A 112521-nucleotide genomic window follows, 5' to 3' on the forward strand; every position below is an offset into this window, starting at 1 on the left:
GAGGTCGCTGGCGAGGGCGAACTCGTTCTTAAACTGACGGTTGAGAGCAAGGCTCTCCTCGTAGTAGCGCTCCGCCTTCTCTAGCTGTCCCGCCTTGAGCGCCACGGAGCCTAGATGCCCCAGCGAGCGCGCGATCCGCCCCAGATCGCCCAGCTCGCGCCGGAGGGTGAGCTGCTCCTCGTAGAACTGCACAGCCTCGTCGAGCTGGCCCGTGCCGGCGGCGATCCAGCCCAAGTTCCCCAGGAGCGATGCGATGCGGTTGCGATCCCCCGCGCGCCGCATCAGCGCGAGGCCCTCCTCAAAGAGCCGCTGTGCCTCGGTGGGGTTGCCCTCCTCATTGGTAAGGATACCAAGGTGCTGGAGGGCATCGCCTTGGGCTGTCAGGTTCCCGGTGGCCCGGAAGTAGGTGAGGGCTTGCTCCGTGTAGCGACGGCTAGGAGTGAGCTCATTGAAGCGCCAGCAGTGGACTCCCATGCGGAGCAAGGCGCGGGCGCTCAGCTCCGTGTGGGGGCGGGAGCCATGGAGGGCCAGTCCCTGCTGGCAGCGCTGGTAGGCCTCGCGGAAGTAGCTACGTCGCTCCCAGAAGCGAGAGAGCGAGGCACTGAGCTGGAGGAAGCGCTCGGTGTTGGGCTCGGTGGGCGTGGCGGCGAGGTTATCGAGGGCGGCGCGGATGTTCTCGTCGTCGCTGTCCATCACGGCGTGCCAGTGGGCCTGCTCGGGGGTGAGCAGGCCGCGGGATGCCTCCTCCGCCAGCTGGGAAAAGTGCGCGGCGTGGCGGGACTGGGCCTCCTCAAGCCACCCCTGCTCTGTCAGGCGCTCCGTGGCAAACTCCCGAACCACCTCCAGCAAGACATACCGGCCTTCGTCGCTGGCCTCGAACTGGATCAGGGAGTGCTCCTCCAGGGTCGAGAGTGCCTCAAGCGCGTCGGTGATATCCGGTATCTCACAGACCACACTCGCCGCAACGAGGGAGCAACCTCCCCGAAAGACCGCGAGCCGGATGAAGAACCGCTGGAGCTCGGGGGAGAGCAGGCGGTAGCTCCAGTCGAGGACCGCGCGTAGGCTCCGGTGGCGCTCGGGGATATCGTGGCGGCGGTCGGCGAGAAGCTCCAGGCGGTTCTCTAGGCGCTGGAGGATCTGGGGGAGGGGGAGGACGCGCAGGGCGCCAGCGGCCAGCTCGATCGCCAGGGGGCTCCCCTCCAGCCGCTGACAGAGAGTGGTTACCTGGTCGGCGTTCTCGGGGGTGAGCTCCCACTCGGGGCGGAGGCTCTGGGCGCGGTCGCGGAAGAGCGCGATACTGGCGTAGCCAGAGAGCCGCTCTAGGGGGGTGTTGGGCGCTGGGAGGCTGAGCGGCGGGACCGGAAACTCACGCTCACCCGAGAGCCGCAGCGCAATCCGTGACGTGGTCAGGCAGGTCAGCTGCTCACAGCCACGCAGGAGCTGACCGACAAGCTGACGAAGCTGGGGAGCCGCGGGATGGGCTAGGAGCTGCTCCAGGTTATCGAGTACCAGAAGGGTGCGCTGCCCGCTCCGGCTCAGCGCGGTGCGCACACGCTCCAGCGCACCTGACTCAGGGCCTTGGACAACTCCGAGGAGCTGGGTGAGGCTGGGCAGGACTTGCTCGGGCTCGGTCAGCTCCGCGAGGGCGAGAAAGAGGACACCGCCAGGGAAGAGCGCAGTGACCGCGTGGCCGAGCTCGGTCGCCAGGCGTGTCTTGCCCGCCCCGCCGGGACCGGTGAGGGTGATGAGCCGGTGCTGAGGCTGCTCCAGGAGGCTGCGGAGGCGACCCGCTTCGCCCTCACGCCCAAAGAACAGGGTGAGGGGCTGAGGCAGTGAGTTGGGGCGAGCGGGGGTAGTACTCGGGACATGCTGGGCGCTGGCGCGGAGCAAGCGGCGGTAGAGCCGTGTCGTGGTGTCGTCGGGCTCGCTGTCGAGGGCGCGGCGCAGGTTCTTGCGGAACTGGCGAAAGGCGGCGGTGAGCCCGGCAGTATCGCCCTGCGCGGCCAGCGCCTCCAGGAGTGCCCGCAGGCTGGGCTCGCGCAGAGGGTCGAGGAGGAGGACTCGGCGCAGGAGGGGGGCGGCTTCGGCGGGGGCTGCCTGAGCGGCCCACCGCTCCAGAGCCTCCAGAAAGAGAAGCTGGAGGTGCTCACGCTCGCCAAGAATCCAGTCGTCGTGAAAGCCCTCCAGGAGCGGTCCTCGGTAGAGAGCAAGAGCTTCGGGGGCACCGTCGGGCTGCTTTAGGCTCGCCGCCAAGGCCTGCGTGTCGAGCCAGCCACCCTGGTCTAGGACAAGCTGGAGGGTGTGCCGCGACGGGGAGCACAGCCGCTCGGCCTCGGTGCCAAGGGCACGTCGCAGGTCCGTGAGAGCCCGCCGCAGGAGCGCAAGTCCATTCTCTTCCGTGGTCTCCGGCCAGAGCATCCCGGCGATAAAGCGGCGCTCCAGCTCGCGGGGGGAACGGAGCGCAAGAAGCGCCAGCAAGCGGAGCCCCTGGCGGCTTCGCAGACGTGGCAGAGGGGTGCCCTGAACCCGTATCTCTGCGGCACCGAGGAGCCGTATCGCGAGGGCGGGTGAGGTCTCTTGCATGGCAGTGGTGTGTTCGTGAAGGCAAAACAAGAATCCTTCTCTTGTCTTGCTCGCCCCCATGAACGGGGGCGTCTTGCTGTCCTCGTGCCTCGGACGGAAAGGACGCTTCGCGCCCATCCCGAGTTCACTCGGTTATGGCCGGAGGCCTTCGTGTCGGAGCCTGCGACGATAGTAAGACGCCCCCGTTTATGGGGGTGATCTTAAAAAGTGACATTTTCCGCGTTTTCGACCACGTTACCGCCACGCAAGAGGCGCACAATAAACAGCATGCAGAGAGTTGTCCGACAAAAAACACAGGCCCTTCGTTTCGAGACGGTTCTGCTCCCACGGGGGGCGAGTGTCCGGTCTCTGGCACGCGGTATCCATGCCAACCAAGTGGTCGGGCTGGGGCACGAGCCGGTGGGGGGAGAGTGGGGCTACCACTGGTGGAGCCGCTCTGCTGTCCGTGGCCTCGCCCCCGGTCAGGCCTGTGGCGTTGCCGAGCACGGCGTCGTGGGCTACCAAGTCCCCCGGCAGCGTCCCTGTGCGACCGAGGCACGCTTCTGGCCCACCCAGGGCGATGGTGCCGCTTGGGACATCCATCCCACGACCCTGCTCGGGAGCAATAGCCAGTCGTCGGCGCTGGCGATCCACGGGCAGCGGATTGCCGGTGCTGGCCAGGGGGAGCACACGGGCCAGCGCCGGCAGGCACTCTTGTGGATGGAGCCTCACGCGGAGCGCGCCTACTCCCTCCACCCCGCGGTACTGCTGGGCGACGAGAGCTACTCCCATGCCCAGAGCCTAGAGGACTCCTGGGTGGTGGGACATGGGCGCGGAGCCGCGACCCAGGGCAGTGACCGGGCGCTCCTCTGGCAGGACGCGGGCCCGGCGGATGTCTTGTCGCTCCACCCCGACGAGCTTCTCGGCCCCGATGCGATCTCCTATGCTACGGGGATCTCCCACCAGCAGATTGTCGGCTATGGGCGCGGCACCAAGACCCAGCGGCGGGTCGAGGCGCTCTTCTGGCCCCACCCCGAGCCCGAGGCGGCCTGCTCGCTCCACCCCACCGAGCTCTTGGGCGCGCAGGGGAGCTCTTGGGCCGTGGGAGTCTGTGAGTCGTGGATCGTGGGCTATGGCCGCAGTCCCTACAGTGGGCATGAGTACCATGCGCTTCTCTGGCTCGCGGCCCGCCCGGACTGCGCGCTCAACCTCCACGCCGCCGCACCCCCGGGCTCGCGGAGCTCCCGCGCCTACGCGGTCAGCCCTGAAGGGATTGTAGTGGGCTGCATCGACGACCGTGCGGCGCTCTGGATTCCGCAGTTTTCCTAATTTTCCGCTTCAAACCTCGCTCATGACTAGTGACCCATGAGCCTGCCCTGCCCGCCCCGCGGGCAGGGCGTTTTTTTTAGCTCTCCAGCAAGCCGGTCAGGAAGGCCTGTATATCGGCGATACTCTGGGGGGAGACCTCGTGGCCCATGGGATACTCTTTGTAGGTCATGAGCACGGGGTAGCGCTTGAGCTCGGCCTCGATCGCTCGGCCTTGGTCGATTGGAAGGACGCTATCGTAGAGGCCATGCGCCACAAAGACCGGCTTGCCCACCAGCTCCATGTAGTGCGCCGCCCGCTCCGCCGCCTCCGGGATCAGGCGGCCGCTCATCAGCACCGCGGCGCGCAGGCACTCGGGGCGGGTGAGGAGCAGCAGAAGCGACATCGCCGCGCCCTGGGAGAACCCCATCAAGACCGTGCGTGCGGGGTCGGTGCCGTAGGCGGCGTGGCACTCCTGGATAAACTGCTCCAGGGTCTCCGCGCTCTCAAAGGCAACCTCTTCGTCGAACTCCAGCCCGGTCTCCAGAAAGGCAATCGGGTACCAGCCCCAGCCCCCGCCGTGCTTGAGCGGGGCGCGGGGAGAGACCACGGTGTAGCGGCTATCGAGCCAGGGACCCAGCCCGAAGAGGTCGTCCTCGTGCGAGCCCACCCCGTGCAGGAGAACCAACAAGGGAGGACGAGGCCCGGTGGCTTGCCGAACGCGGTGTGTCAGCGAAAACGACATGGCAGTATGGTATCGTAAAATCATGCAAGAGGGGAAGGGAAACGCGGACGAAAAACGCGTGTCGGCGGAGCAAGTGCTCACGACACTGGCACAGCGCTGGCGGGGAGCCGCCACCCTGGAGTACCACTCGCGGCTGGTCCTGAGCCACCAAGGCGAGCCGGGACTGCGCGGCGAGCTCCGTGTTCGGCTCCGTCGCCCCAACCTGGCACGCGTGGAAGTGACGGTCGATAAGCCGGAGTTTTGCTGCCTGCGGGTCTGCGATGGCCGGGTGATCTGGCACCGGGGGCAGGGCACCCCGCTCCGCCCCGCTGTCACGCGCCAGCAGAGCTTTCGAGGGGAGCTCATGGCGAGCATACCGCACCCTCTGGACGAGGCCTCCTACTCCGTGGACCAGTTTCTGGCGCGCTGGCCATTTCTGCTGACCGGGGCCGACGTGGAGCGCACCGCACGACGCCATAGAGAGAAGGGGCGCGAGATCTTTACCGTGACCCAGACCCAAGGAACCAGCCGAGATACCCTGACAGTTGATGCCAAGACCTACGCACCGCTACTTTTGGTGCGCGTGGGGGACCACGGCGGGACGATCCAGGAGCTGCTGCGCGAGGAGTTTCTGAGTGTCGGCATGGCCGGTGCGCTCTCCCCGAGCCTCTTTCGCTGGAACCCAGAAGACGAGGCACGACAATGAACCTAAAACACCCCGCCTTTGAGGCCGCCGAGCGCCTGCTCAAGCCGCAGGGCCGCCGTGAGACGGGCAGCTACCTGGTAGAAGACCGCCATCTGGTACGCCAGGCGCTGGAGGCACCGCAGGCGACGGTCGAGGCGGCGTACTGTGTTGCGAGCGAGGTACCCGCACTGGAGCCGCTGTGTGTTGCGCGGGGGATTCCGCTCTATGTCCTGACCGGCGGGCTCCTGCAAAAGCTCACGGGCACGGGCTACGAGACCAGTGTCACCGCCGTGGCGATTGTCAAGCAACACATCGTCAAGCCTGCGGAGCTTCTCTCGGAAGGCGCGCTGGTTCTCTGTGGCGAGCGCATCCAGGACCCGCGCAATGTCGGGGTGCTGATCCGAACGGCGGAGGCGATTGGCTGCACGGGCCTGCTGCTCTCCGCCGGGAGCGCCGAGCCCTTCTCCCGCCAGGCCGTGCGCTCGACCACGGGGAGCATCCTGCGCCTGCCGCTCGCGCTTGCGGGCGACCTGCCCAAGACCCTAGCTCTCCTGCGCGAGCAAGGCGCGACCGTCGTGGCCTCGTCGGGGGCCGCCACCCAGACAGCCGCGCAGGCGACACTCTCCGTGCGCCCGCTGGTGCTGGTGATGGGCAACGAGCAGGAGGGCATCTCCGACGAGGTCGCGGCCGCCAGCGATAGAGTCGTGCGGCTTCCCATGGCCCCGAGCACCGGCGCTGACTCTTACAATGTCACGGTCGCCGCCGGGATGCTCCTCTACGAAGCCATCCGCCGGGACCATATGGTATAATTTTTCCGCGCGGAGAGGTGAGCGGAATGGTATCGCAACCGCCTTGAAAGCGGTCTCACCGGTGAAACGGTGTGCGGGTTCGAATCCTGTCCTCTCCGCCTACTCTTCTCTCTGCCTCATGGACGAGGCGGGCACGCTTCGCTCCTGACCTTCGGCCACAAAGTCGCTCCGCGACAGTGGGTGTGTGGGTTACTAGGAGGAAAAGTCTCCTGGTAGGCCGAATGATTTTCCAGGACGTTTTTCACATTTTTTGAGGACATAAACACATGGCAAAACAGGTTCGTATCGGTCTGGTTGGGTATCAGTTCATGGGCAAAGCGCACAGCAATGCCTACCGTCAGCTGCATCGCTTCTTCCCGGAGCTGGGGGTGGAGCCGGTCTTGAAGGCGCTCTGTGGGCGCAGCGAGGAGAAGGTCAAGGCCGCGGCGGAGAAGTTTGGCTTCGAGAGCTACGAGACCGACTACCGCAAGCTGGTGGAGCGCGACGATATCGACATTATCGACATCGTGACGCCGGGCGATACGCATGTCGAGATCGCGATCGCCGCCGCCAAGGCGGGAAAGATGGTCTTCTGTGAGAAGCCGCTGGCGAGCTCGGTGGACAAGGTACAGGTGATGTGCGATGCGGTCAATGCCGCGGGCGTGCGCAACGCAACTTGTTTCAACTACCGGGGTGTCCCCGCGGTCAAGCTGGCCAAGCAGATGATCCAAGACGGTGTCCTAGGGAAGATCTACCACTGGCGCAGTGTCTACCTCCAGGACTGGATCGTCGATCCGAACTTCCCGATTGTCTGGCGCTTGCAGGGCGATATCGCGGGCTCGGGCTCCCACGGCGACCTCGTGGCCCACTCGATCGACCTGGCGCACTACCTGGTCGGGGACATCACCGAGGTCTGTGGGATGATGGACACGTTCATCAAGCAGCGCCCGATCCTGGCCGAGAGCGACGACCGCCTTGGCGGGAAGGCCTCCGATGAGATGGGCGATGTGACGGTCGATGATAGCTCGATCTTCCTGGCGCGCTTTGCCAATGGCGCGGTGGGGACCTTTGAGGCGACTCGCATGGCCGCCGGGCGCAAGAACCACAATAAGTTCGAGATCAACGGTAGCAAGGGCTCGATTGTCTTCAACATGGAGCGCATGAACGAGCTGGAGTACTACAACCACGACGATCCCGCGGAGCTGAAGGGCTTCCGGACGATCCAGACCACCGACGGCTGCCACCCCTACACGGGCAACTACTGGCCGATCGGGCACATCATCGGCTACGAGCACACGTTTATCAACCTGATCCACGACATGCTCCAGGCCTGGGAGAGTGGCGCCGAGTTCCACCCGGACTTCAACGATGGCCTCAAGTGTCAGAAGGTCCTGGATGCGGTGAAGAGCTCGTCGGATACCCGCACCTGGAAGGGCGTCTAGATCGCCCCCGTTGGAGGGGGGCGTCTTGCTGTCCTCGTGCCTCGGACACAAAGGGCGCTTCGCGCCCATGGCCGGAACGGCCTTCGTAGCCGCAGGCTCTCTAGTCCCGCCCCTCCAACGGGCGGGACAAAAAAATCGAGGGAGCCGAAACCTTAGAGGGCGTTTGTTCGTCAGTGTAAGCAGGGGCATTTTCTCTCTGGAGTGTACAAGCAATGGCTCGGTGTAAAGCGTGCGGGACGGAAGCGCCCGCGATGGCACGATTCTGTAGTATCTGTGGTGCAGCAGTCACGGCCGCGACCCCACCTCCGGTAAGCGCCGCGACCTCCGCGGCGCGACCGCAGCCTGCCGCGCGGCCTCAGCAGCCACAGCCCACGGTCTACGGGCAGCCTCAGGGAGCAAGCTACGGACAACCCATGGCTACGGCGCAGCCTGCCAATGCCAATGGGCTCAACAAGGCCGGGCTTGCCGCACTGATCGCCGGGATTGTCTTGGTGGGGGCGGCGGGCTTTCTCTTTGCCAAGAGCTCCGGGGTTCTCAATGCGCAGAAGCCCGTTGCTCCCCAAGGGGCGGTGATCAACGCGCCCAACACCCAGCCCGCGCAGGCTCCCGTGCTCAGTGCGCCCCAGCCGACCTTGCCCAATGCGCCCATCCTAAAGCCTCCGGCCATGGTCGGAAACCCCATGCCCGCCGATGTGATCGCCTGGCTCCGCTGGCTCAAGTGGTTTGAGGGCGAGCGCAAGCGCCTGGAGGCCAAGAGCGCGGGCGAGCTGATTGTCCAGCTCCAGAACGCCATCAAAGAGTACATGACCGGCGAGTCGCTCGGCTTGCTGGACGGGAGCTTTGAGAGCGGGGAGAAGCCCAAGAAGCCCGCGCCTAACTACGGCGAGCAGATCGCCAAGGTGATTGGGGAGTGGAACCAGGCCGCCAATGTCTACAAGACACCCGGTGCGGCCAACAAGCCGCCCCTGCCCGATACCTGCGCCCCGCTAGCATCGGGGTACGGTGAGGCGCTCGATGCTGGGATCGCGGAGATGAGCAAGCTCATGAACACCCTCAATGCGACCCTGGGCTCGATGGGCGGCCAGAACGGCGATACCAGTGGTGCCCAGAACGCCGTGCGGGACCTGATGGCGCAGAAGAGCAGCAAGAGCGCCTCCAAGAGTGTCGATGCACTCTTCAGCGATGCCAATGCCGCCCTGGATGCGGTCCGCAACCGCTACACCGAGATTCCCTCGGATATCGACTCCAGCCACTTCCGCATTGTCTCGGAGGGCGCGAGCCTGAGCCTGCCGATCATGGGAATGTAGAAAGAAACCCCACAAAAAAACACCCCTTCCTTCGTAGGCGGAACGCCGGAAAAGCGAAGGAAGGGGGACGGGGGGATGGATGTTAGAAGCGGTAGCCTAGACGGATATTGGTGCCGCCCGCATCGACCCCGCCGATCTTCTGGACCGTGGTGTAGTCGATCTCACCCAGCCAGCCGTTGTTGAGCTCGTAGCCGATCCCGAGCTTACCACCCAGCTTGCTCTGGCTTGCGCCGGACTTGAGGGTGTAGCTTCCCAGCCCAACGAGGGCGTAGGGCTTGCCTGCCGCGTTGGCGGACTCCAGGTAGAAGCGCCCGCTCACACCGACACCGGTCAGGCTCGTGGTGACACCAGCGGTCTTCTTGCTGTTGTAGTCCACATAGACACCATAGACTGTCGGGTTGGTCGCGGCGGACTTGCTGAAGTCGTAGCCGATCCCAAGCGCGGTGCGGCTCTTGTTCGCGCCGTTGCTTGCGTTGAAGATCCCGGCCAGCACACGGATGGGCTTCTCCACCTTCAGCGTGTCGTCAGCCGCGAAAGCGGAGCCTAGGGGGGCGAGCACGGCCACACCCAGGGCGAGCATAGTTGCTAATTTCATGTTTTGTTTTAGCCTCCAGAGGTTTGTGTGGCACATCGTTGGGGGGCCACACGCTTAAAAAGACAACAAATCAAAAAGAAAGTTTCCGCTAATACGGCCCGCGAATATGCTCTCTTACGCCGGCTTCATAGAACGCAGCCAGCTGCTCATGGAGCGTGTCGGGCAGGGGGGGCAGGGCACTTACCGAGACATTGCTCTCGACCTGCGCGAGGCTGGTCGCCCCGGGAATGACTGTCGTGACCGCGTCGAAGTCCAGGATCCAGCGCTGGGCGAGCTGTGCCAGGGTCCAGCCCTCAGGGACCAGCGGCTTGAGCTGCTCGGCGAGAGCGACTCCACGCTCGAAGGGAAGCCCCGCGAAGGTCTCCCCGACATTGAAGGCAGCGCCATCGCGGTTGTAGGTGCGGTGGTCGCTGGGGGCGAACTGGGTCTGTGCGGTGAACTTGCCCGAAAGTAGCCCCGATGCCAGGGGAAGCCGGACGATCAGTGCGACATTCTTGGCCTTGGCCTCCTCAAAGAGCGCGGTGATCGGCTTCTGGCGGAAGAGATTGAAGATAATCTGGAGCGACACCAGCCCCTCTTGCTCCAGGCAGACCAGGGCCTCTTCCATGCTCTCGACACTGGCCCCGAAGCGGGCGATCAACCCCTCGCTCTGGAGCTGGCGGAGCGAGTCAAAGACCTCTCCCTTGCGAAGTTCATCAGTGGGGATGCAGTGGAGCTGGGTCAGGTCGAGCTGCTCCACGCCCAGGCGACTCAGAGAGTCCAGTGTGTGCTGGCGCATCGCGGCGTAGGAAAAGTTCTCCGGCCAGCCGGGATCGCCACGCCGCCCGAGCTTGGTGGCCACAAAGACCCCCGCTGGCTTGGTCTCCGCGAGCCACGCCCCGACCCGCTGCTCGCTGACCCCGCCGCCGTAGACATCGGCGGTATCGAAGAAGGTGACACCGCGCTCGTAGGCGGCGTGGAGGATCGCGCGTGCGGCGCTGTCGTCGAGGGCGCCCCAGTCGCCGCCCCCGAGCTGCCAGCAGCCGAGGCCCACCTCGGAGACGGGAGTGCCTTGAAAAAGTCGTGTTTGCATGGTGTCTATTCTACCGGACGGCGCTGCCCGGTAGAGACAAGCTAGCCACGGACGCGGCGGATGGGGATATTGGCGACTAGGGCGACTGTCGTATCGGCGCGCTCTAGGTCCACTTTCAGGTCCGCCTCATTGATCTCGACATACTTGGCGATAACCGCGATGATCTCCTGGCGCATCTGCTCCATCATGGGAGCGGGGATGTCCGCCCGGTCGTGCATCAGAACCAGCTTGAGCCGGTCCTTGGCTACCGATTTTGACTTGTCTTCTGACTTGCCGAAGATGCGCTCTAGGAGTGTCACTCGGGGCCTCTTTCTACTTCCCGCCAAAGAGCTTGCGGATACGATCAAAGAAGCTATTGCTAGCTTCCTTCTCTTCCATCAGATTGAGAAACGGGACTTCTTCCCCACGGAGCCGCCGGGCGATATTGCGGTACGCCTGGCCCGCCAGCGACTCGGTGTTCATCGATGCCGGCTCGCCGCGGTTGGTGGAGGTGATAATGCTCTCGTCGTCGGGGACCACCCCGATGAGCTTCACCGACGTCCCCAGGACATCCTGGACATCGGCGACATCGAGCATCTCCTGGTCCTTGACCATCTTGGGGCGGATGCGGTTGACGATCAGCATGGGGTTGTTGAGGCCCTGTGCCTCTAGCAGCCCGACAATCCGGTCGGCATCGCGCAGGCTCGACATCTCCGGGTTGGTGACCACGATCGACTCGGTGGCACCGGCGGTGGCGTTCTTGAAGCCCTGCTCGATACCCGCCGGGCAGTCGATGAGGATCATCGTGTAGCCCAGCTCCTTGATATCGGCGATCACCTTCCGCATCTGGTCTTCGCTCACGGCGGACTTGTCACGGGTCTGAGCAGCGGGTAGGAACGCCAGGTTGGACTTTCGCTTGTCCTTCACCAGCGCCTTGCGCGCATCCGCACGTCCCTCAACCACATCGACAATATCGTAGACGATTCTATTTTCCAGCCCAAGGGCCAGGTCGAGGTTGCGTAGGCCGATATCGGCATCGACCAGCGCCACGGTCTCTCCCAGCTCTGCCAGGGCCATTCCCAGGTTTGCCGTCGTGGTTGTCTTGCCCACGCCGCCTTTCCCGGAAGTAATCACGATCACTCGCGCATCTGCCATCCTGATAACACTCTCTTTACTTAAACCAGCGATTCCTGCGCATTATAGCGGGAAAACTTGAATCTCGCCGTTCTCGATCCGCGCGACCTCTGCCGAGCGCTTCTCCGCGCGGAGCCCTTCATCGGGGGGGGCGGCGGCGATCTTGCCGGCAATTCGGATCTGCGGTGCCCGAAGCTCACTGGCGATAATCTTGGCGCTCTCATCGCCCTGGCAACCCGCGTGGGGTCGTCCCCGCAGCCTGCCCACGACAATAATGTCTCCGGTGGCGATCACCTCGGCGTCCTGGCTAACATCGCCACAGATCACCAGGTTGCCGCTGTGTTCGACACGCTGACCGGAGCGGACACTGCGGTAGAGGTAGAGCGCATTGTTGAGCTCACTGCTGGGCGCTGCCGGAGCGCTTGCAGGAGCCGATGTCGCCGTACTTGTCGCCGCCGTGGTGTGTGTCTCCCAGTCCGCAGTTGCCTTCTGGATGGTCGGGAGGACATCGTAGGTCTTGAGCACCAGCTTCTCGCACGCGGCGCGGGTCTGCGGATCGGCGGCGACCGCGGCCAGGGGAATCAGCCCCCAGAAGCTCCGCAGCCACTCGCAGAGCGAGCCCACGCCCTCACCGTCGAGCGTACGCCCCCCAAAATCCAGGGTGACCTGTGCCCCCCGCCAGAATGTCCGCCCGTCTTTTGCCTCGCTCAGCCGCGCCTCCAGCGCCTCGCGGACAGTGTCCCACTCGCCCGAGTCCGGGAGCACCACCAGCAAGCCATTGCGCCAGCCTTTAATTTCCAGTTCCTGCATCGTGCTCTATCTTACCCCAGCGGTGTGCTATTTCTTAGGAGCAGGCTGCTCGGCGGGCTTGCGGGTGCTACTTGTAAGTGGCTCTTTCTTGCCGGAGTAGCGGTTCCAGAGCGCCTGGATCGCTTCGGGTGAGGGGAGCTCGCCTCGGTAGACCACGAACCGCGCCTGGATCTTCAGGGTCTCGTCCTTCTTGATCGCGGTTTTATAGAACGCCCCAAAGCGCCCGTAGTTGCGGTACGCCGACCACGCCGTGCCGCTCGGGTTGCTGGGGTGGGAGAGCATCACCACGCTATACTTCTGGCCGTCGGCGGTGTAGGTCATCCCTACCCAGGGATAGTCGCGGTCTTTGTGCGCGTTGGCGTCGGCCTTCGGGTAGAGATAGACCGTGTTGGCGCGCTCGGTCGCATCGGTGGGCCGAAAGTGCAGCCCCGCGTGCTCCGGGTCGCCGTCAAAGACCGTGTCCCCCGCAACTGCTTTTAGCTCCGACGAAAAATCCACCTGCACAAATGCTCCGGTTGGGGGTGGGCCGAAGATCATATCGCGCCGCTCCTCAATGAGCGTCTCATCGCGTGTGGCTCCGGTCCAGACAATCTTGGGCGCACTGATGGCGCTCTCGCCCCAGGCCGAGTTGGCCACCCCTACCTTCTTGACAACTTGTTCGCCGCCCACCATGTGCCATCGGTCGTAGGTCTTGCCGGCAACCGTGAGCTTGTTCCAGCCGATAAAGATTCCCCGATGGTGCGTGAACTCCCCACCCATGCCCTTGGTGATCGACTTGCCCGTCTCCGGGTCGATAATGTGCAGGTACGGCTTGTAGGTCTCCTCGCGCTTCTTGGGATCGGAGATATCGTAGGCGGTCATGAACCGCCCGATTGGCTTGGCTTGTGCCCGGATCTCGACATACTGATCCGCCACGAAAGAAGCCTGGAGCGGTGTCTGGCCTGCCAGCGCCAGCAAGAGGAAAGGTAGGAAATTCATGCGATAAGGTCCTTGATGACATTGCCAAAGACACCCGTCAGGCGGACATCTTGGCCGCCGAAGCGCACCGTGAGCTTTTTATGATCGAAGCCCAGCAGGTGGAGCATGGTGGCGTGGAGGTCGTACATCTCCATTTTATTCTCGACCGCGAAGTAGCCAAACTCATCGGTCGCGCCGTAGATCGTCCCGGGCTTGAAGCCGCCGCCCGCCGCCCAGACCGTGAAGCCAAAGGGGTTGTGGTCGCGGCCATCGCCGCCCTGCACCATCGGGGTGCGGCCAAACTCGCTGGCCCAGAGGACGATCGTGGAGTCCAGCATCCCGCGCGACTTGAGGTCCTTGAGGAGCCCCGCGATCGCGGTGTCCACCATGCGGGAGTTGTCCTCGTGGCCTTTCTTGAGGTTGCCGTGCTGGTCCCAGCGGTCGTGGCCGCAGCTCGGGTGCGTCAGCTCGACAAACCGAACCCCGCGCTCGATCATGCGCCGCGCCATCAGGCACTGGAAGCCGAAGGTGCGCGCGGGCGCAAAGGGATGGTCGAGGCCGTAGAGCTTCTTGGTCGCCTCGCTCTCGCCCGCCATGCTGGTGAGCTCGGGGACCGCGCTCTGCATCGCAAAAGCCAGCTCGTAGTTCTGGATCGCCGCATCGACCGCGGCGCTGTTGCCCATGTTGCCCAGCACGCTCTTATCCAGGCGCTTTAATAAATTCAGCTTGCGCTTCTGCTCCGCCTCGGTCTTCTCCAGCGGATTGAGATCGGCGACCGCGCTGGGACGTGGCAGGAAGATCGAGCCCTGGTAGGTCGGCGGCAGGAAGCCCGAGCCAAAGCAGTCGAGGCCACCGTTGGGGATGAGCCCGCCGTTGATGACCACATAGCCCGGAAGATTTTTGGCGGCACTACCCAGCCCATAGGTCACCCACGCGCCCATGCTCGGGCGGCCCTGGGAGCCATTGCCCGTGTGCAGGAAGTAGTTCGCGTTGGTGTGCTCCGAGAAGTTGGAGGTCATCGAGCGCATCACGCACAGATCGTCGGCGCACTTTGCCACCTCGGGGAAGAGCTCACTGATATCGATCCCGGCTTGGCCGTACTTCTTAAAGCTCCAGGGAGATTTTAAGATATTGCCGTTGTTGTTAAACTGGGTCGCCGGAACCTCGAGCGGTAGTGGCTTGCCGTGGTCTTTTTCGAGGCGCGGCTTCGGGTCGAACGTGTCCATCTGGCTCGGGCCGCCGTCCATGTACAGAAAGATCACCGCCTTGGCCTTCGCCGGGTGATCCAGGGGGCGTCCGCCTGTCTGCCCCCCCTGCCCCCGCCCTGCGGGGGAGCTAGCGGCGGCCTCCTCCGCAAAGAGCGCGGAGGCTGCCATGCCCCCAAAGCCCGTCGCCGCCGTCGCAAGCATCTCTCGTCGTGTCATGTTCATAGTTGTCTTTGTCATCTCCCCGCGTTGCGGCCATCTCCCCGGCTCGTGCCTTGCCTCCCGTTCGTTCCTCACTGTGAAGAGAGGTGCCTGAGCCGTGCGAAGGCGGAGAGATGGCCTTCCCTTTACTTGATAAAAATAAACTCCTTGACATTGAGCAGGACATGGCAGAGATCGGCCCAGACCTGCTTTTCTCCCCCGCTTGCGGGGGCTGGGGGGGCCACGAACTCTAGGGCGTCTTTCATCTCTGCGGCGGTGGCGGGGCGGCTGAAGGCGCGCTCATAGAGCCAGGCGATTCGCTGCTCGGGAGTGGCGGTGGGCTGCTCTTTCAGGAGGCGTGTGGCCCAGACCTCGGCCTGCTGGCGGACGAACGGGCCGTTCATCAGCGCGAGCGCCTGCGCGGGGACATTGCTGATACTGCGCCGCCCGATACAGGTGAACGGGGTTGGGAAGTCGAAGGACTGGAGCCAGGGCGAGAGGAAGTTGCGCCGCACCGAGAGGTAGATACTGCGCCGTCCGTTGCCATCCAGTGGACCTTGGCCGGGGCGTCCACGACCCTCGGAGAACTCGGTGAGGTAGGTATTGACCGGCGGGCCGTAGAGGGTTGGGTCGAGGCGACCGGAGAGCGCCAGCAGGCTATCGCGGATGCTCTCGCCCTCCAGCCGCAGGACATTCATGCGCCAGAGGAGCTTGTTGGTCGGGTCGAGCTTGGTGGCGGTGGCGGTGGGCCGGACATCACTGCGCTGTTTGTAGGTCGCGCTGGTGAGGATCAGCTTGTGCATCGTCTTGAGCGACCAGTTCTTCGCCACCAGCTCGCTCGCCAGATAGTCGAGGAGCTCGGGGTGGGTGGGGGCCTCGCCCATGTGCCCAAAGTCGTCCACCGTCGGGACAATCCCCCGCCCAAAGTGGTGGTGCCAGAGGCGGTTGACAATCACGCGGGCTGTGAGCGGGTGCTGTGGGCTGGCGATGCGCTTGGCAAGCTCCAGGCGTCCGCTCCCCGTGACTCCCGAGATCGGGGTGTTCTCTGTCCCGCAGAGCGCCAGCTGGAGGCGGGGTGCCACCGGCCCAGCTGCCTTGTGGTTGCCCCGCAGGAAGACATTCTCGTCCTCACCGTCGCCGTCGGCCATGGCTAAGATGCGGGTCGGGGCGGGGAGAGCGTTGTCGATCGCCGCGAGCTGCGTGCTGACATCGCCGAGGGGCTTGGTATCCAGCAGCCCCTTGCGCAGCAGCAGATCGAGCACCTCTAACACCTGGTCATCGGCGGGAAGGAGGCGATCTTCTACCCAGCGGTCCAGTGTCCCACTGCGAAGTGTCCCACTTAGAAGCGCACGGACTTGCTCCGGGTCCAGAATCGTGAGGAGGTTGTTTGATCCCGGCGGGACATTGCTATTGCTGAGCACCGCGCCCTCGCAACGAATCCAGCCCTCGTGGCCCTTGTTCAGATCGCTCAGGTTGCCCAGCGAGAAGTTATCGCGGGCGCTGTCGGTGAGCTCCACGTAGGCGCGGCGGCCCTTGACCATCCGCAGGTCGATCGTCCGCCAGCCCGGCTCGGGGTTATCAATGGTGTGGGTCAGGAAGCCGTAGAGCGGGTCCCGGATGACCTGGAAGCTCTCGACAATGATGCGCAGCTTCCCGCGCTGCCCGGCGACATTGACATGGATAAAGTCCTTGTCGATCGTAAACGTGGGGGAGCGCAGGGCGCCCTCTTGGTGGCGGCCATTGAGCGCCGAGTGCACCATTGTCCGGGGGGCAAGCGCCAGCACGGGCTTCTGCGGATCGCCGGAGAGCACCAGCTCACCAGGCTTGACCAGGGTCTGCATCGCCGCGCCGCTGGGTGTCCACTGGGCCAGCGGAAAGTCGCTTATACCGCCGCTCTTGCGGTTGAGGCTAAGCAGCTCCGCCTTGAGCCTCTCGGCAGGGAGCGCGGCGAGGCTCGCCTTCCAGCGCTCGCTCAGGGCACGCTTGTCGATCCCCGCGCGGATTTTAGCGATCTCTGCGGCGGGCTTGCCGAAGGTCGCGGGGCCGTCCGACGATGTCAGCTGGAAGCGTGAGCTCCTGAGGACGCCGTAGAGGCCGTAGTAGTCTTTGGTCGGGATAGGGTCGAACTTGTGGTCGTGGCAGCGCGCACAGGCCAGGGTCTGCCCCAGCATCGCCTTGCCGATCACATCGATCTGGTTGTCGATCCGGTCCGCCTGCTCCTGCTTGATATCGACCGGGGAGTGCTTTCCCTCGCCCAGCCAGACAAACCCCGTGGCGGTGAGGGACTCATTGCGCCCCGTGACTCTATCGTAGCGCGGGGTCGGCAACAAATCCCCTGCAAGGTGCTCGGTAATAAACTGGTTGTAGGGGACATCGGCGTTGAGCGCACGGATGACATAGTCCCGGTACTGAAACGCCTCGGGGATATCGAAGTCCAGCTCGTGGCCCATCGACTCGCCGTAGCGCACCAGGTCCAGCCAGTGCCGCGCCCAGCGCTCGCCGTAGGCCGGGGATGCCAGCAGCCGATCAACCACTTTCTCATAGGCATTGGGTGAGCTGTCAGCCAGAAACGCCGCAATCTCGCTTGGCGTGGGCGGCAGGCCCGTCAGATCAAACGTGACGCGGCGGATCAGCGTGCGCTTATCGGCCTCGGGGGCCATGGTCAGCCCCGACTTCTTCAGCTTGGCCAGGACAAACGCATCAATGCCGCTCTTCTCCATCGGGGGCTCCAGTGGGCGCTGGACTTGCTTGTAGGCCCAGTGCTGGCGTCGCTGCGTCAGATCAAAGCCGGGTTTTTTAGCTCCCCCACTTGTGGGGGCGGGGGGGGCCTGGGTGGTGGTGGCGGGCACGGGGGCACCGCCCTTGACCCACTGCTCGATCAGCGCGAGCTCGGCGGTGGGGAGCTTGCCGGTCGGCGGCATCAGGAGCGATGAGCTGGTGTAGCTGACGGCCTTGAGAAGTGTCCCATTGGTCGCAAGCGCCGCGCCGCGCGCGCCGCCTTTTTTCAGCCCCGCGGCACTATCGAGGCGCAGGTTGCCCTCTTGCACGTCCTGACCGTGGCAGGAGACACACCGCGCTGTTAGGATCGGGCGGATGCGTTTCTCAAAGAACTCCGCATCCACAGGCTCCTGCGCCTTGCCGGGCATCAGACTCACTCCGAGTAAAAGTCCTCCGAAAAGAACCCCCATTGTCCGCTTCATAGCCTCTATTGTAGCCTACGATGGGGCATAATAAACACCATGCATAAACCGTGGGGAGTTCTTTGTGGAGTAATTTTGCTGGCGACTGCCGCCCTCGGGCAGAAGAGCGCTCCCAGCACCACACAGTTCGAGGCTAAGGTCCGCCCCTTGCTCCTCGCCAAGTGTGTCACCTGCCACGGCGAACACGGCCCGCAGGGCGGCGTCCGGCTCGATAAGCCGCTCGATGCCCCCACAGCGCAGAAGGTGCTGGCGGCGGTCCGCTACGACGGCAAGGTGAAGATGCCCCCGAGCGGCAAGCTCGCCCTCCCCGAGCAAGAGGCGCTCGCGCTGTGGATCAAAGACGGTGCCAAGTGGCCAGTGGCCCCCCCCGCCCCCAAGAATGGGGGAGCCGGGGGGGCTTCTACGCACTGGTCGTTCCAGCCGGTCAAGCGCGCCGCCGTGCCCAAGGTGCAGAACCCGGTCTTGCGCGATGAGTGGGTCAAGAATCCTATCGATGCCTTCGTGCTGGCGCGGCTGGAGAAGAAGAAGCTCCTGCCCAACCCGCCTGCGACGCGCCGGGAGCTGATTCGCCGGGTCACCTACGATCTGATCGGCCTGCCGCCGACCCCCGAGGAAGTGGCGGCGTTTGAGCGCGATCCCGACCCGAAGGCCTATGAGAAGCTGGTCGAGCGGCTCCTGGCCTCGCCGCACTATGGCGAGAAGTGGGGGCGGCAGTGGCTCGATGTGGTGCGCTTTGCCGAGACCAACTCCTACGAGCGCGACAACCCCAAGCCCAACCCCTGGCGCTACCGGGACTATGTCATCAAGAGCTACAACGCCGACAAGCCCTACAACCGTTTTCTCACCGAGCAGCTCGCCGGCGATGAGCTCCCCGATGCCACCAACGAGACCCAGATCGCCACGGGCTTCTACCGCCTCGGGGTCTGGGACGATGAGCCCGTCGATGCGGAGCAGTCCCGCTACGACGGTATCGACGATATTGTCACGACAGTCGGGCAGGCGTTTCTGGGACTCACTCTGGACTGCGCGCGCTGCCACGACCACAAGATCGACCCTATCCCGACCAAAGACTACTACCAGTTTGTCGCGATCTTCCAGAACATCAACTACTTTAGGAACGGTGGCGCAACCGACGAGAAGCTGCTCTTTGAGAGCGCGGCCGAGAAAGCGGACTACGAGAAGCGCGTCCAAGAGAAAGCGGAGCAAGTCACGGCCAAGAAGGCGCGGATCGCGGCGCTCCAGCAGGAGTTTCTCCAGAAGCGCGATGCCCTGCTCAAGCCCGGTGATCTCTCCGACCTCGCCTGGAAGTACTACGAAGGCAACTTTGCCGCGCTCCCCGATTTTGACAAGCTCACGCCCGCAGCCTCCGGGACCGCCGCCACGGTCGATCTCTCGGTGAAGCAGCGCGATGCCAGCTTCGCCCAGCTCTGGACGGGGAGCCTGAGCGCGCCCGCCGCCGGGGAGTACACGCTCTGGCTGGACTCCGACGATGGCTCGCGGGTCTTTGTCAATGGCCAGAAGCTGATCGACTACGACGGCTCCCACGGCGAGGGGAAGGAGAAGCGTGCGAAGCTCACGCTCCCCGCGGGGAGAGTGGCGCTCCGGGTGGAGTACTTCCAGAGCGGTCCCTCGCCGCTGGGGCTGAACCTCGCCTGGGCTGGGCCGGGGTTTGCTCGCCGCCCGCTCTCGCCCGCCAAGAACACAGGCGCTCTGGGAGTCCCCGTCCAGCTTGCCGCCTACAAAGGCCAGCTCGACCAGAACCTCGCGGCGGAGCAGACCAAGCTCGCCAAGGAAGTGGAGGAGCTGGAGAAGGCGGAGGTCGCGGCCAACAAGATGCTCGTGGTCACCGAGACCGGCCCCAAGTCCGCCGAGACCTTTATCCTCAAGCGCGGCAACCGCGAGACCCCCGGCGATAAAGTGGAGCCCGGTTTCCCGAGCTGTGTCGGCGGGGGAATCATCAATCCCACGCCGCTGGCGAGCTCATCGGGGCGGCGCACGGCGCTGGCCCGCTGGATCACCGACCCGGCCAACCCGCTCCCCGCACGCGTCATGGTGAACCGCCTCTGGCAGGGGCACTTTGGACGCGGGATTGTCCGCACCCCCAACGACTACGGCTTCCAAGGCGCCGCCCCGACCCACCCCGAGCTGCTGGACTGGCTGGCATCGGAGTTTGTGGCAAAGGGCTGGAGCATGAAGGCGATTCACCGCCTGATCCTGCTCTCCAGTACCTACCAGATGTCCTCCAAAGCTCGCCCCGATGCCCTCAAAGCCGACCCCGAGAACGAGCTCTTCTGGCGCTTCGACATGCGCCGCCTGACCGCCGAAGAGGTCCGCGACTCGGTGCTGGCGGTCTGTGGCAACCTTAATCTGGCGCAGTTTGGGCCGTCGGTCTACCCCGATATCCAGAAAGAGGTGCTGGCAGGCCAGTCGATCCCCGGCAAGGACTGGTACCCGGATCGCATGAAGCCTGAGGATAAGAACCGCCGCAGCATCTATATCTTTGTCAAGCGCTCCCTCCTCTATCCCATGCTGGAGAGCTTCGATGTCGCCGAGACCGACCGCACCAACCCGATCCGCTACGCGTCGGTGCAGCCCACCCAGGCGCTGGCGATGCTCAACTCGACCCTCATGAACCAGCAGGCAAAGACCCTCGCCGAGCGTGTCAAGAAAGACGCCACCGACCGCCCGGTGCCGTTCATCAAGCGCGCCTTCTCCCTCATCACCCAGCGCGACCCCACGCCCGCCGAGCTCACCCGCTGCACGCGCCTCCTCGACAACCTGCGCTTCAAAGGTGCCACCGACCAGCAGGCCCAGACCTATCTCTGCCTGTCTCTGCTAAATCTAAGCGAGTTTATGTACTTGGACTAAGCCATGCCCAGATCCACACACATTTTGCCTCTCCCCGGCGGCACCACCGCCTACCCTCTCCGGCTTCGTGAAGAGGGTGATAACGAAGCCATTCTGCTTGCAATGGTCGCGAAGGCTCGTGCCGCTCTGGCGCAAGTTGCGGCAGAACAGACTCTCTCACTGGACGAAGCGTGGGAGTCGTCGCGCGTGCTCTTTGAAGCCCGGCTGAGAGCGGCGACGGCGGCTTCCTAAATTCCATTTCCTCGCTAGCCAAAATGCCCGAGCCTAAGACGATTCTGGTCGTAGAGGAAGAACGGAATGCGGGGCTTCTCCTCAAGCGTTCTCTGGAGGAGGCAGGCTATCAGGTTTTGCTGTCAGAAGCAGTGGAAGCGGCCAAACAGACTCTCCAAGAGACGCGTGTCGATGCCGTTATCGTTTCCTGGGAACTTCCCGAGCTACGCGGACAGGAGCTCGTGCTGTGGATTCGCCAGCAACCGCCGCGCATTGGGCGGCAGCTCGTAATCATCGCGGTCGGAAATGTCGCTCCCGTCATCACCTCCGCCTCTCCCGTGGATATTTTTGTGCCTCGCCCTTGCAACCCCGATGAGCTTCTGGCCTTTCTGAAGCGACTGATCATCGCGCAAAAGGCTCTGCTACTGGTCCAGGAGAGTGAGCATGTTCGCGAGCGCATGACCCAGTGGCTTGCACCGCTTGATTTTGTCATGACGGTCTGTGCGGATCAAGACGAGGCTCTGGCGCTGCTCTCCGAGCGGTCTTTTGACTGCCTCGTCCTGGGGATTTTTGGGGAGAACGGGGCCGACCGACGCCTGAGTGAGACGGCGAGGAAGCAACAAGAACTCCACGGGAGCTGGGTGGTGCTGATTGTCCCTTTGTCGAATGAGGTGCCCACAAGCTGGGCACAGGATAGCTCGTGGCCGAATGCGATCCTGCCCATTCCCTTTGGCGAGGCGATCCTACAGGACATGGCTTTGGGGAGAACAGCAGGAACGATCCCACCCTTGTGCTACGATTACCAACGCCTGCGAGCGCAGTTCCATAGGACGGTATGAGATGCCCGAGCCAAAAACAATTCTTGTTGTCGATGACGAAGCCCAGATACGGCGACTGCTTCGGGTGAATCTGGAGCGTGAAGGCTACCAGGTGATCGAGGCAGAAAATGGGTTGGTGGCCCAAGCGCGCCTCCGGGACTCGGAGATTGATCTGGTAATCACGGATGCCATGATGCCTAAAATGGACGGCCTCGAGCTCTACCAGTGGGCGCGGGAGCAACCGGAGCTTGTGGCTCTGCCTTTTGCTCTTATGGGGCCAACTCCTTGCCTGGCGGACGAGAACCGTGCGTATCGGGAGGAGCTCCGTCAGGCGGGCTGGAGCGGCTTGATGGGCAAGCCCTTTCACCCTCACGAGGTAATACGCTGGCTCAAAGCGATGCTCTCCTAACCCTCCATGGGACAGGGAGGGTGCCGAAGCGAGGGACGAGCGAAGGCGGGCGGGTTCGGGCGGGTTTTGGCGTTCGGGTACAATCCCCTCATGTCCTATCTAATTCGTGGCGGCCTGGTCGCCGATGGCACAGGCGGCAAGCTGCGCCGCGCTGATGTGCTGGTGGAGGGGGACTCCATCAAGGCGGTCGGGGAGGGGCTGCGGGCCGACTCCGTGGTCGAGGCGAGTGGCAAGGTGGTCTCGCCGGGCTTTATCGACACCCACAGCCACGCCGATGGGGGGCTGTTGACCAATCTCGACGCCGAGACACAGCTGCGCCAGGGGATCACGACCGCGATTGTCGGGCAGGACGGCGGCCACAACTTCCCGCTCGGGGAGTGGTTTGAGAGGCTACGCCAGACCCCACCCGCGCTCAATATCGCCAGCTTTATCGGGCATGGGACGGTGCGCGGGAAAGTGATGGGCGATGACTACAAGCGCGCCGCGACAGCAAGCGAGATTCGCAAGATGCGGGCGCTGGTGGCGCAAGAGGTACGCGCGGGCGGGCTGGGCCTGAGCTCTGGGCTGGAGTACGACCCGGGAATCTACGCCAAGACCGACGAAGTGACCGCGCTGGCGGAGCTGGCGGGCTTCTACATCAGCCATGTCCGCGACGAAGAAGAGGGGGCGCTTGAGAGCTTCGATGAGCTGATCCAGATCGCCACCGATGCCCATGTCCCGGCGCAGATCAGCCACATCAAGCTGGGGTCGTCGCCGGTGTGGGGCAAGACACACGAGGTGTTTGCGCGCATGGACATGGCCAAGCGGCGCGGGGTCTCGATCACAGCGGATGTCTACCCCTACACCTACTGGCAGAGCAGCATTATCGTCTTGCTGACCACCCGCGAGTGGGACAAGCGCGAGCTCTGGGAGAAGGCCCTCGCCGAGGTGGGGGGGGCGAAGAATATCCTGATCACCGGTTACGCCCCCCAGCCCGCGTTTATCGGCAAGACCCTGGCGCAGGTGGCGGCGGAGCAGAAGAAAGACCCGGTCACCCTGACAATGGAGCTGGTAAAAGCGGCCAATGGCGCGGTGGGCGTCGTGGTGACAGCGATGCAGGAGCGCGACCTGCATGCGTTTCTGCGCCACCCGGAGATCATGTTCTGCACCGACGGTGGCCTGCGCGGCTCGCACCCCCGTGGCGCGGGCAGCTACCCACGCATCCTGGGCAAGTACGTCCGCGAGGAGCGTGTTCTCTCGCTCGAAGAAGCCATTCGCAAGGCTAGTGCGCTCCCTGCCAGCCGCTTTGGCTTCACGGATCGCGGCGTCATCGCGCCGGGCAAGAAGGCCGATCTCGTGCTTTTTGATCCCAAGACCATCCACGACACCGCGACCACCAAAGACCCGCAGGCCAAGCCCGTGGGCCTCACTGATGTCTTGGTCAACGGGGTTCCCGTCCTGCGAAACAGCCAGCTCACCGGCTCGCATCCCGGCCGCGTCCTCAAGCCAATCTCGGATAGAATAGGCTATGCAAAATAAACCACGTGTGATCACTGAGGCGGATCAGGGCAAGGAGATTAAGCTCAGGCTTGGGGAGACCTTCACGATCCAGCTCGCCGCCAACCCGACCACGGGCTACAGCTGGTACCTGCTCACCGGACCCGCGCCCTGGACCCCCGTCTCCCGAAAGTACGTCACCGATCCGCACAAGCCCAACCTAACCGGAGTCGGGGGCAAAGAGACCTTCACCTTCAAGGCCGAGAGTGTCGGAGGCGGTTTCCTGCGGCTACTTTACCTGCGCGGCTTCGAGGAGAAAATCAATACGGACAAAGCCTTCCAAGTGCGCATCGTTGTGCAAAAGTAGCGGCAGGGTTTTTCCGGTTCAGCGGTGAACCCTAAAATCATGAAAGCAAACACACTCAATATCGGGGTGGCGACCTACACGCTCCGGAACCTACCCACCGATGCGGCGATCTCGGTGCTCCAGCGCCTCGCGATCAAGACCTGCTCGCTCAAGGACTCGCACCTGCCGATGAAGGCGACCCCCGACGAGCTCAAGGCGATTGTTGCCAAGTTCACGGCGGCGGGGATCATGCCGCTCTCCGTGGGCAATGTCGGCATGAAGGACGAGGCGAGCATGCGGGCGGCGTTTGAGTATGCCAAGGCATCCGGGGTGGGGATCATGGTCTGCGCTCCGCCCCTCAACTCGATCCCGATCCTGGACAAGCTGGTCAAGGAGTTCGATATCAAGCTCGCGCTCCACAACCACGGGCCGGAGGACAAGAACTTCCCGACCCCCTACGAGGCCTACAACGCCGCCAAGGGCTTCGACCCGCGCATCGGGCTATGTGTCGATGTGGGCCACTGCGCCCGCGCCGGCAAGGACCCCGCCAAGGCGATCCTCGACTGCCGTGACCGGGTCTACGATATCCACCTGAAGGATGTCAGCGTGGTCGCGCCCAATGGCAAGCCGATCGAGGTCGGGCGGGGCGGGCTGGACATTCCCTCGATCCTCAAGGCGCTGATCGCCATCAAGTTCACCGGCAATGTCGGCTTTGAGTACGAAAAAGACGCCAAAGACCCCGTGCTAGGCCTCGCCGAGTCTGTGGGCTATGTCCGCGGCGTCCTCAAGACCCTCTAGCCGTGTTCGGGATCTCGTCGGACAACCCCGATGTTCCCTGCCCGGACTGTCGCCGCATCCTGGTCGAGGTGCGTGGTTTTAGCCGCGCCCTCGGCCTCGATGCCGGCGTGGATACCAGTGTCGGCTACGAGAACCCTGTCCTGATGTACGGCTACGCCAGCCGGGGGGAGGAAGTCTTCATTCTCTTTGAGGTCTTCAATGCCCTGCTCGATGGAGTCCTGGGGTTCTTCCACAAGCTCAAGGCCCGGCGTCTCTGCCGCAAGCTCCTCCAAGAGGCACCCAATAGCCTCATCTGCGCCAGCTGTCTGTATGTCTACCGGCGCAAGTAGCTGGCGCGGGCTCGTTAGTCGTGATAGAGTGCTGTGTCTTATTGACAATTGTGCTTCGTTGGTGGATTTCGCACTCCGGTTTGCTTCTCCTTCTGAGTCCTCGTTGCACCACCAAAACCACGTTTAACCCACGTTTGAATCAGCCTGAACCGGCGCTATTTCTCTAAATTTTCGAGAGCTAGTCGTAGGCCGATTTTCAGGAGATTTTCTATGACTTTCGAATCCCTCGGCCTGCGTGCCGAGCTTTTGCGCGCCCTCACTGACTCCGGCTACACCGAGCCCACCCCGATCCAGGCACAGGCCATCCCCATGATTCTGGAGGGCCGTGATGTCCTCGCCGCTGCCCAGACCGGCACCGGCAAGACCGCAGGCTTTACCCTGCCGATGCTCCAGAAGCTCAGCAGTGGCAAGACCGCCGCACACCCGCGCCGCATGCCGATCCGCGCCCTCATCCTCACCCCCACCCGCGAGCTCGCCGCCCAGATCGAGGAGAGTGTGCGCACCTACGGTGCCCATCTGCCCCAGCTCCGCGCCGCCGTGGTCTTTGGCGGTGTCAAGATCGGGCCGCAGATCACCACCCTCAACAAGGGGGTCGATATCCTGGTCGCCACCCCCGGCCGCCTTTTAGACCATATTAGCCAGCGCACGGTCAATATCAGCCAGGTCGAGATCCTTGTCCTGGACGAGGCCGACCGGATGCTGGACATGGGCTTTATCCGCGACATCAAGAAGATTCTCTCCCTGATGCCCCACAAGCGCCAGAACCTGCTCTTCTCTGCCACTTTTTCCAATGAGATCAAGGATCTCGCCGATGGCCTGCTCGATAGCCCCGTTCGGGTCGAGGTGCCGCGGGAGAACCTGGAGAGCGAGCTGGTGACCCAGTGCGCCTACCTGGTCTCCAAGGAGAGCAAGCGTGAGCTCCTGGAGCACCTGCTCGCCACCGAGCTCAAGGGCCAGGCGCTGGTCTTTACCCGCACCAAGCACGGGGCCGACCGCCTCTGCAAGCAGCTGGTTCGGGGCGGGACACAGGCCGCTGCGATCCACGGCGACCGGAGCCAGCCGCAGCGCACCCGCGCCCTCGCAGACTTCAAGGCGGGGACCATCCGCGTCCTGGTTGCCACCGATATCGCGGCCCGTGGCCTGGATATCGACCAGCTTCCCTTCGTGGTCAACTACGAGCTGCCCAATGTCCCGGAGGACTATGTCCACCGCATCGGGCGCACGGGCCGCGCGGGTGCCCTAGGTCAGGCAGTCTCTCTGGTGAGCGCCGACGAGCGTGCCTACGTGACGGCCATTGAGAAGCTGATCTCCAAGAAGATCGAGCGCAAGGTGCCCGTAGACTTCACGCCCTCCGTCGTGGAGACCGAGGAGACCCCGACCGCACCGCCGCACCGGAGCCAAGGCCAGCGTAGCCAGAACCAGCAGCCCCGCCAGTTCCCACGCCCGAAGTCACTGGGCGGCAGCTCTAGCGCGGGCGGGAGCAGCGAAGGCCGACGCTCCGCCGGGAGCCGCAACTTCGGTAGCGGCCGGCGCAGCTACTAGTTCGCTCGCCCCTGTTTTGGATCGCTCCCATGAACGGGAGCGTCTCGCTGTCGTCGCAAGCTCCGACACGAAGGGCTCCGCCCATAACCGCGTTTACGCGGGGTCGGCATGGGCGAAGCCCTTTGTGTCCGAGGCACGAGGACAGTAAGACGCCCCCGTTCATGGGAGCGATCTAAAACAGGGCCCATTTTTTTATAGGTCCTGGTACTCGGGAGGAAGCGTGATCTTATGGCGCGTGATGAGCTGCGTTGCTTGCTCGTGGTAGGAAAACGCCTCCCGCGGCTCACGGAGCTGATGGAGCGCATGCCCAATGAGTAAAAGGGTCAAGGCCGACTCGTGCTCCAGAAACCCTGCCTCTCGGTGGAGGTTCTCAAGAATAGGGAGCGCTTTCTGCGGCTGACCCGCAAGAAGCAGGTGCCGTGCGTAGTCACGCTCGCGGTACTTCGCCTCACCATAGCTATAAGCGTCCTCCGATGCTAGCTTAACGGCGTGGCGGGAGCGTGTTAGAGCGAGATCGGACTGCCCCTCTTGTGCTAAGTAGTTTGCCTGGATACTAGAAAGCCAGGCGTGGATACTAGGCAGAGCCGAGTAGTCTTGCCATTGGTCTAGGAAAGCGACGGCGGCACGAGGACCTTTTCGGGCTGCTTCGATGGCGGCGAATGCCACAATGCCTCTTGTCTGGCAGGCTTCAATCCTGGTACCTGCTGCTTTAACAAGCTCAATCGAGGCACGTGCTTGGACTTCGGCCATACGTACCTGTTGCTGCAGAAACAGTGTGTCATAGCCCTGAGCCCCCCAGATTCCTGCTTGGGCGGCGAGGCTTCCTGTTAGATCCCTCTGTCCCAGCTCGGCATGGCGTGCCGCGATATACCAGGAGATCAGGGTGTTGTTGGGAGCCAAGCTAAGGAATGTCATCTCCGTGTGGAGAGCGATCAAGGAAGAGTAGTCCAGCGGAAGTGGCTCTTGCTCGATAAAGCCGCGTGTGGTGAGGTGAAGTGTCTCATCGAGCGAGGCACCTAGTGCGTAGCAGAGGGCGTGGAGCTTCTGACCATCGGGCCAGCGCTCGCCCCGCTCCCAGCGGGAGAGCATCTCCCGAGTGACACCGGCGGCCCGTGCGGCGTCTTCCTGGGTGACTCCCGAGCGAAGCCGTAGCGCTCGCAGGAGCTCGCCGCCACTGAGCTTTCGTAGGCCTGGGGGTTCCTCGTGCTGGTAGAGAGCGGCGCGTGGTGTGTCTAGCTGGCGCCGGAGTACTGCCGCTTCGTGTGCGGTGACCTCAAGGACATTGAGCGTGGTGCTGAGCTCCTGCATGGAGGGGCTCTGGATACCGCGCTCCCAGCGCGAGAGGGTGGACTTGTGAATCCCACAGCGGAGGGAGAGCGCTCCGAGGGAGAGACCGCGCCGGAGACGCCACTGCTGGAGCTGTTGCCCAATGGTTAGTGTGTCTGAAGACAATACCACGGTCTCACATTATAGCGAAAATCATGCCTACTGGCAAAAAAGTGTTGCGACTTTGGTTCCCCCCCTTGAATGCTCGGCAGAGTTTCTTTAGGATGCGGGGAATAGGATCCTATACCCCATGAAATATCAATCCCTCTTCCTCACGGCACTTGCGCTTGTCGCATTGCCTATCTCGTCTTTTGGACGCTCCGTCTCCGCTCGGCAGGCCACGGCGCAAGATGCCAGTGACACGGTCGATGTGATCTACCGCTGTCGCTACATCCGCTCGGCGAGTGCGCTGACCATGCTCACCGCACTCTTCCCCGCCGACCAGCTCAAGGCCGTTGTGGGACCGGAGCCCTACTCTCCCCGCATTGAACAGGCAGCGACCTCCAATGGCTCCCAGGTGACCGCGGTCAAGACCTTGGCGGAGACCGAGGCGGGGCTGGTCTCTCACGACATCATCCTCTCGGGCAAGCGCGCCACTGTCGACCGGGCTATGGCGCTCTTGGAGAAGGCGGATCACCACCGCAAGCAGGTGAAGCTCAATGTCAAGATCGCGGACATGGACCTGGAGAAGCTACTGGACCTGGGGATCAAGTGGAACTGGGCGCCCAACTTTACCGTCTCCGAGAAGGGTGAGTCGGCGACCAGCGCCACGGGGATCGCGCCCCACAAGTTCAGTGTCGGCAACTGGGTGCACACCCCCGAGTTCATCAACGCTGCGCTCTCGTCCAATACCCAGAACAACACCGTACGCCTGCTGGCCCAGCCCAATATCTCCCTCCTCGACGGCGAGCGTGGCTTCATTCTGATCGGTGAGCGCATTCTCTTCCCTAAGATCGTCTCCTACTCGTCGGTGGGCCTGCCGATCTACGACAAAGAGGAGGTACGCACCGGTATCTACATCCAGGTCGCAGTACAGATGTCCGACCACGGGGACATGACCCTCTCGGTCTATCCGCAAGTCTCGGTGATCTCTGGATTTTTGGACATCAACGGCACCAAGTACCCGGAGATCAACACCCGTGAGGAGCAGACCACGGTGCGCATCAAGGACAAAGAGACCCTCGTGATCGGTGGCCTCCTGCGTGAGGACGAGATCACCAAGATGACAGCCGTGCCCGGCCTCTCAAAGATCCCGGTCTTTGGCGAGCTCTTCAAGAACCGCTCGACCTCGCATGTCAAGAGCGACCTGGTCATCACCATCACTCCGGAGACGATCGACGACGACGAGACGGGGACGATCGTTAAGAAGTAGCGCTGCTAGAGGCTCTGGTACTCAGGAGGGAGAGAAAGGCGGTGCCGGGCGAGGGACTCCATCGCCTGCTCTCGGTAGGTGAGTGCCTCACCGACCTCTCCTACTGCGTAGAGGGCCTTGGCAAAGAGGAAGCAGGTCGGGCCACTCTCCTGCTTGGGGAGGGCACTGGAATCCTGAAGGCTCTGAAGAACCTCCAGCGCCCGCCTTGGCTCTTTGGCGAGAAGCAGGTGCCGTGCGTAGTCGCGGTGGCGGTAGGCTCCCTCTTTGGGATCGTTGCTCTCGTTGCTGATGAGCTTCCGGGCGGCATCAGAGCGCTGGAGCGCACTCGTAATTTCCCCCGCTCGAAGCAAATAGTCCGCCTGAATACTGTAGACCCAGGCACGCAGGTGGATGATGGTAACAAGACCCAGCCAACTCTCCAGGAACCGGACTGCGGCTAGGGGGCCACTCTGGCGCGATTCGACCTCGGCCTGAACGAGGATTCCTCGGAGCTGGGATGCGCCTAGAAAGCCACGACAATCTTGCATCAGGCGCATCGTTTGCTGCCCGAGGCGGGAGGCAGATCCCAAGTTTCCCTGGTGCCAGAGATTGTAGCCCAATGTTCCCCAGATCGCTGCCTGGATGAGCTGTAGACGAAATGGGTCTCCTCGATCAAGCTCTGCAAACCGGGCGGCGATGTGCCAGTTGGCAAGCTCCAGCTTCGGCGAGGTGGTGTCGTAGGCGAGCGCAAGATGGATTTGTAGGAGCGCGGGCCTCTCTAGTGGGAGTGGCTCTTGCTCGATAAAGCCGCGTGTGGTGAGGTGAAGTGTCTCATCGAGCGAGGCGCCTAGTGCGTAGCAGAGGGCATGGAGCTTCTGACCATCGGGCCAGCGCTCGCCCCGCTCCCAGCGGGAGAGCATCTCCCGAGTGACACCGGCGGCCCGTGCGGCGTCTTGCTGCGTGACTCCCGAGCGTAGGCGTAGCGCGCGCAAGAGCTCGCCGCCACTGATCTGTCGCATCCCGGCGGGTTCCTGATGTCGGTAGAGCACCGCCCGTGGGGCATCGAGCTGTTGCCAGCAAGCCGCCCGCTCTTGGGCAGAGACCTCCAGTGCCTTAAGGGTATCGTCGAGCTCCCGTGTGGAGGGGAGCTGGATACCGCGTTCCCAGCGGGAGAGGGTGGACTTATGAATCCCACAGCGGAGGGAGAGCGCTCCGAGGGAGAGACCGCGCCGGAGACGCCACTGCTGGAGCTGCTGCCCAACGGTCGGCGCATCTGAGGCCAGTATCACGATCTCGCATTATAGCGAAAAGTATGCCTTTCTACAAAAGCGTTGCGATTTTGGTTCCATCTCTGGCTGTGCGGACACAGGGACGGTACCTTGCAAGCGAGAGTTCAAGAAGGCTCTAAGAGGTTTGAGGAATAGAATCATGAAGACTACGAATCTTGTTTTGCCCGTATTGCTGGTCAGTGTTGCTTTGCCGGTCGGTATTTCCGCAAGGAATACTCCACAACAAGAGGTAATCGCTAAGATAAATGCTTACAGAGCAACTAAAAAAGCTCAAGCACTTGTATCTGATGATGTGCTAAATAAGTCAGCGCAGTTATATGCTGATGTGCTTTCTAAAACAGATAAGACAGGCCACACTGTAGAGATGACGACGCCTAACGGTAAGACATGTAAGACTTTTGAAGAAAGAACAGGTATCGCAGCAATCGAGCTTGCAGGAGGGGATCTTAAAAAGAACTATCAGTTCTCCTATGTGAATACTGCTGCGATTAAGGCTAAGGCTCCAGAACGGTTCTGGGTGAATCTAAAGCTTGGAGAGATCTTGGCTTATGGTCAAGCGACACCCGATGCTGCTGTGGAGGGCTGGAAAAAATCGGTCCAAGGGCACAATGAAAATATGTTAGATCCAAGCTGGACGCACATAGGAGTCGGCATCTCGAAGCGACCGTCAGGGGGCTTTAACTGGGTGGTGGTCTTTGGGACGCCCAACCCTGATGCAAAGGCGATGATAGCGCTCGATGGGACTTTTGAGGGGAAGCCCATGCCCGAAAAATTTCAGTACTACACCAAGTACGTGAAGAAGCCCTAGGAAGGGATGGGCATGGGAAAAGATACACACCTACATGTCTATCCCTACCTATGCTCCTAAGCCACCGCATAGCTCTGGAGCACTCGGGGAACGACAAGACGAGCACCGCCAGTTCTCACGGACTTCCGCTGTGCCACTAGCGAGCGGCTCAAAAAGCATGCTAGGGTTTTGAGCTCGCCCAGGCAGGGAAGGGCGAGCTCTCCTAAAGCTTCAGGTGCTATGCCAAGCAGTTGGTTCGAAAGGAACTATTGGGCGAATGAAACATATCGGCTCTATTTTGGGGGTAGCTGGTCTGCTTGTCGTAATGAGTGCCTCACGGCCTGCCAAGGCGCAAGGCAATAACGAACTGATTGACGCGATTGCAGGCGAGATCAATCGTGTGCGAGCCCGGCCTGACAAGGTCGCTAGCGAGTTGAAGGGACAGAAGGAGGCTCTCATTGCCGCTCGGGTTAAGGTCGGAGATTCAAAGGAAGATGCAACAAAGGCAATCGAAAGCTGCATTTTAGACTTAGAAAACATCCCCACCAAATACGATAGGCTAGAAAAAATTTACCTGGATGGGACGTTGACGAGTACTGCACAATTCTTTGCAGACTCACGAGAGCCCAGTAAACCTGCCTCCTCCCGACAAATCTATGCCAAGATGCTAAAGGGCGGCTACAGGCCTCCTCTGCCTCTGCCTATCTCTAAGGACTCTTTTGAGGAGATCTTATTGACTCTCCCGAGTAAGGGAACCAACAGCGAGAAAGCCAAAGAGATTATACAGGACCTCCTCATCGACGGGGGAGCCTCAAACATTAGCTCCGGCTATCTGCGCCGTTGCTTTATTCTGGACTATAGGCTGGTAAGTATTCCTCCGAAACAAGCCGCTTATCGCGTGGTTTTCGCGGGTATCGGCGTAAAGGGAGAGTCCCTTCGCATTCAGTATCTAGTTAGACCACGATGAAAAAAGCAATAATACAATGAAAAAAGACGTAAATCTAGGAATGTTATGTGGGGCAGGTCTGCTCTTTGCAGCAGCGGCTCATGCCCAGCAAATCGACGACAACAACTCACCACCGCCGCCGCGCCCGCTGGACCGGGATCGCTTGGCTAAGGCGATCATCGAAGAGATCAATATCGCTCGCGTACACTCCAAATCGGTCTCCGACTCGATTGAGCAGCAGCGCAGCGCCTATATCACCCAGCGCACCAAGCAGATCGCTAAGCCGGACTCGGAGAAGGTGGCTGCTGAGTCTATCGATACCTGCCTCACCGATATGCGGATCCATGTGGGAAGCGCCGGTCTACCGGAGCTGAAGACCGCTCCCAAGGGGATGCTCTTTGCCCAGAAGTGTATCGATACAATGCCCGACGATAAAAAAATCGTCTGGTTTGATATGGTAAAGGGCTGGGAGGCGGAGGGTAACCGCCGCCGCTCCATTGAGGACATTAAAGCCAACGGGACTCCCTGGCGCGAGCTGATCGTCCCGATCCCCACCTATGTCCCCAAGCCGCCGCGTGGCTGGGCTGACGAGGTGGATATCGCTCGACGGCTCGTCCTTGACAACCTCATTGACTGGGATCACTACACGGCGATGGTTCAGGAGATGCGCTTCTTCCATCGGCAAGTCCTTCTGGACTTCCGTTGCAAGCTCAACATAAGCGCGAGGTTTAAGGACATGAAGCGTGAGTGGAAGTACATCGGAGTGGGGGTCGGCAAGACCGTTGTCCGTATCCAGCTGGGAACCTAGGGCAGTAGAAACAGCCGCCCCTCGGAGTCCCCGAGGGAGAGCTGGAGGCCGGGCATATTGGGGCTCTCGTCGCGGACGGGGGCCTCTTTTCCTGTCTCTTTGCTGACCTCGCGCACACTCTCCAGTGGGGCATCGAAGACCACGGTGGGCCAGGCGGAGTAGGCGAAGCGGTAGTTCTGCAAGAGCACCGCGCGGCGGCCGTCTCTGTGGCGAAACGCCCCGACCAGATAGTCCCCGGGGGGATCGACACGGTCTCGCTTGAGGTCCAGAATCCCCGAGCCCTTGAGCGCTTCAGCGGGCGTGTCCGTGGGGGTGACTCGGTAGACCCCGGTGCTGGTGAGCTGCATCAGAGTGGGAGCGAGGGCGCGTAGCTCGGCGTTGAGGCGCTGGGCGTGCGCGTAGTGGCGGGTCTTGGTGCCATCGGCGGCGATAATCGCGCCGCCCTTGGGAAACTCATCGCCCTGGGGAGTGAAGTAGCAGAAGTACAAGACGCCCTTGGCACCGTAGGCCAGCGATGCATAGACCTGCCAGCGGAGCTGCGACTCGGTGGGGTCGGTGTGGGGGCCGTAGGGCATGGTGTTGAAGAAGTTCCAGAAGGGAATCCCCGCCGCCAGCGACTGCTCCCGCATCACCGCCAGGTTCTCACAGTACTTATCGCGGCCATCGCGCTCCGGCCGGAAGATCGGGTAGTGGTCCATGGAGAGGACGGCGGGCCGGACGGTCTCGATAAACTGCTTCACGTGGGTGGCGTAGTCCGGCGCCCCCAGCTGCGCGGGCGAGGCGTAGTTGGGGAAAAGATTGACGTAGGCCAGCTTACCCGGGTGCGCCTTGGCAATCGCCTCCGCGCGCGCCTTGAGCTTGGGAAACTCCGTCGCACTGGGCTCGTCTTGGAGCGCGTAGCCCCAGAGGTTCGGGTCGGTAGGGAACTTTGTGGGATCGTCGCCTTGGGGCCAGAGAATCCCCTTGAGCTTGTACTTTTTCAGCAGGGCAAAGAGCTGCGCGACGGGCTCTTTCTGGAACCCCGCCAGCACGAGATTAAAGCCCGCGTCGGCGAGCCACTTATAGTGCGTGTCGGTGCGCGGCGGGTCTACCCAGAGCCCAATGGCAAATCGATCTTGAACAAACGGCATTGTTTTTCTCCACCCGCACGGTGAGCGTGGGGCTATGGGGCGCTTCGCGCCGCCTCCCTCGTGCCTCGGTCGGGTTTTTATTTGAGGACGCGGGCGAGGAACTCTCTTGTGCGGGGCTCTTTGGGGGTCTCGAAGAGCTGCTCGGGGGGGCCTTCTTCGAGGATCTTTCCGGCATCCAAAAAACACACCCGGTGCGCGACTTCTTTGCAGAAGCCCATCTCGTGGGTGGCGACCAGCATCGTGCGGCCTGTCTTGGCGAGGTCGCGGAGCACCTCGAGCACCTCGCCGACTAATTCGGGGTCCAGCGCTGAGGTGGGCTCGTCAAAGAGCAGGACGGCGGGCTGCATGGCGAGCGCACGGGCGATTGCGACCCGTTGCTGCTGGCCGCCGGAGAGCTGTGCGGGGAGCTTGTCAGCGTGCTCGCTGAGGTGCACCTGCGCCAAGAGCTCCCGGGCTTTTTTCTCCGCCGTGGCCTTGTCGAGCTTGCGGACTTTCTGGGGCGCGAGGGCGACATTTTGCAGCGCGGTGAGGTGCGGAAAGAGATTGAAGCGCTGAAAGACCATCCCAATCTGCTGGCGCAGCGTGTTTTCGTCGTGGTCGGTCTTCCCCTGAAACGTCACTGTCCCACCGCTGGGAGTCTCCAGGCGATTGAGGCAGCGCAGGAGTGTCGACTTGCCCGAGCCGCTCGCCCCGATCAGCCCGATCACCTCGCCCTCCTTCACCGCGAGCGAGATGCCTCGCAAGACCGGGGTCTGCCCAAAGGATTTCTCCAAGTTCTGAATGTCCAGCAGTGTCGCGCTCATGCCGGAATTATAGCAGAGCGGAACTCAGAAGGGGGAAATGGGGTTTAAGACCCGGTATAACACAACTATGGCTGGAACGAATCCCTACGCGGCACCGGTTTCTTACGAGAAGCCCAAGCAACCCTACAAGCTGACGATCCTCATGGACGGCGAGAAGCACGAGTTTACGATCAATCCGTCGTCATTGCCTATGGGCGACAATGGCCTCCCCGGCTCGATCCTCGATATCTGCGATGGCCAGGGGCTCCCGCTGGAGCACACCTGCGGCGGGGTCTGCGCCTGCTCGACCTGTCATATTGTTGTGAAAGAGGGCTGGAGCTCGCTCAACGAGGCCACCGAGGACGAAGAAGATCAGCTCGAAGAGGCACCCGGCCTGACCCTGCGCTCACGCCTGGGCTGCCAGTGCGTCCCCAACGGCACCCAAGACGTGGTTGTCGAGGTGCCCGGCTGGAACCGAAACGCCGTCAAAGAGACGCCGCACTAGCACCTGGATGGGGCATCCCCCCGTTGGGGCATCCCCCCGGCGGCACCACCGCCGACCCCCTTCGCCTGAAACCCAACTTCGTTGGGGCGAAGGGGGTTGGGGGCTTCCTTAATCCCCTTCGCAGCGACGAAGGAGTGAAAAGGCGAAGGAGCGAAAAGGCGAAGGGGGTCGCGAGCGGTGCGAGCGGGGGGATGTAAGTAGGGCGGTGCCGCCGGGGGGATGCGCGATAAAATACCCCATGCAAAGTGGGCAAGAGCGTTGGGCGTTGGCGGATTCCGGGATTGCGTGGACGATTGAGGGCACGAAGGGGCTGCCTCACCACGACCATGTGGAGCTGAGTGGGCGACGGCTGAGCGCGATCCTGCGCTACGGAGTGGACGAAAAGCGCCGCTTGGTCCTGAGCCGCGAGGTGATCTGGCCGACCCTGCGGCTCAAGCGCGACGATGTCCGGGGCTATCTCAAGCGCGAGTGGGGCAATGAGATCATCCCGCCCATTCGGATCGAGGGAATTCCTCTGATCCCCGGCCCAGTCCGCGAGATTCGCCACTGGGAAGGACGGCTGACTGTCACCCACATGCCGCTGGATGGGATCGCGGTCCAGCGCCATCTCTTCCCCTGCGAGGACAAGCCCGCGCTGCTGGAGCGCTGGAGTATCATCAACTTTAGCGAGGCCCCCATCAGCCTGGAGTGCCACCTCGAAGAGAACGGGGAGACCGTGGCCTGCTACGACGGCGAGGCGGTGGTGAGCCTGAAGGTGGTCGAGGGCAACACGCTCCTGGTGCGTCCCGGCGAGTTTGGCAACATCACGCTTGCGTTTCTCGCCCATAAGAAAAATACAGCCCTGCCCGCCATCAATGTCCACGACGAGGCCGTGGCACGGGGGCGGCGCTGGAAGGCGCTGGACGAGAGCATGCGTCTCACGACCCCCGATCCGGTGATCAACCAGGCCTTTACCTTTGCCAAGTGGCGCGCCGCCGAGAGCCTGTTTGAGACCAAGATGGGGCTGGTGCACTCCCCCGGCGGGGGGCGCTACTACGGCGGGGTCTGGGCCAACGACCAGGCTGAGTACGCCAATCCGTTCTTTGGCTATCTGGGCGACTCGCTCTGCCATGAGGCGTCGATGAACGCCTACCAGGAGTTCGCCGCCGAGCTGACCTCCAGCTACCGGCCCCTGCCATCGTCGTTTGAGGTCGAGGGCGATGTGGTCTGGCGGCAGTGTGGCGACCGGGGCGATGCGGCCATGATCGCCTCGGGGGCGAGCCGCTACGCGCTGGCGAGCGGGGACCATGAGGCGGCGCAGAAGCTCTGGCCACTGATTGTCTGGTGCCTGGAGTACTGCCGCCGCAAGACCGACACGCGCGGCATCGTGGTCTCCGACACCGATGAGCTGGAGGGGCGCTTCCCGACCGGCGATGCCAATCTCTCGACATCGTGCCTGGCCTACGATGGCTACCGCCGCGCTGCCGACCTCGCCCGAGAGCTGGAGCATGAGGCGCTCACCACGCAGTACGACGAGGCCGCCGATGCGCTGGCGCTCGCGATTGAGCGGCACTTTGGCGCGGAGGTGGAGGGCTTTACAACCTACCGCTACTACGAGGGCAACACGACCCTGCGCGCCTGGCTCTGCCTGCCGCTCGTGATGGGGCTCGCCCCCCCCGCCCCCGCAAGCGGGGGAGCTAGCCGGCGCGACGGCACGATCGCTGCCCTGCTCTCTCCACGGCTCTGGACCGACGATGGCCTGGCGACCGAGTCCGGGGACACGGTGTTCTGGGACCGGGCGACCCTCTACGGCCTGCGCGGGCTCTTCGCCACGGGCGCGACCGAGCAGGCGCTGGAGAAGCTCACCGCGTTCTCCAAGCGCCGCCTGCTGGGCGAGCATGTCCCCTACGCGGTCGAGGCCCACCCCGAGGGAAGCCAGGCCCACCTCTCCGCCGAGAGCGCCCTCTACTGTCGCGTCATTACGGAGGGGCTCTTTGGGATTGTCCCGCGTGGGCTGGACCGCTTTGATGTCAACCCGCGCCTCCCGGAGGGCTGGGACGCCATGTCGCTGACTCTGGCGGGCTTTGGGGGGCGCTGGGAGATTCAGGTCACGCGTACCGCCGAAGGGATTTCAACAAATCTCTCTAAAATTGGCCTATAATGAGGGCATGCGATACTTTACAAACTACGTTTTGGCTGTGGGAGCACTGGCCCTGCTCACAGGCTGTGGAGGCGTCTCGCCTCTGGAGGCAGCTCCGGTGACAACGGAGCGTGGTCAGGACACGACGGTGGAGGGGACGGGGACGGTTCGCTCTATCACGCAGTATGTTGGTGGGAAGCCCTCCCCGATCAAGAAGTGGGTGATCCAGGGACCGACCGGTACGCGCTACATGCTCACCACGGCCCCAGACTCCAGCTTCTACACGGATGGGCTCGTGGTGAAGTTCAAGGTTGAGGTCCTCAGCTCCACAATGGCACCCGATGGCTACGGCCTGCCGGTTACCTTGGTGGAACTAACCAAGCTCTAAACCAAAAGCGGGGTAGGCGGTTTCCCGGGCAGCCCACCGGTGGGTTTGAGAGAGGTGCTCTATGCGTTTCTGGCCCATTCTTGTCGGGGTGCTCCTGCTCTTTGGCACGCGTCCCGCAGGCGCACAGTCCCTCGCGGCCCCGCCGTATGTACGGCAGTGGAGCTGGTTTAGTCGGGGAGGAGCCGAGGTCTTTGCGGTGGAGAAAAGCCGTGTCTACTACACCTCTCGCTCTGGTGTGGGGGCACTGGAGCTGGCCACGGGGAAGCTACTCTGGGGGAGCCTACTGGGGAAGTGGGTCCAGGCCGCTCTCCTCCACCAGGAGACTCTCTTTGCGCTGGCTCCCAATGAGAACCCCTGTGCTCTCTATGCCGTCCACGCGAGCACGGGGAAGTCACGCCTGCTGGTTTCCTTTCCACACCGGGCCACCACACTGGCGCACGATGCCAACTCTCTCTATGTACTAGACGAGCACGGAAAGCTCTGGGCAGTCTCCCCCTTGACCGGGAAAGTTCTCTGGAGCACGGCATTGGTAGCCAAGAGTGGACGCCGCTCGTTCTCTGCCAATCTCCTCTGCACAAAAGATAGCCTCTACGTGGGGCTGAGCGATGTGGGGGAGATCGGGCTGGACTCAAAGACAGGAAAGGTTCGCTGGAGCCGCAAGGCCGAATATGCCCACCTCTACCCTGCACTTCCGTATGGCGATACGGTTATCACACGCTTCGCGGGCCTTCAGCGGACCGATATTCGGACCGGGAAGATTGTCTGGAAGAAGACACTGGAAGCGTGGAATTTTGCTCTGATCGACGATGTTCTAATTCTGCAAACACTAAGCGCATTTCAAGGATACCAAGCAAGCACTTGCGTACCCCTCTGGCACTACCCGACCACTCCGCGCGAGTTCTCATTAGAACAAGGTCTCTCGCTTGGGAAGAGTGTTCTTCTCCACGAGCGCACGGAGGAGAATCCAGTGGCGGCCTTACTCACCAGCACGGGCAAGGAGCTTTGGAAAGAGCCGACTCCCTTCACGGGAACCCCCGTCTACGCCGAGTCGGGCCGCGTGATCACAGATGATGGCTTCTGTATCCGGGGTTACACTCGGGGGACGCCTCCCTCTCTCCCTGCCACAGAGCCGGAGAAGAAGGCACTCGCCGAGCGTCTGGCCTCACACTTTGAGCAGATTGACAACCGGGAACGCAAGCTTTTGGAGCGGCTCAAGCCCTACACCTTCCCCCCCTTTCTGGCGCACTATCTGGATTGGGCAAGACGCTACGATGCCAAACGCGATAGCGCGGAGAGCCAAGCCTACTACAGCCTCATCATGGATGCGCGTCCTTACTTGCTCTCCCTCTGCGAGAAAGAAAACACCGAGGCAATGGTGGCGGGCTGGAAGAGCCTCGGCGCGAAGAGTAGCTGGCGCAGGGAGCTGGAGAGTGTGCTTCAGGAGAAAGGCGACCCGGCAGGCTATGTCCCGATTCTCGTTGCCAGCCTGAAGACGCAGCCACAGACGCGGCACGATGACAGTGCGGCCCTCTCCGCTGTCGCGCACTCATCGCATTCTGAGGCAGTGGCGTTTCTGATCGAAGCACTGCGTGATCCCAAAGCTCCCCCCGACTGGCGCCGGGAGGCATTTCGCCACCTTGCGGGAACGGGCGGTGTCGCCGGGGCAGCCGCCGTACGGGAGGCTCGGGCAAAGCGCGTCCCACGTAAGCCCTGGTACGAGCGCCTGGAGCTAAGCAAGTTAGAGCCAGAGGAGCTTGTCGCCACCAAGAAAGATACCAAAGGTCGCACGTGGCTCCTCTTTCACAGCGCGATCCTGGGAAACCGGAACGATCTGTTTCTCGTGGAGAAGCGAAAGGCGGGCACTTGGGGGACGCCGCTCTTTACGGGGATCGCAACAGAGGACCGAGACAGACCAAGTGCCTCCCGGCGATTCTCTGGCATCCCTACCCGCAGCAAGTTTGTCAAAACGGAGTGGATCAAGCGCCTCCCCGACGACCCGACCCTTCGCAGAGATAGCGATGGCGATGGCCTGACTGATCTTGTCGAGCAACGCTTGGGGCTGAGTCCCAAGAACGCCGACACGGATGGCGATGGCCTGCGCGACGGAGTCGATCCTTGTCCCAATGTGGCACCGCGTCCCCTCGACGATACGGAGAAAATCCTGGCTGCCTGCGTGGAAGCCTACTTCTTTGCCTTCCACTGGGACACCCCGAGTCTTTTTTCCCTGTACGGGGTGACTCCCTTTGAGCTCTATGGCTCTTCTGGGGTCGCCCTCTGGCACGCTTCTGGTGAGATGAATCCTCTCTTCTCCGTCTATGAAGGAGGTGTCAATCTGATCAATTTCTATGCCCCTGGAGAAGAGAGCAAACAAAAGAGAGAGCGGGTTGCCTATAGCGCCGATCGTCAGAGCGCACGCGTGATGATCTCTCGCTACGCGGGTGGCCTGGATGGGGATACGAGTGAGGTGTTCCTGAAAAAAATCGAGGGCGAGTGGTTTGTCGTGGACTTCCAGTTGCGCTTGGTCTCGTGAGGTATTGCATGCGTTTTGGATCCATCATCGTCGCTCTTCTTCTGCTCTTGGGCGCTCGCTCCGCAGGCGCACAGTCCCTTACCGCCCCGCCGTTTGTGCGCCAGTGGACCCAGTTTCTGGGGGATGGTGTCTCTGTTATTGCGGGTGAGAAAGGGACGCTCTACTACAAATCTTGGCAAGAGGTTGCTGCCCTCGACCTCGCGACCGGGGGGAAGAAGTGGAGCTGCCTCGCGGGGCAACGGGTTGGCTCTACCTGCCTGCGCACGGGTACGCTCTACGCGCTGGTGGCGGGAAAGGACCTCTACGCCATCGACGCAGGTACGGGAAGCTCCCGGCTCCTCCAGCACTTTCCGCTGGAAATCCAGCAGCTAACCCAAGACCCAGAGCAGCTCTATGCACTCGATGCGCGTGGGGCACTCCATGCGCTCTCGCCGCGCACCGGCCAGGTTCTCTGGAGCACAGTGCTCGTGTCGCCGCTAAAGCCGGATACCGTCAGTGTCGTGCTGGCGGCCACGCGCGATGGGGTCTATGTGGGAATTGATGTGAAGGGGAAACGGGGAGAGGAGCTCGGGATTGCCCCCGAGAGTGGCAGGGTTCTCTGGCGACGCGGGGTATCTTTTCCAGAGCTCTATAGCCACGCCGTTATTGAGGGGGGTGTGGTGTTCTTTGGGGAAAGGCCGCGTCGCCTCCAGGCACGCACCGGCAACGTGGTCTGGACCGCCCGAGGCTACTTGGCTGCGGGGCCGGTGCTTGGCAATGTCTGGCTGACGAGCAGGTGGGACGCCACACAGGGCCACGATCTTGCGACCGGCAAGCGGCTCTGGAAGAGCCCGGTTGCCTACGGCGATATCCTCAGTAGCTGTAGCGATGGGCAGAACCTACTCATCGAGGCCATGAACTACTCTCCGACAGTACAGGGCACCTACTGCCTCTCGCGGGAAGGCAAGCTACGCTGGCAAGCCGACAAGCCCTTCACCGGAGCCCCGATCTACGCCGACCAGAACTCTATCGTCACCTACGACCAGAGTGAGAACCGCCTCATGGGCTACGTCCCCGGTGCGCTCCCCCGGCTTCCGGCAGCTGCAGCAGGGAAAAAAGCAATGGCGGAGCGGCAGGTTGCCCAGTTTGAGACCCTGGATGCAGCCGAGCGCCAGCAGCTAGAGAAGCTCAAACCCTACAGTGCTCGGGCGTTTCTGCCCCGGTACTTGGAGCTGGCAAAGCATCGCATCCAAAACCTAGATACCTACCTGCTCGCGTTCTGCGAAAAAGAGAATACCGCGGCACTCTTAGGGTTGTGGAAACAGGGCGGTGGGGAGGCCGCCGAGCGTGCCTTGCAAGCCAAGGGGAACCCGGATCTCTACATCCCCGTCTTCCTCCAGAAGCTCCTCACGTACCCTCGGAAGCCCCGGTCGGAGGGGATGCAAAGCGAGTATCTGCTCTCTGTTATTGCGCACTCATCGCACCCAGAAGCAGTGGCCTTTCTGCTCAGCGCCCTGCGCGATCCCAAAGCCCCGCGAGAGTGGCGTACCGAGGCATTTCAGCATCTGGCAGGTACGGGTGGAGCCGAGGGGGTCGCTGCCGTACGAGCCGCACGGGCCAAGTCCGGCCCTTGCAAGCCCTGGTACGAGCGCATCAACTTCGATAAGCAGAACATCGTCAGCACTCAGCAAGACACCAAGGGGCGCACCTGGATGCTGTTCTACAGCAGTATCCTGGGCTACGGCACGGCCTTGTTTATGGTCGAAAGGCGCGGCACCGAGTGGGGCACTCCGCTTTTTACCGGAATCGGGACGACGGGGCGCGACGAGTTTCCTAAGACCTTCCGTGGGATTCCCCTCGACAAACTCCTGGCGTCCGAGTGGATCAAGCTCTTCCCAGACGATCCTACGATTCGCAAGGACACGGATGGCGATGGGCTCACGGACTTAGCCGAAGCGCGTCTGGGGACCGATCCTAAGAAAGCCGATACCGATGGCGATGACCTCCGTGATGCGGTCGATCCCTGCCCGCTCGTCGCGCGGCGTCCGCAGGGCGACACCGAGCAGATCCTCGCTGCCTGCATCGAGGCGTGGCTTTTCGCCCAGGAGAACCAGGCAGACCCCGTGATTGTCTCCACGACGGACACGATCCCCTTCGAGGTCTACAGCAACGAGGGGCAAGTGCTGTGGGAAAAACGGGGGAACTCTCTCTGGCGCTCGCGCGTGGGGATCTACCGGATAGGCAACGTCTTCCTCGACTTTAAATCCCCGGATGGCCCCACGGGGCAACGCATCGTTTATGGGCCCGACCGCCAAACTGCACAGGTTGTCCTCTTGCCCGACGATGGCAGCTGCATCATGGGCCATGGTACGTTCACCCTCAAGAAAATCGACGGCGAGTGGTTCGTCGTGGACTGGCAAAAGCTCTCTGCGACGTGGTGGTTACGCTAAGGGACTGGGTTGGGTGAGGTATCATGGAAGGCGCTATGCTTACCCTTGACGCCGCCTACCTGGCTCCCAATGTCACCCCTGAGCTGGTCGCGCAACAGACCGACCGGCTCGCGCTTGCCCACGCTACCCTGACCAACGGCTCTGGGGCCGGCTCGGACTTTCTGGGCTGGCTCGATCCCGCCGCCATGGCCGATGATGCCCTGCTGGAGGAGATCGAGTCCATCGCCGACGACCTACGGGCGCGGACCGATGTCCTGGTCTCGGTGGGGATCGGGGGGTCGTATCTCGGGGCCCGCGCGGTGATCGAGGCACTGGGGGGAGACCGGACCGTGGAGTTTGCGGGGCAGAACCTCTCCGCCCACTACCACAGTGCGCTGCTTGGGCGACTCAAGGGCAAGAAGCTCGCGGTCAATGCCATCAGCAAGTCCGGCACCACCACCGAGCCCGCGGTCGCGTTTCGGATCTTCCGTGAGCTCGCCGAGCCGGGCTGCATTGTCGCCACCACGGACAAGCACAAGGGCGCTCTGCGGAAAGTGGCCAGCGGGGCGGGCTGGCGCACCCTTCCTATCGAGGACAGTATCGGGGGGCGCTACTCCGTGCTCTCGCCGGTGGGGCTCCTGCCAATCGCCTACGCCGGGATCGATATTCGCGAACTGCAGCGGGGAGCGATCGCCTGTGCCCGTGCCGCCGCGGAGCCCGACCCCAAGAAAAACCCGGTGCTCTTCTACGCCGCCGCCCGTAACCTGCTCTACCAGCAGGGCTTTTTGATCGAGGCCCTCGCCAGCTTCGAGCCGCGCCTGCACTATGTCCTGGAGTGGTGGAAGCAGCTCTACGGCGAGAGCGAGGGTAAGAACCACATGGCCCTGTATCCGTCGTCGGTGGAGTTCACCACGGACCTGCACTCGATGGGGCAGTACTTCCAGGAAGGTCGTCGTGCGCTGATCGAGACCTTCGTGATTGTCGATGGCGGCGAGCCCAGCCTGACCCTCCCCAGCGGCGACAACGCCGATGAGCTGGGGTACTTGGTGGGCGAGGAGCTGACCGCGATCAACCAGGCAGCCTACCAGGCCACCGCGCTCGCACACCGGGAGGGGGGTGTTCCCAGCCTGACGATCCACCTGCCCAAGCTGGATGCCTACCACCTGGGCTTCCTACTCTACTTCTTCGAGCGCGCCTGCGGTATCAGCGGGTACCTGATGGGAGTCAACCCCTTTGACCAGCCAGGAGTCGAGGCCTACAAGAAGAACATGTTCGGCCTGCTGGCAAAACCCGGCTACGAAGCGCTCTCGGGTGAGCTCAAGGCCAAGGTCGGGGCCGCAGGCGATGCGGCCCTCGTTCGGTTCTAAGGATCGCTCCCGTGTGGATCGCCCCCGTGGGAGGGGGGCGTCTTGCTGTCGTCGCAGGCTCCGACACAAAGGCCTTCGGCCATAACCGCGTTTACGCGGGTTCGGTATGGCCGAAGGCCTTTGCAGCGCGTAGCGCTCGTTGACGCCCCGCTCTAACCGGGGCGATCCACACGGGGCGAGCCCTAGCCGCTCCACTTCTTCCAGACCGTCACCGGGCCAAAGGCCTTCTCCAGCGCGGGGCGGAACTGCTTGGCATCCCCGACAATCACGATCCGTGCCTTCTCTGCCGCCAGAGTCTGGGCCGCAAAGGCCTGGACCTGCGCCTCGGTGATGCTGGGAATGGTGGCGAGGAGCTGCGCGAGCTCGTCGAGGGGCAGGCCATCGCCCACCCGCTCGGAGAGCGCACCGGCCAGGCCCGTGCCGGTCTCCAGCTCACGGGTGAGGGGCCCCAGCAGGGCGGACTTGCGTGCCGCGAGCTCTGTCTCGGGGATGGGGGCGGTGGCGAGGTTCTTGAGGGCATCGACAAAGAGAGTTGCCACCTCGGCGGCGGACTCGTTCTTGGTCTGGCAGGAGAGCTGGAACAGGCCAGCGTAGCGCCGCGTACCCAGCCCGCTTCCCGCCCCGTAGGAGAGGCCACGCTCGATCCGCACCATGCGGTTCACCCGCGACGAGTACCCGCCCCCCAGGAGAGAGTTCGCCACCTCGCCAATCGCGTAGCTCGGGTCGGCGCGGCGCAGACTGGGGAGAGCCAGGAGCACCGCAGCCTGGCCGGCATCGGGCTTGTCTAGGACCACCACAGGGGGCACTTTCTGGAAGGCGACGCCCGGTGTGGGGAGAGGGAGGGGCTTCGTCCTCCAGCTTCCGAGGTGCCGCTGGGCAAGCGCCAGCGCGGCTGCGGCGGTCAGGTCCCCGGTGACGATCAGAGTGGCACGGTGGGGGGTGAAGACCTGCTGCCAGTAGCCCCGAACCTCCCCCGCGCCGAGCTTGGCGAGCGTGCTGGGGAGTCCGCCCAGGCGGTTGCCGTAGCTGCTCGTCCCGAAGAAGAGGCGCTGGGCAATGCCCCGTGCCAGGGTCGAGGGCTCCTCCAGTGCCTGGGTCACCTCGTCGATTGCCTCGCTCTTTGCCCGCGCGACCTCGTCTTGGGAGAACGCGGGCTTCTGCACGACCTCGGCCAAGAGCGCCAGAGCGGCGGCGGCATTGCCTTGAGGAACCGTGATCCCCACCGAGAGGCTGTCGGAGTCCGCCCCTGCGCCGAGGGAGCCACCCAGAGCCTCCGCCTCCGCCGCGAGCTGGGGTGCGGTCTTGCCGGTGGTGGTTCCTCGGGTAAGAAGGGTCGCGGTGAGCGACGCCAGCCCCGCCTTGGCTGCCGGGACAATCCCAGAGCCCCCCGGAACCACCAGCTCCAGGGTCACGAGCCCCGAGCCAGGGCGTGCGGCATGGACCACGCGCAGGCCGTTTGCCAGGCTCCGGTCGGTAAGCACAGGAAGCCGTGCGGGGCGGGGGGCACTCGGTGTGGGTGCGGGCTCCTCCGGCGGGGGGGGAGTTGCCTTGGGGGCGGTCTTCTTCGGGGAGAGGGGGGGCTCGGAGGCCTTTCCGGTGGTGTAGCGGATCAGGAGTGAGTTTTTCTCGGTCAGGTAGCGCTGGGCGACCCGCTGGATATCCGCCGCTGTCACCGCCAGGAGCTCGGGGAGCTCGGTGTTGACCCGCTCGGCCCTCCCGAAGAGGACCTCAGCAGTCCCCAGTGCGCCCGCAACCCCTTCGGCGGTCTCCCGCTCATGGAGGGTTCCGGCGAGCAGGCGGGTGCGGGCGCGGGCAAGCTCTTTGGGGCTCACGGGCTGGCGCTTGACCTTCTCCAGCTCGGCCAGGGTGGCTCTGAGGAGCACATCGAGGCTCTTGCCTCCCGCGGTGGTGCAGTGGACAGTGAACATGCCCGCATCGGTGCGCAGGTCCGCGCCCGTGCTTGCCTCCGAGGCGAGCTGCTGCTTGTAGACCAGGCTCTGGTGCAGGCGCGCCGACTCGCCGCTGGAGAGGAGGGAGTCCAGGAGCTGGAGCGCGGGGGCATCGGGGTGGCGCTGGTTCGGGACCAGAAAGCTTAGGGCGAGGGCGGGGAGGGGGACACTGGGGCCATGGACCTCGCGCCGCTGCGCTGCCCGGCGCGCCGGCTCCTTCACCGTCACACGCGGGATCGTGCTCTCCGGGCGAGTGATACGGCCAAAGTACTGGTCGATCCAGCGGTCGCACTGAGCGGGATCAAGGTCGCCCGTGACAATCAAAACGGCGTTGTCGGGGCGGTAGAAGGTCGCGTGGAACGCCCGGACATCGTCGAGCGTGGCGGCGTCCAGCTCCGCGATATTGCCGATCACCGGGCGCTTGTAGGGGTGGATACTCCAGGAGCCGCTCTCCAGGGCATCGTCGAGCCGGCCGTACGGGTTGGCGAGGACCCCCTGGCGGTACTCCTCCTTGACCACATCGCGCTCGGAGAAGAAGTTGCTCTCGTCGACCTGCAGGCTCGCCATGCGGTCCGCCTCGGCCCAGAGCAGGCGCTCCAGGTGGTTGGAGGGCACGACCTCGTGGTAGACCGTCACATCGGGGGTGGTGTAGGCATTGTTCTCCCCCCCGACATCCTCCGTGAAGCGGTCGAGCTGCTCATCGGGCATGTTCTTGGAGCGCTTGAACATCAGGTGCTCAAAGAGATGGGCAAACCCAGACTTTCCCGCGGGGTCGTCCTTGGCCCCCACCTTGTACCAGACCTGCAGGGCGACTGTCGGGCTCTTGTGGTCTTCGTGGGTCAGGACTACCAGGCCATTGGGCAGCACGCGGCGACGAAAAACAAGGGGGGGAGGCAACATGGGCAGACTATACCCAAGTTATCCACAGGTTATCCACAGCCTGTGGATAACTCCCACGTGGGGGAAGTAAAAAAGCCCCGCTCGGTTGGGAGCGGGGCTTGTTGCTAGAGATGCCCAAGGGGGGACTCGAACCCCCACACCTTGCGGCACCAGTACCTGAAACTGGCGTGTCTACCATTTCACCACCTGGGCATGAAACTAGCGAGATCAATTGTAGGGCATGAAGTGGTATTTGTCAAGCTAAATTCCGCAGACAAAGCGGCCAGGGTTGAGGACATTGTAGGGGTCGAGTGCCTCTTTGATCCGCTCGTGGAGAACACGGGCCGAGGGAGCGGGAAACCAGAGGGTCTCGAGGTTGTTCTGGCGTAGCGCGAGTGGGCCGTGTAGCAGAGCGAAGCGCACCCCGCGGGTCTTGGCGAGGAGGAGCGCTTTCTGTGCTCCTTGTAAGGCGCGCTCATCGGCGGTCTCCCAAGTGAGGGTGAGGGTGCCCACCCCGAGCCAGCTATCGAGGATCACCCCGGTCCCCGCGAGGGCATCGACTGCGGCATCGTGGAGGGGGATCGCCTCCGAGGCGCTGGTGCTCAGGCGCACCTGCACGGGCGCGACCGGCGACTCCGGGACCAGCTCACCGTCGTAGGACTGCGCCGCGCTCAGCCGACACTCCTGCGCGATGGTGGCACCACGCTCGGCTGCCTGCCCCGTGACCGCAGCACTGCCGTGGTAGAGTGCGACCAGAAAACGGCCTTGGTGGTCCTCGTGGAGCAGCAGGCTCACGGGCTGGGTCTCGCGCCAGAGCCGTGTGGCGGCGGGGGTAAGCTCACTGGCGGGACTGGCCTGCGCCACCAGCGTGCGCGCCGTCTCCGGGCGTGGGCTCACCTTGAAGGTTGCCTCCACAATGACTCCCAGCGTACCGAGCGCCCCGATATGGAGCTTGGGCAGGTCGTAGCCGGTGACATTCTTGACCACCTTGCCGCCGCCCTTGACCAAGCGGCCCTGGGCATCGACCACGCTCAGCCCGATCAGCCAGTCGCGCGGGGTGCCGTAGCCGAGTCGGAGCGGTCCCGACGCGTTGGTCGCCAGGATCCCGCCGATCGTGGCCTTCTCGGGCTGGGGGGGGTCGAGGGGGAGGAACTGCCCGTGCCGCGCGAGCTGCTCCTGGAGCTGGGCGAGGGGCATTCCTGCCTCGACGGTGACCGTCATGTCGGCGTACTCGTGGGCGATCAGGCGATTGAGGCCACTGAGATCGAGGATCGTGTCGGCCTTGCGGGGGGGGAGCCCATAGTCCTGCCCGGTTCCGCCGCCCCAGGGAAGCACCGCGCGCCCCGCACTCTGCGCCGCGCGGAGAATCTCCTGCACCTCGGCGGTTGTCTGTGGGCGGACGCGGTGGTCCGCTTCCTTGCCCAGCACATCTGCATCATTCACAGAGTGGATTATACCTGCCAAACAAAAAAGCCCCCCGCCGAACCAACGGCGAGGGGCTTTTTAGAGAGAAGCTACCGGCGTCCGGCGGCCTTGCGGGCGCTCTTGTAGCGGCTCTCACGGTCGTTGCGTGCGCCGAGCCCAACCCCGGGACCATCTCCGGCCATCGCACGAAGGAGCTGCTTGAGGTCGAGCTGCTTGCCGCAACCCGAGCAGAAAAACTGGTTCCGCATGATCGCGGAAGGGGGCAACATACAGGTGTAGCTACAGCCAGGGCAGGTTACGGTCAGCTCGCGGCGTCCGCCGCCCATCACAGGGGATTTCATCTCTCAACTCCTTACTGGCACACGGGACGTGCCTTTGCGAAACTTTTCACAAATCGTCGCTCTCGCACAAAAAAACGGCCAGGGTTCTGCCTGCCGTCCACGGTTTTGTGAATAAGAAACTTTTTGCACCAACTAGTGCACAACGCAAGCAGTATACCACAGTGTGCAGGAACGCGATAGAATCGAGTTCGCCATGGCGTGGCCTACCCAGCTCGACTATCAGGAAGCGCTCACCTTCCCTCAACACTGCTTCCGTGATCCAGAGCTCGCTGGAGCGCAGCTGGCTGCCCCCGGCCTCTTTGGGCTCCCTCAGCCGATCACAGGAAACTTTACCAATGTCTACCACCTGAAAAGTGACCCTGAAGCGACACAGCAGTGGGCGGTGCGGCTATTTCTGCGCGATGATCTGTCGCGGACGGAGCGCTACGGGCTCCTGGCCGCCCATCCCGACAAGCCCGCTTGCTTTCTCCCCTTTGACTTCCAGCCCGAGGGCATTGTCTTGGCACGGGGAGCATTTCCCCTGCTGAAGATGCCTTGGATCGTCGGGGAGCCGCTCAATACCTGGGTCGAGCGCAACCTCAATACCGCGGGAGCGCTGGCAGGGCTCGCGGAGCGCTGGGCCGCGCTTGTCCAGTCCCTGGTCGTGGCACAGCTCGCGCACGGCGACCTCCAGCATGGCAATATCTTTGTCACCCCCGGCGGCGAGCTGCGGCTCTTGGACTACGATGGGATGTGGGCTCCCACGCTCGCGGCGCTCACCCCTGGCGAGGTAGGTCACCCCTCCTACCAGCACCCCCGGCGGCTCTACACCGGGTTCATGGACCGCTTCCCCGCTCTCGTGATCTATGTCGCACTGCGTGTCCTGGCGCTGGCCCCGGAGCTCTGGTACCGGCTCGACAACGGCGACAACCTGCTCTTTCGGCGGGAGGACTTCCTTGCCCCGCAGATATCGCGTACCTTCAGCCTGTTGCGTGACGTTCGGGGCCTAGGGCCTCTGGTTACCGCGCTCCAGGACGCCTGCTCCCTCCCCCCCGAGCGCACCCCGCCCCTGACCCGCTACACAACCTAGCGCAGAAAAAAAATCAGGCAGGGGGTTTCCGGGTAGCAAACAAGTATTTGAGTCTGCGGACTAGAAGGAACTCTAACATGCCTGAAACCCAAGAAGCACCGCTCCCCACGGGGACCGTTCACCTCCACCGCATCCTGCGCGCCGCGCCCGAGCGGGTCTACCGTGCCTTTCTCGATCCCGATGCCATGGTCAAGTGGGTCCCCCCGCATGGATACACGGGCAAGATGCTGCACATGGATGCGCGTGTGGGGGGCGGCTACCGAATGTCGTTTACGAACTTTGGTACGGGGAAGAGCCACTCCTTTGGGGGGACCTATCTCGAGCTCACACCCCACGAGCGCATTCGCTACACCGACCGCTTCGACGATGCCAGCCTGCCGGGGGAGATGCAGGTGACCATCTCGCTGCGGAGTGTCGCCTGTGGCACCGAGCTGATAATTGTCCAGGAGGGGATTCCCACCATGATTCCCGTGGAGTTCTGCTACCTGGGCTGGCAAGAGTCGCTCACGCTACTGGCACACCTGGTCGAGCACGACAACCCCGATAGCGAGTAGGCTACTGCTCCGGTGCGGGGCGGATCACCCCCACGTGCCCTTCGAGCTCAAGCTGGGTGACCGCATCCACGGGGAGTCCCATGCGCTGGCAGAAGTCGTAGATGGCCTCTTTATGGGGGGCCTCTAGAATCCAGACAATCTGTCCTTCTGCCAGGCTATGGAAGCTCCGGTAGCCCCGCACAACTGCATCGTTCTGGCCCATGGTGGCGATCTCCTCGATCCTGGCAGGAGTGAACTCGCCGGGGGGGAAGGTGTGGACAGAGAGAAAACGAGGCATGGGAAATTGTACCCCTTCCTGAGGAAGTTCTGTTACAATAGAACCTATGGCAATTCAGGGGAAGATTCAGCCGGGACTATTAGGACGTATCAACGAGTGGCGGGTGCTACGGACAATCCAGCGGCATGGGGCGCTCTCGCGGGCAGAGCTGGCACGCGCCACCGCGATCACCGCACCCACTGCGTCAAAAGCGGTGGAGGCACTGATACGCGATGGCTGGCTGGTCGAGGTCGATGACCCCGATGTGCGCCGGGGCCGGCCCGCCAAGAAGCTACGCCTCCCCGCCGAGGAAGCCCAGGTCTTGGGGGTGGTCGTGGACTGGCCGGAGTGCCGGCTGGTCGTGGGGGGGCTGGATGGCAATCTGCGGAGCGAGGTGCGCTTTGAGACTCCCAAGACCTACCCGGAGCTCCTCGCCACCGCCCGGCACTGGGCACAGACCCAGCTCGCACGCCCTGGAGTTCGCACACACGGTCTCTGTGTCGCCCTGCCTGGCCTGATCGACTACACCGAGCAGCGCTGCCTGCTCTCGCCCAATGTGCACATCACCGATGGACAGACCCCCTCCAAAGACCTGCACGCCGCACTGGGGATCGAGTGTGTCATTATCCACGAGGGGCATGCTCTCTGCCTCGCCGAGCGCCACGCGAGGAGCGCCCAGGGCCTCGATGACTTTGCAGTGCTAGACCTCTCGACGGGGGTTGGGCTGCCGGTCGTGGTGCGCGGGCAACACTTCACCGGGCACCGTGGGCTCGCGGGGGAGCTGGGGCACATCACGGTCAATCCCACGGGGCGGCGCTGTGGCTGTGGGAACCTGGGCTGTCTGGAGACCGAGATCAGCGACCCCGCGCTCCTGCAAGCCCTGGGCGCAAGCACACTGGAGGAGGCCGTGGCCCGCTACAACGCGGGAGAGACCGACGCCATCGATGCGCGCCTCGACTACCTGGCAATCGGGATCGCCGCGGCCATCCACCTCTTCAACCCGCCAACGCTCTTTCTCAATAGCCGCCTGCTGAGTGGCTGCCCCACACTGCTCGCCAAGCTCCAAAAACAGCTCAAGGTGCGCACCCTGCGGCCCGCCCTCGACGACTGCGAGATTCTCCTGGCACAGGGCGATAAGTCTCAGGGCGTGATCGCGGGGATCATCGAGCACCTCACCAGCGCCCGCCTGCCCACATCGCTCCAGGAGCTCCACCGCCTCGACCCCGAGCTGGCGAGCTAGCGCTACTTCAAGCCCGTGAGCGCGATCCCCTTCACAAAGTAGCGCTGGGCGACAAAGAAGAGCACGATAGTCGGTAGGATATGGATCAGCGAGGCGGCCATGAGCAGCTCCAGCTGGGTACCGTAGCTGTCCTGGAAGAGGCGCAGGCCAATCGAGACGGTGTACTTCTCCATCGAGTTCAGGTAGATCAGCGGCCCCATGAAGTCGTCCCAGTGGCTCACGAACGAGAAGAGCGTGGTCGTGATCAGCGCCGGGCGGGCCAGCGGAAGGAGCACCTTCCACCAGATCGTCAGCGGGTTGGCCCCGTCGATCATCGCGGCTTCGTCGAGCTCACGCGGGATGGTCAAGAAAAACTGCCGCAGGAGAAAGATCGTGAACGCGCCGCCGCCAAAGAAGGCCGGGGCGATCAGGGGCACAAACGTGTCGATCAGCCCGAGCTGCCGCCAGAGCAGAAAGACCGGGATCATGGTCACCTGCGACGGGAGCATCATGGTCGAGAGCATCAGGTAAAAGAGCGCGTTCTTGCCCTTGAACTTAAAGCGCGCAAACCCATAGGCCACCAGCGATGCGGAGACGATCTGCCCGAAGGTGGCGACAATCGTGATCGTGATGGTGTTCAGGACAAAGGTCGGGAAGGGCAGCTCGGTCCAGGCACGCTTGAAGTTCTCCCACTGAATCGGGTTGGGAACCCACTGCGGCGGGACGGCAAAGACCTGCTCGTTGGTCTTGAGCGCGGTGGAGACGGTCCACAAAAACGGGATGGAGAAGAGGATGCCGCCAAAGACCAGCATCGCAAAGACCCCGATACGCTGGATCATTCTTTCTCGCCTCCTTCGTAGTACACCCACTTGGAGGCGTTCTTGAACTGAATCCCCGTGAAGCCTAGGAGCATAATAAACAAAATCCACGCCATCGCGCTGGCCTTGCCGAGCTTGAAGAAGCGAAACGCGTTGTTGTAGAGATAGAGGACGTACATCAGGGTGGCGTTGTCCGGGCCGCCGCCGGTCATGATATACGCCGAGGTGAACACTTGGAACGAGCCGATAATCCCCAGGATCAGGTTGAAGAAGATGGTCGGGGAGAGCATGGGGAGCGTGATGTGCCGGAAGCAGGTCAGGCCATCGGCGCCATCGAGCTGCGCGGCCTCGTAGAGCTCATCGGAGACTCCTTGGAGGCCGGCCAGGAAGATCAGCATACGGCTACCGCCGATTCCCCAGAGGCTCATGATAATCAGTGACATCAGCGCGGTCTTGGGGTCCTGGAGCCACTTGGGGCCGTGCACCCCGACCTTGGAGAGCGCGAAGTTCAGGATTCCCGCATCGGGGTGGAAGACCCACTGCCAGACCAGGGCGCTCGCCACAGCAGGCACCAGCGACGGCAGATAAAACAGCGTGCGAAAGACCGGGATTCCCTTGACCTTCTGGTTGAGCAAGACCGCGATCAGGAGCGAGCCAGTCAGGCCCAGCGGGACGGAGAAGAGCACGTAGAGCGCCGTGTTGCCCAGAGACTTCCAGAAGAGCGGGTCGCGGGTGAGCAGGACCTCGTAGTTCTTCGTGCCCACAAACTGGAGCGAGTGCAGGTCGTACTTGCAGAACGAGAGATAGAGCGAGGCCAGCATCGGGCCGGCGGTGAAGATCAGAAAACCCAGGAGCCACGGCGAGATCAGCGCCAGCCCCCAGCGACTACTGGTTCGTTCAGACATGGGCTAAAACCCCTCCTCGCCCGCAAGGAGCTTGTTGATACGCTGGGTCGCGGTCTGGCTGGCCTGCGCGACTGTCGTGCTACCCACATTGAAGAGGGCATCGGTGGCGGTGTTGAACTCCTGGGACCACTCCTGGTAGCGCGCATCGATCGGCAGGGTGCGGCCCCGGCGGACAGTCTCCAGAAAGACATCGGTGTGAAACGGGGGCTTGTCGCTCTTGAGGTACTGCGGGTGCTGCTGAACCGAGAGTCGGGTGGGGACGCAGCGCCGGAACTTGGCCCCGAGAAGCAGCTCCGCCTCCGGGCCGGTCATGTACTTGACAAACTCCCAGGCCAGCTCCGGGTGCGCCGAGTGCTGGTTGACCACAAGCTGGTTGCCCTTGAGGACGGTCGCATCGCCGGCAGGCCCCGTGGGGACGGGCGTGATGTCCCAGTCGAACTTCTTGATGTTCTTGCGGAAGCGTGGCGTCTCCCCCGCCCAGCCCCAGTGCATCGCGATCTTACCGGACTCAAACGTGAAGGCGGAGAGCGCGGCATCGGCGGGGGTGGGGGCGCAGTGGTGCTTCCAGCGCAGGTCTGCCATGTCCTGCAAGCCCTCAATCGCGTGGGGATCGTCGGCGAGGGTGAACTTTGTCAGCTCCTTGTTCATCACGTCCCCGCCCCGGTTCCAGTACACCGACGCCCACTGCGGGAAGCTGGGAAAGGTCGAGCCAAACTGGACCGTCCGGTCCCCCTCGCGCTTGGTGAGCGCATTGGCCGCCGTGAGAAACGCGTCCCAGTCCCACTTCTTCGCCTGCGAGAGCTCGTACGGATCGGGCAGACCGGCATCTTGGAAGAGTTTCTTGTTGTAGTAGAGCTGGACCCCGCCAAAGAGGACATTCATCGCGTGGAGCTTGCCCTTGTAGCGGCACTCCTCCAGCGCGGTGGGGACAAAGTCCTCGACAAAGCCCTTGGGCTCGGCGGCGATCAGGGGCTCTAGGTCCAGGAAGTAGTCCTTGCGCACCAGCGCGGGGAAGAGGTAGTGATCGACGCGCATCACATCGGGAGCCGTGCGCGATGCCAGCATCAGCTGGAGCTTGTCGGGGTACGACGAGCCCGGGACCATGAACAGGTGGATACGGAGCTTGGGGTGGGTCTTCTCGAACTCATCGGCGATCTGGCGCTCCACCTGGAGCTGCTCCGGGTTGCCCCAGGCCATGTAGCGGATGGTCGTGCGCCCCTTCGCATCCTGTGAGGAGGGAAGGCAGCCGGCCAGGAGGCCACCCAGGGAAAGCCAGATTAGGCGTCGTCGCGTTATCATACAAAAACCGGTTGATTATACCATTCTCTAGGACATTATAAGGGAGCTACCCGCAGAAAGCAAAACGCCCCGACGGCTTCCTGGAGAGATCTCCAAGGAGCCGCCAGGGCGAACTTGGTGCTCAGGGCACCTACGCGTTTTCGTAGGCGAACTTGGGGATCTGGGTGGCGAGCTTGCCGCCGCTGACATCGACCATCGTGCCGGTGATGTAGCGGGCCAGGTCCGACGCTAAGAAGCAGATCAGGTTCGCGACATCCTTGGGATCGCCCCAGCGCCGCAGGGTGAGCGTATCGAGGAGATCGGACTGGACATCCTCCGGGCGCTCGGTGAAGTGGTTGATCTCGGTGGGGATCATGCCCGGCGAGTAGCAGTTGACCGTCACGTCCCACGGCCCCAGCTCGCCGGCTAGGACACGGGTGAAGTAGTGGACACCGGCCTTGGACGCGGCGTACGGGGCGCTGCCAATCGAGGGAATGATCGCGGCAAACGACGCGGCATTGAGGATGCTCCCGCTCTTTTGCGCCTTCATCACCGGGATCACGGCCTGGCACATGAGAAACGTCCCCTTGAGGTTGATATCCAGGTTGGCGTCCCAGGCGCTCTCGCTCATGGTCTCCACGGGGCCGCTGATCGAGACTCCCGCGTTGTTGACCAGCGTGTCCACGCGGCCAAACTCGGCGACAATCTTGGCGATCAGCTCCTTGCATTGCTCGGGGCTGCGCACATCGGCGATGTGCTGGGCACCGCGCCAGCCATTGGCCTCCCAGTCCGCCTTGACGGCATCGAGGAGATCGGTGCGGATATCGGTAACGACGACGATTGCGCCCTCGGCGGCTAGGGTTCGGGCGATGGTATTGCCGATGCCCCGGCCCGCGCCGGTGACAATGGCAACTTTATCTTTGAGGTTGATTTCCATAGTGGTGTGTCTCTTAGCGCACCGGCTTGCGGTGCGAGAAGATATTGAGCCCCAGCCAGCCCCAGAAGAGCAGGTGCAGGCCAAAGCTGAAGATGGGCATGGCAAAGGGCTGGCAGAGAGCGATCACACCTAGCAAGAGTAGTGCAATACTAAGAAACTCTGCCATCTGGGCAAATCTACCGCTCAGCATTGATATTAAGCTCCGTTTGCTTATTAAAGAGATGCGAGCGGCTCTGGTTGATCCGCGCGTGCAAGGTCTGCCCTAAAGTGGGGCGGAAGGTCGGGGTGGTACGCACCTTGACAATATGCCCGGCCAGCCCGACATTGATGATGTTCTCCGAGCCAAGCAGCTCGACCACCTCGACCCTTACGGGCAAGCTTCCCGGAGTCCCGGCCTCGACAAAGGCGACATCCTCCGGGCGAACCCCCAGCACGAGGCTGGTGTCGCCGGTGGGGGTAGTGGCAAAGCGCCCCTTGCCGTCGCTGTCGAGCCCGAGGCTGGCCGCCGCCGCGCCCTCGGCGGGGCTGAGGCTGAGGCTATCGCCGCTACGGGTACAGGGGACAAAGTTCATTGCGGGGGAGCCGATAAAGCCTGCCACGAAGAGGTTGCGCGGGTTGTCGTAGACCTCCATCGGGGTGCCGGCTTGCTGGAGGAGGCCGCCGTACATGATCGCGATCCGGTCGCCCATGCTCATGGCTTCGAGCTGGTCGTGGGTGACATAGATCGTGGTCGCGCCCAGGTCGGTCTGGAGCTTCTTGATCTCGGCGCGCATCTCGGTGCGGAGCTTGGCGTCCAGCGCGGAGAGGGGCTCGTCCATCAGAAAGACCTGGGGACGGCGCACGATCGCGCGGCCAATGGTGACGCGCTGCTGCTCGCCGCCCGAGAGCTGGGTGGGCTTGCGGTCTAATTTATCAGTGATATGCAGCATCCGCGCCGCCATCATCACGCGCTCGTCGATCACGGACTGCGCGGTCTTCACGGCACGCAGCGGGAAGGAGAGGTTCTCTCGCACGGTCATGTGGGGGTAGAGCGAGAAGGACTGGAAGACAAAGGCGATATCGCGCTCGGCGGGCTGCTTGTGGGTCACTTCCTCCTCGCCGATCTTGATCGTCCCACCGTCGGGCAACTCTAGCCCGGCGATACACCGAAGGGTCGTGGTCTTGCCACAGCCCGACGGCCCCAAAAAGACCATAAACTCGCCGTCTTCGACAGAAAGGTCCATCCCCTTCACGGCGACCACTTGGTCGTACTTCTTAATCAGTTGCTGAACGCGAACGCTTGCCATCAATGCTCCCGAGGAAAATTCGTCCCCCTAGTGTACCAGACCTTTCCCCCAGGAAACGATACAATCTTCTATGCGCACCAAGACAAAGCTGACCCTCGCCGCCTTGGGCTTCGTCGCCGCCACTACAGCCGTCGTGATCGGGCAGTCCACGCCCCCGCACCTAGCCACCGTTGGTCGTCGTGTGCCATTTACTCTACATAGCTCCCAGATTGAGCAGTTTCTCTGGCCCTCCCCACAAGAGCTCCTGGTGGTTCAGAGAGATACGCTTCGCCTCCTCCAGTTGGAGCGCGGCACCGAGCAGCAAGTCGCCTGGAAAAAATACGAGAGCTCTGGCAACTACAGGCGCTACACCGGCTCTTTTGCGACATCGCCGGATGGCAAGTGGCTGACGTTTGTGGAGCAGATTGAGCAAAAGCCGAAAAAATCCGTCCAGCGCCACTTGGTTTTGATGCACCCTGATGGCTCGGGACGACGCCAGGTGGCTTCGCTCGACGATAAAAGTGATCTTCGTATGCTCTGGCAACCGGATAGCCAGGGCTTTCTCTTTTACTGGGAGTCGGAGAAGCGCCCCGAGTACGGACGAACGTTTTACGCACTGGACGAAAGCATTCCCCCACGGGTGGAGCGGACGCGGGATCACAATGCCTTCGTAGCCTCGCTCCCCATTACCTTTCAGGTCGATGGTCGGCTACTCGTCGATAGGCAGCGACGCTTGACGGTCGCCCTCTGTGATCCGCAACAGACTGACTCCTGTGAGGAGCTTTCGTTTGCACTACCCGCAGATCGGGAGAAAGCGGAGGTCGAGACATTTCTGGTCAGCCATGATAACCGAGCCGTGGTGAGCCTGCGGGTCGCGGCGGCCAATATACCGGAGCGTGGGACCTGGGAGGAGCTCCTGCATCGCAAGCTGCCCGTTGCCTACCAGGAGCTCTGGGTGCTCTCGGCGAAAGGGGAGAGGCCGCGCTGTGTGGTACGTGAGGCAATTACCGAGGAGCAAGAGATTGCTTTTGGAATCTACTCCCTCTCGCCGGATGGAAAAAACGTACTGGTTCATGTCCCACAAGGCGATTATTATCTGATCCCTCTCCACTGAGGTTAGCGTAGCAAGATCACGCTGCGGGCGTTGAGAGGGCGGTCTAGAGGGCCGTTGGGGACGATGACGGCGAGAGGGAGGCCGGGGGTGAGGGTGACCGTGCCGCTGCGGTTGCTCTCGGAGACGAAGCGGGTGCTGGGGGTGAGGCGCAGGGTGACCGTCAGAGGCTTGGTGAGCTCTTTCTCCGGGGCGGCGTAGCCCTGCGCGCGGGTGACTCGTAGCTGGAGGACACCCTTGCCGCGCTCTGCTGTGACGACCGTCCCGAGGAGCTTGAGATCGTCGGGGTGCAGGTCCAGCGGGCCAAAGTCGGCGTCGTTGGGGCTGCCCGTGGTCGTGAAGCGCCAGCGGCGGGTGACCTCGCGGGCGACCACCTCCACCAGATAGGTCGTGTTGGGCTTGAGCGGCGCTTGCGGGATCAGGAGGCAGGCGTAGTGGAGCTCGGTGTCGCGGGCGGGGGTGTTGAGCAGGCAGGGCACCTCGGCGCCGGCGCTGGTCTTGAGGCTGGCGCGCTCGACATTCAGGACGGTGTTGGGGCCGGCGTAGTGCGCCAGGACAATCGGGTAGCCCACCACCCGCGGCGCTTGCGGCCAGAACCGGGTCGGGTTGGGCGACTCATCGTTGCGCCAGGTGGTCGGGACACCCGTCTCGCCGTCGTAGGGGCTGACCGTGGTTCCCCCCACGCCATCGCCGCCAAAGAGCAACCCCGACGAGCGCCCGGTATTGCCCGCTCCAAAGACCAAGCTGCCGGGGCGCAGGAAGGGCAGGCGGTGGTAGGGCGCGGCAAAGAGCCCACGCACAATCTTCTCCGGGGAGCCATCGGCGAAGCTCACGTCCTCCGCGAGGCTGGCCAGGTAGCCAAAGACCTGGGCGCGTGCCAGAGGGTTATCACCGGTAAAGCCGGGCTTGCCGGGGACCTCGCCGTGCCCGATGACATTGTTTTTATGGAGGTAGCTAGCGTGTGCCTGTGCCGCGCCACAGAGCCGCGAGTCGAGCTGGAGGGGCGCAAGCCCGAGGCCCGCACGGAGCTGGTTGGCGGCCTGGAGCGCCTCGCGTGCCCAGGCGGTGGGCGGCGGCGGGCTGGGAGTGGCATCGGGGGCGACCGTAAACCGCCACGAGACCCTGGCATCGTCTTGGGTGGGCGCAAAGCGCACGCGGCACTCCGCGGTGTAGCTCCCAGGAGCCAAGGGAGTGGCCGGCGTGGCCCGGACCGCCCCGTTTTCGTAGCGTGCGGCGAGCGGCTCCCCATTGAGACGGAGCTCGATCTTCACGATCTTAGCATCGTCCTGGGGGCGAATCGGCCAGGTGAGCTCAGGGCGTGAGAGGAGCAGTGTCCCCTGAGGGCCGGGTGTCTGGTAGGCGTACTGCATGGCCGAAGAGTTGGCGGGAGCGTGTGGGAATCGAACCCACCCAAGACGACATCATCGCCTCGCGCACAGTTTTGAAGACTGGGAAGGCCACCAGACCCCCTTCGCCCCCGTAGTTCGTAGAATTGTATCGTACAATAACGGCTATGGAACTGACGATCTTCGGGACCGCCGCCGCTGAGGGCTGGCCCGCTCCGTTTTGTCGCTGCCCCGCCTGCCAAGAGGCCCGTCGCCGTGGGGGACCCAATCTCCGCGCGCGCTCGGGGGCGCTGCTCGATAGCGACCTCAAGATTGACTTCTCCGCCGACACCGTGATGCAGATGCTGCGCACGGGCCGGGACCTGGCCGATGTCCGGGCGATTGTCTTTACCCACCAGCACTCCGACCATATCGTCCCCACGGAGCTGGAGTGGGCATCGGGGCCCTTTACCAATACGCCTCCCGCGCAGCCCATCGCGGTCTTTGGCAATGCCCAGGTGATGCAGATGCTCGCGCAGGTCTTCCCCGAGCCCGCCAAGGCCAATCTGGACTTTCGGCCCCCGCTGGAGGCGCTGGTGCCCGTGACCACCCCGATGGGAGACCTGATCCTGCCCCTTCCCGCCGATCATGCGCCGGGGGCGTTTGTGCTGCGCATCACCCGCAACGACGGCAAGTCGCTCTTCTACGGCCACGACTCCGGCCTCTACCCCGAGGCGACTCTCGTGGCGCTGGCCGGGGGCTCGCCGCTGGATATCGCGGTTTTTGACTGCACCTACGGCGGGGCCAAGAGCAGCAACCGAGGCCACATGGGAGTCGATGGCGTGATCCAGATGGCGCAGACACTCCGTGAGTGCGGCGCGGCCACGGCGGCGACAAAGCTGATCGCCACGCACTTCTCCCACAACGGCGGCCTGATGCACGAGGAGCTGGTCGAGGCCTTCCTCCCGCATGGGATCGCAGTCGCCTACGATGGCATTGTCGTACGAGCCTGAGAGTCAAGGTGAGTAAGACCATATAAACCGGTTGACGAGACGGTGAATTCGTTATACAATGCCTCATCTTTTTTTGGAGGCTGCTCTCTGATGAATAATCGACGTGGTTTTACTCTCATCGAACTCTTGGTGGTGATCGCCATTATCGCGATTCTTGCCGCCATTCTCTTCCCGGTTTTTGCCCAAGCGCGCGCCAAGGCCCGCCAGACAAGCTGTCTGTCGAACATGAAGCAGATTGGGATTGGGCTGATGATGTACGCCCAGGACTACGATGAGACCCTGGCGGGCAACCATGATGGGCGCAATGTCGCGGGGGGAACTCCGCACAACACAGCTGGCGATGCAGGCACGACCGATGGAAACATTCCGCCGGTGCGAAACCCGCTGGGCTTCATGACCCCAGAGACAGGCCCCACCTCAACCGGACTGGTGCTACGCAACTGGAACCGAGATATCCAGCCCTACGTCAAGAACCTCCAGATCTACATCTGCCCAGACTCCCAACCACGCTCTAGCGGACCGGCAGGTGCCAATAATGGCTTCCGTGAGACCACCAATCCCAACGGGGGCAACGGCTCCTACAAGCTCAATGGCATCGTCTCGTCGAAAGCGCTTGCCGCGATCGATGCCCCCGCGGACATCATCTTCGCCGATGAGTACCGCTTCAAGAGCCGCGGCTCCCAGGTACGCCCCTGCTACAGCACGGTGACCAGTGGACGTGAGATGTTTGTGCAGTTCAACCACCCTTACTACATGGAGATGCACAGCGAGGGCGGCAACCAGCTCTTCTGCGATGGCCATGCCAAGTTCCGCAAGAAGACTGCGGTCAAGTTCAAAGACTACGGTGCCGATGTGGTCTGGGGGGTCGCCAATGGGCGCCTGACCAGCACGGAGCAGACCTTCAAGGACAGCAAGAACGGCTGTAGTGTCAATGCCGCCGGTGCTGTGACCTGCCCGGACAATGCAGTAGTGCTACCTGGCGCGTTCTAGCGTCAGTAGTATAGTCTCTAAAATACTCTGCGGTCAGCCCATGACCGCAGAGTATTTTTTTGTAAAATTGATAAGATTTTTGTAAACTATTTTGTAAGATACCTGTAATTGGTCTGTCCTATCCTGCACTATAGACAGGAGGGATGAACTATACGGACGCTCTGGAGATCTTCAAGAAACTACTGACAGAGCCTACGCCAGGGATTAATTCGCTACGTCAACAATCTCTCCCATGGATGGAATTTGCTCTGGTAAACTCTGAGATGGGCAATAATGACGAAGCCCTTAAAGCCTACAAACGAGGCTATACTCTGATGAAAGAAGAGATGAAAGGAAATATCGGGAAGAAATTTATTCTCACAGAAGAGTTTGCAAGTCCTAAGGTTCCTCCGATACAAGATTTGCTTGCTAATATCCATATCGCGATTGGATTGAACAACTATATGGATGCCGATCTTCGGGAGGCTATGAAAGACGTAGAGGAGTTCGAAAAAGCAAGCCGTTTTAATTCTAAGTCCCTAGTACCTCAGTTCTATCAAGGCTATGCTCTAGAACGTAGGGGTAAGGGGAAAGAAGCCAAAATCATCTTTGACTCTCTCGTTAAACGAGGGACGGGGCTGGTACGAAATCTATCTCAGCAAGCTCTGTCGCGTTTGTAAGCGAGTGTAGAGATAGATCGAGATCTAATCTAAAGAGGCGCATTGTTGCCTTTCTTAGGTACACTAGGGACGTTATGGCTGACATGACGTCCCTTTTCTATTGGAAACCCCCGACCGGCACGCAAAAGCCCCACACGCGCCACGCCGATCTGTGTGTCTACGGTGGCACGGCTAGTGGTGTGATCGCAGCCGTGCAGGCAGCACGCCTCGGCCTACACGTTCTTCTCATCGCACCGGAGCGGCATGTCGGGGGGCTCACCACGGGCGGCCTCTCCTTCACTGATACCGGGCGCAAGGAGGCAATCGGCGGCCTTGCCCGCGAGGTCTACTCCCGGATCGGGGCCAAGTACGGCAAGGCTGAGGAGTGGAACTTCGAGCCACATGTCGCTGAGGAGGTGCTCACCGAGCTCCTCGCCGAGGTGCGTGTAGTGCCCTACACGGGGCAGTTTCTGGCCGCCGTCAAGAAGAGCCGCGGACGGCTTGTCTCTCTGACTACCGAAGAAGGGCTAACCGTCGAGGCGGCGGTCTTTATCGACGCGACCTACGAGGGCGATCTCATGGCCAAAGCGGGGGTGAGCTACACGGTTGGGCGCGAGAGCAACAAGACCTACAGCGAGACCCTCAATGGCTACCAGATCCGCGACAAGCACCAGTTCCTCAAGCCCGTCTCTCCCTATGTCGTGGAGGACGACCCCAAGAGCGGCCTGCTCCCCGGAATCCAGCCCCGGCCGCTTGCGCCCGGCAGCGGCGACAAGAGTGTCCAGGCCTATTGTTTCCGTCTCTGCCTGACCAAGACCCCCGCCAACAAGCTCGCCTACCCCAAGCCCGAGGGCTACGACCCCCGCGACTACGAGCTGCTGGCGCGCTACATCAAGGCGGGAGCCAATGAGTTCTTCAATAAGTTCGACCCCCTACAAAAGGGCAAGTTCGACAAAAACAACCACGGCGGCTTCTCGACTGACTTTATCGGGGCCAACCACAAGTACCCCGAGGCGCACTACGCCGAGCGCGAGGCGATCTTCCAGGCGCATGTTCGCTACCAGCAGGGCCTGATGTGGTACATGGGCAACGAGCCCACGGTCCCTGCGGAGCTGCGCGAGCGCTGGAGTGAGTGGGGGCTCTGCCGCGATGAGTTTGTCGAGGCGGGCGGCTGGTCGCGCCAGCTCTACATCCGCGAGGCCCGCCGCATGGTCACCGACACGGTCATGACCGAGCACCACTGTAAGGGCAAGCTCAAGGTTGAGGACTCGGTGGGGCTGGGGAGCTACAACATGGACTCCCACAACTGTAACCGCGTGGTGGTCGATGGCTTTGTGAAGAACGAGGGCGATGTCCAGGTCAGCACGCCGCCCTACGCCATCTCCTACCGTGCCATCGTCCCCCGCGAGCACGAGTGCAAGAACCTCTTTGTTCCCGTCTGCCTCGCGTCGAGCCACATCGCCTACGGCTCGATCCGCATGGAGCCGGTCTTCATGATCCTAGGCCAGTCTGCCGCCCTCGCCGCCTGGCTCACCATCGAGAACGGCTACCCCAGTGTCCAGCAGCTTCCCTACGGCCTGCTGGAGCAAGCGCTGAAGCAGGCAAAGCAAGTGCTGGCTTGGAAGAAATAGACTTTAGATCGCCCCCGTTGGAGGCACCCGGAGGGTACCCGGTCTTACAGTCCTCGTGCCTCGGACACAAAGGGCTTCGCCCATAATCCCCGAGTAAACTCGGTTATGGCCGGAGGCCTTCGTGTCGGAGCCTGCGACGACAGCAAGACGCCCCCCTACAACGGGGGCGATCCCACGGAGCGGTCTCACGGCAGGAAATCCAGCGCCCTTCGTGGAACCTGCTCCCATGACAAGAATTCCAATTGCAGTGCAGCTCTACTCGGTGCGCCACGAGTGCGAGAAAGACCTGGCGGGGACGCTGGCGAAGATCAAGGCGATGGGCTACGAAGGGGTCGAGTTTGCCGGCTGGTACGGCAACGATGCGGCGACACTCAAGGCGCTCCTCGATGAGAACGGCCTGAAGTGCGCCGGGGCGCATGTCGGGATCGACACGCTCCTGGGAGAGAACTTCGAGGCATCCGTGGCCTTTCACCAGACCCTCGGCAATAAGTTTCTGATCGTCCCCGGCCTGGCATCGAAGTGGACCAGCTCCACCGAGGCGTGGCTCGAGACCGCGAAGGTCTTCAATGAGATCAGCGCGAAGCTGGCCCCGCACGGCATGGTGACGGGCTACCACAACCACCACACCGAGTTCAAGCCCTTTGGGGAGGGCGGCGAGCTTCCCTGGGACACCTTCTTTGGCAACACCAACAAAGAGATCGTCATGCAGTTCGACACCGGCAACGCTCTCCACGGGGGCTCGTCGGCCAATGCCCTGGACTTTCTCACCCGCTACCCCGGCCGCGCCTTGACCATCCACCTCAAGGACTACGATATCGCCAACGACTCCTACGCCCCGCCGGTGGGCGACGGCGATGTGCCCTTTGCCGCGATCTTCACCGAGTGCGAGACCAACGGCAACACCGAGTGGTACATCGTCGAGTACGAAGACAGCGCCCTGCCCGCGCTCGAAGGGATCGAGCGGTGCCTCGTCAACGTCAAAGCGATGGGCAAGTAAGTAGGCCCCCTTCCCCCCCACCCAGAGGGTACCCGGCGGGGGCTAGGGGGGAGCTCGATGCCGGGCTCGATGCCTACGAGAAGCGCCCCCTCACCGACAACCGAGGGGGCAATCTTGCCTGGGGCGAGAGCTACTTTCTGAGTGCCCTCGCCGAGACATATCTCGCGACGGGAGACCAGCGCTACAAAGACCGGCTGAGCGCACGCTTCGAGCGGGTGCTGGCCCTTCGCGACGACCGGGTGGGGAAGGTCGATGCCTTTGCAAAGAGGCCGCTGGCGGGTTGGGGGGCAGAGAAGTACTCCAAGGGCCAGTGGCATGTCTGGATCGCCCACACCGGGATGCTCCTGCAAGGCCCCGCGCGGCTCGGGCTGCACACCAAGGCGATCTGCGAATCCCTCGCCGACACGGAGAGCTACTGGCACGACGGTCCCGGCAAGGACGAGGGCTACTTCTACGATCCCTACCTCGAGAAGCTCCTGCCGCTCAACCAGCAGAACGCTCTGGGCAGTGTCCTGGTCACGCTCCAGCCCGAGCGCGCCGCCAAGCTCGCCCGTTTTTTTAAGAACCGCCTCCGCCGTCCCGAGCCGGACCGCTACGACTGGGGCTACTGGCCCAAAGAGACCGACGACGAGCCCAAGCGGAGCGAGGATATCTCCCATGCGGGGCTGAATGTGGCGTTTGCTGCGCTCTGTTGCGAGAAAAAACTAGTCTTTGATAAGCGAGACATGCTGGCCTTTGCCCACACCTGGCTACGGGCGGTGCGCCGCGATGAGAGCACCTGGGCCGATCTAGTCTCGGGCGCGCCGGGCAAGAGCAACACCCACCGCCCCGCCGCAGTCGCCGAGTGGCTGCCCCTGCTGTCACATCTGCCCCCGCCCGAGCGTAAAGCTCTCTACGACGATGCCAGGACAGCACTCTCTGGCCCGGCGGCTGTGGGCTCCCCCCGTGGCTTGCTGGGGCTGGCGCGGCTCCTGCGCGGGGAGAGTCTATGATCTTTGTGACGGCGTTTGATCCCTTTGGTAAGGCGAGTGTGAATGGCTCGCGGGAGGCGGCTCTCTGCTGGGCGGCCCTCGATCCCGAGATTACAGTGGCGGTCTTGCCCGTGGTGCGCGGGCTCGCGTGGCGCGTGGCCCAGACCACGCTAGCAGCCCTCCCCGAGCCCCCGAGGCTCTGGCTGATGCTGGGCGAGGCGGGCCGCGAGCCACAGACCGTGCGCCTGGAGAAAGTGGCGATCAACTGGGACGACTACCGCCTCCCCGACAACCTCGGGGCGCGCCCCCGTGACGAGGCCATTGTCCCCGGTGGCCCCGATGCCTACTTTGCCAGCCTCAATGTCGCCAAGGTCGCCGAGGCGCTGGAGAAAAAGACACCTCTGCCGGTTCAGGTCAGCCTCTCGGCGGGGGCGTTTTTGTGCAACCACCTCTCGTACCGTGCGCTCCATGCCCAGCTTCCCTTCCCCGTGGCCTTTGTCCATGTCCCGGCGTGGCGGCCCGAAGACGGCGGCGAGGCACTGGGAAAGCTGGTCGCGACCCTGCGCGCCGTGAAAGAGACCGCGACCACCTTGCTCTAACCACTTTGGGGTAGCAGGTGTATAATGGTCACGATGTTTGGCTTTTGGGATCCGAAACGCGGGAAGCTGCAGCGGCTAGGGGCACAGTTTGTCGGGGAAAAAGAGGGTAAGGTGGCCCGGCGGCAGCTGGAGCAGCTCTCCCGCACCTTTCTGCACCCACAGCTTCAGGGCACTCTCCAGCGCCAGAGCTGTGACAATCCCCAAACCAACGATGCCGCGCAAGCTCTGCTCTACCAGCAGCTCAGCGCCCTCCGCGAGAAAAGCCTCCCCCTGCCCGACCTCACGACCCTGACCGAGTGGGTGGCTCTGGAGGCGGTGGTGCAGCAGCGCACGGAGCAACAGGCGGGGTTTAGGCGGCTCCTCCACCAGGTTCTCTACCTGCTCCGTAACCGCGCGGACTGCTTCTTGCTGGAGAAATCCACCACGGGAACCCTACTCACCGGGGGACAAGGGGCACGTCGCGCAACCACGAGCACCCGCTGGCAGCGCTGGCTTGCCGCTCCCGCCTCTATGGGGGCATCGCTACTCCAAGGCTTGGACCTGACCGAGTCCGAGTCGCTGGTGGTCTTGCTGGAGCGCCTCCTGCGCGAGATAGGCCACCTGGTTCCGGTGCAGGCACTGGTCTTGGTGGTCGCGGCCCTGTACCCGGAGCCTGTCGTGCCCGCTGTGGAGGCCGAGCGGGAGCCCACCGGAGCCGCCCTCTCGGAAAAACTGGAGACACTCTATCTGCTTCGGCAGGCCTGGGAAGCGCTCCTGCTCCTGCCGGTGCGCCAGCGGGTGGTGCTCTTGTTGGGAGCCGAGAGCCAGACCGGAGAGAGCCTGGTGCCATTTCTCCTGGAGCAGGGGATCGCGACCGAGGCGGAGCTGGCACAGGCGATGGAGATCGGGGCGCGGTCGTTTCCCGTGCTCCTGCGTGAGCTCCCTTGCGACGATACCCGGCTGGCGGAGCTGCTCAAGCTCACTCCCGAGGCGGTGCGCCCGCTCCGTCAGGCTGCGCGGCTCAAGCTGGCTGGGCACCTGAGCCTCTGGGGAGGGGAGGGGCTATGACACCGTTTCAGGCGACCGAGGACCTCTACCAGAGCCTTTTCGGGGGCTCGGTTCATCTTCCTGCGGAGCTGCTGATCGCGGCCGTGGAGGAGAGGGTGACCCTGCGGGAGCGGAGCCGTGTGGAGGCACACCTGGCGGCCTGTACGCGGTGTCGGGACGATCTCCAAGCGCTACGTCACTTCGCGGAGCGCCAGCCCAGTGCCCCGACACCCGAGCTGGTGATCACCGCCCTCCCCGACCCTGCAACGCCCCCTGAGCTGACCCTGACCGAGGAGCCGGAGCGCACTACCCCTGTCCTCCGCCTCGCTGAGACTGCGGAGCTAGGGACCTCCCCCGCCCCTGCCTCGTCGCTCCGCCACCAGGCCAAGGCTGCGCCAAGGCGGCTGGCTTGGGTGCCCCTTGCCTTTCTTGCGCTCAATGCACTAGGGCTGGGAGCGGTCTACCGGCTGACCTCTTCCCGCTCTACCCCTGCGCCAACCCCACCAAGAGCCGCGACACCAGCCCCGCGCACCGATGCCGCGCCCGCGCCCGAGCTGGCGCGGTTCCAGGCGGCCTACGAGCTCCAGCTCGCCCAGGAGCGAGGGAAGGTCGCGCAGCTGGAGAAGCAAGTGCAGGCGCTCCGCCTCGCTCCCAAGCCCACGCTTCCTCCCAAGCCCGTGCCTCCGATCCGAATCACGGCCACTCCCTTGCCCTTGCCCGTGCTCCTCCCTCCGCGCCCAAGCCGAAAGAGCACCACGGGGCTTGGGGTCGTGGCGGAGCCCGTGCTCGCTCCAAAGAGCCTTACGCTTGCCTCCCTGAGCGTCCACCCGCAGCTCCACTGGGCCCCCGTGCCCCGAGCGAGTTCCTACAGCGCAGTGCTGACCGACTCGGTGGGAAAGCCCATCACCACGACCGAGCTACGCAAGCCCGAGTGGCGAGTGGCAGCGGCCCTGAAGCGGGGCGAGACCTACCGCTGGAGCGTGGTGCCACGGGATCGCGCGAAAAAGCCCCTTGGGGAGCCGCAGCTGGGGGAGCTGACGATCACTCCCGAGGAGACGGTAGGGCGCATCAGCGAGCAGCTCAAGGCTCTCGCCACCGCACTAGATAGTGTTGGCCTCACCAGCGAGGCGGCGCAGCTCCGTGAGCAAGAGGAGCTCCTGCAAAAAAAATAAAGCTGGGTATAATCCTCGCCATGAACACGCTCTCTCTCCACCCCGACGAAGCCAAAACGACGATCTCGCGCCATATCTACGGCCACTTCTCTGAGCACCTGGGCCGCTGTATCTACGGCGGCTTCTGGAGTGCCGACGATACCCTCCGTGAGGATGTGATCGAGGCGCTTAAAGAGATTCAGATTCCCAACCTGCGCTGGCCCGGTGGCTGCTTCGCCGATGAGTACCACTGGCGCGATGGGATTGGTCCCCGTGAGAGCCGCCCGACCATGATCAACACCCACTGGGGCGGGGTTACCGAGAACAACCACTTTGGCACCCACGAGTTTCTAGAGCTCTGTGAGCGCCTCGGTACCGAGCCCTACATCTGCGGCAATGTGGGCAGTGGCACGGTGCAGGAGCTGGCCGAGTGGGTGGAGTATGTCAACTTCGACGGTATCTCGCCCCGCGCCGACGAGCGCCGCGCCAATGGCCGTGAGACGCCGTGGGGGGTCAAGTACTGGGGAGTCGGCAACGAGAGCTGGGGCTGTGGTGGCAACATGCGCCCCGAGTACTACGCCGACCAGTACCGTCGCTACGCCACCTACTGCCGCAACTACGGGAGCAACCGGCTCTATAAAATCGCCTGTGGTGCCAATGTGGACGACTACCGCTGGACCGAGACCTTGCTCAAGAATGTGCCGCACCACATGATGCAAGGGCTCTCGCTCCACTACTACACCACCAACTGGAACGAGAAAGGCCCGGCCACGGGCTTTGGCGAGGCCGCTTGGTTCGACACGCTCCAGCGCACGTTCAAGATGGGCGAGCTTTTAGAGCGCCATGGTGCCCTGATGGACCACTACGACCCCCAGCGCAAGATCGGGCTGATTGTCGATGAGTGGGGGACCTGGTTTGATGTCGAGCCGGGCACCAACCCGGGCTTCCTCTACCAGCAGAACACGCTCCGCGATGCGCTGGTGGCGGGGATTCACCTGCACCTGTTCCATAGCCACGCCGAGCGCGTGCACATGGCCAACCTGGCGCAGACTGTCAATGTCCTGCAGGCCGTGCTCCTCACCGACGGTGCTACGCTCATCAAGACCCCGACCTGGCATGTCTTTGAGATGTACAAAAGCCACCAGGACGCCAAAAACATCCCGCTGCACCTGGCCTGTGGGGAGTACACGCTCGACGGTAAGACCCTCCCGGCGCTCCATGCCTCCGCCTCCAAGGCCGCCGATGGCAGTGTCTTGGTGACGATCTGTAACCTCCATGCCTCGGAGGCGCAGCCACTCACGGTGACACTTGGTGGGACGTTTGCCTCGGTCACGGGCCGCACGCTCACGGCCGATGCGTTCGACACGCACAACACGGCAGAGAACCCCGACGCCGTCGCGCCCCAGCCCTTCGAGGGCGCAGTGCTCTCCGGAGAGGCCCTCACCCTGACAGTGCCCGCTCGCTCGGTCACGGCGCTGACTCTGAGATAAAAGACGGAATTTTTTCTGCCCCTATTTGTGTCTACGTTTTGTCTACGCTTGCCTCCTAGACTCCTCACAACCGCTGCACGAGACTGATCTGATGCAGCGAGGTTAGCTGAGGAGTTTAGAATAGATGTCAACACAACCGAACCGAATCACAACAAGCTGCCCACTCACGCCCGCCCTGAAAAATCTCCTGGAGACCGCGGTGCTGCTACGGACCACCAACAACAAGATCCTGGCAGACTACCTCTGTGTCTCGGAGGAGACCGTCAAGAGCGGCTTCCGGCGCATTGGGCAGCAGATCCAGACACACAGCCGCTCCGAGACACTCCTGCACGCTCTGCTCCAGGGCTGGGTCGTGCCCCCGTTTGAGTTTCGGAGCTAGACAGAGGAAGCTTTCCCTGGCTTGCCGAACCTTAAGGCAGTGGAAAGTGTAGCGACAACATGGTTCATTGAGCTCTTCGGGGAGCTACGCGCGGTCTGTGCGGAAAAAAGCGTTGAAAAATTCCGCACAGACCGCTGTCGCCTCCTTTTGGCGATCCTGGCCGCACGCCCGGAGCGTATGCATCCCCGTGAGGAGCTAGGCGATCTGCTCTGGCCCGACGAAGACGACCGACCACTACAGCTGCAACGGCTCCGCGGCGAGCTCTCCGAGCTAGGCACCAGTCTGGGCAAGGATATCTTCGAGAAGAGCGGCAATCGCGGGGTCAAAGTGCGCTCTGGGATTGCCAGCGATGTGTCGCGCTTCGACCAGCTCTTTCTTACCGCCGCCCGTGCCACCCCTGAGCAGCGCCTCCCCGCTCTTGAGGCAGCCGCCGCCCTCTACAAAGATGACCTCCTCCCCAGCCGCTACGACGACTGGACCATTCGGGAGCGCGAGCGGCTTAAGGTGGTCTATTGCGATGTGCTGACGCGCCTGGTGCTGGACCTGGAGGCGGTGGGGCGCGCCGACGAAGCCCGCGCCTTGCGCCATGAGCTGGTCAGTCGCTTCCCCGATCTAGCCGCTCCGCCCGCCCCCACGACTGCGGGCGCACCCGCCCTCGGCGGCGATGGCTACTACGGCCGTGAGGAGAAGATCCTAGAGGTGCGTGAGTGGCGCGGCAGACTCCTCACCATCACCGGCCCCGGCGGGATGGGCAAGACGCGCCTCTCGAAACAAGCACTGTCTCCCCCCGCCCCCACAGGTGAGGGAGCTATTTTTGTGCCTCTCGCCGAGGTGAGTGATGCCAAGAGCGGCTTCTTCGAGGCGATCCATGCTGCTCTCGCCCTCCCCAAGGGCGATGCCCCTCCCCGCGATCAAGTGGTCTACGCTCTCCGTCAAAAAACAGCCCCCCTGCTGATCCTAGACAACTTCGAGCAGATCGTCACCCATGGCGCCCCGCTGGTCGCCCGGCTCCTCAAGGATGTCCCCGCCCTGCGCTGCCTGGTGACCAGCCGCCGCCGCCTGGGGATCGCCGGAGAGCAAGAGCTACCGCTGGAGCCGCTGCCCCACGCTCCGAGTGTGGCGCTCTTTCTCGACCGTGCCCGTCGCGCCCGCCCCGACTTTGCCCAGAATCCCTCTGCCCTCCCCCTTGTTGAGGAGATTGTCGCCTTGCTACAAGGTCTGCCGCTTGCCATCGAGCTCGCCGCGGCGCGCAGCGTGGTTCTTGGCCCCATGCAGATGCGCGACCAGCTCGCCAGCCACCTGCGCTTTCTGGTCAACCGCCGCCACGCCAGCAACGAGCGCCACCGTAGCCTCCGCGCCGCGCTGGACTGGTCGATCCATCTCCTCTCGCCCGAGCTCAAGCGTATCTTCGCCCGCCTCTCGGTCTTTCGCGGTGGCTGGAGCCTAGAGGCCGCCGAGACCGTCTGCCAAGGCTGCGACATGGAAGTCCTAAACGCCCTCGACGAGCTCCACAGCCACTCCCTCATCACCGTCGCCTTCGACGAAACCGAAACCCCTCGCTACGACATGCTGGTCGTCATCCGCGAGTACGCCGAAGAGCTACTGGCAAAGAGTGGAGAGCTAGAGGAGACAAAAGCCCAGCACGCCCAGTCGGTGGAAGAGATGGCCCAGCGGGTTCAGGTCTGCTTCAAAGAGCAAGGTGTTGGCCCAATGCAGAGGCTCTTGAGCAAAGACCTAGACAACCTGCGTCGTGGCATGGACTGGGCCGAAAAAGCAAAGCGCTATGACCTACTCTACTCCTGGCTTCATATGTTGGGGGGAAAGCTCTTTGAAGGCGAACACTGGCGAGACTTTGAGCGCTTGATGGATTCTGTAGATGGCCATATAGAAGACGAGCGAGCATTAATGCGATTTTGTAGCTTGCGTGGTGCCTTGCTTCGTCGTCAGGGCAAAGAAGATGCAGCTGCCCTCTACTGGGATCGCTGGCTTGAACTCGCAGAGAGGCTTCAGGATACTGAGGCCCAAAAATGGGCGCTGGTGCAACTAATTGACCAATATATATTCTTAGGAAGAACTGAAGGGGCTTGTATATATCTTGAAAAATATAAAATAGTCGATAATGATTTTGTTAATATAGGTTACTTTGAGATGATGATAGATTATAAAAATGGTAAAAAGGATGAGTTGATTAAATTTGCAAAAAAAGAAATGCAGGAAAAATTAGGTGATATGAAAGATCTTACAATGATGATTGAGTACGCTAGTATTTTGATAGAGAACGGTCATTTTAGAGTGGTTGGTAGTTATATTAATAGTGTTATAGATAGTATTTTAAGTTCGGGTAATAAATTCATATCTGCAAAGATCGCTAATTTAATGGGTGAGTGTTTTGAGCATGATAAAGATATAAAGAGATCATATCTTTGTTATGAATATGCTGCCCGTAGTCACGCTGAGCTCGGGTCGAGGAATGCAGATTCAAGCAAGAAAAAATTACATGAATTTTTAACACGTCATAAAAATGTACCCGAATGGGGGTTGCTCCAGGGACAAAAAACGTGTTATAGTCTTGCAGAGCTCTAGTAAAGTTCAAAAGACAAGTTTTAATGCAAGGTCATAAGGTTTATGCTATGTTTATGGATACTTTAATTGATATTTCCGATGACGATTTGGTCTGGGTTCATTCTATACGTATTGATAAAGACATTGTTTCGACTATATCGAGTATACTGCAAAGACCAGAAGATAAATTAAAGCCATATATTGATATGAATGATCTTTGTGAGTCGGTTTTGTTGAAATGGGCAGTGCAAAGGAGAAATCAAGAAATAAATCATGATGATGCACATCCATGTATTGATGTAAATGACTTGTTTAAGTCTGATTTATTACGTGCATCAGCAACAGAAATAACTGAGGCTGTGTATCTATTGGTTTTAGATTTTATACAGGGAAAAGGAGAAGGTAATAATGCGGTAAGAATTTCAGACGATGATAAAGAATATCTACGCACACTTGTTCGGAAAAAAATCAAGGAAATAATCGAAAATAAAAAAGACAAGGAAAGAACCGATGGTGAGACATCATCACGACTAATTGATGTGGATGATGTGTATTTGTTTAACATTAAAAATCCTGTAGATATTATTTTTATGTACGGTGATATTTCTTCCTTCTATCCTTATCTATATGGAAAAGATAGTCATTTGCATAGAAATCGGGTTACTGGTCAAGGAGTATTTGATCATACTTTTCCTGTGTTTAAATCACAATCAGATATGTTACATATTCAAGGTGAATATGGGACTAATACGATACGGATACTTTGCCCCACTGTTATAGATGTTATAAATAAGGATTCAGTAACAACAGAAGAAATTTTAACTACGATAACAAGTACTAATCTAGCTTATGTCCATTTTGAGATTTCACACGAAAATAAATCACTTAAATTATTCGATGAGGCTGCTCGTCTTGCGCTGAGTCCAAAAGTCCTTTTGAAAACTCTGAATGGAGATGTTAATAATGCTGAAGATAAACCTCGAAAAAAGTTTAAGTTGGCTGAATACCTGAAACATACTCTTGTTTTGAAAGGTAACAGAGGTGTTATACCCGTTGAGGACTTTGAAGAGTTTATGGAAAGGTTAGAGTTTAAACTTAAAAACAAAGTCCGTTTTGATATTCCTCTGACGGAAATAGGGGGTTGTAAGATGCTAAATTACCAATTCTTATTTCAGTCTCAAAATAAATTGCCAGAAATTGAAAGAGCACTATATGAGAACGTTTCAGATGGGAAAAAGGGGACTGGAGATTTGAAATCAACAGCGACAGTTTCTGTTTTAGAATTAATACCCTGTAGTAAGAATACTGCCATGTTGCAATCTAATGAAATATATGACCTAATTATAAGGGAACTTGACTCCATGAATTTTAACACGCCTGGTTGGCAAGTGATTAGCGACAACGATGGTGAAATTGTAATATCGCTCATTGGTGGACAAATGATTAAATGGGTTGGGAATACAGTAATTCACGTCTCTCAACAACAGTCATAAAATAACTACTTCGAGTTTTTGGGATTATCCAAGGGCATCGGTGCTTCCTTCCTATCGGCACCGGAGCCCCTGTGCTTGGTGGCAGTGTGGACACTCTCGTGGACGTGACAGCACGCCTCCTTGAGAACATGAGGGTGTTTTCGGTGCATGTCATCTGTGGGAGCTGCATGAGCTTCGTGTAGGCGGCTTTGCGACACAAATTCCTCCAACAGAAATTCTTTTCTGGTGCTGTATTCTTTTTGTAGGCCCGTCTACTCTATGATAACAGGAGAATCCCATGGTCATGGCAGAGACGCGGCAAGTGGCCGCCCCACCCAACCCCTCGCTTCTTGCATTGGCACGAGCGGGAGATACCCACGCGATTGAGCAGCTTCTACTGCCGCATGAGCCAACCCTACGCGCGGTCTGTCGGGGTATGCTGGGGCGGCGGGAAGACGCGGAAGACGCGGTCCAGGAGACGTTCTTGCGTGCCTTGCGTGGCTTGGAGAGCTTTCGGGGCGAGGCGAGTCTCAAGACCTGGCTGGTGAAGATCGCGGTCCATGTGTGCAGTGCACGCCAGAGGACCTCTCCCCATGAGCTCCCCTTAGACGACAGCAACCCACCCACTGCTCCCTCCCCCGAGCGCACCGTTGTCCGCCAAGCGCTTCTCTCCGAGGCACTGGCAACCCTCTCCGCCCCCCGTCGTGTCGCACTTCTGTTGAAGGCGGAGGGCTGGACACTTGAGGAGATTGGGCAGGCGCAGGGCTGGAGCGTGGCGCGGGTGAAGGTCGAGCTCTTCCGGGCACGTACCGCGCTGGAAAAATGGGCACAGAAAAAAGCAGACGAAGAGGCAAAGATATGAGCCGTAAAGACGAGATTCTCGGCGAGCTAGAGGCCGCCCTCCGCGAGCGCGAGCCCGCCGACACCACGACCCTGCGCGCCGCGCTGACACAGTTCAAGCAAGAGCAGCAGCAGACCCCGCGCCGGATCGTCCCTGCGCGTCGCTGGCTTGTCCTCGCGGGCGGCACGGTGCTCGCAGGAGCCGCTCTTTGGAGTGTCGTTCCCCAAAAACAGCCTAATGACATCAAAAAATCAGACGTCGCTCTTGTAAAATCAGGCATCGACACTAAGAAAACAGATGTTGGAACAAAAAAAACGGATGTCGCCCAGGGAAAATCAGACGATGCTCCTGAAAAATCAGACATCGGAACAAAAAAATCACTCGTCGCCTTCAAAAAAATAGAGGTCGCATCTAAAAAATCACCTGTGGTGACGGAAAAATCTGAGGCTGTGAGTTTGGGGGATGACCTCACCTACCTCAATGCCGAGGGCTTTGATGTCTACACCCATAAGGTCGCGGCGTTTGTGCGTAGCGATGCCGAGGCGCTCCGCCTCCAGCTCCCCGAGGTCAAGGGCGCGGATAGCTTTGTCGAGGTGCCGCTGCCGCAGCTTGCCGCAGGCGACAGCACCGCCAATAGCGCCGCGCTCCGGGCCTACCAGGACGAGAAAGCCATCTCCGATGCACGGCTCCAGAAGCGCGTGACACTGGCGAAGAAGGCGGTCTCGTTTGGCGAACTGCTCGATGCTATCGCCAAGGAGACCGGCATCAGTATCTCCGCCACCCGCTCGGTCGCCGATGACAAGCTGACCGTGTTTTGCAAAGACAAGCCCCTGCGGGAGCTCATGCGGCAGGTCACCCAGCACTTTGGCTTTGTCTGGGAGCGCACGGGAGCGGAGCCGGAGTTTGTCTACCGCCTCAAGCAGCCGCTTCGCAACCAGTTCCTCGAAGAAGAGCTTCGCAATAAAGATAAAAATGAGGCACTCCTGGCCCTCGACCGTGAGCTGGAGTCTCTCAAGAAGTACTTCGCGCTCTCCCCCGAGCAGGCACGTGTCGCAGCAGAGAGTGCACAAGGAAAAGAAAAGGATCGTCTGGAGCTCATGGGGGGGATCGGCTGGGGACCGGCGCGGCTCTACGCGGGGCTGGAGGCCGATGACCAAGCGGCACTGCAGGCGGGAAAGAACCTCTTCTATGGCCCCCAGGGCCGCGAGATCCCCAAGGGGCTTGCGGAGAACACGATCAACTCGCTCACCGGGCATGCCTATATCTTTTCTGATGGGGCGCTGACCATCAACTCCCAGCGCACTAAGAATAAGAGCGATGAGCCCAAGGGAGGCAAGTCGCCCGCTGAGATGGGGGCTAAGCCGGTCATGATGCTCTCTCTACAGCACGATGAGCTGGGGCAGGTCTCACTCCTTGCCCACACCGGTTTTGTCGATGGAGGAGGCTCTGCGATGAGCGGCGTGCCGCTGGCCACGGGCGTGAGCCCCAGTGCGAGCTCGCCCAAGAACGCGGAGGCCAATGCCGCCAAGAAAAACAAGCCCGCCTTCCAGAAACCCACCACGCTCGAGGGCCAGCACCAGCCCCGGCAGATACAGAAAGACGGCCATGTTGAGCCGCAGGAGTCTTGGACCTCTGCCGATGTGCTGGAGGCGATCCACAAGGCCACGGGCAAGGACGTGATCGGGGACTACTTCACCCGGCTGGTGCCCTACCGTACGGAGAAGGCATCGCTCTTTGACGTTTTAGCCCACGCCTGCGACCCACTCCACCTGCGCTGGGACGAGCAAGACGGCTGGCTGACCTTCCGCTCGACCGACTTCTTCAACATGCGCCTCAAGGAGGTGCCGGGGCACTTGCTGGAAAAGTGGGCCGCGCTACGCAAGAAAAACGGACGGCTCTCTCCCGATGAGCTCCGTGAGATCGCGCGCCTCACCGATAACCAGCTGGATGCACGCACGATGGGGGAGGGAGCGAAGGCTCTCTATGGCCTGGAAGAGTGGGACTGGGTCAGCAGCAGCAATCTTCGTCCCACGTGGCGCTTCTACGATAGCCTGACCACTTCCATGCGGACGAGCGTCCAGAGTGAGAAGGGGCTCTCGTTTGGCGCACTGGGCCTCGATGCACGGCAGAAGTTCCTCACGGCTGCCTACCAGCACAACACCGAGCTGCTCGAAGGCATCCAAAAGGGGACGGTGCCGGATACCTTTCTCAAGAACCTGGAGCGTGTGGGGACCATGCGCCTCTCGATCCCCGCGGTCGATGCCCCCAAGAAACCAGGGGAGGCACCCTTTCTCTTCCTCTTTGACATGCTCGATAAGTCGGGGGAGAAGAAGGTCATGAAGCAACTGGGGCCGTGGGGAACGTCGCTGAGCTTCGAGAACTAGGGGCACCTCAGGCGGGAGGCGCGTCCTGCGCCTCGCCGCCCTCGGGGCCGTAGAAGAAGACCCAGGTCGCAAAGTCGTCGGTGAAGTCCTCGAAGCGGTGCACAACACCGGCGGGGACAAAGAGGAACGTGCCGGGGCCAAAGGGCTCGCGGGTCTCGCCGTTCACAAAAAAGCCCGTGCCCGCGATCACCACATAGACCTCGTCGCGCGTGTGCGGGGTCTGCAAGTCCACGCCAGTGGGCTTGTAGACCTCAACCGAGAGCGAGCCGTGGGAGAAGACCTCCAAGAAGCGCTGGCCAGAGTGGGCGAGCTGGGAGAGAGTGTCTGAGGGGTGCATGCGTAGCCTTTAGAAGAGCAGTATACCGATTAACGGGGCTTTAATGGTAGCTCAATATGCTGAAAGGCTATGAACGAAAATAGGCCCAAAACCACGGTGGTTCTCCGCTGCAAGAACAACGCGTGGGTGATCGATCGTATGCTGGCGGCACTCTTTTCGCAGACCTACCAGGACTTCGAGCTCCTTGTGGTGGACTCGGGCTCGACGGACTCGACGCTGCAGACCGTGGAGCAGTACCCCCACCGCCTGATCGAGGTCGCGCCTGAGGACTATATCCCCGGAACCGTCCTGAATCAGGCAATCTCCCAGACCGATACCCCGGTGGTCCTCTTTGTCAATGCCGACTGCGTCCTTGCCACCCCGGAGTCGCTGGGGAACTTGGTGGCGGCCTTCGATGATCCCGCGGTGATGGCGGCCTTTGGGCGTCAGGTCGTCCGCCCCGAGGCCGATACCTGGGTGCGCCGGGACTACGAGCAGAGCTTTCCCGAGAAAGGGGAGGCACCCCCTTGGATCACGCTCTCGCTGCCCGTGGCCGGGATGCGCCGGAGCGCCTGGGAGCAGCAGGCCTTCTACACCGATGCCTGGGGCTCCGAGGACTCGCACTGGGGTGTCCGGGCACGCGAGCGCGGCTGGAAGATCGCCTATGTCCCCGATGCCGTCGCCATGCACTCCCACAACTACACGCTCAAGCAGCTCTACGGGCGGCGCTTTATCGAGGGGGAGGCGGACTCCTTTATCTACGGCGGCGGCGACACCATCCCCAAGCTCGTGGGACGTGCGGTGATGGATATCGTGCGGGATATTCCTGTGATGCTCCGTGCCCATGATGCCAGTGGGCTGGCCTGGGTGCTCCCACGCCGCGCGGTCTGCCAGTGGGCCTACTATGTCGGGCGACAGCACGGGGCACGCCGGCAGGCGGAGGGAAGCCGCGATGTCAAGCACGGTCAGCAGGTTGTTCTTGCACGCCACGAGTCCATCCGGGGGAAAGGCTAGCCTCGAAGAATGCACGTGATTCAGGTTCCTCGTCGTTTTGTCCGCCATGAGTGGGGCGGCACCGAGACCGTGGTCTTGGAGACGGCACGCCGCCTCCCTGCCCACGGCTGCACCACCGCGATCTTCTGCCCCAATGCGCTCGCCAGCAGCAACCACGAGGTCCTAGAGGGCGTCGAGATCGAGCGCTTCCCCTACTTCTATCCCTACATTGGGCTCAAGCCCGGCGCGCGCGAGGCGATGGACAAGAAGGGAGGCAATCTCTTCTCGTTTCCGCTGCGACAGGCGCTCCTGCGGCTCCCCGAACTGGACCTGATCCATCTCCACACCATGAAGCGCCTCGGGGGGATCGCGCGGCAGGTGGCACAGGCGCGGGGGATTCCCTACGTGGTCTCGCTCCATGGCGGTGCCTTCGATGTCCCACAAGACGAGGCCGCGACCTGGACCGAGCCGACCAAGGGAGCGCTGGAGTGGGGAAAGGCACTGGGCTGGTGGGTGGGCTCCAACCGGGTGCTCGATGAAGCCGCGGCGATTCTTTGCGTGGGGGAGAACGAGCGCAAGGCAACCCAGCAGCGCTACCCCAACCAGCGGGTCGAGTGGCTCCCCAACGGAGTCGATACGCAGCGCTTCTCCCAGGGCGATGGCCCCGCGTTCCGTGCCCAGCAGGGGATCCCCTCCGATGCGTTTCTCTTGCTCAGTGTCGCGCGGATCGATGCCCAGAAAAACCAGCTTTTAGCGGTTCGTGCCCTGCCCGAGCTGCTCACCCTCAACCCCAAGACCCACTTGCTCCTGATCGGGGCGGTGACCACGCCAGCCTACCGCGAGGAGCTCCTGAGCGAGGCAAGGCGGCTGGGTGTGGAGGGGCGTCTCACCCTCATCCCTGGCCTGCCGCCCGCGGAGCTTCCCGATGCCTACCACGCCGCGGACCTCTTTTTGCTGACATCGCGCCACGAGCCCTTTGGCATTGTGCTGATCGAGGCCTGGGCGGCGGGGCTGCCCGTGGTCGCCAGCGCGGTGGGGGGCGTGCCGTATCTGATCGAGGAGGGCAAGACCGGATTTCTGTTCCCCAGCGACGAGCAAGCGGGGCTGGTGCAGGCAATCGGGCGCTACACAAGCCTCTGCCCCGAGCCACGCCAGGCGCTGATCGAGCACACGCGCACCCTCGCCTTTGAGCTCTACGACTGGGAAAAAATTACCGCAAGACTGGTAAAAATCTACAGCGAGTGCACCTCAAAACCCCGGAAAAGTGTGGAACGTTAGTAGGGTATAAGCAGGAATTTATCTCATGAAGAAGCTTAAAATTGGAATCACAACCCTGGGCGCAGACGGCGGAAAATCCGGGATCAGCCGCTACGTCATGGCGATGGTTGCGGAGTACTCCCGGATGCAGCGGGAGGGGCTGGATGTGGAGTTCCAGGTGGTCTGCCACGCGGATGAAGCCGAGATCTTTGTTCCCGCGGGGCTACACCTGGAGACCATTCTTGTCTCCAACGACCTGAAGGCGGCCAGTCGAAATCTCCTCTGGCACCAGAGCACGCTCCCGCTCTTGGCCGCGAAGAACCGCTGGGATGCGCTCTTTCTTCCCGCAGGAAACCGGCGCTTGCCCTGGAGCTCTCCCTGCCCGACTGTCGGGACGGTCTTTGACTTCTCGATCAAGCATGTCCCCGGCAAGTACGATCGTGCGCACCACACCTACATCACCAAGGTCCTACCCGCCCTCGCACGGCGCCTGACCCGTGTGGTGACCCTGAGCGAGTGTAGCAAGAGCGATATTGTCCGCTACGCCCAGGTGCCTGCGGAGCGCATCCATGTCATCCCCGCGGGCGCCGACTCTCGCTTCCGGCCCCTCTCGCGAAGTGTGTGTATGCCGGTGATCCAGCGCTATGTGGCGGGGAAGCCCTACCTGCTCTATGTCTCGCGGATCGAGCACCCGGGCAAGAACCACGTACGGCTGATCGAGGCCTTCACCCGCTTCAAGGCCGAGACCCAGCTCCCGCACCAGCTCCTCCTGGCGGGCAGCGACTGGAACGGCGCCGAGGTGGTACACCAAGCGGCGGAGGCGTCCCCCTTCGCAAAAGAGATCCACTTCACTGGCTTCCTGCCCGATGTGGACCTGCCCCCGCTCTACGCCGGTGCCGATGCGGTAATCTTTCCGTCGCTGTGGGAGGGCTTTGGGCTCCCGGTCCTGGAGGCGATGCAGGCGGGGATTCCCGTGGCCTGCTCCAATGTCGCCTCTCTCCCGGAGGTGGCGGGCGATACGGCGCTGCTCTTTGATCCCCTCGATAGCAACGCGATCGCCTGTAGCATGATCCAGCTGATGGAAGACCCTGCACGGCGCGAGGCGCTGGCACAGGCAGGGCGAGAGCGCTCCCTGGGATTCTCCTGGCGGCGCTCTGCCGAGGAGACACTTGCCGTGCTGCGCACGGTGGCGGAGAGACGAAAATGAGCATGGTTTTACAGGCACGTAGCACCCCCATTCGGTCGGTAGAGCATCGGCTCAAGCGGCTGGTGGATGTCGTTGTCTCAGGGCTGGTGATCTTCTTACTGATGCCTTTCTTCCTGGTGCTGGCGGCGCTGATCCACTTCTACGACCGCGGCCCGGTCTTTTTCTGGCAGGACCGGGTGGGGCTGGAGGGGGCGGTCTTTCGCTTCCCGAAGTTCCGTAGCATGGTGGTCAATGCCGAGGCGATCCGCGCCCAGATCGAGGCACAGAACCAGCACGGCGCCGAGGGGGTGACCTTCAAGATGAAGAACGACCCGCGCATCACGCCCGTGGGCCGCTTCATGCGCCGGTTCTCCATCGACGAGCTCCCGCAGTTTCTCTGTGTCTTTAAGGGCGAGATGAGCCTGGTGGGGCCGCGCCCTGCCCTGCCCAAGGAGGTCGCCCGCTACACCGAAGAGGACCGCCGTCGCCTGGCATCGGTTCCGGGCCTGACCTGCCTCTGGCAGATCGAGGGCCGCGGCGATGTCCCCTTTCCCAAGCAGGTCGAGCTGGATGCCTGGTACATCGAGAACTGGACCTTCTGGCTCGATGTGAAGATCCTCCTCAAGACGATCCCAGCGGTGCTGGCAGGCCGCGGTGCGTATTAAGCGTTTTCGATTTAACGGGGCTTTAACGCCAACCGTAAAAAATAGAGATTATGCTGGAAACGAAAGATGAGATCTCACTAGAGCAGCTGTGCGGAAAGTTCTCCCCCCAGGGAATCCTACAGCAGCGCTTCCAGCACCGCCGTCGCGTCATGGCCCGGGTGCTGGCACCATCGCAGTGGCTGGAGGCAAAACGCGCAACCGACCTGGCGCTCGCCGCAGCGCTTCTGGTGCCCTCCCTCCCGCTCTTTGCTCTGCTTCGTCTGTTCTGTGGCCCCGTTCAGCGCACCACGCGGGTGGGGCGCTGGGCGGAGACCTTCTCGGAGTACTCGTTTGATCCCAAGCGTGCCCGAGTCTTCTCCCGCCTGCCCTGCCTGCTGAATATCCTGGCCGGCCAGATGTCGTTTGTGGGGCCACGCGCCACGATACCGGGGGAGCTGACCCCTAACCAGCGCACGGTACGCCGCCGCTACGATGTCCGCCCCGGCCTGCTCTGCACGTGGTGGATTCGCCAGCGTGCCAATATCGGCTACGACGGCGAGTCGCTGGCGGATGCGGAGTACGCGGAGAACCCCACCCTGGCGGGAGACGTGGCGATTGCGCTGCGGGCGATCCCTGCGGCGTTCTACGGCGAGGCGGTCGAGGAGGTGCCGGAGAAGGTCAGCCTGCTCGATATCCCTGTCGATAACCTGGCCATGACCGAGGCCGTGGAGGTGCTGGTAGACCTGACCGACTCGTACCGGACCCAGCAAGTGGCCTTTGTGAACGCGGACTGCGCCAATATCTCCTTTAAGAACGACGACTACCGCAAGACGCTACAAGAGGACGCGGACATGGTGCTAGCCGATGGGATTGGGATGAAGCTGGCGGGCAATGTCCTCAAGCGGCCCATCAAGCAAAATGTCAATGGCACCGACCTGTTCCCCCGGCTCTGCGCCGAGCTGGAGAACACGGGCAAGGGGCTCTTTCTCTTGGGAGCCAAGCCGGGAGTGGCCGAGGCCGTGGCAAACTGGGTGCGAGAGAACCACCCTGGGATGCTGATCTCAGGAGTCCAGCACGGCTACTTCTCCGCCGACGAAGAGCCTGCGGTGCTGGAGAAGATCGCAAGCTCGGGCGCGAGCCTCTTGCTTGTCGCATTTGGTGCCCCGCGCCAAGACCAATGGATCGCGGCCCACAAGCACGAGCTGGGGAGCGTGAAGGTCGCCATTGGGGTGGGGGGGCTCTTTGACTTCTTCTCAGGGGAGAAGCAGCGCGCCCCGCTCTGGCTCCGGGAGATGGGGATGGAGTGGGCCTTCCGGCTCTATCTGGAGCCCGCCCGGCTCTGGAAGCGCTATGTCGTGGGCAATGGGCTGTTCTTGATGCGTGTTCTTTGGTGGCGCATCACCCACCGCGGGGGAGAGAGTGTGGCAATGGGCCAAGGTTGGACGGAGGAGAGACGGGTATGAAAGCGGTAGTTTTTGTGACGGAGGTGGTGCCAGAGAGCCTGATGCCGGGGAAGCTGCCCTTGGTGCTCCTGCCCATGATCGACCGACCCCTGATCGAGCTTCAGGTGGAGGCGCTGGTGGAGCAGGGGGTGACCGAGATCCAGCTCTATGCGGTGGCGGGGCTGGAGCGGCTGCGCTCGTTGCTGGGAAATGGCGCTCGCTGGGGCTGTACCCTGACCATTCACCCGCTCCGCTCCGACCGCCCGCTCACGGCTTTCCACACCCTCCCCGAGACCCAGGAGCCCGTCTTGGTAGCCCTCGCCGAGGTCGTGCCCTTCCCCGAGATCTGCTGGCCGACCGCGACGATCTGGACCACGCCTTGGGACGAGTGGGCGGGGGTCTGTGTGGCATCGGCGGAGCTCTTGCGTCGCATCCCGGAGGAGGTCACGCTGGCCCAGCTCCCGGAGGTACTGCGCCCTCAGCTCACGCTGGATTTTATGGACCGCCATCCCATGCGCTCGCTGGGGGAGTTTATCGTGACCCAGCAGGCCGAGCTCGCCCGCCGTATCCAGAACGAGGTGCATGTGGCGCGCAGTGCCCGTGTCCACCCCCGAGCGCGGCTTGTAGGGCCGGCTTGGATTGGGCCGCAGTGCCGGGTGGGAGCGGGGGTGCAGCTTGGCCCCAATGTCTGTCTGGGAGCGGGGTGCATCGTGGAGCGGGGGACACGCCTACAAGATGCCCTGATCGCGCCGGGGAGCTACATCGGGGCGGACCTGGAGCTCGACCAAGTCTATGTGGACCGGAGCCGGCTGATCAACCTGCGCCAGGAGATCGGCCTGACCATCGACGATGCCTTTCTCCTCGGCTCGGCGGCGAAGCTCTAAAAAACTAAAGCCCCCGGGAGGCCTGCGCCTCCCGGGGGCTTTTGCTTACTTGCGCCGTCGCAGCCGCTGTGCGAGTGCGCCGCCTCCTAGGATCAGGAGCGCGATCGTGCCCGGCTCGGGGACCGAGCTGGGCGAGACCGTCCCCGGGTCCGGAGTCGGGTTCGGGTTAGGCACCGGGTTGGGAAGGGGCTCCGGGGTGGGCTCGGGAGTGGGTACCGGGTTGGGCACGGGCTCGGGAGTCGGTTCCGGGGTTGGTGCTGGTGTCGGAACGGGCTCCGGAGTCGGTTCCGGCGTCGGAGCGGGCGTTGGGATCGGCTCCGGCGTCGGCTCGGGTGTCGGGGCCGGGGTGGGAATCGGCTCCGGCGTGGGGGCCGGGGTCGGAAGGGGCGTGGGCTCCGGTGTCGGGATCGGTGTGGGGATGGGCGTGGGCACCGGTGTTGGAGCAGGAGTGGGGGCTGGGGGAGCCGGGGTAGGCGGCGTGGACGTGCCCGTCTCGAACTTGACCCGGAAGCCCTTCTTGACCCCATTGACGATATAGTTGCCCGAGATGTAGCCCTGGCTATCGACCGCGGTCGCCTCCGAGCTGACATCCGCCCCGAAGCCGAGCTGGGTGTGCAGGTCGTAGAACTGGCCGTCTTTCCAGACCAGCGCGCGCTTCAGGCCATTGGTGCCGTCGCCGGCACCATCCCCGACAATCAAGTTCCCCGCGATGGCGCGTGCCTCCGACGTGCTATTGCTGCCCAGGTAGCTGCCGGGGTGTAGGTTGACGCTCCCGGTAACGCCGGTCCAGAGGGTCGCCTGGCCGTCGGAGTATCCCACGGTGCGGGCGGCCGTCAGCCCTAGGTCGCCGTCGATCACCGCCAGCGCCTTGGACTCGCTGTTGCTGAGCCGGTAGCTGGTGATGCCATCCCAGAGGATCGCGCTGGTCTGGCTGGTGGTGTCGAAGAAGCCATTGCCCACGGCGATATTGCCACTGATCCCAAAGGCCGCGGCGGAGCTAATCACGCTGCCCGCATCGCTGAGGGTGCGCACGGGGAGCACGAACTGGAAGCCATTGTCCCAGCGCATCGCCACGGAGGCGAATCGGCCCCCGCTGTAGCCATTGCCGATCAGGTCCAGGGCAACCCCCGCGCCATAGCCGACAATCTTATCGCCGGTGGTATTGATCGCGGTCGCGGCGGAGTAGCCGGTGCCAAAGATCGTGTTGGAGTGAATGTCGGTGACCGCGCCATTGTCCCAGACCAGCGCGTGGGGATCGCCGCCCAGGTTGTCGCCGTAGCCCCAGCCCACAATACGATTTCCGGCGACTCCCAGAGCATACGAGGCCGAGTTGTCTCCCAGAAGCGCGGCGGGGTGGAGGTTGGTCGCGGTGCCACTGGCGTCCCAGTAGGTCGCCTGTGTCTGTGGACCATTCTCCCCGAACCCGACCGTCACGCCTCCATCGGCGGCCCAGGCGTTGCTATCGGGCAGGCCACTGGTCAGGTCGGTAAAAAAGCTCGTCGCATGTGCTGCGGGCGCGAGGACGACCGGGGCGACTCCTAAGGATGCCAGCAGGGCGACTCGCCCCCAGAGGGGTGATACTCGGATAGACATTCGTTATTCCTTATTTCTCTCAAGAAAACGCACAATGGACACACTTGGGATGCATAAATCGCTAAATTTACACGCCCTTTTTGTTTTTAATGTTCTGTTTTTACTATACGGCATGAAAATAGCCACGATGAACGAGTCGGGTAAAAACCAGTATAAAGACGGGTGAGGTTATAAAGTGGCCGGCGAATAGTCCCGGACAGATTTGCCTGGACAACGAGAATCCCGGACAACGAGTCCTCGGGTCAACTCGTTCCTCGGGCTCTGGTGATTCCGGTATGGTTCTTCTGGGAAAACGCTATAATGAGGACATGATTCAAACACCCCTTCGCGTCTCGGTTTCTACCTGGGCGCTTCATGAGCTCCTTGGCACGGTCGCCCCCGGCCGGCCCGGCGACCCTGAGGGCCGCCTGATGACCCCGCGTGAGAGCGGCTCGCTGGACCTGCTGCATGTCCCGCGGGAGCTGGCACGGCGTGGGATCACGACCATGGAGCTCTGCCACTTCCATATCCCGGATGCCAGCGACTGCTACTTGGAGGAGTGGGCCGCGGCGCGGGAAGACGCGGGCGTGCAGCTCTGGAGCCTGCTGATCGACGATGGCGACCTCAACCACCCGGAGTTTGGGGACCGCGACCGGGACTGGATTATCGGCTGGATCGAGCGGGCATCGCGGCTGGGCGCACAGTGCGTCCGCGTGATCGGGGGAAAGCAGCCCCTCACCGATGAGTCGCTGGCGCGCTCGATCGCGCAGTTTCGGATTCTGACGATGGAGGCCTATGTCCGTGGGCTCCATGTCCTCACCGAGAACTGGTTCCCAACCCTCTCCACCCCTGCGGCGGTCCAGGCTCTGCTGGAAGAGACGGGCGGCGCGGTGGGGCTGAACTTCGACTTTGGCAACTGGAGCGGCCCCGAGAAGTACACCAACCTAGCCCAGATCGCGGAGTACGCCGAGGGCTGCCACGCCAAGTGGGACAACGACGACGACTTCTTGCGCTGTTTAGAGATCACGCGCTCGGCGGAGTTCTCTGGCCCCTACACGCTGGTGCACGGTGAGCCCGGCAAGACCTGGGAGAGCCTGGAGCAGCAGAGAGCACTGGTGGCCCCCTATGTTGCCTAAGGTCCTACCGAAAGACCGGCTCCTGGTAGTGGCAGGGGCGCTCAATGGAGAGAAGATCGCTCAGCTCTGGCGGATGAACCCCGATGGCTCCGGGCGCGTGCGCCTCACCCGCGAGCGCCAGCCCTGCGCCCAGCCGCGCTGGAGCAGCGATGGGAGCAGCATTGTCTACGGGGTCGAGACGGGAAAGACCAGCGAGACCACGGGCGAGACCGTCCTTGCCTGGCGACGCTGCGCCCCCGATGGCTCCAAGCGCACCGCCATTCCCGCCCCGGAGCTGGGGAGCCCTCTGCCCAAGCTGGAGGTTGTCCTGAGCGGCGACTATGTCACGGGCTTTCGCACCCCCGGTGGCCCGCTTCAGAAGATCCAGCTCAGCCCCGCTGCCGAGAAGTTCTGGGACGAGACGGGGATAAGCGGCGGCGCTCTGCGCCTGGTCAGCCTACCCGGCACCGACGCATTTGTGCTGGCGGTGCAGCTGGCGGGCGGCAACCGTGAGGGCAAGTGGCACACCGCGGTAAAAGTCGAGGTCGCCACCGGAAAGGCCGAGCCCTGGGGCGAGTACGGCTACAGCGGCTTTTGTACCTCGCCAGACAACCGGCAGTTTGTGACCTGCTTCAACCGCATGGTCAAGGGCAAGGAAGAGCACGTGGTCTGTATTGGAAATATGGACAATTCCCAGAAGCTCCGGCGCCTCCTGACCAGCCCTGAGCTGATCTTTGCGGACTGGTGCGGCGGCAAGCGGGTCGTCTAAAAAGTACCCTGCGAAAAAAGTAGCACCCAAGCCTTGACAGCGTCGCTTTTGTATGCGAAAATTTCCGCATGCAGTCTACCGAGAAGCTCAGTCGCCGCGAGCGGCAGTTCATGGACATTATCTGGGAGCGTGGGCAGGCCAGTGTCGCGGAGGTGCTGGAGGCGCTCCCCGATCCCCCCGGCTACAACACGGTCCGCGCCCTGCTCGGGGTTTTAGAGAGAAAAGGACACCTCACGCACACCGAGGAAGACGGTCGCTATGTCTACCTGCCGGTCGCGCCGGCCCATGCGGTCGCCAAGACCGCGCTCGAGCGGGTGGTCACCACGTTCTTTGGCGGCTCGATCGAGCGCACGGTGATGACCCTGCTCCAGTCCCGCGAGCGCCACCTCAGCGACGACGAGCTCACGCGGCTCTCCGCCCTGATTGCTGAGGCGAAAGAGAGCGAGAAAGCGCCATGAGCCCCGCGCTGGAGCTGGTTCTCAAGGCCACGGTCTTGCTGGCACTAGCGCTCTTGTTGGAGGCCGTTGCCCTGCGCCGCGCCTCAGGCAAGCTCCGCCACGGGGTCTGGTGCGCCGCGCTCGCCGCCCTAGCGCTCATGCCCCTCACGCTCTTTCTACCCCCACTCCTCGCCGTGCCTGTGAGTACCCCAAGTCCCGCGTTGCCCACTTCCCCCCTAACCCCCGCAGAGCGGGGGGACAAATCGGAAGGATCTGCTTGGATTCCCCCGCTTGCGGGGGCTAGGGGGCGGGCGGGGGTTAGGGGGGAAGGAATTGACTGGCAACGTACCCTCCTCCTCTGCTACGCCCTCGGTGTGGGTGGCCTCTTGCTACGCTTGCTGCTCGACCGTGCGGCTCTCTTCTCCCTGGCCCGCCGCGCCACTCGTGCTAGCACCACGCTCTTTCCCTGCGCCTTTCCGGTTCACCTGAGCCCCGCCGTCCCGACGCCGCTAGCGGCTGGCGGCCGCACCGGGGTGCTCCTCCCCGAGAGCGCCACGCAGTGGGACGACGAGCGCCGCCACGTGATCCTGCTCCACGAAGCCGCCCACCTGCGCCGCCGGGACCACATCACGCTCCCCCTCGCGCTGGGCCTGCAAGCCGCCTGGTGGTTCCACCCGCTGGCCTGGCTCGCCCTCACCCGCTTCCGCGCCGCCGCTGAAGCCGCCTGCGACGAAGCCGTGGTCGCCGCGGGAGTCAGCCCCGCCACCTACGCCGAGCATCTCTTAGAAGCCGCAAAAACTCTCAAGCTGGAGGTCGCCAAGTGAAAACTCTTTACAGTGTCCCTGGAGCCGTCCGCGAAAACGGTCTGGAAGTTCGTCTGCGCACTATCTTATTGGTGCCTCAGAACAACCAGCAGTATCGAACAATCCTTTCCCTTACCTTGGGAGCCACCACATTAGCGTTGTTGCTTTCCCTACGTCCCTACACTGAACCTGTGATTGCTGCACCTTCACCGGCAAAGCATCACGACAAAAAGAAATTCCCCACCAAGTCAGGAGAAAAAATGATTCCTTCCACTGCAATTATCATGAGTCAGGAAAAAGCAAACCTGGTTACCTTTGAGTTACGCTATCTCTCCGGTACTGAGCTCATCAAAAAGCTTGAAAGACAGATTCCAAAAGGGATCACGAAGTTGGAACCTGATGACTCCAAGAATATGCTTCAAGCCCAAGGAACCCCCGAGGCATTGAATGCACTTAAAATACTTATTAAACGCCTTGATGTCGAATATATAAATGTAGAATTAAAAATACGACGGGTTCAACAAGGAAAGACTGTCTCTGATGTACGAATACCAACTGCTGAGGGAACTAAAGGGACGATTACTATATCTCCTGATAGCCTTAGTGTTACTGTTAGCAAAGTCTCTCATGATAAGAAAAACATATCTCTTATTGTAGAATATAACCAGCTAAAAGCAGTCTCAAAGATAATTCCTTTGGGTAAAGAGACACAGATCGTTCTGCCGGATAATAGTGAGCTGTTTGTCACTGCCACAATTGCGAAAAATGGCTCTGTCGAAATCCGATGAAATCACTCTACCAACCTTGCAGTCCCTCTAAGGTGTAACCCTATGAAAAATCTCTACCAACCCTACAGTGTCCCCGCCATGGCCGATCCCGCGCCGCTGGAGAAGCGCCTGCGCCATATTCTCTTTGGCCGCGGTGGCTACACGATGCGCCACGCGGTGATCCCGCTGGTTCTGGGAGTGATCGCCCTCGGAGCCCTCCTGCCCCTGCGCTTTCACACCCGCTCACAAACCACTCTAGTCGAGGCGGTTGTAGCCCGTGATGTTGCGGTTGCCCAAGCGCCTACTGCCCCTATGGCCGCGACGGAGGCCGTGAAGGCAGAGTCCGCAGAGCCCGCCGTCCCTGCGGAGCCACTGCCCACTCAGGCCGAACTAGAGAGTGTGGAGGCGCTAAAACAACGCGAGATGCAGCTTGAGGCCGAGCTTGCTCAAACGCGCCTGGAGCGACAAAGTAAAGAAGTGCTCATCCAAAAGCTACGGCAAACGCATAAGGAGCTATTCCTGCAGCAAGTGAAGGTATACAACAAATTCCCTATGCCTCTCCCCGCCCAGCAGGTACGAATATCCAGATAAAGTGAAGGCCCCGCACCCGTCCGTGAGGACGGGTGCGGGGCCCACTTGGGGGACTGCTACTACGCGGCGAGCGGGTTCCAGTCGCGGCCGTAGAGCGGGAGGAGGCGGAAGTTGGCGTCTCCTGCACCGTCGCCGTAGAACTGGCAGGCGTCGGCGTTGAAGCTCAGCACTTTTTTCGGCTGCCACGACGCGATATTGCCCATCAGGACGATCTCGGTGAGGGGGCCAGAGTAGCCAAAGTGGGTGCTACACTTGCCCGGTGTCGGGCCGTGGCCGGGGATGCGGCCTAGCGCGACATCGACCCACTCGTGGTAGTGGCTCACGGACTCCACCTTGGGCGGGAGCTTCTCAACCCGCTTGCCGCTATTGTCCCAGACCGAGGGTGTCGCCCAGTGCGGGACCACCATCTTGCCGTACTCCCCGATCACCACCGAGCCCGTGTTGAGCTCCTCAAACAGCTCGGGGAGGAGGTTCTTGGCGGGGCGCGTGTCGCCGTGGTACCAGTGCAGCGCGACTGTCTTGGCCGTGTTGCGTGTCCCGGCAAGTTGCCAGGTGATGTGGGCGTTGTAGGGGAAGTTGAGCACGTTGGGCGGCGCATCGAGGTGGCTCACCACCGAGAGCGGCGTGCTCAGGCGCGTCCCCGAGAGCACCGGGTCGAGGATATGGCAGGCCATGTCCCCCAGGGTTCCCGTTCCAAAGTTCTGCCAGCGCCGCCAGTTGCCCGGATGGAACTCATCGGGGAGGTAGGGCACCTTGCGGCTGACCCCACAGTAGAGGCTCCAGTCAAGATTCGCCGGAGGAAACTCCGCCATGCGCGGCGGGCGTGCCCCGCCCCAGCCCTTGCCACAGAACGAGTGGATCTCCTGGATCTTGCCCAGGACCCCCGCATTGAGCCAGGAGATCGCGGTGCGGTAGCTGCCCTCGCCGTGGATCTGGATACCCATCTGCGTGGCGGATTTCGGGTGCTTCTCGGCGGCCAGGCGCATCGCGCGCGCCTCACCCACTCCCCGGGTGAGGGGTTTCTGGACATAGGCATGGCGGCCCAGCGAGAGTGCCTTCAGGCCCACGGGGGCGTGCATGTGGTCCGGGGTAGCGCAGAAGACCGCATCGCAGTCCACCGTGTCGAGGAGCTTGGTATAATCCGCAAACCGCGCCGACTCGGGGACACTGTAGCGGTCCCCAAAACGCGCCTGGGCCCCCTTATCCGGGTCGCACACCGCGACAATCTTCACATCCTTGTGTGAGGCGATATTGGGGACATCGCCCCCGGCTTGCCCGCCACACCCCACCAGTGCCAGACGAAATGGCATAAAAAAATCCTCCTGACGCACCATTCGGTACGCACCGGAGGATTTCCTTTGTGGGAGTGCTGGCTACGGCGGCCCGGCGGCTAGGAAGCTCTGCCAGCTGCCCGCATCCTGGGCGAGCTTGAGCAGGCTGTAGCGCTGCCCAAAGCCATTGGCCTGCTCGATATCGATGATCCGGTAGCGGTTGGGCGTGGGGATAAACGCCGCAATTCCCTGCGAGCTGGGGGTGAACTGCTTGGTCGTGACATTGTGAACAATCGCGGCCTTGGCAGCAGCGCGGACAGCAGCCGTTTTCTGTTTCAGCTCCGCATCGTTGACCCGGACCTCAAGGCGGTCGAGGAAGTGCAGGAGGTCCTTGTTCTCGGGGTACTCGTAGGACTGTGCCTCATCGCGCGCTAGGCCAATCTCGGTCGCAAAGCTTGTCTTGAGCGACATCAGGGTGGCTCCGAGGCTATTGAGCGCGGAGACAATCGGGGCTACCTTGGTGGTGTCGATAACGGACTGCGTGATACCGTATTGATTGGCAAAGCGCGTCCCGGCATCGTCGGCGTAGGCAATGCCAAGCGCCTTGCCGTCCATAGAGGGATTGGTCGCCAGCTTTCCGAGCGTGACATCGTAGATATAGCCCTCACCGGGCGGGGACTCCTCGGAGCCGACAATGTAGTCCGCGGTATTGCGCCACTCGTAGAGCACCTCGATCATCTGCATCAGGGAGCAGTCGACCGTCAGCAGGTCCCATTTCTTGCCCTCGGGGTGGGCGATCGCGCTGGGTAGCGCGATCGTGTCGATATGGTTGCTCGTGGTATCGTCGTAGGAGACCCCACGGGTAGTCTTGGAGACCTTGACCGAGCGCCAGCCCGCGCCGTGGTTCCAGATCACGAGGTTGTAGTGCTCGGCGGGGAAGGTCTCGACTCCCCAGCTGATAAACTCCTGCAGGGTGGTCGGGTTGCCCATATCGACCCCTGTTCTCTGGGAGAGGAGGTAGGAGTTGATGGTTGCATCGTCGCCATCGCGCCGGACATAGAAGCGGCGTGTGTCGCTCCAGTCGCCGTTGGTGCTATCGTAGCGCCCCCCGATCCGCTTGAACTGGGTGATAATGTTGATATCCGCCGTGGAGCCGACTTTCTCCATCTGGTTCATGTTCAGGACCCCGTAGGTCTCCAGATCGTTGGCTCCATTGATGTAGACCAGCACTGTCCACTTCTTGCGTGGCTGCACCCCGACACTTTTCTGGACAGTCCAGCCGGGCTGGGCAACCACGCGCCCTCCGTCGATAGGCTCGACCGTTGGGGGAATGATCGTGCCCCCGCCACCACAGCCTGCCAGGGCCAGTGTCATCGTGCCAACTCCCAGCAGGGAGAGCAGCTCTCTTCGTGTCATGCTCAAAACCCGTCTCCTCATGATTGCCTCTTGCATCGTAAAAGAATGCAGTCTCTGCCCTCTCTGATACAGCCTATGCAAGAATCCTTCAAATCGTCTTCTCTCGGGATTATCGGCAGAGTCCGCTTCACAGGCTATAATGCAGCAGGCAATTTCCATTCTACCGAAATAAAACCCGTAAAAATACTTTTTCCGGGTTGAGAAAGTGCCCGACAGTATGCTCCATGATTGATGTACAAAAAGCAGATCGCTGGGTCTACCGCGCTCTTACTCGGACGCGGAAAGACGATGGTAGCCTCTACCAGAGAGAGCGGCGTGCCGAGGAGGAGATTCACCGGCTCTGTGGGCTAGGCCAGCGGGCGCGGCGTGACGTGCTCTTGGCAAGGCACCCGGCAGGAGACCCTGCCCGGCTTCGGGAAGAGACCCTGGTCTATGCGCTCCGTGAGTGCGCGGCCCGGGGCGACGACGAGACGGCGTGGGGGATTGCGGAGCTCCTCACGGAGCGGGTGAGTGGGCATATCGCCCGGCAGCTAGCCAAGTGGCGGCTCCCAGAGGAAGATGCCGACGACGTAACGCGGGACTTGTTTGCGCTTCTCTTTGATGCGCTCTTCTCCCGTGAGGCGAGTGCGGAGTTCTGGGAGGTGCGCTTCTGGGTCTGTCTGGACCGACGGCTCTGGAACCTGGTGGAGAAGCGGCAGGCGAGCCTAGACGCACAGCTCAGTGAGGGAAGCGAGCCCACGGAGAACGAGGGAGGGGAGTCCACCCTCCTGCGCCTCCCCGAGGGCGGCCCAGGGCCGGAAGCGCTCGCGGAGTACGGTGAGGCGCTGACCGTTCTCGCAGAGCACGAGCGCTTGGCAGTCTACTTAAAGTACATCGAGGGGCTACCGGAGGAGAGCGACGATCCGAATCGCCAGAGCGTGGCCAAGATCTTGGGCGTGACGGGGCGGACGGTACGAAACTACCTGCGTCGGGCGGAGCAAAAACTGCGGGAGTGGAATGAAAAATGAACGAAGAGCTTAGCGATACAATTCTAGTCGAGTTTGCCGGCGACCCCGATGCGCGGGTGGCAGACTGGGCAGCGCGCTACCCGGCACAGGCTCGGGAGTTCGCCTATCTTGCCACGGACCGCGCCTTCCCCGCTCCGATGGCCGACTCCACCCGTGTGCAGTCCCTCGCGCTCTCGGTGCTCCGTGAGAAGCGCCAGGCCTACAGCACGACCTTTGCGAGCCTGAAGTCGGTCGCGGAGGCCAAGGGCCACACCGCGGAGAGCCTAGCTACCGCGCTCAAGCTCCCGGTCGGGCTGTTCTGGAAGCTCCACCGACGCTTGGTGTCGTTTGAGACCATTCCGCAAACCCTGCTCACCCAGCTCGCCGCGACACTGGATCGTACGGTAGACGAGCTCGCTCGCTACCTGCGCCAGCCCCCGCAGCTCGCCGCCGGAGCTAGCTACCGCAGCGACACCGCGCCCGAGGCGCTACAAGAGTCGTTCGCCAGCGCCCTCCACAACGACCCCGACACCACCGACGAGATGCGCCAGAGCTGGGGGTAGTTGTTTGGGGCGCCCCCGTTGGAGGGGGGCGTCAGGGAACCGGCTTCTTGCCCTCAGTCGCAAGCGCGATTAGTTCGGTGAGGCGTTTCTGCCGCGTCTCGGGGCGCTTGGCGGCGGCGAGCTTGGTGAGGGCCAGCTTGAGCGTTGAAGGGCTGTAGGTTGCGAAAGTAGCCTGTGCGGCAGGACTTGCGGCGAGTGTGGCGGCTAAATCCTCGGGGATCACGAGGGCTTCGACTTCGTCCAGCGCCGTCCACGAGCCGTCGGCCTTAGCGGCGTCGATCTTGGCGATGCCTGCGGGCATGAGGAGCCCTTCGCGCTCCAGCTCTTCGATATAGCCTTTGTTGATTTTTGACCAGACACTCTTAGGCTTGCGCGGTGTGATCAGCTGCAGGTAGCGGGCTTCGTCGAGCTTGCTCACCCGGCTGTCGATCCAGCCAAAACACAGACACTCCTTGACCATGTCCGGGTAGGCGATGGTGGGCATGCCGCTGCCCTTCTTGTAGTAGATCAGCCACACCCCCTTGGCGGTCGCATGGTGCGCCTCCAGCCACGCCCGCCATGCCGCACGGTCGGGGGGATAGACAGCACCATGGGGACCGGGACCAAGGTCGGGAACGGCTGTCCAGGTGCTCATTATTTTCCCAGAACGGGCTTGAGTGCTGTCGCGAGGGCATGGCTGTAGATGGCCGCCCCTTCTGGTGTAAGGTGGATTTCATCTGCATAGTGCTTTAGTTCCAGTCCGGCAACATGACGCAGATCAATAAACCCCATCCCTGCTTCCCGAATAAGCCTCTCCGCTTCAGGATCGAGAGAGTACGGCAGTGGGTCTGTCGTGGGTTGAGTAGGAAAAGCAATGAAACAGAAGTGGGATCCTTCTTGTTTTGCTTTATGAAGAAGCCTCTGGAGAGCTTCATAGCGCACAGGGGGGTGTTTTTGTGCTTGATTTTTTTTGCCCATTCGGAAATTAACTCCGTTTGTCTCAGAGGTAAAGTCCTTATAGTGTGGGACGGCAATCCCTAAAATTCGCTCACGAAGACGTTCACGGGCTGCAAATGTTGCCCAAAACGATGAGATTCCAAACTCAACTTGCTCCCCCGGATTCGTGATATCCAGCCGGAATAAATCAGGCCAGTCAGAAGGGGTTGTAAAGAACTGCGCTAGTCGTCCGGTTTCTATAGCATTGCCATCTTGTAAGTTTTTCTCATAGAAATGAACAAGAAAGTAATCAGGTTTTCTCTTTGGCTTCCAAAAGTAGTGATTGATCATGAAGTGCCAAGTATTAATTTTTGAAGCATCCGCAGTAAACATTTTTGCTGTGAAATTTTTCCCCTCTGATTGCTTGAGATCCTGGCTGAGAATATCAAGATTGATACCGCGTTGGGTGAGAGAATTGCCTACTAGGGCTATCTTTATACCTTCGGAATTAGTGAGGTCTCTAGATAGAGCTGGGTAGTTGTCAAATCGTGCAAAATCTTTTGATGCATGGAAAATAATTGTGCGGGTAAAGACCTCGATTGTTGAGAAGATTAAAAGTACTGCAAGTAGTAGCTTGATCTTGTTTTTTTTAGAATTGGAAGTAGATAAACTCACTCGACTGTCCTCCGTTTAAGATGATTGTAGTAATGATCAATGCGGAATAGATCACTGATTTTTTAAGCCAGGTCTTTTCATAGAATCGGACATATTGTGATTCGTCTTTGGTGAGCGCCTCAAAAATAAGAATGGGGATGCAGTGGACGAGGATCATCATTAAGCTGGAGAGTGCAAACGGGGGTATCTTTCCAGGCGTTACAATCCGCTTGAGCATTTGGAACGCAGCAGAGAGGGTATCTGCACGAAAAAAGAGCCAGCCGAGACAGACAAGATGAAACATCAGCACTCGTCGGAGCTGTATCGAAAACCAGCTTTTAGGGTCTGGCACCTTGAAGAAGCGAAAGAGACACAGGATCATGCCATGGTAGAAGCCCCATGCGATAAAGGTTCCACTGGCACCGTGCCAGAGCCCACCTAAGACCATCGTCCATAACAGGTTTCCATAGGTTCTGGCAGTACCTTGGCGATTGCCGCCTAGGGGAATATAAAGGTAGTCACGGAGCCACGAGGAGAGGCTAATATGCCAGCGTTGCCAGAAATCGCTAGGGCTAACGGCAAGGTAGGGATTGCGGAAGTTAATGGCGAGCTCGAAACCTAACCAGCGGGAGATGCCACGAGCAATGCTAGAGTAGCCTGAAAAATCGCCGTAGATCTGGAAGGCAAAGGCATAGACCCCGAGCAGGACCTCGCTACCGGAGAGCCCCGCGGCGGTTCCTTCCGTAAAACGATAGAAGACTGCATTTGCGATAGGGGCCATATTATCAGCGATAACTAGTTTTTTAAACATGCCTAATAAAACTAAGATTAGGCCTTCTTCCGTGTCGCCTTGACGTCTTGTACGCTCTTGGATGACTTGAGGGAGAAGCGTATGGCCACGCATAATTGGACCCGCTACAAGGTGAGGAAAAAAGCAAACAAAGAGAGCGAAATCTTGAAAATTAGAAGTAGGCTCTATCTCTTTTCTCCATATGTCAATCGTATAGCTCATCGCTTGGAATGTGTAAAAACTAATTCCTGCAGGTAGTATGATGTTAAGTAGGGGTAAAGGGATATCTGTTATTCCAAAAAGATGCAGTGCGGTCTGTAAGCTCGAAAGGAAAAAGTTGAAATACTTAAAAAATGCAAGAATTGCCAGGTTTGCAACCATACTGATGATCAAAAACGCACGGCGTCTCTTTGCCTCTGGAAGAGCGTAAAGGTAGGGTAGTAGCCCGCCATAGGCAAGCACTGCCACGAGAGTTCCAAGGGGGATGGCAATATCGGAGAGCTGATGGGGGAGCCTCCCTCTAGAAAGGGGGGTGCACAGAACAAGAGCAGTGCCCACCAATAAGCCCCCCAAGCGATAGCGTTGGCGCGAGGGGATCTCCCTACCAGCCACGCCAAGCCCACCGATGAAATCAATAATGGTGGAGAGAAGGACGAGAAACAAGAAGCGATAGTCCCAGAAACCATAAAAGATATAGCTGGCAACGAGCAGGAGCAGGTTTTGTTTTCTGTGATTTACTTTCCAATAAATCAGGTAGATAACCCCGAACATCACCCAGAAAATAAGGGAGTTGTAGTTCATACTCTGATAGATGCCAGGGTTTAGAATGGCGGTGCAGGTCTACGATAAAATGCCCTCATGAAAGTCAACGCTGTGGTTGCGACAAAGCCTTGGACCGTGGAGCTGCAAGAGCTCCGTGTCGCCGATCCGGGGCCGAGTGAGGTGGTGGTGAAGGTGACCCACTCCTGGATCAGCCCGGGGACCGAGGGCTCGTTTATTCGCGGAGAGCGCCTTGCGGGGGATACGCCCCTCGCCCCGACCGATCCCACGCCGTTTCCGCTGGTGACGGGCTATCAGAAAGTGGGCGTGGTGACGTGGGTCGGGGAGAGTGTCGAGAACTTCTCGGTCGGGGAGCGGGTCTTTGCTACCGTCTCGCGCACCGATGGGCTGTTTTTTCCCATGGGAGGCCATGTCTCGCCCGCGATCACACCCGCGCACCAGCTCTGGAAGCTTCCGGAGAGCACATTGCCGATTGAGGCGTTTTCGGGACTGGTGCTGACCCAAGTCGGCTACAACTGTGGCACTCGACCCCCCCTCCGCCCCGGTGAGGGCGCGATTGTGGTGGGCGATGGCCTCGTGGGGCAGTGGGCGGCGCAGACCCTCGCCGAGCGCGGCGCGACCGTCACCTTGTTGGGTCGGCACGCGGAGCGCCTCGCCAAGTTCACACGTGGCACAGCGACGACTGACCAGGAGAGTATTGCCAGTGGGCAGAGCGTTCTGGTCGATACGGTGGGGGACCTGGAGACGGTCTACGCACTCCTGCCCAAGCTGGGCCGCGACTCGCACTTTGTCTCCGCGGGCTTCTACGGCCATGCGGGAAAGATTGATCTCCAGCGCCTGCGGAACTACGAAATGACCGTCCATACGCCGTCGGGGTGGACCACACCGCGCATGGATGCAACCCGAGACTGGGTGGCGCAAGGAAAGCTCACGACGCTCCCTCTGGTCACGCACCGCTTCCCGGTCACCGACGCTACGGCGGCTTTTGACCTCTTCCTCCACCGCCGCGCACCATCGCTGGGGATTCTCCTGGAGTGGCCCTCATGAAAATTCTACAAGTCACCGCCCCCGGCTCCGAGAGCGTGCTTCTCGAGGTGCCAACCCCCGAGCCCGGCCCCGGCGAGGCCCGTGTTCGGATCCTGGGAGTCGCGACCTGCCCGCAGTGGGACCTGCACCTGCGCCACAACGAGCCGATGTTTGTGGGGCACCAGTTCCACTACCCCTACACCCCCGGCCAGCCCGGCCATGAGGCCACGGGAGTGGTAGATGCCCTCGGCCCCAATGCCTTTCCTCTTGGCCTAAAAGATCGCGTGAGTGTCTGGCGCGACCCAGGGCACGACAAGCCCGGCTGCTACGCGGAGTTTGTGGTGCGCCCGGTCGAGCACCTGATCCGCGTCCCCGCCCACCTGCCGCCCGCCGCCACCGCGCCCGTGGAGCTGGCGATGTGCGTGGGGGCGAGCTTCCTGCGCCTGCGCCAGCTCAGCGCCTTCCCCTGCCAGCGCTTTGGTATCAGTGGGCTTGGCCCTGCGGGCCTGATCGCCGCGCAGCTTGCACGCGCCGAGGGCGCAAAGGAAATTATCGCCTGGGACCTGAGTGAGGCGCGCCGCACCTACGTCCAGGAGCGCGGCCTCGTCGATCTTGCCCTCGACCCCCGCACCGACACGCCGCCCCCACCTGTCGAAGTGGCGCTGGACTGTGTGGGGGCGAAGGCGAGTGTCGAGCACCTGATGGACCACACGCACGGGCTCCTCGCTCTCTTCGGGGTCCAGCGCGAGCCCTACACCTTCGACGTGCGCCACTACAGCCGCCTGACCCTGGTCGGCTACCCCGGCCACTCCCGCGCCGCCGCCGAGTACGCCGTCCAGAAAATCACCGAGGGGACACTCGATCTTTCTTGCCTCATCACCCACACGCTTCCCTTTAGCCGCTACGCGGAGGGGATCGCGCTGTTGGAGCGCCAGGAAGCGATAAAAATTCTCTTTGTGCCAGAATAAGGGCATCTCTCTGAGCCATCTCCCCGCGCCTTAGCGCGCGACCCTCTTCTCCTGGTCACTCGTACCTCGTTGGGAAGAGGGTTACCCGGAAGCCTCTCTTCCCGCGAGGCACGAGCAGATAGGGGAAGAGAGGTGCCTGAGCTGTGCGAAGGCGGAGAGATGGCAACATGAAAACCTACCCGAAATGTCCCGCGATTATCGATGTCACGCAGCCGCCCTACAACGCAAAGGGAGATGGCGTGACCGACTGCACGGAGGCGCTCCAGGCGGCGTTTAACGAGCACACCGGGCAGCACCGAGTGCTGTACTTTCCGCCGGGGACGTATCTGGTCAGCGCGACTCTTACCTGGCCCAAGCGCTGGAAAGACCATGAGAACTGGGGCTTTACCACCCTGCAAGGGGCCGATGAAAAACACACGGCGCTGCGACTCAAGGACGGTGTCTTTCGTGACCCGGCGCAGCCGCAGGCGATCTTGAACTGCGGCGGCTTTGGCTCGGCGGACTGGTTCCACAACCATGTTCGGAATCTGACGTTCCACACGGGCTCGGGCAACCCCGGCGCGGTGGCACTGCAGTTCTATGCCAATAACTTTGGCGCTGTCCATGATTGCCACTTTATCTCTGGCGATGGGCAAGGGGTGATTGGGCTGGACCTGGCGCACCGGGACATGAACGGGCCATTGCTCGTGCGCAACGTGACCGTCCGTGGCTTTCGCCTTGGGGTGCGCACGGGCAACGCGGTCAATAGCCAGACGTTTGAGAACCTCACTCTGATTGGGCAGACGGAGCGTGGCTTCCAGAACGAGGGGCAGGCGATTACGATCCGGGGGCTCAAGAGCGACAGCGCCGTGACCGCGGTCTCCAGCTACGGGGTTCTGGCGCTCCTCGACGCAACCCTTACGGGGCGTGGGTCGGCAAGCCAGCTTCCTGCGGTCGTGAGCTTCAACGGTGGGCGGGTCTTTCTGCGCGATATCGTAGCGACCGGCTACAAGCGCGTGCTTGGTGATGTGGCGACCCCCGACTACGCCGCCGCGCTCCGCCTGCCCGCCGACCCAAAGACCAAGCTCCCCGAGTACTGCTCGCACCCGGCCACGAGTCCGTTCCCCTCCCCGAGCACGTCGTTGCGCCTGCCGGTCAAAGAAACCCCGACCGTGCCCTGGGACGCCCCCAAGACCTGGGCCAATGTCGATAGCTTCGGGGCCGATCCCACCGCTACGCGGGACTCCTCAGCGGCGATTCAGAAAGCGATCGACTCGGGGGCCACCACGGTCTTCTTCCCGGGGACGTACCGTCTCACCAGCCCGGTGATTGTCCGCGGGAAGGTGCGCCGCCTGCTGGGAGTGGGGGCGCACGTGGACTACAAGCAAGAGGCCAAGCCGACCTTCCGGGTTGGCGAGGGCAGTGCGCCCGTCGTGGTCTTCGAGCACTTTGCGAGCCTGGGAAGCGCAGTCGAGCTGGCGACACGCCGCACCGTTGTCTTTCGCAGCCTGGAGGTGAAGACCGTGACGAGCCGATCCATCGGCGATGTCTTTTTTGAGGATGTCACCACCAATGCGCTGCACTTTCGTGGTCAGCAGGTCTGGGCACGGCAGCTCAATATCGAGAACGAAGGGACACACTTCATCAACGACGGTGGCTCGCTCTGGATTCTGGGCTACAAGACCGAGCGTGGGGGAACCCTGGTCGAGACACGCAACGGCGGCAAGACCGAGGTGCTGGGCGGCTTTAGCTACACGACCACCGCGGGCAAGCTTGCCCCGATGTTTGTGACGATCAACGCGTCGGTCTATGCCTTCTTTGGCGAGGTCTGCTACAGCGGCGACCCCTATGCGACCCTGATTCAAGAGACCCGCGGCTCCCAGACCAAGCAAATCAAGCGCGGCGAGGGCACGACTCTGCCGTATTCTGGGCATCAAGCCGGGCATCAAAATACCCGTCTCGGGGAGGGGAGCGTCCCGGGGACGCGGGAGGCGTGCCTAGGGGGGAGTATTCATTTTCTTTATTTTTTGCCTGAGGAAGCACGGCTCTTCGCCGAGGCTCTCAAGCGCTTCGGCCACCTCGGGGAGGAGGTTTGGCGTCTTTAAGAAGAGGCCGATCAGGGGTGAGCGTAGGCTGACGTCGTAGTGATGGGCGGCGCTGCCTGTCGGGTTGGCTTGGATTTCGTCGGGGGGCGAGATAAGGTGGGGCAGGAGGCGGCGCTGTCGCTCCTCACTCAGGGTCGGGAGCTTGCAGAGCACTTGCAGGGCGAGATGCGCGGGCCAGAGATTGGTGGGGGAGAGAACCGCCAGGGCAGTCTCCGCGGCGGGCTCTTGGTATTCGGGAAGCACCACAAGCAGGTAGGCCGCAGAGATACGAAGCCCGTCGTCGGCTGCCTGCAAGAGCGGCGCACAGGCAAGGGCAACCTCGGGGACACTTGTGATCCAGGGCTCTAGTTTGGAGAGAATAACGCTCTTTTCTTTCTCGTCTAGTGCCTCCAGCGCCACCAGGAGCATCTGGCAGACCTCAAGCTCTTGGACACCGTGCTCTGCGAGGATCAGCGCCGCCGCGGTCGATTCCGGCAAGACTCGTGACCGAAGTTTTTTCTGGAGAAATCCCCGGACATGGCCCTGTGTTGCTAGCTTCACCAGGGCTCGGCGTGCGCTGCCTATCTCCGTCCCATAGGAAATAGCGGAGCTTGCAAGAGCAAAGAGCCCCTGCGTGACCTCTGGGGTCGCCTTGCCCAGCTCCCCGAGAGCCACTGCCGCCTGGCTACGCAGGTGCTGAGGGTCGCGCTGGAGCGCTTGGACAAGGGCTTCCAGTGCTTTGGGATCGGTGAGCTGGTGCACCGCGAGGGCATCGGCGGCCCCTGCTTCCCCCGCCTCCAGCGCCTTCAGCAAGACAGGGAGCAGACGCGGGTGCTCTAGCTTCGTGCGCTTGAGCTGGTTGACCGCCTCGTAGCGGACGTAGCTGCTGGGGTCGTCGCACGCACGCAGGACGGCCTCGAGGGCGCGTGTCTCGGGGAGGGCCGCACGGGCGATTGCCTCAACCAGCCAGCGGCGCACCAGCTCCTGTGGGTGCGACTGGGCGACAATCAGCGCCGAGACCACTGCTGGGTTAGCCTGTCCGAGCGCCACCAGGGTATCGGTGGCGACAACGCGCACCCAGCGCTCCTGATCCGCAAGGGCCTCGATCAGGAGCGCGACCACGCTCGCCGATGGTGGGGAGAAAGCGGCAAGGCCCATGGCACCGCGTTGGCGGTCCTGGGCGTCTGGGCTTCGTAGCAGCGCAACCGCTTCCGCCACCGTTGCAGGCTGGGGGATAGGCATGCCTACGCCAGGATGCTCTTGATGACCTGCGCGCCCTCAACTCCGGTGAGCTTGGCATCGAGCCCCTGGAACTTGTAGGTAAAGGCCTCGTGGTTGATCCCGAGCTGGTGGAGCATGGTCGCGTGGAGGTCGTGGACCGTCGTGATATTCTCGACCGCGGCGTAGCCCAGCTCATCGGAGGCTCCGTGCACCATTCCCCCATGAATCCCCGCGCCCGCCAGCCAGACCGTCATGGCCTTGTTGTGGTGGTCGCGCCCATTGCCCTGCGACATCGGGGTGCGCCCAAACTCTCCCGCCCACACGATGAGGGTATCGTCGAGCATCCCGCGCCGCTTCAAGTCCGTGATCAGCGCCATGCACGCCCGGTCGATCTCCTTGGCCTTGAGGGTCACACCGTTTTTAATATCGCCGTGGTGGTCCCAGTCCTTGTGGTAGAGCTGGATAAAGCGCACGCCCTTCTCCGCCAGCCGCCGCGCTAGCAGGCAGTTGCTGGCAAAGCTACCATCGCCGGGCTGGCACCCGTAGAGCTCCAGGGTCTCTTTTTTCTCCTGGGAGATGTCCATTAAGTCCGGCACCGACGCCTGCATCTGAAAGGCTAGCTCGTACTGCGCGATTCTTGTGGCGATCTCGGGATCGTCCACGAGGGAGTTGTACTCTTTATTGAGCGCATTGATCGCCGCGATATCGGTTCCTTGCCGCCCACGTGTCACACCGCCCGGATTAGTCAGGTAGAGCACTGGGTCGCCCTTGCTACGCAACTGGACGCCTTGGTACTTGCTCGGCAGAAAGCCACTGCTCCACTGGCGTGCCGCGATCGGCTGGTTCTGCCCGCCCTGGCCCAGCGAGGTCAGCACGACAAACCCCGGCAGGTCCTTGGCAAGGCTTCCCAGGCCATAGGTAATCCACGAGCCCATGCTCGGCCTGCCTGCGATCTGCGAGCCCGTGTTCATGAACATGTGCGCGGGGTCGTGGTTGATCGCATCGGTGGTCATCGAGCGGATAAAGCAGATCTCGTCGATCACCGAGCCGATTTGGGGGAAGAGCCCACAGATCTCGATCTGGTTTTTCCCAAACTTCTCAAACGGGAGCTGTGGCCCAAAACAGGTGAGCTTCTGCCCCTGGAGCTGCGCGATCTGCTGGCCCTTGGTCATGCTCTCGGGCATGGGCTGGCCGTTCATCTGCGCGAGCTTGGGCTTGGGGTCGAAGGTCTCTAGGTGCGACGGTCCCCCCGCCATGCTGAGCCAGATCACGCGCTTGGCCCCCCTAACCCCCGCCCGGCGGGGGGAATATAAGGAATCTCCTTCAGATTTGTCCCCCCGCTCGGCGGGGGTTAGGGGGGAAGCCTTCGCTTCTAGCGATGCGAGCGCCAGTGCGCCAAGACCCTGGGTGGCCTTGCCTAGCAGTGCCCGGCGGGTGAGCTGCTGTGCGCGGAATTGCTTGAGTTCGTCTTCCGTTGTCATGGTCGTGTTATGGTCTCGTGGAGGTTGAGGAGCACGCGGGCGACATGGGTCCAGGCCGCGAGCTCGGGCTTGTCGAGGTTGGTGGGGAGCGGGGCGTAGCCGGTCTTGAGGAGCGCATCGGAGGCGGCTTGGTCGGCCTTGTACCCGGCGAGCTGCTGGCTGTAGACCGCAAGCAGGGTCTTCTGCTCGCTTGCTGTGGGGTTGCGCTGGAGCGCTTGCTGAAACGCCCAGGTGAGCTTCTGCTCCGGCGTGCCGCTGGCCTGGGTCAGGATCCCCACCCCAAAGGCGCGTGCGGCCTCGACATAGGTCGGGTCGTTGAGGAGCACCAGGGCCTGCTGGGGGATATTGGAGCGGTTGCGCTCGGCGGTGCACTCCTCGCGGCTGGGGGCATCGAAGGCCAGGAGCGACGGGTGTAAGAAGCTGCGCTGCCACCAGGTGTAGAGCCCGCGCCGGTACTGACTCTCGCCCTTATCGGCGGTCCAGTCGCGCACGGGGAAGTTCAGGTTCTCCCAGTAGCGCTCCGGCTGGTAAGGCTTGACCGACGGCCCCCCGAGCTTGAGGGAGAGCAGCCCGGAGATAGCGAGGGCGTTGTCGCGCACCTCCTCGGCCTCCAGACGGAAGCGGCTCTGGCGGGCGTACTCACGGTTGTAGGGATCGGCGGCAAGGAGTGCCTTGCTTGCCGTTGAGGTTTGCTTGTAGGTATTGCTATTTACCATCAATCGCACTAGGTGCTTCACGTCCCAGCCACTGTCCACAAACTCACAGGCTAGCCAGTCCAGTAGCGCCGGGTTGGTGGGCGGCTCCCCCTGCGCGCCCAGGTCTTCGAGCACCTTGCTAATGCCGTTGCCAAAGAACTGCTTCCAGAAGCGATTCACCACCGTCCGCGCCGTCAGCGGGTTCTCCCGAGAGACCAGCCAGTTGGCAAGCTCGAGGCGTGATTGCCCCAGGCTCAACCTCTCCCCAACCCCTCTCCCGGGCGCTCCTTCGTCGCTGGGAAAGGGGCTATCTAATCTCGGGCCCCCTCCTTTCCCAGTGAGGGACGAACGCCCGGGAGAGGAGGGCTGGGGAGGAGAGGTTAAAAACGCCGGAATCGCCGCCGTGACCACCTCGCCGGTCTCGTTGAGAAAGTCGCCGCGGGGGAGAATGCGCACCGTGCGTGGTTTGGTGTTTTGGACGGTTACCAGGCAGCGCCCGATACCGGCCTCATAGTCCGACTTCGCTTTGCGTGCATCGGCGAGGTCTTTCTTGAGCGTCTCCGGCACCTCGGTTCCCGTCAGGGCGGTGAGGCGGAACTTACCCAGGTTGTGGTTCGTGCCATGGTTCTGCACCAAGGTAATGCGGAGCGTCTCCCCATCAGTCAGCGTGAGTGGCTCGGCGAGGGTGGCGACCAGCTCGTGGGGCTTGCCGGCATCGGGGAGGATCGCCCAGCCGAAGCTATCGGGGGTGAGGGCAGACGCGGCGCTCCAGCGCTTGTCGGGGTGGGCCTCGGCAAACGAGGCCTGCTCAATCGATGCCTGCGCCTTGGAGAAAGTTAGCTTTTGCGGCTCCGCACCCGGCTTGAGGCGCTCTGCGACAAGCTCACTAAGGACAAAGTTTCCGTTGCCCGCGCGGCCGGGGCCACGTGCCGGTAGCGACGGATCGGGGAGGACTTCGAGCCGCACCCCCGTGAGTGTCCCCGAGGCCGCCAGCTCCAGTGTGTAGGTGTTCTTGTCCGGGTTGGGGCCGCTGGCAAGGACCGCATTATCGGGCTGTACGGTCAATACGGTGCCACCGAGCGCCACGGATTTGACGGGCTTGAGCGGCCTCCAGATCGCCTCGTAGCGCCTCTGAAGCTCCGTGACACGCGCCTCGCGGCTCGCCAGCTCACGGGCTTGCTCGGGCGTGGGAACCAGCATCCCCGGCTCGCGGGCGGCGATAATCCCCTCCTCGATATCGGCAAAGTAGGCCCCGAGGCGGAAGAAGTCCTTTTGCGTGATCGGGTCGAACTTATGGTCGTGGCAGTTGGCGCAGCCCGTTGTCTGCCCCAGCCAGACCGTCCCCACGGCCCGCACCCGGTCGGTGAGATAGCGCGCCTCGTAGTCCTTGGCCTGCGCGCCTCCCTCCTCCGTGGTGAGGAGTAGCCGGTTAAACGCCGACCCGACTCGGGTCTCCTGGTTGGCATCGGGGAGCAAGTCGCCGGCGAGCTGCTCGCGGGTGAACCGATCGAAGCGCTTGTTGGTGTTGAAGGCACTGATCACATAGTCTCGGTAGGGCCAGATATTGCGCGGGGTGTCGCTATGATAGCCGATGGTATCGGCAAAGCGGGTCACGTCCAGCCAGCTCTGGGCCATGCGCTCGCCGTAGTGGGGGCTTGCCAGCAGCCGCTCGACCAGCTTCGCGTAGGCATCGGGCGCTTTATCACTGACAAAGGCGGCCACTTCCTGCGGCGACGGCGGCAGGCCCAGCAGGTCGAAGCTCAGGCGGCGGATCAGTGTCCGGCGGTCCGCGGTGGGCGACGGCTTGAGGCCGCGCTCCGCGAGGCGCTTCTGCACCAGAAAGTCAATCGCATTCTTGCCCGCGGGGATCGCCGGCTTGACAGGCATTTCGTAGGCCCAGTGCTTCTGGTACTTAGCCCCCTCCCCGATCCAGCGCATCAGGAGCTGTTTCTGCGCCGCTGTGAGCTTCTTGTGGTAGTCCGCGGGTGGCATCGCGCCGCTACGCACCTCCTGCACCAGCGCACTCGCCAGGATATCGCCCGGCACGACCGCTCGGTTTGGCCCATCGAGCCGTAGATTGGCCTGGCGCTTGTTCTTATCCGGGCCGTGGCAGGCAAAGCAGTTGTCGGAGAGGATCGGGCGAATGTCCCGGTTGAAGACAATTGCCCCCCCAGCCCTCGTCGAATGGGGGAGAGGCGGCGGCGTTGCCAGGCTCATCCCAATACACACAGCGCTAAGGAGCGCACACGAAGCAAGTCTTAGAGCGTTCATGATGATTACGGCTACACTTCGACACTGTTGCGGGTTTCCCCTTTGCGGGCATTGGAAATACCCGCCTGAGGGAAGGGAGCATCCCGAGGACGCGCAGAAAGAAGCGCTCTCCGCGCCCACGGGGCGCTCCCTCTCCCCAGCCGGGTATTTCCAATGCCCGGCGCATGCCCGCGCACGCCCGGCGGTAGGTTACCGGTCGCGCTTGCCGCCGGTGACGATGCTCTCGATCAGGCTGGCGGTGAGGACGAGCCGCTTGTCCCCGAAGGTCTTATCGTCGGTGATGCGCTTGCGGGCCTGCTCCAGGGTGGCACTTGCTCCAGTGGTATCTCCCGCCTTGGCCTGTGCTGCGGCGATCGCTCCCAGCAGGCGAATGGGCTCGTCCTGCATGGTCGTGCTACCGGGATCGGCGAGGACCCGCTCGGCCTCTTTCTGCGCATCTGCCACTTTTCCCTTACTTGCGAGCGCGTAGACCAGCGCCGCCGACGGCTCCGAGGAGAGCGCCTTGGCACCGTCGGTGTCGCCCGTCTCCGCGAGTGCCTCGGCCACGGACTGACGCGCCTTGGGATCGGTGCCCGCGAGCTTCTTGGCACTGGCGGCATCACCGACCTGGACCGCGTAGCCCAGCAGGATCGACTGGGTCATGCGCCGCTCCAGCTCGCTCTTGATGGTCTGGTTGCGCTTCATCGCCTCTGCCAGGGTGGCCTTAGCTCCTGCTTTATCGCCCGTCTTTGCCTGCTTGGTCGCGAGGTTGCCAAGCGATAAGATCGTGTTGGCCGGGTCGCGCTTGCTGGCGAGCAGGCGCGCCTTCGCCGCCGCAAACGCCCCCACCTCCCCGAGCAGGCTGGTCTGCATAAACTGCCCATCGGGGCTCGCGGCGACTGCGGGGGCGGACTTCACGGCCAGCGCCATCGTGGCCTTGGCGGCGGCGGCGTTCTTCGGGCTTGCCTGGTAGAGCGCCAGCCATGCGAGGCCGTAGAAGCGCCGCTCGGCCTCCTTGAGCTTCTGTGCGCGCGAGACTCCCTCGGCAAAGAGCGCCTTGGCAGTGGCCGAGTCACCGGCGTCTTCGTGGGCAATCGCAACGGACGGCCAGAGCATCGGGCTGAGCTTGGGATCACTCGCCGGCAGGGTCCGCGCCAGCGCAACCGCCTCGGCGCGGGTCTTCTTGGCGGCATCGGGCTGACCGAGAGTGGCCTCCGCGCGTGCGATTCTCAGGAGTACCCCCACACGCTCCTCAATCCCTGGCTCGCTCGCCAGTAAGCCTCGTGCCTCGGTGAGAAGCGGCTCCAAAACAGGCCGCAGGACATCTTTGTTTTGCATACTGGGATTGTACCGCTTTCAAGTCCCGACGAAACTAGCTTGCTTTTCTGGTTAGCAGGCCCCAGAGCAGGAGCAGGATCGCGACCGTCATCGTGACCACGGCCAGACCGCCCAGGAGGTTGGAGAGCCGGCTGTTGCGCCGTTCTCCGACAATCTTGGGGTTGTTGCAGATGCGCATCAGCAGGACGATTAGCGGCGGCGCGACCGCTCCATTGAGCACGGCGGCGTAGAGGAGTGCCTTGACGGGGCTGACACCGGGAATGAAGTTTAGGAGATACCCTAGGACAATCACCGCAGCGATGGTGAGGTAGAACCCCCGGGCGCGGCTGAAGCGCCGGTAGAGCCCGTAGCGCCACCCGAAGGTCTCTGAGAGCGCGTAGGCCGCCGAGCCCGCCAGGGTGGGAATCCCAAGCAGGCCCGCGCCGAGGATGCCGATCGTGAAGAGCCAGTACGCCGACTTGCCCAGCGGCAGGAGCGCTCGGGCGGCGTCTTGAGCCGTATTGATATCGGTCTGGCCCTTGGCATGGAGGGTCGCGGCGGTGCAGATAATGATGAAGAAGGCGATCACCTGCGAGATCACCATGCCGGTCACCGTGTCGGCGCGGACGGCACGAATCTCCGCCTCGTTGACCGGGAAGAGCCGGTGTCCGGGCTCGGTCTCAACCCCATGTGAGATCTCTTCCTCGACCGTCTCCCCCGCCTGCCAGAAGAAGCAGTAGGGCGAGATCGTGGTTCCGAGGTAGCCCACCACCGCCATGAGATAGCCAAACCCGGACTGCCAGCGCGGGAGCACGAGGTTCTGGGCAATCGCGCCCCAGTCGTGCTTGACACCGGGGAGCAGGGCGGTCACGACGTAGGCCAGGAGCGCCAGGCAGAGCCACTTGAGGTAGCGGACATAGCTCCGGTAGGGAATCGCGATCAGCAAGACAATCGTCCCCAGGGCGATCACGCTCAGCCAGAGCGTGAACGAGAGCCCAAAGAGCATCTGCGCCGACGCCGCCATGACATTGAGATCGGCCCAGACATTGATGACATTGGCCAGAAAGAGGAGCGCAACGGTCCCCAGGAGAACCGGGCGGGAGTAGTGCTTCTTGATCACGGCCGCCAGACCCTCGCCGGTGATCGAGCCAATGCGCCCCGCCATCTCCTGCACCGCGATCACAAGGGGGATGGTGAAGGGGGCCAGCCAGACCAGGCCATAGCCGAACTGCGCCCCTGCGACCGAGTAGGTACCAATCCCGGAGGGGTCATCGTCGGCGACCCCCGTGATTAGCCCCGGCCCGAGGTGCTTCCAGAAGGGGGTGTTGGCCGGTACCTCTTCCGGTCCTTCTTGCGCTCCCTGGAGGTCGGCGGTATCGTCGCTGGCAGCGGATTTGTTTTGCATCGCTAGCCGATTGTATCGGGCTTTCCGCGGGAAGGGCGGCAAACGGGCGTTTTTCGGCCTACAATAGCGCGTGACCTCTGACTGGAGCCGTGCCCGTGCCCATGCCCGCACCGACCGCGAAGCCCTTCCCCCCTCCCTCGATGCCGATGCGCTACTGGAGGCCGCCTTCGCCGCTGCTGGGCTGGCTGTCAAGCCGCGCCCGCCCCGCGATCCGCTGCTCTTCACCGCCCACGCCGTTCTGGATGTCGAGGCGGCGGCGGTCTGGGTGCGGGACAATGCGAGCCCGCAAGACCGACGCCTGATCCTGGCGCATGAGCTGGGGCACCTCAAGCTCCACCACAGCCCCGAGGAGTGCCGCTGCGACGAAGGCGACCTGGCGGAGACTCCCGAGAGTGCCGGCCACGGCTACGGCCCCCGCCAGCGCCGGGAGACCGAGGCCAATGTCTACGCCCGGGAGTTTCTCCTGCCCGCCCCCGAGGCGCAGCGGCTCTTTCAGGAAGAGAAGCTCGATGCTGCGCAGCTCGCAGAAAAAGTGGGCCTGCCGCTTGCAACCGTGATCGCGCAGCTCACCGCGCCGCTGGTGCTACCGACCCTGGAGAAGACCCCTGTGGAGAAGAGCCTGGCGGCAGGCCTCGACGAGTCTCAGGAGGCCGCTGCCAAGGCCGACTACGGGCCGCTGCTGGTGGGGGCGGGGCCAGGCACGGGCAAGACACGCACGCTCACGGCGCGGGTTTTGTTTTTGGTACGGGAGAAGCATGTCCGCCCGGAGAATATCCTCGCCCTCACTTTTTCCCGTAAGGCCGCCGAGGAGATGCGCGAGCGGATCGCTAGCGAGGATGAGACGATCGCGGCGCGGGCCGCCATCACCACGTTCCACTCCTACGGCCTGGACCTCTTGCGGCGCCACTGGAAGCTCGCCGGGCTCCCGCCGCGCCCGCTCATGCTCACCGAGGCCGAGGCCTTTGCCCTGCTCGAGCGCCGGATCGCGTCGCTGGAGCTGGGGCCCCTGCGCTACCTCCACGACCCCGCCTACCCGCTCCCCGAGGCACTCCGCGCAATTGCAAAAGTCAAGGAGAGCGGGATCACCCCCGAGGAGCTAGCAAGCCGCGCCGAGGCGAGCAGCGATGAGCTCTGGGCCGATATCGCCCGGCTCTATGCTGCCTACGAGGGGCTCCTGCGCGAGCACGGGGCCCTGGACTTCGCGGACTTGGTCGTGCGGCCCCTGCGCCTCCTGGAGAGCTACTCCGATGTGCTGGCGGGGGAGCGGGCCAAGTGGCGGCAGGTGCTGGTCGATGAGTACCAGGACATCAACCGCTCCGGGGCGCGGCTGGTACAGCTCCTCACCGGCCCGGATGGAACGGCGCTCTGGGCGGTGGGCGACCTGCGGCAGGCGATCTATGCGTTTCGTGGGGCCTCGCCCGCCAATGTGGCCCGCTTTGCCGATGACTTCCCCGGGGGGCGGCGCATGGACCTGGCGGTGAACTACCGGTCGCGGCCCGGCCTTGTCTCGCTCTTTGGGCAGGCCAGCGGCGAGGGCGCGGAGGTCTGGGAGCCACGGCGTGAGGGGCTCGCCTCGACCACGCTGGCGATCGCCTCGCACGATGCCGCCCAAGCGGAGGGGATGGCGAGCGCGATGCAGGCCTACGTGGCCGATGGCTACACCTGGAAGGAGCTGGCGGTGCTCTGCCGCACCCGCTCGCAGGCACGCAACCTCAAGAAGGCGCTGGTGGCGCGGGGCGTCCCGGTCGGGCCCGGCCCCGACGAAGGCGGCCTTCTCACCCGCCCCGATATCCGCAAGCTCCTGGCACGGCTCGATGAGCACCCTGAGACGGCGCTGGATGCCTACGACACCCTGATCGAGATGCTCTACGGCGCGGAGGGGCTGGCACGCACCCTCGCCGAGCCGGAGGCAGTGACGAGCCTGCTGATGCTGGCGCTCAACTTCCGGGAGCGCGAGGCCATCCTGCGCCT

The 112521-nt window shown here is 62.3% G+C and carries 98 protein-coding genes and 3 tRNA genes (2 of these 101 cut by a window edge); 62 read left to right on the forward strand and 39 right to left on the reverse strand.

The features are described 5' to 3' along the window. Positions 1–2583, reverse strand: the 5' portion of a protein-coding gene (locus tag HNQ39_RS08390; protein ID WP_184193865.1) for an ATP-binding protein. The gene continues 147 nt to the left of window position 1, outside the view; the window shows 2583 of its 2730 coding nt (coding positions 1–2583); its start codon is at positions 2581–2583; its stop codon lies off the left edge, out of view. Positions 2584–2850: 267 nt separating this feature from the next. Here HNQ39_RS08390 and HNQ39_RS08395 point away from each other — a divergent pair, with 267 nt between their 5' ends. Beyond that, complete coding sequence (locus HNQ39_RS08395) at positions 2851–3891, forward strand: hypothetical protein (RefSeq protein ID WP_184193868.1); 1041 nt, start codon at positions 2851–2853, stop codon at positions 3889–3891. Between the two features lie 76 nt (positions 3892–3967). Here HNQ39_RS08395 and HNQ39_RS08400 read toward each other — a convergent pair whose 3' ends face one another. After that, positions 3968–4612 carry an alpha/beta hydrolase gene (locus HNQ39_RS08400; RefSeq protein WP_184193871.1) on the reverse strand — a complete coding sequence of 215 codons (645 nt, stop codon included), beginning with the start codon at positions 4610–4612 and terminating at the stop codon, positions 3968–3970. Positions 4613–4634: 22 nt separating this feature from the next. Here HNQ39_RS08400 and HNQ39_RS08405 point away from each other — a divergent pair, with 22 nt between their 5' ends. From HNQ39_RS08405 to HNQ39_RS08425, 5 genes are all read left to right on the forward strand, one after another. Continuing rightward, on the forward strand, positions 4635–5297 hold the full coding sequence (locus tag HNQ39_RS08405) for a hypothetical protein (protein WP_184193874.1): 663 nt from the start codon (positions 4635–4637) through the stop codon (positions 5295–5297). Then, positions 5294–6085 (forward strand): TrmH family RNA methyltransferase, encoded by a 792-nt coding sequence (locus HNQ39_RS08410; protein ID WP_184193877.1) that lies wholly within the window; start codon positions 5294–5296, stop codon positions 6083–6085. Before HNQ39_RS08405 ends, HNQ39_RS08410 begins: the two co-directional genes overlap by 4 nt. An 11-nt stretch (positions 6086–6096) precedes the next feature. Next, positions 6097–6183, forward strand: a tRNA-Ser gene (locus HNQ39_RS08415). 168 nt (positions 6184–6351) lie between these two features. Then, positions 6352–7506, forward strand: coding sequence for a Gfo/Idh/MocA family protein (locus tag HNQ39_RS08420; RefSeq protein ID WP_184193881.1), 1155 nt, complete (start codon positions 6352–6354; stop codon positions 7504–7506). Between the two features lie 251 nt (positions 7507–7757). Continuing rightward, a complete protein-coding gene (locus tag HNQ39_RS08425) occupies positions 7758–8813 on the forward strand; it encodes a hypothetical protein (protein ID WP_184193884.1) in 1056 nt (351 codons plus the stop codon). Positions 8814–8895: 82 nt separating this feature from the next. Here HNQ39_RS08425 and HNQ39_RS08430 read toward each other — a convergent pair whose 3' ends face one another. The 8 genes from HNQ39_RS08430 to HNQ39_RS08465 form a co-directional block, all read right to left on the reverse strand. After that, complete coding sequence (locus tag HNQ39_RS08430; protein WP_184193887.1) at positions 8896–9408, reverse strand: outer membrane beta-barrel protein; 513 nt, start codon at positions 9406–9408, stop codon at positions 8896–8898. A gap of 88 nt (positions 9409–9496) precedes the next feature. After that, complete coding sequence (locus HNQ39_RS08435) at positions 9497–10480, reverse strand: aldo/keto reductase (protein WP_184193890.1); 984 nt, start codon at positions 10478–10480, stop codon at positions 9497–9499. Between the two features lie 41 nt (positions 10481–10521). Then, positions 10522–10779: a cell division topological specificity factor MinE gene (gene minE, locus HNQ39_RS08440; RefSeq protein ID WP_184193893.1), complete on the reverse strand. Its 258-nt coding sequence runs from the start codon at positions 10777–10779 to the stop codon at positions 10522–10524. Positions 10780–10792: 13 nt separating this feature from the next. Next, entirely contained in the window at positions 10793–11614 is an 822-nt protein-coding gene (gene minD / locus HNQ39_RS08445; RefSeq protein WP_184193896.1) for a septum site-determining protein MinD, read from the reverse strand. Between the two features lie 42 nt (positions 11615–11656). Further along, positions 11657–12403 (reverse strand): septum site-determining protein MinC, encoded by a 747-nt coding sequence (gene minC, locus HNQ39_RS08450; protein WP_184193900.1) that lies wholly within the window; start codon positions 12401–12403, stop codon positions 11657–11659. Positions 12404–12430: 27 nt separating this feature from the next. Next, the gene (locus HNQ39_RS08455; protein WP_184193903.1) at positions 12431–13381 is read right to left on the reverse strand and encodes a DUF6807 family protein; all 951 of its coding nucleotides are present in this window, start codon (positions 13379–13381) and stop codon (positions 12431–12433) included. Continuing rightward, positions 13378–14805 (reverse strand): DUF1501 domain-containing protein, encoded by a 1428-nt coding sequence (locus HNQ39_RS08460; protein WP_221289927.1) that lies wholly within the window; start codon positions 14803–14805, stop codon positions 13378–13380. Before HNQ39_RS08460 ends, HNQ39_RS08455 begins: the two co-directional genes overlap by 4 nt. A gap of 107 nt (positions 14806–14912) precedes the next feature. Then, positions 14913–17966 (reverse strand): PSD1 and planctomycete cytochrome C domain-containing protein, encoded by a 3054-nt coding sequence (locus HNQ39_RS08465; protein WP_184193906.1) that lies wholly within the window; start codon positions 17964–17966, stop codon positions 14913–14915. Positions 17967–18005: 39 nt separating this feature from the next. On the opposite strand from HNQ39_RS08465, the gene HNQ39_RS08470 reads away from it, so the two are divergent. The 9 genes from HNQ39_RS08470 to HNQ39_RS08510 all read left to right on the forward strand — a co-directional run bounded on the left by HNQ39_RS08470 (position 18006) and on the right by HNQ39_RS08510 (position 26762). Then, positions 18006–20834 carry a DUF1553 domain-containing protein gene (locus HNQ39_RS08470; protein WP_184193909.1) on the forward strand — a complete coding sequence of 943 codons (2829 nt, stop codon included), beginning with the start codon at positions 18006–18008 and terminating at the stop codon, positions 20832–20834. 3 nt (positions 20835–20837) lie between these two features. Next, on the forward strand, positions 20838–21065 hold the full coding sequence (locus HNQ39_RS08475) for a hypothetical protein (protein ID WP_184193912.1): 228 nt from the start codon (positions 20838–20840) through the stop codon (positions 21063–21065). Positions 21066–21088: 23 nt separating this feature from the next. After that, entirely contained in the window at positions 21089–21883 is a 795-nt protein-coding gene (locus HNQ39_RS08480) for a response regulator transcription factor (RefSeq protein ID WP_184193915.1), read from the forward strand. 1 nt (position 21884) lies between these two features. Beyond that, the gene (locus HNQ39_RS08485; protein WP_184193918.1) at positions 21885–22271 is read left to right on the forward strand and encodes a response regulator; all 387 of its coding nucleotides are present in this window, start codon (positions 21885–21887) and stop codon (positions 22269–22271) included. Between the two features lie 90 nt (positions 22272–22361). Continuing rightward, positions 22362–23789, forward strand: a complete 1428-nt coding sequence (locus HNQ39_RS08490) for an N-acyl-D-amino-acid deacylase family protein (protein WP_184193921.1) — start codon at positions 22362–22364, stop codon at positions 23787–23789. Beyond that, positions 23779–24114, forward strand: a complete 336-nt coding sequence (locus HNQ39_RS08495; protein WP_184193924.1) for a protease inhibitor I42 family protein — start codon at positions 23779–23781, stop codon at positions 24112–24114. Before HNQ39_RS08490 ends, HNQ39_RS08495 begins: the two co-directional genes overlap by 11 nt. Positions 24115–24153: 39 nt before the next feature. Next, the gene (locus tag HNQ39_RS08500; RefSeq protein ID WP_184193927.1) at positions 24154–24891 is read left to right on the forward strand and encodes a sugar phosphate isomerase/epimerase family protein; all 738 of its coding nucleotides are present in this window, start codon (positions 24154–24156) and stop codon (positions 24889–24891) included. Between the two features lie 2 nt (positions 24892–24893). Continuing rightward, on the forward strand, positions 24894–25220 hold the full coding sequence (locus HNQ39_RS08505) for a hypothetical protein (protein ID WP_184193930.1): 327 nt from the start codon (positions 24894–24896) through the stop codon (positions 25218–25220). Between the two features lie 210 nt (positions 25221–25430). Continuing rightward, positions 25431–26762: a DEAD/DEAH box helicase gene (locus HNQ39_RS08510; protein ID WP_184193933.1), complete on the forward strand. Its 1332-nt coding sequence runs from the start codon at positions 25431–25433 to the stop codon at positions 26760–26762. Positions 26763–26954: 192 nt separating this feature from the next. On the opposite strand, the gene HNQ39_RS08515 is transcribed toward HNQ39_RS08510, so the two are convergent. After that, positions 26955–28214 carry a helix-turn-helix domain-containing protein gene (locus HNQ39_RS08515; RefSeq protein WP_184193936.1) on the reverse strand — a complete coding sequence of 420 codons (1260 nt, stop codon included), beginning with the start codon at positions 28212–28214 and terminating at the stop codon, positions 26955–26957. 124 nt (positions 28215–28338) lie between these two features. Between HNQ39_RS08515 and HNQ39_RS08520 the strand changes: the two genes are divergently transcribed. Continuing rightward, positions 28339–29460, forward strand: coding sequence for a type II secretion system protein GspD (locus HNQ39_RS08520; RefSeq protein WP_184193939.1), 1122 nt, complete (start codon positions 28339–28341; stop codon positions 29458–29460). Positions 29461–29465: 5 nt separating this feature from the next. On the opposite strand, the gene HNQ39_RS08525 is transcribed toward HNQ39_RS08520, so the two are convergent. After that, complete coding sequence (locus HNQ39_RS08525; protein ID WP_184193942.1) at positions 29466–30728, reverse strand: helix-turn-helix domain-containing protein; 1263 nt, start codon at positions 30726–30728, stop codon at positions 29466–29468. Between the two features lie 139 nt (positions 30729–30867). On the opposite strand from HNQ39_RS08525, the gene HNQ39_RS08530 reads away from it, so the two are divergent. The 3 genes from HNQ39_RS08530 (at position 30868) to HNQ39_RS08540 (ending at position 33269) form a co-directional block, all read left to right on the forward strand. Beyond that, the gene (locus HNQ39_RS08530; protein ID WP_184193945.1) at positions 30868–31536 is read left to right on the forward strand and encodes a CAP domain-containing protein; all 669 of its coding nucleotides are present in this window, start codon (positions 30868–30870) and stop codon (positions 31534–31536) included. A gap of 256 nt (positions 31537–31792) precedes the next feature. Next, complete coding sequence (locus HNQ39_RS08535; RefSeq protein ID WP_184193948.1) at positions 31793–32482, forward strand: hypothetical protein; 690 nt, start codon at positions 31793–31795, stop codon at positions 32480–32482. A 16-nt stretch (positions 32483–32498) separates the two neighbouring features. Then, a complete protein-coding gene (locus tag HNQ39_RS08540; protein WP_184193951.1) occupies positions 32499–33269 on the forward strand; it encodes a hypothetical protein in 771 nt (256 codons plus the stop codon). Here the strand turns inward: HNQ39_RS08540 and HNQ39_RS08545 are convergent. After that, entirely contained in the window at positions 33266–34399 is a 1134-nt protein-coding gene (locus HNQ39_RS08545; protein WP_184193953.1) for a hypothetical protein, read from the reverse strand. The genes HNQ39_RS08540 and HNQ39_RS08545 overlap by 4 nt on opposite strands. Positions 34400–34476: 77 nt before the next feature. Next, a complete protein-coding gene (locus HNQ39_RS08550) occupies positions 34477–35190 on the reverse strand; it encodes an amino acid ABC transporter ATP-binding protein (protein WP_184197676.1) in 714 nt (237 codons plus the stop codon). A gap of 79 nt (positions 35191–35269) precedes the next feature. Here HNQ39_RS08550 and HNQ39_RS08555 point away from each other — a divergent pair, with 79 nt between their 5' ends. The 6 genes from HNQ39_RS08555 (at position 35270) to HNQ39_RS08580 (ending at position 44498) form a co-directional block, all read left to right on the forward strand. Next, entirely contained in the window at positions 35270–35686 is a 417-nt protein-coding gene (locus HNQ39_RS08555; protein ID WP_184193956.1) for a 2Fe-2S iron-sulfur cluster-binding protein, read from the forward strand. A gap of 238 nt (positions 35687–35924) precedes the next feature. Next, positions 35925–37826, forward strand: a complete 1902-nt coding sequence (locus HNQ39_RS08560; RefSeq protein ID WP_184193958.1) for a glucosidase family protein — start codon at positions 35925–35927, stop codon at positions 37824–37826. A gap of 7 nt (positions 37827–37833) precedes the next feature. Next, entirely contained in the window at positions 37834–38193 is a 360-nt protein-coding gene (locus tag HNQ39_RS08565) for a hypothetical protein (protein WP_184193961.1), read from the forward strand. Positions 38194–38254: 61 nt separating this feature from the next. Then, positions 38255–40723: an outer membrane protein assembly factor BamB family protein gene (locus HNQ39_RS08570; RefSeq protein WP_184193964.1), complete on the forward strand. Its 2469-nt coding sequence runs from the start codon at positions 38255–38257 to the stop codon at positions 40721–40723. A gap of 8 nt (positions 40724–40731) precedes the next feature. Next, the gene (locus HNQ39_RS08575; RefSeq protein ID WP_184193967.1) at positions 40732–43152 is read left to right on the forward strand and encodes a PQQ-binding-like beta-propeller repeat protein; all 2421 of its coding nucleotides are present in this window, start codon (positions 40732–40734) and stop codon (positions 43150–43152) included. Between the two features lie 35 nt (positions 43153–43187). Continuing rightward, positions 43188–44498, forward strand: a complete 1311-nt coding sequence (locus HNQ39_RS08580; RefSeq protein WP_221289929.1) for a glucose-6-phosphate isomerase — start codon at positions 43188–43190, stop codon at positions 44496–44498. A gap of 182 nt (positions 44499–44680) precedes the next feature. Here the strand turns inward: HNQ39_RS08580 and HNQ39_RS08585 are convergent, their stop codons facing one another. The 4 genes from HNQ39_RS08585 to HNQ39_RS08600 form a co-directional block, all read right to left on the reverse strand. Next, positions 44681–47347 (reverse strand): M16 family metallopeptidase, encoded by a 2667-nt coding sequence (locus HNQ39_RS08585; protein WP_184193973.1) that lies wholly within the window; start codon positions 47345–47347, stop codon positions 44681–44683. 111 nt (positions 47348–47458) lie between these two features. Further along, positions 47459–47539: transfer RNA gene (locus tag HNQ39_RS08590), tRNA-Leu, on the reverse strand. Between the two features lie 48 nt (positions 47540–47587). Next, positions 47588–48769, reverse strand: coding sequence for an FAD-binding protein (locus HNQ39_RS08595; protein ID WP_184193976.1), 1182 nt, complete (start codon positions 48767–48769; stop codon positions 47588–47590). A 71-nt stretch (positions 48770–48840) separates the two neighbouring features. Beyond that, entirely contained in the window at positions 48841–49092 is a 252-nt protein-coding gene (locus tag HNQ39_RS08600; protein ID WP_184193979.1) for a hypothetical protein, read from the reverse strand. A gap of 193 nt (positions 49093–49285) precedes the next feature. On the opposite strand from HNQ39_RS08600, the gene HNQ39_RS08605 reads away from it, so the two are divergent. Both HNQ39_RS08605 and HNQ39_RS08610 read left to right on the forward strand, forming a co-directional pair. Continuing rightward, positions 49286–50161, forward strand: a complete 876-nt coding sequence (locus HNQ39_RS08605; RefSeq protein WP_184193982.1) for a hypothetical protein — start codon at positions 49286–49288, stop codon at positions 50159–50161. Positions 50162–50238: 77 nt separating this feature from the next. Further along, the gene (locus HNQ39_RS08610) at positions 50239–50715 is read left to right on the forward strand and encodes an SRPBCC family protein (RefSeq protein ID WP_184193985.1); all 477 of its coding nucleotides are present in this window, start codon (positions 50239–50241) and stop codon (positions 50713–50715) included. A gap of 1 nt (position 50716) precedes the next feature. Here the strand turns inward: HNQ39_RS08610 and HNQ39_RS08615 are convergent, their stop codons facing one another. After that, complete coding sequence (locus tag HNQ39_RS08615) at positions 50717–50992, reverse strand: hypothetical protein (protein ID WP_184193988.1); 276 nt, start codon at positions 50990–50992, stop codon at positions 50717–50719. A 46-nt stretch (positions 50993–51038) separates the two neighbouring features. Here HNQ39_RS08615 and HNQ39_RS08620 point away from each other — a divergent pair, with 46 nt between their 5' ends. Next, on the forward strand, positions 51039–52211 hold the full coding sequence (locus HNQ39_RS08620; protein ID WP_184193992.1) for an ROK family transcriptional regulator: 1173 nt from the start codon (positions 51039–51041) through the stop codon (positions 52209–52211). Positions 52212–52213: 2 nt separating this feature from the next. On the opposite strand, the gene HNQ39_RS08625 is transcribed toward HNQ39_RS08620, so the two are convergent. The 6 genes from HNQ39_RS08625 to HNQ39_RS08650 all read right to left on the reverse strand — a co-directional run bounded on the left by HNQ39_RS08625 (position 52214) and on the right by HNQ39_RS08650 (position 57414). Then, entirely contained in the window at positions 52214–53029 is an 816-nt protein-coding gene (locus HNQ39_RS08625) for a carbohydrate ABC transporter permease (protein ID WP_184193995.1), read from the reverse strand. Continuing rightward, the gene (locus HNQ39_RS08630; protein WP_184193999.1) at positions 53026–53913 is read right to left on the reverse strand and encodes a carbohydrate ABC transporter permease; all 888 of its coding nucleotides are present in this window, start codon (positions 53911–53913) and stop codon (positions 53026–53028) included. Before HNQ39_RS08630 ends, HNQ39_RS08625 begins: the two co-directional genes overlap by 4 nt. 3 nt (positions 53914–53916) lie before the next feature. Beyond that, on the reverse strand, positions 53917–55212 hold the full coding sequence (locus HNQ39_RS08635; RefSeq protein ID WP_184194002.1) for an ABC transporter substrate-binding protein: 1296 nt from the start codon (positions 55210–55212) through the stop codon (positions 53917–53919). Positions 55213–55342: 130 nt separating this feature from the next. After that, entirely contained in the window at positions 55343–56128 is a 786-nt protein-coding gene (locus tag HNQ39_RS08640) for an SDR family NAD(P)-dependent oxidoreductase (RefSeq protein ID WP_184194005.1), read from the reverse strand. A 13-nt stretch (positions 56129–56141) separates the two neighbouring features. Next, on the reverse strand, positions 56142–56294 hold the full coding sequence (locus HNQ39_RS08645) for a hypothetical protein (RefSeq protein WP_184194008.1): 153 nt from the start codon (positions 56292–56294) through the stop codon (positions 56142–56144). Positions 56295–56304: 10 nt separating this feature from the next. Next, positions 56305–57414 (reverse strand): ABC transporter ATP-binding protein, encoded by a 1110-nt coding sequence (locus tag HNQ39_RS08650; RefSeq protein WP_184194011.1) that lies wholly within the window; start codon positions 57412–57414, stop codon positions 56305–56307. 70 nt (positions 57415–57484) lie between these two features. Here HNQ39_RS08650 and HNQ39_RS08655 point away from each other — a divergent pair, with 70 nt between their 5' ends. Next, on the forward strand, positions 57485–58507 hold the full coding sequence (locus HNQ39_RS08655; protein ID WP_184194014.1) for a hypothetical protein: 1023 nt from the start codon (positions 57485–57487) through the stop codon (positions 58505–58507). Positions 58508–58509: 2 nt separating this feature from the next. Here HNQ39_RS08655 and HNQ39_RS08660 read toward each other — a convergent pair whose 3' ends face one another. Together HNQ39_RS08660 and HNQ39_RS08665 are read right to left on the reverse strand one after the other, a co-directional pair. Next, on the reverse strand, positions 58510–59874 hold the full coding sequence (locus HNQ39_RS08660) for a CAP domain-containing protein (protein WP_184194018.1): 1365 nt from the start codon (positions 59872–59874) through the stop codon (positions 58510–58512). Positions 59875–59885: 11 nt separating this feature from the next. After that, positions 59886–59983 (reverse strand) — tRNA-Sec (locus HNQ39_RS08665). Between the two features lie 34 nt (positions 59984–60017). On the opposite strand from HNQ39_RS08665, the gene HNQ39_RS08670 reads away from it, so the two are divergent. The 15 genes from HNQ39_RS08670 to HNQ39_RS08740 all read left to right on the forward strand — a co-directional run bounded on the left by HNQ39_RS08670 (position 60018) and on the right by HNQ39_RS08740 (position 77973). Then, positions 60018–60842 carry an MBL fold metallo-hydrolase gene (locus HNQ39_RS08670; RefSeq protein WP_184194021.1) on the forward strand — a complete coding sequence of 275 codons (825 nt, stop codon included), beginning with the start codon at positions 60018–60020 and terminating at the stop codon, positions 60840–60842. 90 nt (positions 60843–60932) lie between these two features. After that, on the forward strand, positions 60933–61832 hold the full coding sequence (locus HNQ39_RS08675) for a type II secretion system protein (protein ID WP_184194024.1): 900 nt from the start codon (positions 60933–60935) through the stop codon (positions 61830–61832). Between the two features lie 143 nt (positions 61833–61975). Beyond that, a complete protein-coding gene (locus HNQ39_RS08680; RefSeq protein ID WP_184194027.1) occupies positions 61976–62491 on the forward strand; it encodes a tetratricopeptide repeat protein in 516 nt (171 codons plus the stop codon). Positions 62492–62565: 74 nt separating this feature from the next. Then, positions 62566–64101 (forward strand): FAD-dependent oxidoreductase, encoded by a 1536-nt coding sequence (locus HNQ39_RS08685; protein ID WP_184194029.1) that lies wholly within the window; start codon positions 62566–62568, stop codon positions 64099–64101. Between the two features lie 226 nt (positions 64102–64327). Further along, positions 64328–65098 carry a sugar phosphate isomerase/epimerase family protein gene (locus HNQ39_RS08690; protein WP_184194032.1) on the forward strand — a complete coding sequence of 257 codons (771 nt, stop codon included), beginning with the start codon at positions 64328–64330 and terminating at the stop codon, positions 65096–65098. After that, positions 65065–66090 carry a hypothetical protein gene (locus HNQ39_RS08695; protein ID WP_184194035.1) on the forward strand — a complete coding sequence of 342 codons (1026 nt, stop codon included), beginning with the start codon at positions 65065–65067 and terminating at the stop codon, positions 66088–66090. The genes HNQ39_RS08690 and HNQ39_RS08695 overlap by 34 nt, the downstream gene beginning before the upstream one ends. Continuing rightward, positions 66087–66668, forward strand: coding sequence for a pyroglutamyl-peptidase I (locus HNQ39_RS08700; RefSeq protein WP_184194038.1), 582 nt, complete (start codon positions 66087–66089; stop codon positions 66666–66668). The genes HNQ39_RS08695 and HNQ39_RS08700 overlap by 4 nt, the downstream gene beginning before the upstream one ends. Before the next feature lie 33 nt (positions 66669–66701). After that, positions 66702–67715 (forward strand): hypothetical protein, encoded by a 1014-nt coding sequence (locus tag HNQ39_RS08705; RefSeq protein ID WP_184194041.1) that lies wholly within the window; start codon positions 66702–66704, stop codon positions 67713–67715. Continuing rightward, a complete protein-coding gene (locus HNQ39_RS08710) occupies positions 67712–68866 on the forward strand; it encodes a zf-HC2 domain-containing protein (protein WP_184194045.1) in 1155 nt (384 codons plus the stop codon). The genes HNQ39_RS08705 and HNQ39_RS08710 overlap by 4 nt, the downstream gene beginning before the upstream one ends. A 20-nt stretch (positions 68867–68886) precedes the next feature. Continuing rightward, a complete protein-coding gene (locus HNQ39_RS08715) occupies positions 68887–70335 on the forward strand; it encodes an alpha-N-arabinofuranosidase (RefSeq protein ID WP_184194048.1) in 1449 nt (482 codons plus the stop codon). Positions 70336–70459: 124 nt separating this feature from the next. Continuing rightward, the gene (locus HNQ39_RS08720; RefSeq protein WP_184194050.1) at positions 70460–70714 is read left to right on the forward strand and encodes a helix-turn-helix domain-containing protein; all 255 of its coding nucleotides are present in this window, start codon (positions 70460–70462) and stop codon (positions 70712–70714) included. Between the two features lie 39 nt (positions 70715–70753). Next, the gene (locus HNQ39_RS08725; RefSeq protein ID WP_184194053.1) at positions 70754–73297 is read left to right on the forward strand and encodes an ATP-binding protein; all 2544 of its coding nucleotides are present in this window, start codon (positions 70754–70756) and stop codon (positions 73295–73297) included. A gap of 53 nt (positions 73298–73350) precedes the next feature. Next, positions 73351–74769: a hypothetical protein gene (locus HNQ39_RS08730; RefSeq protein WP_184194056.1), complete on the forward strand. Its 1419-nt coding sequence runs from the start codon at positions 73351–73353 to the stop codon at positions 74767–74769. A 283-nt stretch (positions 74770–75052) separates the two neighbouring features. Next, positions 75053–75610, forward strand: a complete 558-nt coding sequence (locus HNQ39_RS08735) for an RNA polymerase sigma factor (RefSeq protein WP_184194059.1) — start codon at positions 75053–75055, stop codon at positions 75608–75610. Further along, positions 75607–77973 carry a hypothetical protein gene (locus HNQ39_RS08740; protein ID WP_184194062.1) on the forward strand — a complete coding sequence of 789 codons (2367 nt, stop codon included), beginning with the start codon at positions 75607–75609 and terminating at the stop codon, positions 77971–77973. The genes HNQ39_RS08735 and HNQ39_RS08740 overlap by 4 nt, the downstream gene beginning before the upstream one ends. A 7-nt stretch (positions 77974–77980) precedes the next feature. On the opposite strand, the gene HNQ39_RS08745 is transcribed toward HNQ39_RS08740, so the two are convergent. After that, complete coding sequence (locus HNQ39_RS08745; protein ID WP_184194064.1) at positions 77981–78310, reverse strand: cupin domain-containing protein; 330 nt, start codon at positions 78308–78310, stop codon at positions 77981–77983. Positions 78311–78379: 69 nt separating this feature from the next. Between HNQ39_RS08745 and HNQ39_RS08750 the strand changes: the two genes are divergently transcribed. The 6 genes from HNQ39_RS08750 to HNQ39_RS08775 are packed head-to-tail and all read left to right on the forward strand — an operon-like array spanning position 78380 to position 84695. After that, positions 78380–79303, forward strand: a complete 924-nt coding sequence (locus HNQ39_RS08750; RefSeq protein WP_184194067.1) for a glycosyltransferase family 2 protein — start codon at positions 78380–78382, stop codon at positions 79301–79303. 9 nt (positions 79304–79312) lie between these two features. Next, a complete protein-coding gene (locus HNQ39_RS08755; protein WP_184194070.1) occupies positions 79313–80560 on the forward strand; it encodes a glycosyltransferase family 4 protein in 1248 nt (415 codons plus the stop codon). 25 nt (positions 80561–80585) lie between these two features. After that, on the forward strand, positions 80586–81746 hold the full coding sequence (locus tag HNQ39_RS08760) for a glycosyltransferase family 4 protein (protein ID WP_184194073.1): 1161 nt from the start codon (positions 80586–80588) through the stop codon (positions 81744–81746). After that, positions 81743–82390: a sugar transferase gene (locus HNQ39_RS08765; RefSeq protein WP_246385428.1), complete on the forward strand. Its 648-nt coding sequence runs from the start codon at positions 81743–81745 to the stop codon at positions 82388–82390. Before HNQ39_RS08760 ends, HNQ39_RS08765 begins: the two co-directional genes overlap by 4 nt. A gap of 50 nt (positions 82391–82440) precedes the next feature. Beyond that, a complete protein-coding gene (locus tag HNQ39_RS08770) occupies positions 82441–83832 on the forward strand; it encodes a WecB/TagA/CpsF family glycosyltransferase (protein ID WP_184194076.1) in 1392 nt (463 codons plus the stop codon). Continuing rightward, positions 83829–84695: a glycosyltransferase gene (locus tag HNQ39_RS08775; protein WP_184194079.1), complete on the forward strand. Its 867-nt coding sequence runs from the start codon at positions 83829–83831 to the stop codon at positions 84693–84695. Before HNQ39_RS08770 ends, HNQ39_RS08775 begins: the two co-directional genes overlap by 4 nt. Before the next feature lie 45 nt (positions 84696–84740). Here the strand turns inward: HNQ39_RS08775 and HNQ39_RS08780 are convergent, their stop codons facing one another. Beyond that, positions 84741–86288 (reverse strand): PEP-CTERM sorting domain-containing protein, encoded by a 1548-nt coding sequence (locus tag HNQ39_RS08780; protein WP_184194082.1) that lies wholly within the window; start codon positions 86286–86288, stop codon positions 84741–84743. Positions 86289–86596: 308 nt separating this feature from the next. Here HNQ39_RS08780 and HNQ39_RS08785 point away from each other — a divergent pair, with 308 nt between their 5' ends. The 6 genes from HNQ39_RS08785 (at position 86597) to HNQ39_RS08810 (ending at position 90749) form a co-directional block, all read left to right on the forward strand. Beyond that, positions 86597–87403 (forward strand): sugar phosphate isomerase/epimerase family protein, encoded by an 807-nt coding sequence (locus tag HNQ39_RS08785; RefSeq protein ID WP_184194085.1) that lies wholly within the window; start codon positions 86597–86599, stop codon positions 87401–87403. Continuing rightward, positions 87393–88151, forward strand: a complete 759-nt coding sequence (locus tag HNQ39_RS08790) for a TolB family protein (protein WP_184194088.1) — start codon at positions 87393–87395, stop codon at positions 88149–88151. Before HNQ39_RS08785 ends, HNQ39_RS08790 begins: the two co-directional genes overlap by 11 nt. Positions 88152–88219: 68 nt before the next feature. Further along, positions 88220–88609, forward strand: a complete 390-nt coding sequence (locus tag HNQ39_RS08795) for a BlaI/MecI/CopY family transcriptional regulator (protein ID WP_184194091.1) — start codon at positions 88220–88222, stop codon at positions 88607–88609. Next, positions 88606–89412 carry a M56 family metallopeptidase gene (locus HNQ39_RS08800; RefSeq protein WP_184194093.1) on the forward strand — a complete coding sequence of 269 codons (807 nt, stop codon included), beginning with the start codon at positions 88606–88608 and terminating at the stop codon, positions 89410–89412. Before HNQ39_RS08795 ends, HNQ39_RS08800 begins: the two co-directional genes overlap by 4 nt. Continuing rightward, positions 89409–90179, forward strand: a complete 771-nt coding sequence (locus tag HNQ39_RS08805) for a hypothetical protein (protein ID WP_184194095.1) — start codon at positions 89409–89411, stop codon at positions 90177–90179. The genes HNQ39_RS08800 and HNQ39_RS08805 overlap by 4 nt, the downstream gene beginning before the upstream one ends. A 42-nt stretch (positions 90180–90221) precedes the next feature. Beyond that, complete coding sequence (locus tag HNQ39_RS08810; RefSeq protein ID WP_184194097.1) at positions 90222–90749, forward strand: hypothetical protein; 528 nt, start codon at positions 90222–90224, stop codon at positions 90747–90749. Between the two features lie 59 nt (positions 90750–90808). Here the strand turns inward: HNQ39_RS08810 and HNQ39_RS08815 are convergent, their stop codons facing one another. Together HNQ39_RS08815 and HNQ39_RS08820 are read right to left on the reverse strand one after the other, a co-directional pair. After that, complete coding sequence (locus tag HNQ39_RS08815; protein WP_184194099.1) at positions 90809–92059, reverse strand: Gfo/Idh/MocA family protein; 1251 nt, start codon at positions 92057–92059, stop codon at positions 90809–90811. A 63-nt stretch (positions 92060–92122) separates the two neighbouring features. Continuing rightward, positions 92123–93436 carry a clostripain-related cysteine peptidase gene (locus HNQ39_RS08820; protein WP_184194101.1) on the reverse strand — a complete coding sequence of 438 codons (1314 nt, stop codon included), beginning with the start codon at positions 93434–93436 and terminating at the stop codon, positions 92123–92125. A gap of 224 nt (positions 93437–93660) precedes the next feature. Between HNQ39_RS08820 and HNQ39_RS08825 the strand changes: the two genes are divergently transcribed. Together HNQ39_RS08825 and HNQ39_RS08830 are read left to right on the forward strand one after the other, a co-directional pair. Further along, complete coding sequence (locus HNQ39_RS08825; RefSeq protein ID WP_184194104.1) at positions 93661–94443, forward strand: RNA polymerase sigma factor; 783 nt, start codon at positions 93661–93663, stop codon at positions 94441–94443. Beyond that, a complete protein-coding gene (locus HNQ39_RS08830) occupies positions 94440–94985 on the forward strand; it encodes a hypothetical protein (RefSeq protein WP_184194107.1) in 546 nt (181 codons plus the stop codon). The genes HNQ39_RS08825 and HNQ39_RS08830 overlap by 4 nt, the downstream gene beginning before the upstream one ends. Before the next feature lie 31 nt (positions 94986–95016). Here the strand turns inward: HNQ39_RS08830 and HNQ39_RS08835 are convergent, their stop codons facing one another. Genes HNQ39_RS08835 through HNQ39_RS08845 form a run of 3 tightly spaced genes read right to left on the reverse strand, consistent with a single transcriptional unit; the run spans position 95017 to position 98145 of the window. Next, on the reverse strand, positions 95017–95619 hold the full coding sequence (locus HNQ39_RS08835; RefSeq protein WP_184194110.1) for a YdeI/OmpD-associated family protein: 603 nt from the start codon (positions 95617–95619) through the stop codon (positions 95017–95019). Continuing rightward, entirely contained in the window at positions 95619–96575 is a 957-nt protein-coding gene (locus tag HNQ39_RS08840) for a hypothetical protein (protein WP_184194113.1), read from the reverse strand. Before HNQ39_RS08840 ends, HNQ39_RS08835 begins: the two co-directional genes overlap by 1 nt. After that, complete coding sequence (locus HNQ39_RS08845) at positions 96550–98145, reverse strand: MBOAT family O-acyltransferase (protein ID WP_221289930.1); 1596 nt, start codon at positions 98143–98145, stop codon at positions 96550–96552. Before HNQ39_RS08845 ends, HNQ39_RS08840 begins: the two co-directional genes overlap by 26 nt. 57 nt (positions 98146–98202) lie before the next feature. Between HNQ39_RS08845 and HNQ39_RS08850 the strand changes: the two genes are divergently transcribed. The 3 genes from HNQ39_RS08850 to HNQ39_RS08860 all read left to right on the forward strand — a co-directional run bounded on the left by HNQ39_RS08850 (position 98203) and on the right by HNQ39_RS08860 (position 102202). Beyond that, a complete protein-coding gene (locus HNQ39_RS08850; protein ID WP_184194115.1) occupies positions 98203–99171 on the forward strand; it encodes an alcohol dehydrogenase catalytic domain-containing protein in 969 nt (322 codons plus the stop codon). Next, positions 99168–100118, forward strand: a complete 951-nt coding sequence (locus HNQ39_RS08855; RefSeq protein ID WP_184194118.1) for a zinc-binding dehydrogenase — start codon at positions 99168–99170, stop codon at positions 100116–100118. The genes HNQ39_RS08850 and HNQ39_RS08855 overlap by 4 nt, the downstream gene beginning before the upstream one ends. 167 nt (positions 100119–100285) lie before the next feature. Beyond that, positions 100286–102202, forward strand: coding sequence for a glycosyl hydrolase family 28-related protein (locus tag HNQ39_RS08860; RefSeq protein WP_184194121.1), 1917 nt, complete (start codon positions 100286–100288; stop codon positions 102200–102202). Here HNQ39_RS08860 and HNQ39_RS08865 read toward each other — a convergent pair. From HNQ39_RS08865 to HNQ39_RS08885, 5 genes are all read right to left on the reverse strand, one after another. Continuing rightward, complete coding sequence (locus HNQ39_RS08865; RefSeq protein WP_184194123.1) at positions 102095–103423, reverse strand: HEAT repeat domain-containing protein; 1329 nt, start codon at positions 103421–103423, stop codon at positions 102095–102097. The two genes, HNQ39_RS08860 and HNQ39_RS08865, sit on opposite strands and share 108 nt — an antisense overlap. 2 nt (positions 103424–103425) lie before the next feature. Continuing rightward, a complete protein-coding gene (locus tag HNQ39_RS08870) occupies positions 103426–104883 on the reverse strand; it encodes a DUF1501 domain-containing protein (protein WP_184194126.1) in 1458 nt (485 codons plus the stop codon). After that, on the reverse strand, positions 104880–107849 hold the full coding sequence (locus HNQ39_RS08875) for a PSD1 and planctomycete cytochrome C domain-containing protein (RefSeq protein WP_184194129.1): 2970 nt from the start codon (positions 107847–107849) through the stop codon (positions 104880–104882). The genes HNQ39_RS08870 and HNQ39_RS08875 overlap by 4 nt, the downstream gene beginning before the upstream one ends. Before the next feature lie 189 nt (positions 107850–108038). Beyond that, positions 108039–109166, reverse strand: coding sequence for a hypothetical protein (locus tag HNQ39_RS08880; RefSeq protein ID WP_184194132.1), 1128 nt, complete (start codon positions 109164–109166; stop codon positions 108039–108041). A 34-nt stretch (positions 109167–109200) separates the two neighbouring features. Further along, positions 109201–110550: an Nramp family divalent metal transporter gene (locus HNQ39_RS08885; protein ID WP_184194135.1), complete on the reverse strand. Its 1350-nt coding sequence runs from the start codon at positions 110548–110550 to the stop codon at positions 109201–109203. A gap of 70 nt (positions 110551–110620) precedes the next feature. Between HNQ39_RS08885 and HNQ39_RS08890 the strand changes: the two genes are divergently transcribed. After that, positions 110621–112521, forward strand: the 5' portion of a protein-coding gene (locus tag HNQ39_RS08890; RefSeq protein WP_184194138.1) for a UvrD-helicase domain-containing protein. 1141 nt of this gene lie beyond the right edge of the window; the window shows 1901 of its 3042 coding nt (coding positions 1–1901); its start codon is at positions 110621–110623; its stop codon lies beyond the right edge, outside the window.

Origin of the sequence: Armatimonas rosea (genome assembly GCF_014202505.1) — a bacterium.
Classification (GTDB): Bacteria; Armatimonadota; Armatimonadia; order Armatimonadales; family Armatimonadaceae; genus Armatimonas; species Armatimonas rosea.

What these genes read in the sequence shown, in the direction of transcription:
- HNQ39_RS08435 (WP_184193890.1), bottom strand. Translation starts at nt 10,480, where the DNA reads ATGCAAACACGACTTTTTCAAGGCACTCCCGTCTCCGAGGTGGGCCTC.
- HNQ39_RS08610 (WP_184193985.1), top strand. Translation starts at nt 50,239, where the DNA reads ATGCCTGAAACCCAAGAAGCACCGCTCCCCACGGGGACCGTTCACCTC.
- HNQ39_RS08860 (WP_184194121.1), top strand. Translation starts at nt 100,286, where the DNA reads ATGAAAACCTACCCGAAATGTCCCGCGATTATCGATGTCACGCAGCCG.
- HNQ39_RS08700 (WP_184194038.1), top strand. Translation starts at nt 66,087, where the DNA reads ATGATCTTTGTGACGGCGTTTGATCCCTTTGGTAAGGCGAGTGTGAAT.
- HNQ39_RS08485 (WP_184193918.1), top strand. Translation starts at nt 21,885, where the DNA reads ATGCCCGAGCCAAAAACAATTCTTGTTGTCGATGACGAAGCCCAGATA.
- HNQ39_RS08835 (WP_184194110.1), bottom strand. Translation starts at nt 95,619, where the DNA reads ATGAGCACCTGGACAGCCGTTCCCGACCTTGGTCCCGGTCCCCATGGT.
- HNQ39_RS08655 (WP_184194014.1), top strand. Translation starts at nt 57,485, where the DNA reads ATGCGCACCAAGACAAAGCTGACCCTCGCCGCCTTGGGCTTCGTCGCC.
- HNQ39_RS08640 (WP_184194005.1), bottom strand. Translation starts at nt 56,128, where the DNA reads ATGGAAATCAACCTCAAAGATAAAGTTGCCATTGTCACCGGCGCGGGC.
- HNQ39_RS08425 (WP_184193884.1), top strand. Translation starts at nt 7,758, where the DNA reads ATGGCACGATTCTGTAGTATCTGTGGTGCAGCAGTCACGGCCGCGACC.
- HNQ39_RS08825 (WP_184194104.1), top strand. Translation starts at nt 93,661, where the DNA reads ATGATTGATGTACAAAAAGCAGATCGCTGGGTCTACCGCGCTCTTACT.
- HNQ39_RS08585 (WP_184193973.1), bottom strand. Translation starts at nt 47,347, where the DNA reads ATGTTGCCTCCCCCCCTTGTTTTTCGTCGCCGCGTGCTGCCCAATGGC.
- HNQ39_RS08405 (WP_184193874.1), top strand. Translation starts at nt 4,635, where the DNA reads ATGCAAGAGGGGAAGGGAAACGCGGACGAAAAACGCGTGTCGGCGGAG.
- HNQ39_RS08480 (WP_184193915.1), top strand. Translation starts at nt 21,089, where the DNA reads ATGCCCGAGCCTAAGACGATTCTGGTCGTAGAGGAAGAACGGAATGCG.
- HNQ39_RS08460 (WP_221289927.1), bottom strand. Translation starts at nt 14,805, where the DNA reads ATGACAAAGACAACTATGAACATGACACGACGAGAGATGCTTGCGACG.
- HNQ39_RS08560 (WP_184193958.1), top strand. Translation starts at nt 35,925, where the DNA reads ATGCAAAGTGGGCAAGAGCGTTGGGCGTTGGCGGATTCCGGGATTGCG.
- HNQ39_RS08625 (WP_184193995.1), bottom strand. Translation starts at nt 53,029, where the DNA reads ATGATCCAGCGTATCGGGGTCTTTGCGATGCTGGTCTTTGGCGGCATC.
- HNQ39_RS08765 (WP_246385428.1), top strand. Translation starts at nt 81,743, where the DNA reads ATGAGCATGGTTTTACAGGCACGTAGCACCCCCATTCGGTCGGTAGAG.
- HNQ39_RS08535 (WP_184193948.1), top strand. Translation starts at nt 31,793, where the DNA reads ATGAAACATATCGGCTCTATTTTGGGGGTAGCTGGTCTGCTTGTCGTA.
- HNQ39_RS08555 (WP_184193956.1), top strand. Translation starts at nt 35,270, where the DNA reads ATGGCTGGAACGAATCCCTACGCGGCACCGGTTTCTTACGAGAAGCCC.
- HNQ39_RS08750 (WP_184194067.1), top strand. Translation starts at nt 78,380, where the DNA reads ATGAACGAAAATAGGCCCAAAACCACGGTGGTTCTCCGCTGCAAGAAC.
- HNQ39_RS08715 (WP_184194048.1), top strand. Translation starts at nt 68,887, where the DNA reads ATGAACACGCTCTCTCTCCACCCCGACGAAGCCAAAACGACGATCTCG.
- HNQ39_RS08830 (WP_184194107.1), top strand. Translation starts at nt 94,440, where the DNA reads ATGAACGAAGAGCTTAGCGATACAATTCTAGTCGAGTTTGCCGGCGAC.
- HNQ39_RS08780 (WP_184194082.1), bottom strand. Translation starts at nt 86,288, where the DNA reads ATGTCTATCCGAGTATCACCCCTCTGGGGGCGAGTCGCCCTGCTGGCA.
- HNQ39_RS08770 (WP_184194076.1), top strand. Translation starts at nt 82,441, where the DNA reads ATGCTGGAAACGAAAGATGAGATCTCACTAGAGCAGCTGTGCGGAAAG.
- HNQ39_RS08660 (WP_184194018.1), bottom strand. Translation starts at nt 59,874, where the DNA reads ATGCAGTACGCCTACCAGACACCCGGCCCTCAGGGGACACTGCTCCTC.
- HNQ39_RS08795 (WP_184194091.1), top strand. Translation starts at nt 88,220, where the DNA reads ATGCAGTCTACCGAGAAGCTCAGTCGCCGCGAGCGGCAGTTCATGGAC.
- HNQ39_RS08410 (WP_184193877.1), top strand. Translation starts at nt 5,294, where the DNA reads ATGAACCTAAAACACCCCGCCTTTGAGGCCGCCGAGCGCCTGCTCAAG.
- HNQ39_RS08510 (WP_184193933.1), top strand. Translation starts at nt 25,431, where the DNA reads ATGACTTTCGAATCCCTCGGCCTGCGTGCCGAGCTTTTGCGCGCCCTC.
- HNQ39_RS08870 (WP_184194126.1), bottom strand. Translation starts at nt 104,883, where the DNA reads ATGACAACGGAAGACGAACTCAAGCAATTCCGCGCACAGCAGCTCACC.
- HNQ39_RS08820 (WP_184194101.1), bottom strand. Translation starts at nt 93,436, where the DNA reads ATGACACGAAGAGAGCTGCTCTCCCTGCTGGGAGTTGGCACGATGACA.
- HNQ39_RS08855 (WP_184194118.1), top strand. Translation starts at nt 99,168, where the DNA reads ATGAAAATTCTACAAGTCACCGCCCCCGGCTCCGAGAGCGTGCTTCTC.
- HNQ39_RS08810 (WP_184194097.1), top strand. Translation starts at nt 90,222, where the DNA reads ATGAAAAATCTCTACCAACCCTACAGTGTCCCCGCCATGGCCGATCCC.
- minC (WP_184193900.1), bottom strand. Translation starts at nt 12,403, where the DNA reads ATGCAGGAACTGGAAATTAAAGGCTGGCGCAATGGCTTGCTGGTGGTG.
- HNQ39_RS08730 (WP_184194056.1), top strand. Translation starts at nt 73,351, where the DNA reads ATGGATACTTTAATTGATATTTCCGATGACGATTTGGTCTGGGTTCAT.
- HNQ39_RS08680 (WP_184194027.1), top strand. Translation starts at nt 61,976, where the DNA reads ATGAACTATACGGACGCTCTGGAGATCTTCAAGAAACTACTGACAGAG.
- HNQ39_RS08875 (WP_184194129.1), bottom strand. Translation starts at nt 107,849, where the DNA reads ATGAACGCTCTAAGACTTGCTTCGTGTGCGCTCCTTAGCGCTGTGTGT.
- HNQ39_RS08540 (WP_184193951.1), top strand. Translation starts at nt 32,499, where the DNA reads ATGAAAAAAGACGTAAATCTAGGAATGTTATGTGGGGCAGGTCTGCTC.
- HNQ39_RS08420 (WP_184193881.1), top strand. Translation starts at nt 6,352, where the DNA reads ATGGCAAAACAGGTTCGTATCGGTCTGGTTGGGTATCAGTTCATGGGC.
- HNQ39_RS08470 (WP_184193909.1), top strand. Translation starts at nt 18,006, where the DNA reads ATGCATAAACCGTGGGGAGTTCTTTGTGGAGTAATTTTGCTGGCGACT.
- HNQ39_RS08670 (WP_184194021.1), top strand. Translation starts at nt 60,018, where the DNA reads ATGGAACTGACGATCTTCGGGACCGCCGCCGCTGAGGGCTGGCCCGCT.
- HNQ39_RS08745 (WP_184194064.1), bottom strand. Translation starts at nt 78,310, where the DNA reads ATGCACCCCTCAGACACTCTCTCCCAGCTCGCCCACTCTGGCCAGCGC.
- HNQ39_RS08580 (WP_221289929.1), top strand. Translation starts at nt 43,188, where the DNA reads ATGCTTACCCTTGACGCCGCCTACCTGGCTCCCAATGTCACCCCTGAG.
- HNQ39_RS08815 (WP_184194099.1), bottom strand. Translation starts at nt 92,059, where the DNA reads ATGCCATTTCGTCTGGCACTGGTGGGGTGTGGCGGGCAAGCCGGGGGC.
- HNQ39_RS08845 (WP_221289930.1), bottom strand. Translation starts at nt 98,145, where the DNA reads ATGAACTACAACTCCCTTATTTTCTGGGTGATGTTCGGGGTTATCTAC.
- HNQ39_RS08705 (WP_184194041.1), top strand. Translation starts at nt 66,702, where the DNA reads ATGTTTGGCTTTTGGGATCCGAAACGCGGGAAGCTGCAGCGGCTAGGG.
- HNQ39_RS08520 (WP_184193939.1), top strand. Translation starts at nt 28,339, where the DNA reads ATGAAATATCAATCCCTCTTCCTCACGGCACTTGCGCTTGTCGCATTG.
- HNQ39_RS08850 (WP_184194115.1), top strand. Translation starts at nt 98,203, where the DNA reads ATGAAAGTCAACGCTGTGGTTGCGACAAAGCCTTGGACCGTGGAGCTG.
- HNQ39_RS08885 (WP_184194135.1), bottom strand. Translation starts at nt 110,550, where the DNA reads ATGCAAAACAAATCCGCTGCCAGCGACGATACCGCCGACCTCCAGGGA.
- HNQ39_RS08545 (WP_184193953.1), bottom strand. Translation starts at nt 34,399, where the DNA reads ATGCCGTTTGTTCAAGATCGATTTGCCATTGGGCTCTGGGTAGACCCG.
- HNQ39_RS08615 (WP_184193988.1), bottom strand. Translation starts at nt 50,992, where the DNA reads ATGCCTCGTTTTCTCTCTGTCCACACCTTCCCCCCCGGCGAGTTCACT.
- HNQ39_RS08790 (WP_184194088.1), top strand. Translation starts at nt 87,393, where the DNA reads ATGTTGCCTAAGGTCCTACCGAAAGACCGGCTCCTGGTAGTGGCAGGG.
- HNQ39_RS08690 (WP_184194032.1), top strand. Translation starts at nt 64,328, where the DNA reads ATGACAAGAATTCCAATTGCAGTGCAGCTCTACTCGGTGCGCCACGAG.
- HNQ39_RS08495 (WP_184193924.1), top strand. Translation starts at nt 23,779, where the DNA reads ATGCAAAATAAACCACGTGTGATCACTGAGGCGGATCAGGGCAAGGAG.
- HNQ39_RS08600 (WP_184193979.1), bottom strand. Translation starts at nt 49,092, where the DNA reads ATGAAATCCCCTGTGATGGGCGGCGGACGCCGCGAGCTGACCGTAACC.
- HNQ39_RS08500 (WP_184193927.1), top strand. Translation starts at nt 24,154, where the DNA reads ATGAAAGCAAACACACTCAATATCGGGGTGGCGACCTACACGCTCCGG.
- HNQ39_RS08605 (WP_184193982.1), top strand. Translation starts at nt 49,286, where the DNA reads ATGGCGTGGCCTACCCAGCTCGACTATCAGGAAGCGCTCACCTTCCCT.
- HNQ39_RS08620 (WP_184193992.1), top strand. Translation starts at nt 51,039, where the DNA reads ATGGCAATTCAGGGGAAGATTCAGCCGGGACTATTAGGACGTATCAAC.
- HNQ39_RS08490 (WP_184193921.1), top strand. Translation starts at nt 22,362, where the DNA reads ATGTCCTATCTAATTCGTGGCGGCCTGGTCGCCGATGGCACAGGCGGC.
- HNQ39_RS08575 (WP_184193967.1), top strand. Translation starts at nt 40,732, where the DNA reads ATGCGTTTTGGATCCATCATCGTCGCTCTTCTTCTGCTCTTGGGCGCT.
- HNQ39_RS08880 (WP_184194132.1), bottom strand. Translation starts at nt 109,166, where the DNA reads ATGCAAAACAAAGATGTCCTGCGGCCTGTTTTGGAGCCGCTTCTCACC.
- HNQ39_RS08565 (WP_184193961.1), top strand. Translation starts at nt 37,834, where the DNA reads ATGCGATACTTTACAAACTACGTTTTGGCTGTGGGAGCACTGGCCCTG.
- HNQ39_RS08430 (WP_184193887.1), bottom strand. Translation starts at nt 9,408, where the DNA reads ATGAAATTAGCAACTATGCTCGCCCTGGGTGTGGCCGTGCTCGCCCCC.
- HNQ39_RS08475 (WP_184193912.1), top strand. Translation starts at nt 20,838, where the DNA reads ATGCCCAGATCCACACACATTTTGCCTCTCCCCGGCGGCACCACCGCC.
- HNQ39_RS08720 (WP_184194050.1), top strand. Translation starts at nt 70,460, where the DNA reads ATGTCAACACAACCGAACCGAATCACAACAAGCTGCCCACTCACGCCC.
- HNQ39_RS08685 (WP_184194029.1), top strand. Translation starts at nt 62,566, where the DNA reads ATGGCTGACATGACGTCCCTTTTCTATTGGAAACCCCCGACCGGCACG.
- HNQ39_RS08740 (WP_184194062.1), top strand. Translation starts at nt 75,607, where the DNA reads ATGAGCCGTAAAGACGAGATTCTCGGCGAGCTAGAGGCCGCCCTCCGC.
- HNQ39_RS08635 (WP_184194002.1), bottom strand. Translation starts at nt 55,212, where the DNA reads ATGATAACGCGACGACGCCTAATCTGGCTTTCCCTGGGTGGCCTCCTG.
- HNQ39_RS08455 (WP_184193903.1), bottom strand. Translation starts at nt 13,381, where the DNA reads ATGAATTTCCTACCTTTCCTCTTGCTGGCGCTGGCAGGCCAGACACCG.
- HNQ39_RS08755 (WP_184194070.1), top strand. Translation starts at nt 79,313, where the DNA reads ATGCACGTGATTCAGGTTCCTCGTCGTTTTGTCCGCCATGAGTGGGGC.
- HNQ39_RS08675 (WP_184194024.1), top strand. Translation starts at nt 60,933, where the DNA reads ATGAATAATCGACGTGGTTTTACTCTCATCGAACTCTTGGTGGTGATC.
- HNQ39_RS08645 (WP_184194008.1), bottom strand. Translation starts at nt 56,294, where the DNA reads ATGGCAGAGTTTCTTAGTATTGCACTACTCTTGCTAGGTGTGATCGCT.
- HNQ39_RS08465 (WP_184193906.1), bottom strand. Translation starts at nt 17,966, where the DNA reads ATGAAGCGGACAATGGGGGTTCTTTTCGGAGGACTTTTACTCGGAGTG.
- HNQ39_RS08630 (WP_184193999.1), bottom strand. Translation starts at nt 53,913, where the DNA reads ATGTCTGAACGAACCAGTAGTCGCTGGGGGCTGGCGCTGATCTCGCCG.
- HNQ39_RS08400 (WP_184193871.1), bottom strand. Translation starts at nt 4,612, where the DNA reads ATGTCGTTTTCGCTGACACACCGCGTTCGGCAAGCCACCGGGCCTCGT.
- minD (WP_184193896.1), bottom strand. Translation starts at nt 11,614, where the DNA reads ATGGCAGATGCGCGAGTGATCGTGATTACTTCCGGGAAAGGCGGCGTG.
- HNQ39_RS08775 (WP_184194079.1), top strand. Translation starts at nt 83,829, where the DNA reads ATGAAAGCGGTAGTTTTTGTGACGGAGGTGGTGCCAGAGAGCCTGATG.
- HNQ39_RS08735 (WP_184194059.1), top strand. Translation starts at nt 75,053, where the DNA reads ATGGCAGAGACGCGGCAAGTGGCCGCCCCACCCAACCCCTCGCTTCTT.
- HNQ39_RS08865 (WP_184194123.1), bottom strand. Translation starts at nt 103,423, where the DNA reads ATGCCTATCCCCCAGCCTGCAACGGTGGCGGAAGCGGTTGCGCTGCTA.
- HNQ39_RS08760 (WP_184194073.1), top strand. Translation starts at nt 80,586, where the DNA reads ATGAAGAAGCTTAAAATTGGAATCACAACCCTGGGCGCAGACGGCGGA.
- HNQ39_RS08570 (WP_184193964.1), top strand. Translation starts at nt 38,255, where the DNA reads ATGCGTTTCTGGCCCATTCTTGTCGGGGTGCTCCTGCTCTTTGGCACG.
- HNQ39_RS08650 (WP_184194011.1), bottom strand. Translation starts at nt 57,414, where the DNA reads ATGGCAAGCGTTCGCGTTCAGCAACTGATTAAGAAGTACGACCAAGTG.
- HNQ39_RS08710 (WP_184194045.1), top strand. Translation starts at nt 67,712, where the DNA reads ATGACACCGTTTCAGGCGACCGAGGACCTCTACCAGAGCCTTTTCGGG.
- HNQ39_RS08800 (WP_184194093.1), top strand. Translation starts at nt 88,606, where the DNA reads ATGAGCCCCGCGCTGGAGCTGGTTCTCAAGGCCACGGTCTTGCTGGCA.
- HNQ39_RS08395 (WP_184193868.1), top strand. Translation starts at nt 2,851, where the DNA reads ATGCAGAGAGTTGTCCGACAAAAAACACAGGCCCTTCGTTTCGAGACG.
- HNQ39_RS08785 (WP_184194085.1), top strand. Translation starts at nt 86,597, where the DNA reads ATGATTCAAACACCCCTTCGCGTCTCGGTTTCTACCTGGGCGCTTCAT.
- HNQ39_RS08530 (WP_184193945.1), top strand. Translation starts at nt 30,868, where the DNA reads ATGAAGACTACGAATCTTGTTTTGCCCGTATTGCTGGTCAGTGTTGCT.